The 113,153-nt window shown below is 65.5% G+C and carries 113 protein-coding genes (1 of these 113 running past the window's edge); 52 read left to right on the top strand and 61 right to left on the bottom strand.

Going from position 1 to position 113,153, the window contains the following annotated elements; all coding sequences use genetic code 11:
- Positions 1–250 carry the end of a PaaI family thioesterase gene (locus EEB19_RS02535; protein WP_187582827.1) on the top strand. It extends 410 nt beyond the left edge of the window, so 250 of the gene's 660 nt are visible here — the last part of the coding sequence; its start codon lies off the left edge, out of view; the stop codon is at positions 248–250.
- Positions 251–274: 24 nt separating this feature from the next.
- Here EEB19_RS02535 and EEB19_RS02530 read toward each other — a convergent pair whose 3' ends face one another.
- The gene (locus EEB19_RS02530; protein WP_262365378.1) at positions 275–715 is read right to left on the bottom strand and encodes a cyclopropane-fatty-acyl-phospholipid synthase family protein; all 441 of its coding nucleotides are present in this window, start codon (positions 713–715) and stop codon (positions 275–277) included.
- Between the two features lie 13 nt (positions 716–728).
- Complete coding sequence (locus EEB19_RS02525; protein ID WP_187582824.1) at positions 729–1,673, bottom strand: helix-turn-helix domain-containing protein; 945 nt, start codon at positions 1,671–1,673, stop codon at positions 729–731.
- Positions 1,674–1,782: 109 nt separating this feature from the next.
- Here EEB19_RS02525 and EEB19_RS02520 point away from each other — a divergent pair, with 109 nt between their 5' ends.
- Entirely contained in the window at positions 1,783–3,642 is a 1,860-nt protein-coding gene (locus EEB19_RS02520; protein WP_187582822.1) for an amidohydrolase family protein, read from the top strand.
- Entirely contained in the window at positions 3,639–4,085 is a 447-nt protein-coding gene (locus EEB19_RS02515; protein ID WP_187582820.1) for a nuclear transport factor 2 family protein, read from the top strand. The genes EEB19_RS02520 and EEB19_RS02515 overlap by 4 nt, the downstream gene beginning before the upstream one ends.
- A 43-nt stretch (positions 4,086–4,128) precedes the next feature.
- On the opposite strand, the gene EEB19_RS02510 is transcribed toward EEB19_RS02515, so the two are convergent.
- The 6 genes from EEB19_RS02510 to EEB19_RS02485 all read right to left on the bottom strand — a co-directional run bounded on the left by EEB19_RS02510 (position 4,129) and on the right by EEB19_RS02485 (position 11,297).
- Positions 4,129–5,853, bottom strand: a complete 1,725-nt coding sequence (locus EEB19_RS02510) for an alpha/beta-hydrolase family protein (RefSeq protein WP_187582818.1) — start codon at positions 5,851–5,853, stop codon at positions 4,129–4,131.
- 69 nt (positions 5,854–5,922) lie between these two features.
- On the bottom strand, positions 5,923–7,026 hold the full coding sequence (locus EEB19_RS02505) for an ABC transporter ATP-binding protein (protein ID WP_187582816.1): 1,104 nt from the start codon (positions 7,024–7,026) through the stop codon (positions 5,923–5,925).
- Between the two features lie 52 nt (positions 7,027–7,078).
- Positions 7,079–7,957: a carbohydrate ABC transporter permease gene (locus EEB19_RS02500; protein WP_187582814.1), complete on the bottom strand. Its 879-nt coding sequence runs from the start codon at positions 7,955–7,957 to the stop codon at positions 7,079–7,081.
- Positions 7,957–8,859: a carbohydrate ABC transporter permease gene (locus tag EEB19_RS02495; protein ID WP_262365402.1), complete on the bottom strand. Its 903-nt coding sequence runs from the start codon at positions 8,857–8,859 to the stop codon at positions 7,957–7,959. The genes EEB19_RS02500 and EEB19_RS02495 overlap by 1 nt, the downstream gene beginning before the upstream one ends.
- Positions 8,860–8,919: 60 nt before the next feature.
- Entirely contained in the window at positions 8,920–10,236 is a 1,317-nt protein-coding gene (locus EEB19_RS02490) for a sugar ABC transporter substrate-binding protein (RefSeq protein WP_187583102.1), read from the bottom strand.
- A 71-nt stretch (positions 10,237–10,307) separates the two neighbouring features.
- The gene (locus EEB19_RS02485; protein ID WP_187582810.1) at positions 10,308–11,297 is read right to left on the bottom strand and encodes a sugar-binding transcriptional regulator; all 990 of its coding nucleotides are present in this window, start codon (positions 11,295–11,297) and stop codon (positions 10,308–10,310) included.
- Positions 11,298–11,373: 76 nt separating this feature from the next.
- On the opposite strand from EEB19_RS02485, the gene EEB19_RS02480 reads away from it, so the two are divergent.
- From EEB19_RS02480 to EEB19_RS02470, 3 genes are read left to right on the top strand one after another with little or no spacing between them, the layout of a single operon-like run.
- Positions 11,374–12,486 (top strand): NAD(P)-dependent alcohol dehydrogenase, encoded by a 1,113-nt coding sequence (locus EEB19_RS02480; RefSeq protein ID WP_262365401.1) that lies wholly within the window; start codon positions 11,374–11,376, stop codon positions 12,484–12,486.
- Entirely contained in the window at positions 12,483–13,967 is a 1,485-nt protein-coding gene (locus EEB19_RS02475) for a mannitol dehydrogenase family protein (protein WP_187582808.1), read from the top strand. Before EEB19_RS02480 ends, EEB19_RS02475 begins: the two co-directional genes overlap by 4 nt.
- The gene (locus tag EEB19_RS02470) at positions 13,964–15,382 is read left to right on the top strand and encodes a xylulokinase (RefSeq protein ID WP_187582806.1); all 1,419 of its coding nucleotides are present in this window, start codon (positions 13,964–13,966) and stop codon (positions 15,380–15,382) included. The genes EEB19_RS02475 and EEB19_RS02470 overlap by 4 nt, the downstream gene beginning before the upstream one ends.
- A gap of 25 nt (positions 15,383–15,407) precedes the next feature.
- Here EEB19_RS02470 and EEB19_RS02465 read toward each other — a convergent pair whose 3' ends face one another.
- Positions 15,408–16,490, bottom strand: coding sequence for a diacylglycerol kinase (locus EEB19_RS02465; RefSeq protein WP_187582804.1), 1,083 nt, complete (start codon positions 16,488–16,490; stop codon positions 15,408–15,410).
- Between the two features lie 127 nt (positions 16,491–16,617).
- Here EEB19_RS02465 and EEB19_RS02460 point away from each other — a divergent pair, with 127 nt between their 5' ends.
- Positions 16,618–17,352, top strand: a complete 735-nt coding sequence (locus tag EEB19_RS02460) for a glucose 1-dehydrogenase (RefSeq protein ID WP_187582802.1) — start codon at positions 16,618–16,620, stop codon at positions 17,350–17,352.
- A 21-nt stretch (positions 17,353–17,373) separates the two neighbouring features.
- Here EEB19_RS02460 and EEB19_RS02455 read toward each other — a convergent pair whose 3' ends face one another.
- Entirely contained in the window at positions 17,374–18,339 is a 966-nt protein-coding gene (locus EEB19_RS02455; RefSeq protein ID WP_187583099.1) for an arsenic resistance protein, read from the bottom strand.
- 122 nt (positions 18,340–18,461) lie between these two features.
- Here EEB19_RS02455 and EEB19_RS02450 point away from each other — a divergent pair, with 122 nt between their 5' ends.
- The 4 genes from EEB19_RS02450 to EEB19_RS02435 are packed head-to-tail and all read left to right on the top strand — an operon-like array spanning position 18,462 to position 21,884.
- Positions 18,462–19,532, top strand: coding sequence for an ABC transporter permease (locus tag EEB19_RS02450; protein ID WP_187582800.1), 1,071 nt, complete (start codon positions 18,462–18,464; stop codon positions 19,530–19,532).
- Positions 19,529–20,365, top strand: coding sequence for an ABC transporter ATP-binding protein (locus EEB19_RS02445; protein ID WP_187582798.1), 837 nt, complete (start codon positions 19,529–19,531; stop codon positions 20,363–20,365). Before EEB19_RS02450 ends, EEB19_RS02445 begins: the two co-directional genes overlap by 4 nt.
- Positions 20,362–21,237 carry an ABC transporter ATP-binding protein gene (locus tag EEB19_RS02440; protein ID WP_187582796.1) on the top strand — a complete coding sequence of 292 codons (876 nt, stop codon included), beginning with the start codon at positions 20,362–20,364 and terminating at the stop codon, positions 21,235–21,237. Before EEB19_RS02445 ends, EEB19_RS02440 begins: the two co-directional genes overlap by 4 nt.
- 11 nt (positions 21,238–21,248) lie before the next feature.
- Positions 21,249–21,884: a TetR/AcrR family transcriptional regulator gene (locus tag EEB19_RS02435; protein ID WP_187582795.1), complete on the top strand. Its 636-nt coding sequence runs from the start codon at positions 21,249–21,251 to the stop codon at positions 21,882–21,884.
- 147 nt (positions 21,885–22,031) lie between these two features.
- Here the strand turns inward: EEB19_RS02435 and EEB19_RS02430 are convergent, their stop codons facing one another.
- The gene (locus EEB19_RS02430) at positions 22,032–22,718 is read right to left on the bottom strand and encodes a YoaK family protein (RefSeq protein WP_187582793.1); all 687 of its coding nucleotides are present in this window, start codon (positions 22,716–22,718) and stop codon (positions 22,032–22,034) included.
- 85 nt (positions 22,719–22,803) lie between these two features.
- On the opposite strand from EEB19_RS02430, the gene EEB19_RS02425 reads away from it, so the two are divergent.
- Positions 22,804–23,538 (top strand): CPBP family intramembrane glutamic endopeptidase, encoded by a 735-nt coding sequence (locus tag EEB19_RS02425; protein ID WP_187582791.1) that lies wholly within the window; start codon positions 22,804–22,806, stop codon positions 23,536–23,538.
- Positions 23,539–23,578: 40 nt separating this feature from the next.
- Here EEB19_RS02425 and upp read toward each other — a convergent pair whose 3' ends face one another.
- The 4 genes from upp to EEB19_RS02405 all read right to left on the bottom strand — a co-directional run bounded on the left by upp (position 23,579) and on the right by EEB19_RS02405 (position 27,557).
- Complete coding sequence (gene upp, locus EEB19_RS02420) at positions 23,579–24,208, bottom strand: uracil phosphoribosyltransferase (protein ID WP_187582789.1); 630 nt, start codon at positions 24,206–24,208, stop codon at positions 23,579–23,581.
- 41 nt (positions 24,209–24,249) lie between these two features.
- A complete protein-coding gene (locus EEB19_RS02415; protein WP_187582787.1) occupies positions 24,250–25,506 on the bottom strand; it encodes a URC4/urg3 family protein in 1,257 nt (418 codons plus the stop codon).
- Positions 25,503–26,789, bottom strand: coding sequence for a GTP cyclohydrolase II (locus EEB19_RS02410; RefSeq protein WP_187582785.1), 1,287 nt, complete (start codon positions 26,787–26,789; stop codon positions 25,503–25,505). The genes EEB19_RS02415 and EEB19_RS02410 overlap by 4 nt, the downstream gene beginning before the upstream one ends.
- Before the next feature lie 177 nt (positions 26,790–26,966).
- Positions 26,967–27,557, bottom strand: coding sequence for a bifunctional 2-polyprenyl-6-hydroxyphenol methylase/3-demethylubiquinol 3-O-methyltransferase UbiG (locus EEB19_RS02405; RefSeq protein ID WP_187582783.1), 591 nt, complete (start codon positions 27,555–27,557; stop codon positions 26,967–26,969).
- A 67-nt stretch (positions 27,558–27,624) separates the two neighbouring features.
- Here EEB19_RS02405 and bluB point away from each other — a divergent pair, with 67 nt between their 5' ends.
- Complete coding sequence (gene bluB, locus EEB19_RS02400; RefSeq protein ID WP_262365377.1) at positions 27,625–28,329, top strand: 5,6-dimethylbenzimidazole synthase; 705 nt, start codon at positions 27,625–27,627, stop codon at positions 28,327–28,329.
- Here bluB and EEB19_RS02395 read toward each other — a convergent pair.
- The 6 genes from EEB19_RS02395 to EEB19_RS02370 form a co-directional block, all read right to left on the bottom strand.
- Positions 28,315–29,931: a lactate permease LctP family transporter gene (locus EEB19_RS02395; protein ID WP_187582781.1), complete on the bottom strand. Its 1,617-nt coding sequence runs from the start codon at positions 29,929–29,931 to the stop codon at positions 28,315–28,317. The two genes, bluB and EEB19_RS02395, sit on opposite strands and share 15 nt — an antisense overlap.
- Before the next feature lie 82 nt (positions 29,932–30,013).
- Complete coding sequence (katG, locus tag EEB19_RS02390; RefSeq protein WP_187583095.1) at positions 30,014–32,161, bottom strand: catalase/peroxidase HPI; 2,148 nt, start codon at positions 32,159–32,161, stop codon at positions 30,014–30,016.
- Positions 32,162–32,281: 120 nt separating this feature from the next.
- A complete protein-coding gene (locus tag EEB19_RS02385) occupies positions 32,282–32,725 on the bottom strand; it encodes a Fur family transcriptional regulator (RefSeq protein WP_187582779.1) in 444 nt (147 codons plus the stop codon).
- 113 nt (positions 32,726–32,838) lie between these two features.
- Positions 32,839–33,066 (bottom strand): dodecin, encoded by a 228-nt coding sequence (locus EEB19_RS02380; RefSeq protein WP_187582777.1) that lies wholly within the window; start codon positions 33,064–33,066, stop codon positions 32,839–32,841.
- 91 nt (positions 33,067–33,157) lie between these two features.
- Entirely contained in the window at positions 33,158–34,057 is a 900-nt protein-coding gene (locus tag EEB19_RS02375; protein ID WP_187582775.1) for an MBL fold metallo-hydrolase, read from the bottom strand.
- Positions 34,058–34,110: 53 nt separating this feature from the next.
- Positions 34,111–34,731 (bottom strand): LysE family transporter, encoded by a 621-nt coding sequence (locus tag EEB19_RS02370; RefSeq protein ID WP_187582772.1) that lies wholly within the window; start codon positions 34,729–34,731, stop codon positions 34,111–34,113.
- 74 nt (positions 34,732–34,805) lie between these two features.
- On the opposite strand from EEB19_RS02370, the gene EEB19_RS02365 reads away from it, so the two are divergent.
- Together EEB19_RS02365 and EEB19_RS02360 are read left to right on the top strand one after the other, a co-directional pair.
- On the top strand, positions 34,806–35,609 hold the full coding sequence (locus tag EEB19_RS02365) for a GNAT family N-acetyltransferase (protein ID WP_187582770.1): 804 nt from the start codon (positions 34,806–34,808) through the stop codon (positions 35,607–35,609).
- A complete protein-coding gene (locus EEB19_RS02360) occupies positions 35,606–36,517 on the top strand; it encodes a hypothetical protein (RefSeq protein WP_187582768.1) in 912 nt (303 codons plus the stop codon). The genes EEB19_RS02365 and EEB19_RS02360 overlap by 4 nt, the downstream gene beginning before the upstream one ends.
- An 8-nt stretch (positions 36,518–36,525) precedes the next feature.
- On the opposite strand, the gene EEB19_RS02355 is transcribed toward EEB19_RS02360, so the two are convergent.
- A complete protein-coding gene (locus tag EEB19_RS02355) occupies positions 36,526–37,113 on the bottom strand; it encodes an FKBP-type peptidyl-prolyl cis-trans isomerase (RefSeq protein WP_187582766.1) in 588 nt (195 codons plus the stop codon).
- A gap of 141 nt (positions 37,114–37,254) precedes the next feature.
- Between EEB19_RS02355 and EEB19_RS02350 the strand changes: the two genes are divergently transcribed.
- On the top strand, positions 37,255–37,692 hold the full coding sequence (locus tag EEB19_RS02350; protein ID WP_187582764.1) for a VOC family protein: 438 nt from the start codon (positions 37,255–37,257) through the stop codon (positions 37,690–37,692).
- Positions 37,693–37,708: 16 nt separating this feature from the next.
- Here EEB19_RS02350 and EEB19_RS02345 read toward each other — a convergent pair whose 3' ends face one another.
- The 3 genes from EEB19_RS02345 to EEB19_RS02335 form a co-directional block, all read right to left on the bottom strand.
- A complete protein-coding gene (locus EEB19_RS02345; protein WP_187582762.1) occupies positions 37,709–38,263 on the bottom strand; it encodes a DUF4334 domain-containing protein in 555 nt (184 codons plus the stop codon).
- A 55-nt stretch (positions 38,264–38,318) separates the two neighbouring features.
- Positions 38,319–40,034, bottom strand: a complete 1,716-nt coding sequence (gene ilvD / locus EEB19_RS02340; RefSeq protein WP_262365376.1) for a dihydroxy-acid dehydratase — start codon at positions 40,032–40,034, stop codon at positions 38,319–38,321.
- A 347-nt stretch (positions 40,035–40,381) separates the two neighbouring features.
- Positions 40,382–41,509 (bottom strand): glutamate--cysteine ligase, encoded by a 1,128-nt coding sequence (locus tag EEB19_RS02335; RefSeq protein WP_262365375.1) that lies wholly within the window; start codon positions 41,507–41,509, stop codon positions 40,382–40,384.
- A 95-nt stretch (positions 41,510–41,604) separates the two neighbouring features.
- Here EEB19_RS02335 and EEB19_RS02330 point away from each other — a divergent pair, with 95 nt between their 5' ends.
- Positions 41,605–42,033 carry an SRPBCC family protein gene (locus EEB19_RS02330; protein ID WP_187582758.1) on the top strand — a complete coding sequence of 143 codons (429 nt, stop codon included), beginning with the start codon at positions 41,605–41,607 and terminating at the stop codon, positions 42,031–42,033.
- Positions 42,034–42,065: 32 nt separating this feature from the next.
- On the opposite strand, the gene EEB19_RS02325 is transcribed toward EEB19_RS02330, so the two are convergent.
- From EEB19_RS02325 to EEB19_RS02315, 3 genes are all read right to left on the bottom strand, one after another.
- Positions 42,066–43,151 carry a dihydrodipicolinate reductase gene (locus EEB19_RS02325; RefSeq protein WP_187582756.1) on the bottom strand — a complete coding sequence of 362 codons (1,086 nt, stop codon included), beginning with the start codon at positions 43,149–43,151 and terminating at the stop codon, positions 42,066–42,068.
- Positions 43,152–43,238: 87 nt separating this feature from the next.
- Entirely contained in the window at positions 43,239–44,453 is a 1,215-nt protein-coding gene (locus tag EEB19_RS02320; protein WP_187582754.1) for a sodium:proton antiporter, read from the bottom strand.
- Positions 44,454–44,477: 24 nt separating this feature from the next.
- Positions 44,478–44,840 (bottom strand): hypothetical protein, encoded by a 363-nt coding sequence (locus EEB19_RS02315; RefSeq protein WP_187582752.1) that lies wholly within the window; start codon positions 44,838–44,840, stop codon positions 44,478–44,480.
- A gap of 164 nt (positions 44,841–45,004) precedes the next feature.
- Between EEB19_RS02315 and EEB19_RS02310 the strand changes: the two genes are divergently transcribed.
- The 6 genes from EEB19_RS02310 (at position 45,005) to EEB19_RS02285 (ending at position 49,095) form a co-directional block, all read left to right on the top strand.
- A complete protein-coding gene (locus EEB19_RS02310) occupies positions 45,005–46,111 on the top strand; it encodes a beta-mannosidase (protein WP_262365374.1) in 1,107 nt (368 codons plus the stop codon).
- Between the two features lie 80 nt (positions 46,112–46,191).
- On the top strand, positions 46,192–47,049 hold the full coding sequence (locus EEB19_RS02305; protein WP_187582750.1) for an SH3-like domain-containing protein: 858 nt from the start codon (positions 46,192–46,194) through the stop codon (positions 47,047–47,049).
- Between the two features lie 71 nt (positions 47,050–47,120).
- Complete coding sequence (gene scnC, locus EEB19_RS02300) at positions 47,121–47,786, top strand: thiocyanate hydrolase subunit gamma (RefSeq protein WP_262365400.1); 666 nt, start codon at positions 47,121–47,123, stop codon at positions 47,784–47,786.
- A gap of 1 nt (position 47,787) precedes the next feature.
- Positions 47,788–48,147, top strand: coding sequence for a thiocyanate hydrolase (locus EEB19_RS02295; RefSeq protein ID WP_187582746.1), 360 nt, complete (start codon positions 47,788–47,790; stop codon positions 48,145–48,147).
- A 268-nt stretch (positions 48,148–48,415) separates the two neighbouring features.
- Positions 48,416–48,667 (top strand): DUF6480 family protein, encoded by a 252-nt coding sequence (locus EEB19_RS02290; RefSeq protein WP_187582744.1) that lies wholly within the window; start codon positions 48,416–48,418, stop codon positions 48,665–48,667.
- Between the two features lie 44 nt (positions 48,668–48,711).
- Positions 48,712–49,095: a DUF2255 family protein gene (locus tag EEB19_RS02285; RefSeq protein ID WP_187582742.1), complete on the top strand. Its 384-nt coding sequence runs from the start codon at positions 48,712–48,714 to the stop codon at positions 49,093–49,095.
- Between the two features lie 25 nt (positions 49,096–49,120).
- On the opposite strand, the gene EEB19_RS02280 is transcribed toward EEB19_RS02285, so the two are convergent.
- A complete protein-coding gene (locus EEB19_RS02280) occupies positions 49,121–50,581 on the bottom strand; it encodes an APC family permease (RefSeq protein ID WP_187582740.1) in 1,461 nt (486 codons plus the stop codon).
- A gap of 518 nt (positions 50,582–51,099) precedes the next feature.
- Between EEB19_RS02280 and EEB19_RS02275 the strand changes: the two genes are divergently transcribed.
- Genes EEB19_RS02275 through EEB19_RS02265 form a run of 3 tightly spaced genes read left to right on the top strand, consistent with a single transcriptional unit; the run spans position 51,100 to position 52,948 of the window.
- Entirely contained in the window at positions 51,100–51,465 is a 366-nt protein-coding gene (locus EEB19_RS02275; protein WP_187582738.1) for a helix-turn-helix transcriptional regulator, read from the top strand.
- The gene (arsB, locus tag EEB19_RS02270) at positions 51,462–52,538 is read left to right on the top strand and encodes an ACR3 family arsenite efflux transporter (RefSeq protein ID WP_187582736.1); all 1,077 of its coding nucleotides are present in this window, start codon (positions 51,462–51,464) and stop codon (positions 52,536–52,538) included. The genes EEB19_RS02275 and arsB overlap by 4 nt, the downstream gene beginning before the upstream one ends.
- Positions 52,535–52,948, top strand: coding sequence for a low molecular weight phosphatase family protein (locus EEB19_RS02265; RefSeq protein ID WP_187582734.1), 414 nt, complete (start codon positions 52,535–52,537; stop codon positions 52,946–52,948). The genes arsB and EEB19_RS02265 overlap by 4 nt, the downstream gene beginning before the upstream one ends.
- A gap of 27 nt (positions 52,949–52,975) precedes the next feature.
- Here the strand turns inward: EEB19_RS02265 and EEB19_RS02260 are convergent, their stop codons facing one another.
- On the bottom strand, positions 52,976–53,455 hold the full coding sequence (locus tag EEB19_RS02260) for an ArsI/CadI family heavy metal resistance metalloenzyme (protein ID WP_187582732.1): 480 nt from the start codon (positions 53,453–53,455) through the stop codon (positions 52,976–52,978).
- 99 nt (positions 53,456–53,554) lie between these two features.
- Here EEB19_RS02260 and EEB19_RS02255 point away from each other — a divergent pair, with 99 nt between their 5' ends.
- Positions 53,555–53,920, top strand: a complete 366-nt coding sequence (locus EEB19_RS02255; RefSeq protein WP_187582730.1) for an Rv2640c family ArsR-like transcriptional regulator — start codon at positions 53,555–53,557, stop codon at positions 53,918–53,920.
- A 38-nt stretch (positions 53,921–53,958) separates the two neighbouring features.
- Here the strand turns inward: EEB19_RS02255 and EEB19_RS02250 are convergent, their stop codons facing one another.
- Positions 53,959–54,894 (bottom strand): aminoglycoside phosphotransferase family protein, encoded by a 936-nt coding sequence (locus EEB19_RS02250; protein WP_187582728.1) that lies wholly within the window; start codon positions 54,892–54,894, stop codon positions 53,959–53,961.
- A 6-nt stretch (positions 54,895–54,900) separates the two neighbouring features.
- Here EEB19_RS02250 and EEB19_RS02245 point away from each other — a divergent pair, with 6 nt between their 5' ends.
- Both EEB19_RS02245 and EEB19_RS02240 read left to right on the top strand, forming a co-directional pair.
- Positions 54,901–55,455, top strand: a complete 555-nt coding sequence (locus EEB19_RS02245) for a DUF2716 domain-containing protein (RefSeq protein ID WP_187582726.1) — start codon at positions 54,901–54,903, stop codon at positions 55,453–55,455.
- A complete protein-coding gene (locus EEB19_RS02240) occupies positions 55,455–56,288 on the top strand; it encodes a hypothetical protein (protein ID WP_187582724.1) in 834 nt (277 codons plus the stop codon). Before EEB19_RS02245 ends, EEB19_RS02240 begins: the two co-directional genes overlap by 1 nt.
- A 14-nt stretch (positions 56,289–56,302) precedes the next feature.
- On the opposite strand, the gene EEB19_RS02235 is transcribed toward EEB19_RS02240, so the two are convergent.
- Positions 56,303–56,464, bottom strand: a complete 162-nt coding sequence (locus EEB19_RS02235) for a hypothetical protein (protein WP_187582722.1) — start codon at positions 56,462–56,464, stop codon at positions 56,303–56,305.
- A 183-nt stretch (positions 56,465–56,647) separates the two neighbouring features.
- Positions 56,648–58,156: an MFS transporter gene (locus EEB19_RS02230; protein ID WP_187582720.1), complete on the bottom strand. Its 1,509-nt coding sequence runs from the start codon at positions 58,154–58,156 to the stop codon at positions 56,648–56,650.
- Between the two features lie 258 nt (positions 58,157–58,414).
- Between EEB19_RS02230 and EEB19_RS02225 the strand changes: the two genes are divergently transcribed.
- Complete coding sequence (locus tag EEB19_RS02225; protein WP_187582719.1) at positions 58,415–59,074, top strand: LGFP repeat-containing protein; 660 nt, start codon at positions 58,415–58,417, stop codon at positions 59,072–59,074.
- A gap of 25 nt (positions 59,075–59,099) precedes the next feature.
- On the opposite strand, the gene EEB19_RS02220 is transcribed toward EEB19_RS02225, so the two are convergent.
- On the bottom strand, positions 59,100–59,546 hold the full coding sequence (locus tag EEB19_RS02220) for a hypothetical protein (RefSeq protein ID WP_187582717.1): 447 nt from the start codon (positions 59,544–59,546) through the stop codon (positions 59,100–59,102).
- 308 nt (positions 59,547–59,854) lie between these two features.
- On the opposite strand from EEB19_RS02220, the gene EEB19_RS02215 reads away from it, so the two are divergent.
- The 4 genes from EEB19_RS02215 (at position 59,855) to EEB19_RS02200 (ending at position 64,511) form a co-directional block, all read left to right on the top strand.
- Entirely contained in the window at positions 59,855–60,538 is a 684-nt protein-coding gene (locus EEB19_RS02215; RefSeq protein WP_262365373.1) for a DUF4436 domain-containing protein, read from the top strand.
- A gap of 304 nt (positions 60,539–60,842) precedes the next feature.
- Complete coding sequence (locus tag EEB19_RS02210; RefSeq protein WP_187582715.1) at positions 60,843–61,079, top strand: hypothetical protein; 237 nt, start codon at positions 60,843–60,845, stop codon at positions 61,077–61,079.
- Positions 61,076–61,474 (top strand): type II toxin-antitoxin system VapC family toxin, encoded by a 399-nt coding sequence (locus tag EEB19_RS02205; RefSeq protein ID WP_187582712.1) that lies wholly within the window; start codon positions 61,076–61,078, stop codon positions 61,472–61,474. The genes EEB19_RS02210 and EEB19_RS02205 overlap by 4 nt, the downstream gene beginning before the upstream one ends.
- A 1,240-nt stretch (positions 61,475–62,714) precedes the next feature.
- Positions 62,715–64,511: a hypothetical protein gene (locus EEB19_RS02200; protein ID WP_187582710.1), complete on the top strand. Its 1,797-nt coding sequence runs from the start codon at positions 62,715–62,717 to the stop codon at positions 64,509–64,511.
- Between the two features lie 99 nt (positions 64,512–64,610).
- Here the strand turns inward: EEB19_RS02200 and EEB19_RS02195 are convergent, their stop codons facing one another.
- The 11 genes from EEB19_RS02195 to EEB19_RS02145 form a co-directional block, all read right to left on the bottom strand.
- Positions 64,611–64,883: a hypothetical protein gene (locus EEB19_RS02195; protein ID WP_187582708.1), complete on the bottom strand. Its 273-nt coding sequence runs from the start codon at positions 64,881–64,883 to the stop codon at positions 64,611–64,613.
- 592 nt (positions 64,884–65,475) lie between these two features.
- The gene (locus tag EEB19_RS02190) at positions 65,476–67,224 is read right to left on the bottom strand and encodes a UvrD-helicase domain-containing protein (protein ID WP_187582706.1); all 1,749 of its coding nucleotides are present in this window, start codon (positions 67,222–67,224) and stop codon (positions 65,476–65,478) included.
- 3 nt (positions 67,225–67,227) lie between these two features.
- Positions 67,228–69,072 (bottom strand): ATP-dependent endonuclease, encoded by a 1,845-nt coding sequence (locus EEB19_RS02185; protein WP_187582705.1) that lies wholly within the window; start codon positions 69,070–69,072, stop codon positions 67,228–67,230.
- Positions 69,073–69,711: 639 nt separating this feature from the next.
- Positions 69,712–70,326 carry a hypothetical protein gene (locus EEB19_RS02180; RefSeq protein ID WP_187582704.1) on the bottom strand — a complete coding sequence of 205 codons (615 nt, stop codon included), beginning with the start codon at positions 70,324–70,326 and terminating at the stop codon, positions 69,712–69,714.
- A 135-nt stretch (positions 70,327–70,461) separates the two neighbouring features.
- Positions 70,462–72,927 (bottom strand): class I SAM-dependent DNA methyltransferase, encoded by a 2,466-nt coding sequence (locus EEB19_RS02175; protein ID WP_187582703.1) that lies wholly within the window; start codon positions 72,925–72,927, stop codon positions 70,462–70,464.
- Positions 72,928–74,312: 1,385 nt separating this feature from the next.
- Positions 74,313–75,725, bottom strand: coding sequence for an ABC transporter substrate-binding protein (locus EEB19_RS02170; protein ID WP_262365372.1), 1,413 nt, complete (start codon positions 75,723–75,725; stop codon positions 74,313–74,315).
- Between the two features lie 34 nt (positions 75,726–75,759).
- Positions 75,760–76,140 (bottom strand): helix-turn-helix transcriptional regulator, encoded by a 381-nt coding sequence (locus tag EEB19_RS02165; RefSeq protein WP_187582702.1) that lies wholly within the window; start codon positions 76,138–76,140, stop codon positions 75,760–75,762.
- A 40-nt stretch (positions 76,141–76,180) separates the two neighbouring features.
- Complete coding sequence (locus tag EEB19_RS02160) at positions 76,181–77,416, bottom strand: GTP-binding protein (protein ID WP_187582701.1); 1,236 nt, start codon at positions 77,414–77,416, stop codon at positions 76,181–76,183.
- Positions 77,417–77,542: 126 nt separating this feature from the next.
- Positions 77,543–78,196, bottom strand: a complete 654-nt coding sequence (gene nthB / locus EEB19_RS02155; protein ID WP_187582700.1) for a nitrile hydratase subunit beta — start codon at positions 78,194–78,196, stop codon at positions 77,543–77,545.
- Between the two features lie 42 nt (positions 78,197–78,238).
- Positions 78,239–78,868: a nitrile hydratase subunit alpha gene (gene nthA / locus EEB19_RS02150; RefSeq protein ID WP_187582699.1), complete on the bottom strand. Its 630-nt coding sequence runs from the start codon at positions 78,866–78,868 to the stop codon at positions 78,239–78,241.
- Positions 78,869–78,935: 67 nt separating this feature from the next.
- Positions 78,936–80,510 carry an amidase gene (locus EEB19_RS02145; protein ID WP_187582698.1) on the bottom strand — a complete coding sequence of 525 codons (1,575 nt, stop codon included), beginning with the start codon at positions 80,508–80,510 and terminating at the stop codon, positions 78,936–78,938.
- A gap of 238 nt (positions 80,511–80,748) precedes the next feature.
- On the opposite strand from EEB19_RS02145, the gene EEB19_RS02140 reads away from it, so the two are divergent.
- Positions 80,749–81,711 carry a helix-turn-helix domain-containing protein gene (locus EEB19_RS02140; RefSeq protein WP_187582696.1) on the top strand — a complete coding sequence of 321 codons (963 nt, stop codon included), beginning with the start codon at positions 80,749–80,751 and terminating at the stop codon, positions 81,709–81,711.
- A gap of 201 nt (positions 81,712–81,912) precedes the next feature.
- A complete protein-coding gene (locus tag EEB19_RS02135; protein WP_187582694.1) occupies positions 81,913–82,968 on the top strand; it encodes a phenylacetaldoxime dehydratase family protein in 1,056 nt (351 codons plus the stop codon).
- A 29-nt stretch (positions 82,969–82,997) separates the two neighbouring features.
- On the opposite strand, the gene EEB19_RS02130 is transcribed toward EEB19_RS02135, so the two are convergent.
- On the bottom strand, positions 82,998–83,315 hold the full coding sequence (locus tag EEB19_RS02130) for a hypothetical protein (protein WP_187582692.1): 318 nt from the start codon (positions 83,313–83,315) through the stop codon (positions 82,998–83,000).
- A gap of 120 nt (positions 83,316–83,435) precedes the next feature.
- Here EEB19_RS02130 and EEB19_RS02125 point away from each other — a divergent pair, with 120 nt between their 5' ends.
- The 3 genes from EEB19_RS02125 (at position 83,436) to EEB19_RS02115 (ending at position 85,425) form a co-directional block, all read left to right on the top strand.
- Positions 83,436–84,032, top strand: a complete 597-nt coding sequence (locus EEB19_RS02125) for a hypothetical protein (protein ID WP_187582690.1) — start codon at positions 83,436–83,438, stop codon at positions 84,030–84,032.
- Between the two features lie 254 nt (positions 84,033–84,286).
- A complete protein-coding gene (locus tag EEB19_RS02120) occupies positions 84,287–85,045 on the top strand; it encodes a hypothetical protein (RefSeq protein ID WP_187582688.1) in 759 nt (252 codons plus the stop codon).
- Between the two features lie 95 nt (positions 85,046–85,140).
- On the top strand, positions 85,141–85,425 hold the full coding sequence (locus EEB19_RS02115; RefSeq protein WP_187582686.1) for a hypothetical protein: 285 nt from the start codon (positions 85,141–85,143) through the stop codon (positions 85,423–85,425).
- A gap of 106 nt (positions 85,426–85,531) precedes the next feature.
- On the opposite strand, the gene EEB19_RS02110 is transcribed toward EEB19_RS02115, so the two are convergent.
- Positions 85,532–86,683 carry an NAD(P)/FAD-dependent oxidoreductase gene (locus tag EEB19_RS02110; protein WP_187582684.1) on the bottom strand — a complete coding sequence of 384 codons (1,152 nt, stop codon included), beginning with the start codon at positions 86,681–86,683 and terminating at the stop codon, positions 85,532–85,534.
- A gap of 177 nt (positions 86,684–86,860) precedes the next feature.
- Here EEB19_RS02110 and EEB19_RS02105 point away from each other — a divergent pair, with 177 nt between their 5' ends.
- Positions 86,861–87,097 (top strand): CsbD family protein, encoded by a 237-nt coding sequence (locus tag EEB19_RS02105; RefSeq protein WP_187582682.1) that lies wholly within the window; start codon positions 86,861–86,863, stop codon positions 87,095–87,097.
- Positions 87,098–87,200: 103 nt separating this feature from the next.
- Here EEB19_RS02105 and EEB19_RS02100 read toward each other — a convergent pair whose 3' ends face one another.
- Positions 87,201–88,022: an SDR family NAD(P)-dependent oxidoreductase gene (locus EEB19_RS02100; protein WP_187582680.1), complete on the bottom strand. Its 822-nt coding sequence runs from the start codon at positions 88,020–88,022 to the stop codon at positions 87,201–87,203.
- A gap of 124 nt (positions 88,023–88,146) precedes the next feature.
- Between EEB19_RS02100 and EEB19_RS02095 the strand changes: the two genes are divergently transcribed.
- Positions 88,147–88,752 carry a TetR/AcrR family transcriptional regulator gene (locus EEB19_RS02095; RefSeq protein ID WP_187582678.1) on the top strand — a complete coding sequence of 202 codons (606 nt, stop codon included), beginning with the start codon at positions 88,147–88,149 and terminating at the stop codon, positions 88,750–88,752.
- Positions 88,753–88,821: 69 nt separating this feature from the next.
- Here EEB19_RS02095 and EEB19_RS02090 read toward each other — a convergent pair whose 3' ends face one another.
- Both EEB19_RS02090 and EEB19_RS02085 read right to left on the bottom strand, forming a co-directional pair.
- Entirely contained in the window at positions 88,822–89,757 is a 936-nt protein-coding gene (locus EEB19_RS02090) for an NADP-dependent oxidoreductase (protein WP_187582676.1), read from the bottom strand.
- A gap of 124 nt (positions 89,758–89,881) precedes the next feature.
- Entirely contained in the window at positions 89,882–90,610 is a 729-nt protein-coding gene (locus EEB19_RS02085) for a DUF6319 family protein (RefSeq protein ID WP_262365371.1), read from the bottom strand.
- Positions 90,611–90,760: 150 nt separating this feature from the next.
- Between EEB19_RS02085 and EEB19_RS02080 the strand changes: the two genes are divergently transcribed.
- Together EEB19_RS02080 and EEB19_RS02075 are read left to right on the top strand one after the other, a co-directional pair.
- The gene (locus EEB19_RS02080; protein WP_187582672.1) at positions 90,761–91,300 is read left to right on the top strand and encodes a DinB family protein; all 540 of its coding nucleotides are present in this window, start codon (positions 90,761–90,763) and stop codon (positions 91,298–91,300) included.
- An 82-nt stretch (positions 91,301–91,382) separates the two neighbouring features.
- On the top strand, positions 91,383–92,624 hold the full coding sequence (locus EEB19_RS02075; protein ID WP_187582670.1) for an NAD(P)/FAD-dependent oxidoreductase: 1,242 nt from the start codon (positions 91,383–91,385) through the stop codon (positions 92,622–92,624).
- Positions 92,625–92,632: 8 nt separating this feature from the next.
- Here the strand turns inward: EEB19_RS02075 and EEB19_RS02070 are convergent, their stop codons facing one another.
- The 5 genes from EEB19_RS02070 to EEB19_RS02050 all read right to left on the bottom strand — a co-directional run bounded on the left by EEB19_RS02070 (position 92,633) and on the right by EEB19_RS02050 (position 97,770).
- Positions 92,633–93,040, bottom strand: a complete 408-nt coding sequence (locus EEB19_RS02070) for a hypothetical protein (protein WP_187582668.1) — start codon at positions 93,038–93,040, stop codon at positions 92,633–92,635.
- A 254-nt stretch (positions 93,041–93,294) separates the two neighbouring features.
- Positions 93,295–93,759: an SRPBCC family protein gene (locus EEB19_RS02065; protein ID WP_187582666.1), complete on the bottom strand. Its 465-nt coding sequence runs from the start codon at positions 93,757–93,759 to the stop codon at positions 93,295–93,297.
- A gap of 80 nt (positions 93,760–93,839) precedes the next feature.
- Positions 93,840–94,538, bottom strand: coding sequence for a ferritin-like domain-containing protein (locus EEB19_RS02060; RefSeq protein ID WP_187582664.1), 699 nt, complete (start codon positions 94,536–94,538; stop codon positions 93,840–93,842).
- Positions 94,539–94,551: 13 nt separating this feature from the next.
- Positions 94,552–95,613 (bottom strand): diguanylate cyclase, encoded by a 1,062-nt coding sequence (locus EEB19_RS02055; protein ID WP_187582662.1) that lies wholly within the window; start codon positions 95,611–95,613, stop codon positions 94,552–94,554.
- A gap of 492 nt (positions 95,614–96,105) precedes the next feature.
- Positions 96,106–97,770 (bottom strand): ABC-F family ATP-binding cassette domain-containing protein, encoded by a 1,665-nt coding sequence (locus tag EEB19_RS02050; RefSeq protein ID WP_187582660.1) that lies wholly within the window; start codon positions 97,768–97,770, stop codon positions 96,106–96,108.
- Between the two features lie 179 nt (positions 97,771–97,949).
- On the opposite strand from EEB19_RS02050, the gene EEB19_RS02045 reads away from it, so the two are divergent.
- A complete protein-coding gene (locus EEB19_RS02045; RefSeq protein WP_187582658.1) occupies positions 97,950–99,251 on the top strand; it encodes an ammonium transporter in 1,302 nt (433 codons plus the stop codon).
- Positions 99,252–99,278: 27 nt separating this feature from the next.
- Here EEB19_RS02045 and EEB19_RS02040 read toward each other — a convergent pair whose 3' ends face one another.
- Positions 99,279–99,842, bottom strand: a complete 564-nt coding sequence (locus EEB19_RS02040; protein ID WP_187582656.1) for a TetR/AcrR family transcriptional regulator — start codon at positions 99,840–99,842, stop codon at positions 99,279–99,281.
- A gap of 64 nt (positions 99,843–99,906) precedes the next feature.
- On the opposite strand from EEB19_RS02040, the gene EEB19_RS02035 reads away from it, so the two are divergent.
- The 7 genes from EEB19_RS02035 (at position 99,907) to EEB19_RS02005 (ending at position 106,744) form a co-directional block, all read left to right on the top strand.
- Positions 99,907–101,205, top strand: a complete 1,299-nt coding sequence (locus tag EEB19_RS02035; protein WP_187582655.1) for an NAD(P)/FAD-dependent oxidoreductase — start codon at positions 99,907–99,909, stop codon at positions 101,203–101,205.
- Between the two features lie 36 nt (positions 101,206–101,241).
- Positions 101,242–102,042, top strand: coding sequence for a crotonase/enoyl-CoA hydratase family protein (locus tag EEB19_RS02030; protein WP_187582653.1), 801 nt, complete (start codon positions 101,242–101,244; stop codon positions 102,040–102,042).
- A gap of 72 nt (positions 102,043–102,114) precedes the next feature.
- Positions 102,115–102,990: an LLM class F420-dependent oxidoreductase gene (locus tag EEB19_RS02025; protein ID WP_187582651.1), complete on the top strand. Its 876-nt coding sequence runs from the start codon at positions 102,115–102,117 to the stop codon at positions 102,988–102,990.
- A 37-nt stretch (positions 102,991–103,027) separates the two neighbouring features.
- Entirely contained in the window at positions 103,028–103,756 is a 729-nt protein-coding gene (locus tag EEB19_RS02020; RefSeq protein ID WP_187582649.1) for a M15 family metallopeptidase, read from the top strand.
- Between the two features lie 61 nt (positions 103,757–103,817).
- Entirely contained in the window at positions 103,818–104,726 is a 909-nt protein-coding gene (locus tag EEB19_RS02015) for an LLM class flavin-dependent oxidoreductase (RefSeq protein WP_187582647.1), read from the top strand.
- 78 nt (positions 104,727–104,804) lie between these two features.
- Positions 104,805–105,386 carry a dihydrofolate reductase family protein gene (locus tag EEB19_RS02010; protein WP_187582645.1) on the top strand — a complete coding sequence of 194 codons (582 nt, stop codon included), beginning with the start codon at positions 104,805–104,807 and terminating at the stop codon, positions 105,384–105,386.
- Positions 105,387–105,664: 278 nt separating this feature from the next.
- Positions 105,665–106,744 (top strand): AraC family transcriptional regulator, encoded by a 1,080-nt coding sequence (locus EEB19_RS02005; RefSeq protein ID WP_262365370.1) that lies wholly within the window; start codon positions 105,665–105,667, stop codon positions 106,742–106,744.
- A gap of 48 nt (positions 106,745–106,792) precedes the next feature.
- On the opposite strand, the gene EEB19_RS02000 is transcribed toward EEB19_RS02005, so the two are convergent.
- On the bottom strand, positions 106,793–108,379 hold the full coding sequence (locus EEB19_RS02000) for an NAD(P)/FAD-dependent oxidoreductase (protein WP_187582641.1): 1,587 nt from the start codon (positions 108,377–108,379) through the stop codon (positions 106,793–106,795).
- Positions 108,372–109,364, bottom strand: a complete 993-nt coding sequence (locus EEB19_RS01995) for an alpha/beta hydrolase (RefSeq protein ID WP_187582639.1) — start codon at positions 109,362–109,364, stop codon at positions 108,372–108,374. Before EEB19_RS01995 ends, EEB19_RS02000 begins: the two co-directional genes overlap by 8 nt.
- Positions 109,365–109,522: 158 nt before the next feature.
- Between EEB19_RS01995 and EEB19_RS01990 the strand changes: the two genes are divergently transcribed.
- Positions 109,523–110,383, top strand: coding sequence for an LLM class F420-dependent oxidoreductase (locus tag EEB19_RS01990; RefSeq protein ID WP_187582637.1), 861 nt, complete (start codon positions 109,523–109,525; stop codon positions 110,381–110,383).
- 40 nt (positions 110,384–110,423) lie between these two features.
- On the opposite strand, the gene EEB19_RS01985 is transcribed toward EEB19_RS01990, so the two are convergent.
- From EEB19_RS01985 to EEB19_RS01975, 3 genes are read right to left on the bottom strand one after another with little or no spacing between them, the layout of a single operon-like run.
- A complete protein-coding gene (locus tag EEB19_RS01985) occupies positions 110,424–110,909 on the bottom strand; it encodes an SRPBCC domain-containing protein (RefSeq protein ID WP_187582635.1) in 486 nt (161 codons plus the stop codon).
- Between the two features lie 3 nt (positions 110,910–110,912).
- Positions 110,913–111,254, bottom strand: a complete 342-nt coding sequence (locus EEB19_RS01980; protein ID WP_187582633.1) for a helix-turn-helix transcriptional regulator — start codon at positions 111,252–111,254, stop codon at positions 110,913–110,915.
- 54 nt (positions 111,255–111,308) lie between these two features.
- Positions 111,309–113,009, bottom strand: a complete 1,701-nt coding sequence (locus EEB19_RS01975; RefSeq protein WP_187582631.1) for an NAD(P)/FAD-dependent oxidoreductase — start codon at positions 113,007–113,009, stop codon at positions 111,309–111,311.
- Positions 113,010–113,153 lie beyond the last annotated feature (144 nt).

Here is a 113,153-nt window from a genome sequence, read left to right as displayed (position 1 = left end):
CAACGCCGCGGTCCACGCCGGGGCGCCCGGGATGACGGGGACGCTGTCCATCCGCTACCGGCAGGGGACCAAGCTCGGCCCGATCCGTGTCGAGGGCCGGCTCGATCGCACCGAGGGGCACAAGTCTTTCGCCTCGGGGACCATCGCGACACCCGACGGTGTCTGTGCGGAGGCCGAGGGCATCTTCATCCTGCCGCGATGGGCCCGCGGGCTCGACACCGATCGCAGGTTCGGTATCGGCGACGCCTGAGGTCCGCTTGGTGGCCGTGGGTGATCACGTGTCGAACACGATCTCCTGCAGTGCAATCCCGGGGCTCGGCGAGTCGATGTAGAACCGGCCACCGGGGCGTAGGGCCGCACGTACACGGTGGAGGGCCGTGTCGCGAACCTCGGGATGTCGACCATCGAACGCTCCGACGCGGATCGCGACGGCCACGTCGAACGGGGGCGTGTCGTCGGGCAGCACGAGATCCTCGACCGGTGTGCACGCGAACCGGAGCAGACCTACCCGGATGAGTTCACCGGAGCTCGCGATCGCGCGGCTCACCGCTCGTTCGGATCGGTCGACGCCGAGCACGTGACCGTCCGGTCCGACGAGCCCGGCCACCGCACGGGCGGCCGCGCCTGATCCACAACCGATCTCGAGGACGCGGTGGCCGGGTCGCAGCGGCAGGGCGCCGACGGCCGCCGCCAGGCGCGGAGACAGCCGACTCACCGCCTCGACCGCATCAGAATCCCCCGGACCGGCGGCGGTGCCACATGATCGGGTCGGGGTCGCCGACATCGGTGATGATCCCCGTCTGTGCCAGCATCCAGCGGGCGATCTGCCTGCGATGAGCGGAGAAGGTCAGTACGTGTGCCCAGATCTGCGACAGTACGAACGATTCAGGTGGATCGCAGATCGCATCGACGATGCGGTCGGACCACGCTCCGCGACGGTCGATGTCGCGGGTGAGGGCCAGCCATCGGGGAGCGATGTTGCCGTGTAACTCGATCAAGTCTGCGATGTCGCCGGTCACGTCGAGATCGGGCTCGTCGTCGCCGGCGATACTCGCCAACCACGGCACCTTGTCGAGCACCAGATGCCTGTACACCTGCTCCAGTGTCTCCTCGGGGCCGTTCCATGCGAGCGGGCTGTGCCCGGCCATGCGGACGGCGCGGAGCTCCTCGGCGCCGATCCCCTTGGCCGCCTCCAACAAGGCGGACACGTCCTCGAGGTCGTGGCGCACCATGAGCGACACGATGTCTCCGGTGGACTCCTCCGAACTCTCGGCAGCTGGGACGGAGTCGACGTAAAGGACTGTCGGAGAGTGGAAGTGGATTCCGTTCGGGGCCGGTAACCAATGTCCGCGCTCCGATCGCGTCCCCAGGTGGCTCGGCGGGTGTCCGAACGCCCGGGCGAAGGCGCGGGCGAATCCCTCCACCGATTCGTAGCCGGATTCGAAAGCGGTGTCGGTCACCGACTCCCCGCGTTGGAGCATCCAGGCCGCCCGCTCGAGGAGGACGCGCCGCCGAAGGGCGACCGGCGCTTCCCCGAGATGCCGGGAGAACTGCCGGCTGAAGTGGAACGGCGATGCGTGCGCACCCGACGCCATGTCGTCGAGGGTGTGGTGGTCATCGTCGAGTACGGCATCGAGGAGTTCTCGGATCCGGTCACGTCCGGGGTCGGCCATGTCTCGAGTATCCGCCGGTCGGCCTGCCGCGCGCCCGACCGTTCTTGCGCTGTCTCGTCGGAGTGTGGCGAGGCGCGGTCGTGTGGGTCAGGTGTACAGATTCCGAAAAATGTCTACCCGGTCGTTGACACCGATCGATGGCCGTGTCTCTAATGATTTCGTGACCTACGACACAATCATTCGCAACGGTCTGTGGTTCGACGGCAGCGGTACACCCCCGGCGGTTCGCACGATCGGCATCCGTGACGGAGAGGTCGCCGTCGTCTCGGCCGAACCTCTGGAGGAGACCGGATGTCCGGACGTCGTCGAGGCGGACGGACAGTGGGTGATGCCCGGCATGGTCGACATACACACCCACTACGACGTCGAGGTGCTGGCGCAGCCGGAACTCGCGGAGTCCCTGCGGCACGGCATCACCACGGTGCTGGTCGGCTCGTGCTCGCTGTCCACCATCCACGTCGACGGGCGCGATGCCGGCGACCTGTTCGGCCGCGTCGAGGCGATCCCGCGGCGCCACGTGATCGACACCGTCGATCAGCACAAGACCTGGTCGTCGGCGCGCGACTACGTCGACGCCCTGGAGAACCGCGCACTAGGTCCCAACGTCGCGGCGTTCATCGGCCACTCCGACATGCGCACCGCTGCCATGGGACTCGAACGCGCCACGCGGAAGGACGTGCGGCCCACGGCTTCTGAACAGGCGCAGATGGAACGGTGGCTCGGCCTGGCGCTGCAGGCGGGATTCGTGGGCATGTCCTCGCAGCAGCTGCTGTTCGACAAGCTCGACGGTGACACGTGCCGCTCGCGGACACTGCCGTCCACCTACGCGAGGCCTCGGGAGCTGCGACGTCTGAAGTCGCTGCTGCGCCGATCAGGTCGGATCCTGCAGGCGGGACCCGACATCACCAACCCACTCAACGTCGGATCACAGGTCTTCACGTCGCTCGGTATCGGTCGACCGCACCTCAAGACCAGCCTGCTGTCGGCGGCCGACATCAAAGCGAATCCGTATGCGATCCGGCTGATGGGACCACTCGCCGGTCTGGTCAACCGGTTCGGCGGGGACTTCCGGTGGCAGCATCTGCCCGTGCCGTTCGAGGTCTACGCCGACGGCATCGACCTCGTGATCTTCGAGGAGTTCGGTTCCGGTGCCGCCGCCCTGCATCTGAAGGAGCAGCTCGACCGGGACGAGCTCCTCCGCGACGTCGGGTACCGCCGACGCTTCCGCAAGGACTACGAGTCGAAGTTCGGTGTGCGCGTGTGGCACCGGGACTTCTTCGATGCCGAGATCGTCGAATGTCCCGACGCATCGGTGATCGGTCGGTCATTCGGGCAGGTCGGGATCGACCGCGGCGGACTGCATCCGGTGGATGCGTTCCTGGACCTCGTGCTCGAACACGGCACATCCCTGCGGTGGCGGACGACGATCTCGAATCACCGCCCGGAGGTCCTCAAACAGATGGCGATCGAGCCCGGCATCCAATTCGGCTTCTCCGACGCCGGTGCCCATCTGCGCAACATGGCCTTCTACAACTTCGGTCTGCGCCTGCTACGGCACGTGTACTCCGCCGAGCAGGCGGGCGAACCCTTCATGGACGTTGCGACGGCCGTGCACCGACTTACCGGTGAACTGGCGGACTGGTACGGGATCGACGCCGGACACCTGCGTCCGGGGGACCGGGCCGACCTGATGATCGTGGATCCCGCGCGGCTCGACGGGTCGCTCGAGGAGTACGCCGAAGCGCCGGTACCCGCTTACGGTGGGATGTCCCGCATGGTCAATCGCAACGACGACACCGTGACCGCGGTGTACGTGTCCGGCCGCAAGGTCGTCGATCAGGGCACACCCACCGACATCGTCGGCTCGTCCCGCACCGGGCAGTTCCTGAGGGCGGGCCGGCGGGGTGCGCCGGTCGCCGGCGACGGTGCCCGTCCCCTCACCGCCACCACGCTCGCCGACGCCCGGTGACCGACACGGCAGCCACGGTCCGTGGTCTCTGGGCGGCCTTGTCGCGGCGCGACTGGGATGCGGTGGCCCCGTTTCTCGCCGACGACTGCATCTACCTCGACGTGCCGTACGGGCCGACCCTGGCCGCGAGGGGACCGGCAGACATCATCGCCCGCATCAAGATCGGCTTCGAACCGCTCTCGGACTACCGCAATCACGACGGTCTGCTCGTCGTCGACGGCGACGACGCGATCTATGAGCATTCGGAGAGGTGGGAGTGGCCGACCGGCGAGGTGGCGGAGCTGCCCTTCGTGACCGTGCATCGTGTGCGGGACGGCGCGATCACCTTGTGGAAGGACTACTGGGATTCGGCGACACTCGTCAACAGTGCGCCGGCGTCCTGGATGGCCGATCTCGCAGCGGCCGACACCAGTTGGGTGTTCGACGCCACCGGATACGTGTGACCGTCGCTCCGCAGATCCGGCGCGGGTGCCGATCGCAGTCGGCTCAGTCGCGGGTGAGTCGAGGTAGCAGGGCCTCGGTCTTGGCGTCGGTCCAGTTCGGTGGTTGCAGCATCGCCGCCCAGGCGTAGGGGATCGCGGACAGGTAGTCGTGCCCGTGCCCGTCCGGCACGTTGACCGCGACCGCCATGTCCGCCGACACCTGCAAGAAGGTCACGAACGGTATCCACCGTGTGGAGGACAACACATCCCGGCCGCGGGGTTCGCGCAACCAGTCCGGCTCGTTGAGGATGAGCCGAGGACTCCACCAGGTGATCGGGTCGCTGGCGTGCTGTAGATAGACCACCCGGGAGGACTTCCAGGGGGTGTCCGGATGATCCAGGTCGGTCTCGTCGGCGATGAACCGGACCTGCGATCCGTCGTCATACACCGGCAAGACCTGCGGCGAACCCGGATCACGATTGCGGGTGGTGTCGTCCCACAGCGTGTTGTTGAACGTCGGTCCGCTGAACAGCGCGCCGTCGGTTCGTGCCGCCAGCGCCGGGATGGTGCCGAAAGCCGCCTCGCCGGCGAAGGATCCGAGGCTCTCACCGAAGACGACGAGCTTGGGACGTTCCGCCTCGGGCACCGTCTGCACACGTTCGGACACCGCCTCGAACAGTGCGCGGCCCGCTTGCCGTGCGCGCTCCTTGTCGACCAGGAACGACAGCCAACTCGGTAGGTAGGAGTACTGCATGCTCACGGTCGCGATGTCGCCGTTGTACATGTACTCCAACGAGTCGACGGTCGCCTTGTTGACCCATCCGCTGCCGGTCGTGGAACCGACCACCACGATCGCCCGCTGCAGGCCGCCGGTACGGACCAGCTCGTCGGCCGCGAGTTCTGCGGTCTCCCGGATGGAATCGGCGGATTCGAGCCCCGCGTACACGCGGATCGGCTCGGTGGCCGGAGCGCTGTTGAACTGTGTCAGGGCGCCGACATCCGGCCCGCGGGAGATGAACACCCGACCCTCGCGGCCGAGGGAATCCCATGAGACGAGCGACCCGGGGCCGCCCGATCGCAGCCCGGAGACGGGCGGCGAGGTCTCGGCGCGCGTCTCGTCGTTCGCGGCGGCGAAACTCGAGTTCAGCCACTGCATCGAGTATTTCGCGACGACGCCGTTGAGAACGAAGACGGTCAATGCCACCACCAGGCCCGCACCGATCACCGCGGAGATCCGCGGCGGGGCGACGCGGTTGAGCTGTCGCACCGACCAGCGGACCGCGTAGGCGAAGGCCTGTCCCAGACTCATCAGCAGGACGAACACGATCAGCGCCACCAGGGCGACGAGGGGATAGGCCGGCCAGCCGAGTTGATCGACACCCATCAGCCCACGGATGTCGTTCTGCCACTGCGCGAACCAGAACAACATCGCCGCGGTCCCGATCGCCGCGGCGGCCCCGAGCAGAATCCAGGCCCGACGACCGGCGGGGCGCCAGGGCTCGTCGCGCGAGATCATGAACCGTGCGAGCCAGGTGCCGAACACCCCGAGGCAGTAGCCGACGGCCGCCGATGCGCCGCTGACGACGCCCTGGAAGAACGCTCCTCGGGGCAGGAGTGACGGGGTCAGCGAGAACCACAGGAACACCACCGCGACGACCAGACCCGCATAGGCGTACCGGCGTCGGTGCCGGCGCCACCACCCGGACACACGCCCGTGCTCAGCGTCGTCGCCGTCGTCAGCGGGAGCGGGATCGGCGGCAGTGGTCGAGTTCTCGTCGTCGGTCGTCAACCGGGCGCTCCTCTGTGCGGTGGGCGCAGTAACAATAGCAGCGCCCACCGCCGATCGACGGGGCTGCGCTCACCGCAGCCGATCACCCGTCGTCGGATCGAACAAGTGGACCGCCCGATCCGACTGATGGAGCCGGACGCTGTCACCGAGCTTGGCGGGCGCCCGGTGCGGGGTGCGTGCGACCAGCGTGACCGGATCGCCGTCGAGAGTCTTGATCGACGGATCGTTCACGCGGGCATACAGGTAGCTCTCGGCTCCCAGCTCTTCGAGGAGTTCGACGTCGGCGTCGACACCTGCGTCGCCACCGATGGCGAGGTGTTCGGGCCGGATGCCGACGATGACCGTCGACAACCCGGAGCGTTGCAGCAGCGCCCGTGATTCGTCGTCGAGGTCGACCGTGGACCCGGAGATCGTGATGGCGCCGTCGGTGACCGGGGCGGTGAACAGGTTCATCGCGGGCGAGCCGATGAAACCGGCCACGAACGCGTTGGTGGGCCGGTCGTACAGATCGGCAGGCGTCGAGAACTGTTGCAGGACCCCGTTGCGCAGCACGGCGACGCGGTCTCCCATGGTCATGGCCTCGACCTGGTCGTGGGTGACGTACACGGTGGTGGTGCCGAGTCGGCGTTGCAGGGCGGCGATCTGGGAGCGGGTCTGGACGCGCAGTTTGGCGTCGAGATTCGACAGTGGTTCGTCCATGCAGAACACCTGGGGCTCACGGACGATGGCACGGCCCATCGCCACGCGTTGGCGTTGTCCGCCGGAGAGTTTGGCTGGTTTGCGGTCGAGGTAGTCGGTCAGATCGAGCAGGCGGGCGGCCTCGGCGACCTTCTGCTTGCGCTCGTCGGCGCCGATGCCGCGCATCTTGAGGGCGAATCCCATGTTCTCCCCGACGGTCTTGTTGGGGTAGAGCGCGTAGTTCTGGAACACCATGGCGATGTCGCGGTCCTTGGGGGCCACGCCGACCATGTTCTCTCCGCCGATACGGATGGCGCCGGAGTCGATCTCCTCGAGGCCGGCGAGCATGCGCAGGGCGGTGGACTTGCCCGAACCGGACGGGCCGACGAGGACGATGAACTCGCCGTCGGCGATGTCGAGGTTGAGGCGGTCGACGGCGAGTTTGTCGGCGCCGGGGTAGACGCAGCAGGCGTCGTCGTAGGTGATGGAAGCCATGGTGGTTGCTCCTGATTCGAGGAAGTGATGGGGGAGGGCGGGCCGGCTGCGGCTACTTGATGGCACCAAACGAGAGGCCGCGGACGAGTTTGTTCTGCGCGATCCAGCCGCAGATGACGACCGGCAGTGCTGCCAGGACGGAGGCGGCCGACAGTTGCGCCCAGTACAGGCCCTGCCCGGACATGAAGCCGGTGAGGAACACCGGCATCGTCTGGGCGTTGACGGCGGTCATGTTGACGGCGAAGAAGAACTCGTTCCACGAGAAGATCACGCAGATCAGTGCGGTGGCGGCGATGCCGGGGGAGATCAGCGGCAGGATCACCTCGCGGACCGAGGTCCACAGGCTCGCACCGTCGATGCTGGCCGCCTCCAACAGTTCACCGGGCACCTCGAGGAAGAACGATCGCATCATCCACACCGCGATGGGCAGGTTCATCGCGGTGTAGAGGATGACCAGGGTCCAGATGTTGTCGAGCATCCCGATGCGGCCGACGATGACGTAGAGCGGGATGATTGCGGCGACGATCGGCAACATCTTGGTGCTGATGAAGAAGAACAGCGCGTCCTGGGTCTTGCGGACGGGGCGCAGCGACAGTGCGAAAGCCGCCGGAACACCCAGAGCCAGTACCAGAATGGTGGAGACGATGGTCGCGAACAACGAGTTCAGCAGCGGTGTGGCGATACCCGCGTCGAAGACCTCTTTGAACTGGTCGAGGGTGGGGGTGAAGATGAACGTCGGCGGGTTCGTCGCCGCGTCGCTCTCCTGTTTGAACGCGGTGAGCACCATCCACAGCACCGGGAAGAAGAAGCCCAGTGCCAGGATCCAGGTGAAGGCGGTCAGCAGCGACGCGCGCGGGTTGCGCCGTCGGGTGATCTCCACCCCGTCGATGGTCGTCGACGACGACGCGCGGGTGGGACTGGTGGTGGTCATCAGGCCGCCTCCTCGTTTCCGGTGAAGCTCTTGAAGATCAGGCGCAGGGCCAGTGAAGCGACGACGATCGTGCCGATCACGGTGACCACGCCCATGGCTGCGGCCTGTCCGATGTCGAATCCCAGGAAGGCGCGCTGATAGATGTAGAACGGCAGGTTCGCCGAGGACACCCCGGGACCGCCCGAGGTCATCATGTAGACCGCGTCGAACGTGTTGACCAGGTAGATCGCACCCAGCACCGCACCGAGCTCGATGAACCGGCGAAGATGCGGCAGGGTCAGTTCGCGAAACAACCGGAAACTCGTCGCCCCGTCCACGCGGGCGGCCTCCTGGATGTCCTGCGGCATCGACTGCAGCCCGGCCAGGATGAGCAGCATCATGAACGGCGTCCACTGCCACACCAGTTCCGCGATCACGCTCATCAGCGGGTACTGGCTGAGCCAGTCGGTGTGGACGCCGAAGGGACTGAGCAGCCAGTTCACCAGGCCGTTGGTCGGCGAGAGCAGGCTCGTCTTCCACAGCAGCGCCGCGGCGACCGGGGTCACGAGGAACGGGGTGATCAACAACGTGCGAACGATCCCGCGCCCCAGGAACTTACGGTCGAGCAGCAGCGCGAAGACCAGACCGAGGAGGACCGACGCGATGACCGTGCCGACGATCAGCAGGATCGTGTTGAGCGTCACCCGCCAGAACTGGGCATCGGTGAACACCGCGACATAGTTGTCGATCCCGACGAACGCTCGCGAACCCGGACGGACCAGGTTCCATGACTGGGTCGAATAGAACAGGGTGAACAGGAACGGGATCTGTGTCACCACGATCATGAAGATCAGGGCGGGCAGAAGCGGTCCGCGGCGGCGCCAACCCTCGGCCCGCGAGATGTGATCTCGTTGTGAGCTCAACGGTGCGTCGGATCGCGGTTGTGGATCGGCCCCTGGTTGGGCGAGTGCGGTGGCCACGTCTCACCTCTCCTTCTGATAGGTCTTGCCGACCTGCTCGGCATACTTCTGTGACTGTGCCAGCGCGTCCTCGACGCTGATCTGACCGGCAATCGCGGCCGAGATCTGCTGACTGACACGGGTTCCCAGATCCTGGAACTCCGGGATCGCGAGGAACTGGATGCCCGTGTAGGGCACCGGCTGCAGCGTCGGCTTCAACTGGTTCGCGGTGGTCATCGCGGACAGTGTCGCGTCGGCGAACGGCTTGGAGATCGCCTGGTAGGCCGGCAGCTGATAGGTGGACATCCGGCTGCCGGGCGGGATATGCGTGGCGCCCAACGTGTCCGACACGTGCTTGATGTAGTCACGATTGGTCATCCAGTCGATGAACTTCCAGGCGTCGTCGCGCTTCGTGCTGCTGGTGGGGATGCCCAGCGACCAGGTGTAGAGCCACCCGTTGTCGGACTTGGCCATACTCGGTGCGGGAAGATAGCCGACATCGCCCGCGATGGTGGACGTATCCGGGCTCTCGAGCACCGACACCGCCGACGTCGCGTCGTACCACATGGCGGTCTGGCCCTGCGACAACAGGTTTCCGCATTCCTGGAAGCCGGACGAGGCGGCACCGGGTTCGCCGTACTTGCGGACCGTGTCGACATAGAACTTCACCGCCGCTTCGACCTCGGGACTGGTCAGTTGCGCGTTCCAGTCCTCGTCGTACCAGCGCCCACCGAACGCATTGATGACGGTGTCCAGCGGCGCCAGCAACTCGCCCCAGCCCGGCTTGCCACGCAGACAGATGCCGGAGACGTCACCGCGGGTCAGGGCGGCCGCGGCGTCACGCACCTGCGGCCAGGTCGGGTTCGCCGGCAGGGAGACCCCCGCGTCGGCGAACATCTTCTTGTTGTACATCAGGAACGAGGACTCGCCGTAGAACGGCGCCGAGTACATCGAACCCTGGTAGGAGAGTGCGCTCTTGAGCGTGGGGATGAAGTCGTCGGAGTCGTACGTGGGATCGGCGTCCATGTATGGGCTGAGGTTGACCAGCCAGCCGTTCTCCGCCCACATCGGCGTCTCGTAGTTGCTGATCATCACCACGTCGAACTCGCCGCCGCCGGTGGAGACCGACGCGGTGATCTTGGCGCGTGCCTCGTTCTCCGACAGCGTGACGAACTTGAGTTTGATACCCGGGTTCTGCTGCTCGAACTGACTCGACAGTTGCACGGCGTCCTGCATCTGTGAGTTCGACACCATCGCCACGGTCACGGAATCGCCGCCCCCGTCCGTGAACGAGCCGGCGCCGGAACACCCCGTGGCGACGAGTGCGAATGCGGCGGCCATCGACACGGCGTAGGTACGGGCCCGGCGGGAGGCCCGTCCGATCCGCCGTGTGACCTTGGGTCCGTCGGCCATCAGTGTTCACCTTTCTGTTCAGCGACAAGCCATTCGGCGGTGGGGAGGTCGGTGACGAGGATCGTCGCGTATCCGCCGCGAAGGGCGCCCAGGATGGAGTCGCGGCGGTGTTCTCCGCCGGACACGAGGATGGACGTCGGGCAGGCGCGCACCGAGTCCAGCGGTACGGACACCGTCCGGTCCACCAGGGTGGAGTCCACGGCGACGCCGTGGGCGTCATAGAAGCGGCCGCCGATCTCGCCGACCGCGGCGAGTGCGTCGAGCTCGTCGAGCACGATCGCGTCGATGAAGGCGCCCTCGAACAGCGTTGTCGACGTCGACACCGAACCGACGCCGAAGAGCATCACGTTGGCCGAGCGCGCCGCCGACAACGACTGCGAGAGAATCGAATCGCGTTGCAGGGCGGCGACGGTCTCGGAATCCGCGTAGAGCGGGGCGACCAGTCGCATCGGCTGCGCGTGCAGTCTGTCGGAGAGTCGTGCGAGGGCGTGGTCGACACCGGTGTGGTATTCGACGGAGGTCATCGAGCCGTCCATCTGGACCACCTGCCGGCACGACGAGTTGGCCGACATCGCGTCGGCGACGGCGACCTGCTCGGGTCCCCAGGTGAAACCGAGCACGTCGGTCGGCTGGATGCGACGGGTCAGGACCGAGGCGCCTGCACGGCCGAGTGCGGCGTTACCGGAGGCGGTGCCGTCGGCGATCTCGTCGATCACGAGCACCTCGTCGAGGCCGAAGACCTCCTCGACCTGACGCTCGACCTCGGTGTGGATCGACCGGCCGAGATGGGCGGGTGCGGTGACGGTCACCTGAACGAGTCCCTGTGCGCGGGCCCGGGCGACGAGCCGACCCGCGGTGGGACGGGAGACACCCAGACGGGAGGCGATTTCCGCCTGGGTCAGACCTTCCAAGTGGTACATCGTCGCCGCGCGGACGAGCAGTCGCAGGTCGTGACCGCTGTCCGGGGTCGTCTTGGTGGGAGAGGTCATCCATCCGCCTCGCAGTCAGTGTGAGCATTTGCTCACTGGCCGGAATATTGCTCAATACGCTAACATCGGAAATGTGATGCACGCAACAGTCGATTCCCGGAGTGACCCGACGATCACCACCATGCGGGCGAGCGTTCTGTACCCCGACGGCCGTCTGACGGTCGAGGACCGGCCGGTTCCGGTAGCCGGGCCGGGCGAGGTGCTCATCCATGTGAGTGCCGTGGGTGTCTGCGGGTCGGACGCGCACTATCTGCGTCACGGACGCATAGGCGACCACGTCGTGACGGGACCACTGACACTCGGGCACGAAGCGGCCGGCACCGTGGTCGCCGTCGGTGCCGGGGTGCCGCCCGAGCGGGTCGGCCAACGCGTCTCCATCGAGCCCCAGCAGCCCGATCCCTCGAGCGAGGAATCCCTTCGCGGGGACTACAACCTCTGCCCGCACATGCGGTTCTTCGCGACACCACCGGTCGACGGTGCCCTGTGCGAGTTCGTCACCATCGGTGCCGGTTTCGCCCATCCGGTGCCCGATGAGGTCAGCGACGACGCCGCCGCGCTGTGCGAACCACTGTCGGTCGGCATCGCCGCAGTGCGCAAGGCCGGCCTGGGTATGGGCGACTCGGTGCTCATCTCCGGTGCCGGCCCGATCGGCCTGATGTGTGCGCAGGTGGCGCGCGCCGCCGGCGTGACCCGCATCGTCGTCAGTGAGCCGGACGAACGTCGCCGAGACGTGGCGGCACGTTTCGGCGCCACCCGGGTCGTCGCGCCGGGGGCGGCCGTCGAGCGGGTCGATGCGTTCATCGACGCGAGCGGCGTCGAGGCCGCGGTCGTCGCGGGCATCGGAGCCGTGCGGCCGGCGGGTCGCGTCGTCCTGGTCGGGATGGGTGCGGACACCATGAGCTTGCCCGTCACCGTCATCCAGAATCGCGAGATCGTCCTGACCGGCGTGTTCCGCTACGCGAACACCTGGCCGACCGCGCTGTCCCTCATCACGTCGGGACGAGTCGACCTCGACGGAATGGTCACCGCGCGGTTCGGGCTCGACGACGTACGGGCCGCCCTCGACGCCGATCGAGTGCCGGGCAGCATCAAGGCCGTGGTCCACCCCGGCACAGCTCACGTACCGTCGACGCCGGACGCGACGACGGCCATGTCCGCCACCCCGACCACACGAGGAAGTGCTCTGTGACCGAAACCGTTGAACTACAGCAGAAGTCGCTCTCCGAGATCGACTCCGTCGCGACACCGACCTACGATCGCGAACGTCTGCGGACCGGCATCGTGCATGTCGGCGTCGGCGGATTCCATCGCGCACACCAGGCGATGTACCTCGACCGGCTCCTCGTCGAGGGCGGTCCCGACTCCCTCGACTGGGGGATCTGCGGAGTGGGTGTACGTCCGGCGGACGCCGGCATGCGCGACGCCCTCGGCCCGCAGGACGGGCTGTTCACCCTCACCCTCAAACATCCCGACGGGGCGATCGAGACATCCGTCATCGGTTCCATCGGGGAGTTCCTGTTCGCACCCGATGACCCCGAGCGTGTCATCGAGAAGCTCGCCGATCCCGACACCCGGATCGTGTCGCTGACGGTGACCGAGGGTGGTTACAACTTCTCACCGTCCACGGGCGAATTCGACGCCACCGCACCCGACGTGGTCGCCGACCTGGCCGACGGCGCAGTGCCCGTGACGGTGTTCGGACTCGTGACCGAGGCTCTGCGCCGACGACGCGAGCGCGGTGTCGAGTCGTTCACGGTGATGTCCTGCGACAACATCCAGGGCAACGGGCACATGGCACACTCGGTGTTCCTCGCGTTCGCGCGGCTGAAGAATCCCGGTCTCGCCGACTGGATCAGCGAGCACACGGCCTTTCCCAACTCGATGGTCGATCGCATCACGCCGGCGACGCCGCCCGAACTGCGCGCAGAGGTGGCCGACCGCACCGGTATCGATGACAGGTGGCCGGTCGTCGCCGAGCCGTTCACGCAGTGGGTGCTCGAGGACAGCTTCTCGATGGGCCGTCCACGACTCGAGGATGTCGGTGTGCAGGTCGTCGACGACGTCACCCCCTACGAACTGATGAAGCTCCGACTGCTCAACGCCGGCCATCAGGCGCTCTGCTACTTCGGATATCTGATGGGTTATCGCTTCGTCCACGAAGCCACCGCAGACCCACTGATCGCGACACTGCTGCGGCGCTACATGGCGTCCGAGGGCAGGCCGACGCTCGCCCCCGTGCCCGGCGTCGACCTCGACGAGTACACCGAGACCCTCATCGAACGCTTCGGCAATCCGGCGATCGCCGACACGATCGCGCGCCTGTGTCAGGACTCCTCGGACCGCATCCCCAAATGGTTGATCCCCGTCATTCGCGAACGGCTCGCCGCCGGTGGCGACGTGACGCTGGCTGCCGCGGTCGTCGCGAGTTGGACCCGCTACGCCGAGGGGGTCGACGAGAACGGGGACGCGATCTCCGTCGTCGACCCGCTCGCCGACCGACTCGTACCGCTGGCGCGGCGATCACGCACGGACACGCTGGCTTTCGTCTCCGACCGCAGCCTGTTCGGCGACCTCGCCGACGACGATCGATTCACCGGTCCCTACCTGGCCGCGCTCGGCACGCTGCGTCGGGACGGCGCGCGGGCGACCCTGGAGGGATTGCTCGGATGACTCTGGTCGCCGGGGTCGACTCCTCGACCCAGTCCTGCAAGATCGTCGTGTGCGACGCTGACTCCGGCGCGGTCGTCCGTTCCGCCAGGGCGCCGCATCCGCCCGGCACCGAGGTCGACCCCCGGCACTGGTGGACGGCCCTGACCTCCGCGATCGCCGACGTTGGAGGGCTCGAGGACGTCGCCGCGATTTCGGTCGGCGGACAGCAACACGGGATGATCTGTCTCGACGGCGACGGAGTCGTGGTCCGGAATGCGTTGCTGTGGAACGACACCCGCTCGGCCGCGAGCGCCTCGGCGCTCGTCGACGAACTCGGCGGGCCGGACGGTTGGGCGTCGGCAGTGGGGGTGGTGCCGGTCGCGTCGATCACCGCGTCGAAGTTGCGGTGGATGGCGGACAACGAACCCGAACTCGCCGACGCGACCGCCGCCGTGTGTCTTCCGCACGACTGGTTGACGTGGCAGCTGAGGGGCGCACCGGGGATCGATGCGCTCGTCACCGATCGCAGCGATGCCTCCGGGACCGGATACTTCGCCGCGGCCGACGGCTCCTACCGAACCGATCTGCTCGAGTTGGCATTCGGTGGCCGGCGTCCGCTCGTGCCCCACGTGCTCGGCCCCGCCGATCGTGCCGGGCGAACCGATTCGGGGACGGTCATCGGCGCGGGCGCCGGCGACAACGCGTCGGCCGCGTTGGGCCTGGCCGCCGGAGCCCGCGATTGCATCGTCTCCCTGGGCACCTCAGGTGTCGTCAGCGTCGTCACCGACGTGCCGGCGCACGACGCCTCCGGTCTGGTGGCCGGATTCGCGGACGCGACCGGTCGCCAGCTGCCGCTGGTGTGCACCCTGAACGGGGCGCCCGTACTGGCGTCGACGGCGGACATGCTCGGCGTCGATCTCGATGAGTTCGGGCGCCTCGCTCTCTCGGCGCCGCCGGGGGCCGGGGGACTGGTCATGGTGCCCTATTTCGCCGGTGAACGATCACCCAACCTCCCGGACGCCACCGGCTCCGTCGTGGGCATCACCGCCGACAACTGGACGCCGGCGAATGTGGCCCGCGCCGCGGTCGAGGGATTGCTCTGTTCGCTCGTCTATTGCATGGATCTGATCCGTGATCAGGGCATCGATGTGGATCGGATCATGGTGACGGGCGGGGGGAGTCGGTCCGAGGCCGTGTTGACCCTCGCCCCCCGCCTGTTCGGCCGTACCGTCACCGTGCCCGAGCCGGGCGAGTACGTCGCCCTCGGCGCCGCGCGCCAGGCTGCGTGGGCACTCACCGGCGACCTACCCGACTGGGGCGTCGCGGCGACGTCGCGCGACGCCGGAGCCGACGACCGCGATGTCTACGAGCGATACCGGAGCGTTTCCGACTCCGTGGCCGATCGGGCTCCTGCGATGACGCCCGTGCGGTCCTGAGGTCTCGGCATCGCAGGCGAGAACATCACCGCGTGGACACCGCCGCGTTCCCGGCTGTGACCAGCGGGAGGTCGAGCGCGGTACGGATTCCGGAGGGTCCGTCGACGACTGCCGGGATCGCGTTCACGATGCGGCCCGCACCCGCGACGATCGCCGCGTGGTTGTGGTCGCCGTGTTCGCTCGTCGGACTGATGTCGATGCGGTAGGACGGCTCGCCGACGATCTCCACCCGATAGCAACCGCCGGCCTGCGCGGGCTGGGCCCACGGTGTGCCGAGGTCCTCACGAAGACGGGTGACGTGCTCGATCACGATGACATCGCGGCCGCCGACCCTGCCGATGATCTCGAAACGCACTGCGGCACGGGTGCCTTCGGCGACGGTCCCGGCTGCGATGTCGAACGTCTCGGGGGCCGGCTCATCCTCCCAGTGTTCGACGATCTCGTCGACGGTGACGCCCAGACCCGCGGCGAGCAGACGGATGGTCGTCCCCCACGCCATGCCGAGGACGCCGGGGAGGAAGAGCATCGGCGTCTCGTCCATCGGCTTGCCGAATCCCATGACGTCGAACATCACGGCGGCGCCGTCGTAGGTCGCGTAGTCTGCGATCTCCATGCATCGGATCTGATCGATGTGCTGACAGGTCGACGCGAACGCGAGCGGGACGAGATCGTTCGCGAATCCCGGATCGACGCCGGTGACGAAGACGCTCGAGTCGCCCTCCCGCGCAGCGGCATCCACCTTCGCGACGGCCTTGGGGGGCATGACGCCCCAGGGATATTGCAGCGACACCGGAGCCGAACCGACCACGTCGATGCCCGCCGACAGCAGGCGGACGCAGTCGTCGAGGGCCTCCACCGGTCGGGTGTCGCCCATGGCGCAGTAGACCGCGCAGTCGGGATCGGTCTCGATGATCGCCGAGAGGTCATCGGTGGCGAGGATGCCGGTCGGCTCGTGCTCGATGCCGGCGAGTTCGGCGGCATCGCGGCCGACCTTCTCCGGTGCCGACACGCATACGGCGACGAGGTCGAACCGGGGATCGGCGATCAGTTGGCGCAATGCCAGTCGGCCGACGTTCCCGGTCCCGATGTGTGCCACGCGGATGGCCATCCGTCTCTCCTTGTGCTGGTCAGGTGAACAATTGTCCGGACTACTGTCCATATCAGTAGAGCACGGCCCGGGCCGACTCGGTAGAACTTGTTCTCATTTGGCTGTTGAGCAGGTAGTCTTCCTCGCCATGGGACGAGTAGACGACAAGGTCGCGGTGATCAGTGGTGGTTCGCGGGGCATGGGCGCATCTCATGCACGGATGCTCGTGGCCGAGGGTGCGAAGGTCGTGATCGGCGACATCCTCGACGACGAGGGCAAGGCGCTCGCGGAGGAGTTGGGCGTAGCGGCCCGGTACGTCCATCTCGACGTCACGTCGCCGGATGACTGGGCGGCAGCAGTCGCGACCGCGGTGGACGATTTCGGTCGGCTCAACGTGTTGGTGAACAACGCGGGAATCGTGAACGGAAGCACCCTGCAGAAGTTCCGACTGGACAAGTGGCAGCAGATCCTCGACGTCAACCTCACCGGCACGTTCCTCGGCATGCAGGCCGCCGTGGATCCGATGATCGCCGCCGGCGGAGGCTCGATCATCAACGTCTCGTCGGTGGAGGGACTGCGCGGGAGTCCGTGGGCGCACGGCTATGTCGCGTCGAAGTGGGGTGTGCGCGGCCTGGCGAAATCGGCCGCGCTGGAACTCGCCCCGCACAACATTCGGGTGAACTCCATCCATCCCGGCATGATCCGTACCCCGATGACCGAGGGGCTCCCGGAGGACATCGTCAAGACGCCGCTGGGCCGGCCGGCCGAATCCGAAGAGGTGTCGACGTTCATCGTGTTCCTCGCCAGCGACGAATCCTCCTATGCCACCGGAACCGAGTTCGTCATGGACGGCGGACTGACCGCCGACGTCCCGCACAACTGACCACGAGTGCCGACGAGGCGATCATCGGGTGATCCTCGGGATGAGGGCCACGAGAGTAACCATCCCGAGGACTTCGATCAGCGTCTGGGCGACCACCGCCGAGCCGGCGATCGCAGCCATCTCGCCGGGCAGCGACAGCGCCAGCGGAAGGACCACCAGGGAGTTGCGGGTCACGCCGGAGAAGGTGACGGCGCGACGTCCGGTCAGTCCCACTCCGAACGGTCGTGAGACCAGCAGTCCGAGCACGGTCATGACGATCAGGAAGAGAAGGTAGACGCCGATCACCGACGCCACCGAACGTCCGTGATCGTCGAGTGCAGGGATCTGGGAGCCGACCACCACGACCAGGACCAGCGCCATCAGCGGCACCATCGCGCTGCCCGCTGCGCTGCTCACGCGGTGGACAAGGGCCGATCGACTCGCCCCGGCCTGTGTCATCCACGCCAGCGCGAGCGGGATCACGATGAGCACCACGAACGCGGTGACAAAGGGCGCGACGTCGACCACCGCGGCGAGTTCACCGCCGAGGAAGATCGTGAGAAACACCGGCAGCAACGCCATCTGGAGCAGGAGCAGCAGTGGCGTCGCGGCGAGCAGTCGATGGCTGTCGCCGCCCGCCAGTCCACTGAACACGATCACGTAATCCACGCACGGGCACAGCAGGACCAGGAGTACCCCGACTCGCAGAGCAGCCTCGTCCGGCACCAGCGGAAGCAGGCAGGCCACGACCAGCGGCACCGCCACGAAGTTCACCGCGAGCAGCGCGGCGATGAACCTGACGTCGCGCAGGGCCGCCCCGAGTCGTGCCACGGGGACCTGGAGGAACGTCACGAACAGCAAGGCCGCGATCGACGGATTGATGGCGTGCTCGAGCACCGGGCCGCTCGCGGGCATGACCATGCCGAACGCTGCGCCCGCAGCAATCGCGGCCAGATAGATGGCGACCTGATGTCGTTCCAGGTTCGCGGTCATCTCGTCGATGGTCATCGGCACGCGCGTCATTCTGCACCAATCGATCTCCGGCATCGTCGACTCGGACCTGTGTGGCGACGCGGGAAATAAATTCATCGCTTGTTGACCTCGGACATGTCACGTGCCTAGCATTTGACATGCGCGCCATGATTCTCAAAGAATTTCGCGAACTCCGGCGGGACCCCCGCACACTGGCCATGTTGATCGTCCTGCCGCTGCTGCTGCTGGTGATCTTCGGCTATGCCGCCAACTTCTATGTCTCGTCGGTGAAGACCGCCGTCGTCGGTCCGACCACCCAGCAGATCAGTCAGGCTCTGCCGTCGTACTTCGACGTCACCGAGTCCCATCCGGGCGACACCGCAACCCAGGCCCGGGACATGTTGCGGGAGAACAAGGTCGACGTCGCCATCGTGACCGGGCCGCCCGGGCAGAAGCCGATCGCCTACGTGGACGGGTCGAACCTGTTCGCTGCACAGTCGACGGTCGGCATCCTGAACAAGATGGGTGGACAGGTCGAGACCGAGGTGTTGTTCAACCCTGATCTGAAGACGTCGTGGGTGATGGTGCCCGCGATCATCGGGCTGATCCTGACCTTCATCGGCACCATCATCACGAGTATCGGCCTGGTTCGTGAACGAGAAGCGGGCACTCTGGAACAACTCGCCGTGATGCCGATCCGGCCGAGCCAGGTGATCCTCGGCAAGATCGTGCCCTACTTCCTCCTGGCAGCCGTCGACATGATCGTCGTCACGGTCCTCGGGATGCTCCTGTTCGGGGTGCCGTTCAACGGAAACGTGCTGATCTTTGCGCTCGGGGCCGCCATCTTCCTGTTCGTCGTGCTCGGTCTCGGAGTGCTGATCTCGACGATCTCGCAGACGACCGGCCAGGCGATCCAGACCGCATTCATGTTTCTGCTCCCGCAGATCTTGTTGTCCGGCATGATCTTTCCGCTGGACGCGATGGCAGCGGGAGTTCGATGGATCGGTTATCTGCTCCCGCTGACCTACTTCACCATGATCTCGCAGGGCGTCATGCTGCGCGACGCACCGATCTCGTCGCTGTGGTTGCCGTTGCTGATCCTGACGGTGATGGCCGTGGTCGTGTTCACCGGCGCGACTCTGCGATTCCGTCGCGACCTGGCACCCGACGTGTCGAAGCAGAGGACTCCGACCCCGTCGTCGGAATCGACGGGCGCGGACGTCGCATGATCGCGGGAGCGCACTCGGTCACGGTGCGGTTCGGTGAGCGGACCGCACTCGACGACGTCAGCGTCGATGTGCCGTCCGGCCACGTGGTCGCGTTGGTCGGCGGTGACGGCGCCGGCAAATCCACTCTGCTGCGAACCTTCGTGGGTGCGGTCATCCCGGACAGTGGCACGGTCCGGGCGCCGGACAAACACGAGATCGGTTTCCTGTCGGCGGGTCCGGGGAGCTGGGGAGCGTTGACCGTACGTCAGAACCTGGACTTCGTGGGCGGCATCTATGGCCTGACGGGTGCCGAGCTCGAGAATCGACGCGAAGAGCTCATCGATGGAGCCGGGCTACGCGTGGCAGCCGATCGACTCGCCTCGGCGCTGTCGGGCGGGATGCGCCGGAAGCTCGGTGCGGCCATGGCGATGATCCACCGTCCGCCCCTGCTGATCCTCGACGAGCCCAGTACCGGGGTCGACCCGGTCAGCCGCATCGATCTGTGGCGCATGATCTCGGAAGCGGCCGCCGACGGCGCCGCCGTGCTCATGTCGACCACATACCTGGACGAGGCCGAGCGCGCTGCGGATCTCGTCGTCCTCGACGGCGGCCGAATCCTGACCCAGGGCTCCTACGACGAGGTGCGGGCGGGGTTCACCGGCGTGATCACCGCTGCCGTCGCGCCCACGCGCCCGGAGTGGTCCTGGCGCCGCGGTCGTCGACGGCACGAGTACTGGCCGGACGGTCACCCCGATGTGGACGCACCCGCTGTCACACCGGACCTCGAGGACATCGTGATCGCGCTGTCGATGACGCGTAAGCAGACGACCCGCAGGCAGGAGGCCGGCGCATGACCTCCGATGTGGTTCTCGGGGCACGTGAGGTCACCCGCCGCTTCGGTGACTTCACCGCCGTCGACTCGGTGTCGATGACCGTCGGGCCCGGTGAGGTGGTCGGGCTGCTCGGCGCCAACGGTGCCGGAAAGACCACGTTGATCCGCATGTTGCTCGGACTGCTGGCCGCGACGGAAGGATCGGTCGAGCTCCTCGGCGGGCCACCGGACCAGACCCGCAGGGCCCGTATGGGATATGTGCCACAGAACCTCGGACTGTATCGGGATCTCACCGTGGGCGAGAACCTGTCGTTCAGCGCCGGCGCCTACGGTGTACCCGTGCCCGACATCCCGGCGGACCTCCGTGATGTGCGCGGCACGCTCGTCGGGGATCTCGCGCTCGGCGCCCAGCGGCAGGTGGCGTTTCTCGTCGCCCTCGCCCACGCCCCCGAGGTACTCGTCCTCGACGAACCGACCTCCGGTGTCGATGCATTGTCGCGTGCCGAACTCTGGGACACGATCCGCCACCAGGCCGACGACGGGGTCGGTGTCCTGGTCACGACCCACTACATGGAGGAGGCGCAGCAGTGTGATCGACTGCTGCTCATGGCAAACGGACAGCTGGTCGGCTCCGGCAGCGAGGACGACATCATCGGCGACACCCGGGCGGTCGCGGTCCGGACGTCGGACTGGTCCCAGGCGTTCGCGGCACTGAACGACGCCGGTGTCCCCGTCATCCTTGCCGGGCGGGCGATCCGGGTCCCGGACACCGATCCCGCGGACATCGACGCCGTCCTCGATGCTGCGGGGATCGCCGCCGACATCACGCCTGTCCGGGCCACCATCGAGGAACGCATGCTGGTCCTGGCCCGGGAACACGCGGCACGATCGTAGGGCACGGCGAGGTGACACCGCAGCAGCGGAGCGGACGGGGGCGAGGACGCCCGAGGGCGGCGGCCACCGGGTCCGACAATCGCGAGTCCATCCTCACTGCTGCCCGGGAGTTGTTCTCCGACCGTGGTTTCGACCGATCCACGATGCGCGAGATCGGAAGGCGGGCCGGCGTCGACCCCGCCCTGATCCACCACTACTTCGGCACCAAGGACGCGTTGCTGGTGGCGGCGCTGCGGCCGGAGATCGACGTCGTCGAGATGTTCGCGGGAATCACCGTGGACACCGACAGTCCGGGAACCGAGTTCCTCCGGCGCATCCTCGGATTCTGGGAGTCCAATCCGGAGCAGCGAACCCGTGCGATCGCCCTGCTTCGCGTGGCCGTGACCCACGCCGAGGTGGCCGCCGGCATGCGCGAGTTCTTCCTCGGGATCGTCCGCACCGCACTCGCCGACGTCGTCGCCGACGATCATCGTGATGAACGGATCGGGTTGATGTTCAGTCAGATCGCCGGACTGGGGATGGCGCGCTACGTCCTCGACGTGCCGGTGGTCGCGAAGGCCACCCCGGAGGAGCTCGCACAGCGGGTGGGGCCGAACATCGACCGCTACTTGTCCGGTGACATGACCATCGAATCAGGCGACGACTGACCCGCTCTCGCCGACCGTGTCCAGAATCTCGCCGACCGTGTCCAGGAATTCATCGAGTGGGCACAGCGCCTCGCGACGACGGCCCGGTTGGACCCACTCGGCGAGATCGAGGGCCCACTCGGGAAGATCGGGATCGGCGAGAGCCGGCTAGGCGTCGGAACCAGTGCGGTCGGCAGGATCGTCCCGATGCTCGTCGATGATGAAGAGCACCAGCGTGACCGCGAGGAAGCCCGCAGGCACCCACGCGGCGCTCCCTCCCATCAGCTGCGTGCAGATGGCCCCGACGAGTGCACCGCCCGCGAACACACCCACCACCCGGGTGTAGACGGAGAACGCCCGACGCGACTCGGGCGCCCGATCGATCGTTGCGCCGTAGCCGGCCTCGACCAGTCGCATGAGATTTCCGGTCGTCGCGACGGCGACGTAGTTGAGATCGCCGATGCTGCGGAACAACTCGATCTGCATGGCCGCCAGGAACGCGATGGGAATGGTGACGAACGAGTGCGGCACCGACGTCGGGACGAAACCGATGACGAGGAGGATCAGTGCCTGCAGACCCATCGTCACACGGATCGGGTAGGGGAGCAGGCGGTCGAGCCGGCCCGCCTTGATGTGCACGGCGAGGATGACGCCGACGACGAATGCGAGAATCGGCCACAGGTGTCCGATGGCCTGATGCCAGTGACGCTCAGCGAGATTCAACGCCAGGAAGATCACATTGCCGGTCTGGGCATTGGCGAACACCCCACCGCGTGACAGGAAGGTATAGCTGTCGAGGAAGCCGCTCGCCCCGGTGATCAGCAACGCGAATCGTAACGAGGTCGACGTGGTCACGGTGCTCCTCCGAGTCTGTCGATGACATCCCGTCCGGGTGGGTTCCGGTCGTGCACAATGGTGACACCCATTCGAAGAAGGTGCGATGACCGGACTCCCGAGCGCGTCGGCCGGTGCACCGCGCCGACGATCGGTGTGTCTTCTCGTCGCTGTCGTGGCGGCTCTCGTCGTGACCAACCTGCTCGCCCATTTCACCGGGCATTGGACCGGGGTGTTCGCCGTACCGATCGCGGCGGTGGTGATCGTCGCGGGCGCACGGGCAGCGGGGTTGCGATGGCGCGAGATGGGATTGAGCCGGAGCGAGGTGAGGGCGGGAATCCCGTACGCCGTCGGTGCGGTCGTCGTCGTGTTCGCGGTGGTGTCGGTCGCGGTCGCCATCCCGGCCACCCGTCAGTTCTTCCTCTCGGACCGCTTCGACAGCGCTACCGCAGCGGTACTGGCGGCGGTGGTGACGATTCCGCTGCAGACAGTTCTCCCGGAGGAGTTGATGTTCCGGGGCGTGTTGCAGGGATCGCTCGGGCGAGTGTTCGGCGTCCGGTGGACGCTGGGCCTGGGCGCGCTGGCCTTCGGACTCTGGCACGTCAGCTCGTCGCTCGGGTTGACCGCGGGCAACGAGGGATTCACCGGGATCCTCGGGTCCGGCACGCTCGCGCAGATCGCCGGGATCGTGGGGGCCGTGATCGCCACGGGTGCCGCCGGATTGGTACTGGGGTGGCTACGGCATCGCAGCACGAGCCTTGTTGCGCCCATCGCCTTCCACTGGGCACTCAATGCGACCGGAGCGGTGGGGGCCGCAGTCGCCTGGCATCTCCCACACTGACCTGCCCGCTCGTTCCGGAAGGGTTACCCGCGCGCAGCTGTCATGTGGTACCGAAGATCCGGTCCCCGGCATCGCCGATCCCGGGAACGATGTAACCGTTTGCGTCGAGTCCACGATCGATCGCCGCGGTGAAGATCGGGACGTCGGGATGTGCCGCGTGCAGGGTGTCGACCCCCTGCGGACAGGTCAGCAGACACACGAACTTGATCGATCGGGGCGAGTACTCCTTGATGCGCTCGACGGCGGCGACAGCCGAGTGTCCGGTGGCGAGCATCGGATCCACCACGACGACATCGCGTTCGGCGAGGTCGCCGGGCATCTTGAAGTAGTACTCGACAGCGATCATCGTCTTGGGGTCGCGATAGAGACCGATGTGTCCGACGCGTGCTCCGGGAACCACGGTGAGCATGCCGTCGACGATGCCCGTCCCGGCTCGCAAGATGGACGCGAAGACGACCTTCTTGCCGTCGATCACGTTGGCGGTCATCGTCTCCAGTGGCGTCTCGATGGTGACCGGATGCATCGGGATGTCCCGCAAGACCTCGTTGGCCATCAGCGTGGAGATCTCGTTGAGGAGTCGGCGAAAGTCGTTGGTGGAGGTGTCTTGTCGCCTCATCAGTGTGAGTTTGTGTTGGACGAGCGGGTGGTCGACGAGAATGACGTCGTCCATGTCGTGGCCTCCTGATCGGATCGACGGGTGGGGTGGGTGGATCAGAAGACCGTTCCGTCACTGGCGATGGCAAACGGGGGTAGTCCGCCGCGCAACCGGCGCGCGGTGTCGCGTCCGGCGGCCCAGGTGCCGCCCTCCAGGACGCATGCCAGCGGCATCTGCTCGGGGGTGAGACCGAGTTCCGAACGGACGAGCGGTGCGAGTTCATCGAGCAGCGCGACGGTCAGCGCACGCCACTCGACGACGAGTTCATCGCCCGCTGACCAGGTCCGCCCGGCATCGGCGGGATCGCGATGTCGGAGGACGCCGGTGTCGAGCAGCAGCCCGCCGTTACGGTACTCGGGCAGGGCGGTCAGCTCGTCGACACCGGACAGCGTGCATCCGGCCCACCCGAAGGGCTCGAGCAACGAGTACGTCAACCATTGCGACAGTTTGTGGAACGGCATCCAGCCGTCGCTGGGCCCGGGGCCGGCAACCGCGGGATGGCGCCAGCAGTCGCCGAGCGCGACGTCGCCGATGCGGTTGTCGGAGGGCCAGATTCCCGACAGATGGTCGAGCAGCGTGGTCAAGATGTCGTGCGCGTCGACGACGGGCTCCCGTCCGGAGCCGATCAGGACGTCATACAGGTGGCCCGGCCGCGGGTCGGTCCCGAACACCTCGGGAGCCCGCTCGAGTGCGTCCCCGAGGCGATGGAGGAGCTCGACGCGTCCGTCGAGTCCGACGAGAGGATTCGACGACGACACCTGAAACGCCGCACCGACCACGTCGGGTGTGAGGGCGCGCAGGCCGCCAGGGTCGACCCGCAACGGACCCTCCGGATCGCCGGAGAACAGGCCCGCGACGAATGCGTCGAGACTCGCCACACCCAATCCTTCGGAACGCGCGATGTCCGTGCCGCTCGCGGTGTCGCGATAGGTCCAGTCGGGTCCGGCGCCGGCGTCGAGCAGCACGCTCACGACCGCCAAGTCGATGAGCGAGCGCGCCTGTTCGGCCGGATCGTCGGCGAATGTCTCACGCACAGCTGCCGCGCGGTCGACGCCGCCGACCTCGAAATGGCGCCACCGACTGTGGAACGGGATCCGGAGATCGGGGTACCGACGTCGCGTGATCGACGCGACATCGGCCGCGGTCCCGGGCAACGCGTCGTCGTGGACGGTGAACCAGGCCGACCCGCCGGAGCGTGCGCGATCGAGCAACTGGTTTGCGCGGTCCCGGATCGCAGCAGTGGTGCGCACGATGGCAACCGCCGACTCTCCGGTGGCCGTGGAATCCGGTACCGACCGTGAGCTCACGCTCACCGGTCCAGGCCCCGGCCCTTGGCCTTGCCGAGCTCGGTCGCGTCCGGAACCGGTCCCGGAGTGAAGTATCCGGCGGCCATCTTCGCGTCGATCTCGACCTGGGCGTCCTCCGGGATGAGCTCGTCGGGGATGTTCACCCGCTCACCGACCTCGATTCCCGAACCGGTGATGGCGTCGTACTTCATGTTGCTCATCGACACCAGACGGTGGATCGTGCGCACGCCCAGCCAGTGCAGGACGTCGGGCATCAGTTCCTGGAACCGCATGTCCTGTACGCCGGCAACACATTCCGTGCGGGCGAAGTACTGCTCTGCGGTGTCTCCGCCGACCTGTCGTTTGCGAGCGTTGTACACGAGGAACTTGGTCACCTCGCCGAGGGCCCGGCCCTCCTTGCGTGAGTAGGAGACCAGGCCGACACCGCCGCGCTGCGCGCCGAGGATGCATTCCTCGATGGCATGCGTCAGATACGGCCGGCAGGTGCAGATGTCGGAGCCGAACACGTCGGACCCGTTGCACTCGTCGTGGACGCGGGCGGTCAGCTCGACCGACGGGTCGGCGAGATCACGCGGGTTGCCGAAGATGTAGACAGTCTGGCCGCCGATCGGAGGGAGGAACACCTCGAGGTCGGAGCGGGTGACCAACTCCGGGTACATCCCGCCGGTCTCCTCGAACAGTGTCCGGCGCAGTTCGGCCTCGGTACATCCGAATCGCTCCGCGACACTCGGCAGGTGCCACACCGGTTCGACGGCCGCCTTGGTGACCAGGGCGGCCCCCGACTCCAGCAGATGTCGACCGTCCGGACGCAAACGGCCCCGGCCGATGGCGTCGGCGATCTCGGGGAGGACCACATGGGCTTTGGTGATCGCGATCGTGGGCCGGATGTCGTGCCCGGACGCGAGTTGGTCGGCGAAGACGTCGGCCGTCATGGCGCTCCACGGATCCAGACTCACGATCGTGCCCGGTTCCCACCACTGCGGGTACGGCCCGATCACATCGGTGGGGGTCGTGTTCGTGAGATCGGCGCGATGATCGCGGGACAGGGCGCCGGCGGCGACGGCGAGCGCACGGTACACGCTGTACGAGCCGCTGTGGGTGCCGATCACATTGCGATGTCCTCGTTGCGACGTCGTGCCGACGACCGGGCCACGCTCGGCGGCGGTGGGCGCGCCCCAGCGGATCGGGAGCGCGCCGAGCCCACCGCTGTGAGAGGTCAGCCGAATGTGTCCCGAGGCGGTCGACCGGCTTGCGTCGGGAATCGCGCCCGGACCCAGATCTGCGGTCATCATCGCTCCTGTCCTCCGCGGACACCTGCCGGCGCCGAGTGTCCGACGACACCGACACAACCGACGGCGCCGTGAGAAACCGCCAGCATAACGACATCCGGCCGATGTCGCCGTGCGACCGGTCAGGCGGCGGGTGGCACACCCCGATCACCCATCACCGTCGATTGTCCGCCCGACTCACCCGATACGTCGATGAACCGAGACGGCGTAGTCACCGCCGGTGTACGGCTCCCGGTCCCACGTCGCCCACCGCGCGACGAGTTCGAGTCCCGCGGCAGTCGCGTACCGGTCGTAGTCCTCGATCGGCAGACGGTCGGTCCGGACCTGAAAGCCGGCGACCAGGAGGCCGTGGGGGACCAGGCGGTGTGTCACCTGTTCGACGACGCGGGCCTCGGTGCCCGGATCGACGAAGATCATCACATTGCCGGCGAGGACGGCGACGTCGAAGGTGGCGTCCACATGATCGCCGAGGTGGGCGAGGTCTGCCAGAAGCCAGTCGATCTCGGGGGCTTTCCGGCGCGCGGTGGCGAGCATCGACTCGTCGATGTCTGTGCCGACGACCTCGTGACCGCGGCGGTTCAGTTCGATCGCGACCCGGCCGGTCCCACACCCCGCGTCGAGGATCGTCGCATTCTCCAGGTCACGGACGAGCGAGTCGATCAGCGCGGCCTCCCCGTGCACGCTCTGACCGGACGCAGCCAGACGCGCCCAGCGCTCGTCGTACCGGTCACCCCTCGGTGCATTCGACTCGTCCCATCGCGTGGCCACGGGGTGATCGTGTCACAGACGGATCCCCGCTCGACGGTGCCTCGCACCGGCGTGGTTGGTTGATGTCATGGGAGAGGGAGACGTGGGGGAGCCGCATCCGGTCATGTCGAGCGCCGGGACGACCATGACGCTGTACGAGGCCATCGCGACGCGCCGGGACGTCCGCAACGAGTTCCGCGGCGATGTCATCGAGGAGGAAGTCCTGCTCCGGTTGCTGCGTGCGGCACACGCGGCACCGAGCGTGGGACACACCCGGCCGTGGGATTTCGTCGTCGTCCGAGCACCGGCGACGCTGACCCGTTTCGCGGCGCACGTGGCCGGCTGTCGCGAGGACTTCGCCCGATCGCTGCCACCGGATCGTGCGGAGACATTCGGCCCCATCGTCATCGACGGCATCGAGCAGTCGGGTACCGGCATCGTCGTCACCTACGACCCGTCGCGAGGCGGGTCCCACGTGCTCGGACGGCGCACCATCGACGAAACGGGTCGGTTGTCGGTGGCCCTCGCCATCGAGAACCTGTGGCTCGCCGCGACCGCCGAGGGAATCGGCGTCGGTTGGGTCTCCTTCTACCACAAGGCTTTCCTGCGCGAGTTGCTCTCGATTCCGGACGACATCGAGCCCATCGCGTGGCTGTGCGTCGGACCGGTCACGCAGTTCCGGGGCGTACCCGACCTCGAGCACTTCGGCTGGCGTGCCGGCCGGCCGCTGGAGGCGGCGGTCCACCGAGAGACCTACCGCACACCGAGCGAGGCGGCCTCAGGCGAGCAATGACAGCACGAAGACGGTCACGCAGACGACGGCGAGGAACACCAGCGAGTACTTGAGTGTGGAGCGCAGGATCGACGACTCGTTCCCGGTCTCGCCCACGGCCGAGGCCGCGATCGCGATCGATTGAGCCGACACGAGTTTGGCCATCGTCCCACCGCCGGTGTTCGACGCGACCAGGAGTGTCGGATCGACACCCAGCTGCTGTGCGGTGACCGCCTGGAGCTTCGCGAACAGGGTGTTGTTGTTGACCACCGATCCGGTGATGAACACGCCGATCCAGCCGATGACGGGGGAGACTAGCGGGAAGATGTCTCCCACGTTGGCCAGCGCGAGGCCGATCGCGGCGGTCGCACCGGACAGATTCGCGATGTAGGCGAGTGCCAGCACGAGCAGGATCAGGACGATCGGGCGCCACAGTTCGGCGACGGTGGCCTTCAGCTGACCCAGCGCCTCGGGCACGGTGATCCGGGCGAATGCACCGGTGACGAGGATGGCGCCGAGCACCGCGGTGCCCGAGGCGCCGATGAGACTGACGGTCCACACGGCGGCGGTCGGCACCGAGCTCGCGGCGACCGGCGGGTGTGCGACGATCGTGCCGTCGATCCACGGCATGTGGATGGAGAGCACCGTGAAATCCAATGCGCCGCCGGGTGTGAACAGATCCTTGAACCACGGCAGGCTCCACACCAGGATGGCGCCGGTGAGAAAGTAGAACGGGGACCACGCCTTGACGATCTCCCACACCGAGTATCGCTCGCCGCGTGTGTCGCTCGCGCCCGCCTCACGATAGATCTCGGGCGGCTGCCAGACGCGGGTCAGTCCCGCGAGCGTGACCATGGCGAGCAGCGGCGGAAGGATGTCGGTCAGTTCCGGTCCCGCCAGCCACAGCACCGCACATTGCGCACCGGAGAACACGATCCCGGTCACCAACCATGCCGGCCAGGTGTGTCGGATACCGTTCCAGCCGTCGAGGATTGCGACCAGGATGAGCGGCAGCAGGGCAGTGAGACCCTGGATCACCGGGATCATCCAGTTCGACAACTCACCGAGGTCGACCTCACCCACCTTGGCGCCCTGGATGACGGGGATGCCGATCGCACCGTAGGCGCCCGCACCGGCGTTGGCGACCAGGCACAACATGGCCGCCTTGATCGGACGGAAGCCCAGCTCGACCAGCAGGGCCGCGCAGATGGCGATCGGCACACCGAATCCGGCCGCGCCTTCGAGGAGGCCGCCGAAGCAGAATGCGATGAGCAGCACCTGGATTCGTTGATCGGCCGAGATCCCGCCGATCGAGGAGCGGATCACCTCGAACTGACCGCTCTTGACGGCGATCTTGTACAGCCACACCGCCAGCACGATGATCCATGCGATCGGCCACAGCCCGGAGACGGCGCCATAGAGTGCGGCGCCGACGACCTTCGGAAAGGGCATGTCGAACACGAACAATGCCACGATGGCGGCCACCGCCGCCGAGATGGCGGCGGCCGTGATGCCCTTGAGTTTGAGGACGACCAGACCGAGTAGGAACACCAGCACCGGGATCGCGCCGACGAGGGCGGACAGATAAACGGACTCGAACGGCGCGTACTGCTGGTCCCACATCACGGGCGTCCCCTCCGGGTCCGTCGATCACGACACCCCCCGATCCTTGCAGGAATCGGGGGGTGTCGTGAGGCGAACGCGATCAGGCCAGGTCGAACCGATCGAGGTTCATCACCTTGTCCCACGCGGCGACGAAGTCCTTCACGAACTTCGCCTGGGCGTCGTCCTCGCCGTAGACCTCGGCGAGGGCCCGCAGCTGCGAGTTCGAACCGAACACGAGGTCCGCCCGAGTGCCGGTCCACTTGTCGGCGCCGGACGCACGGTCCTTGCCGATGTAGGTGCCGTCGTCAGCCGGTGAGGGCTTCCACTCGGTGCCCATGTCGAGCAGGTTGACGAAGAAGTCGTTCGTCAGCTGTCCGGGCTTGTCGGTGAGCACGCCGTGCGCCGAATCCTTGTGATTGGCACCGAGAACCCGCAACCCGCCGACCAGCACGGTCATCTCCGGTGCGGACAGGGTCAGCAGATTCGCCTTGTCGATGAGTCGGTATTCCGCGGGCAGCTCGCTGGCCTTGCCCTCGTAGTTGCGGAAACCGTCGGCCTTGGGCTCGAGGTAGGCGAACGACTCGACGTCGGTCTGCTCCTGGGTCGCGTCCGTCCGACCCGGGGTGAACGGAACCGACACGTCATGGCCGGCATCCTTCGCTGCCTTCTCGACTGCCGCGACGCCACCGAGGACGACGAGATCGGCGAAGGACACCTTCGCGCCCGACTCCGCGTTGAACGCCTCCTGGATCTGTTCGAGCTTGCCGATGACCTGGGCGAGCTCATCGGGCTCGTTGACCTCCCAGCCCGCCTGCGGCTGCAGTCGGATACGACCGCCGTTGGCGCCACCGCGCTTGTCGCTGCCACGGAAGGACGACGCCGCTGCCCACGCGGTCGACACCAACTGTGCCACCGTCAGATCCGACGCGAGGATCTGAGCCTTGAGGGAGTCGGCGTCGGCGTCGGAGATGACGGCGCCGTCCTGCGCGGGTACGTTGTCCTGCCACAGGTAGTGCTCCGACGGCGCGAGCGGTCCGCGATAGCGGACGGCCGGACCCATGTCACGGTGCAGCAGCTTGAACCACGCCTTGGCGAACTCGTCGGCCAGCTCCTCGGGGTGATCGAGCCAGCGCCGCGTGATCTCGCCGTAGATCGGGTCGACCCGAAGCGCGAGGTCGGAGGTCAGCATCGACGGATGCGTCTTGCCCGCCCCGTGGGCCTCGGGCACCGAGTTGGCCCAGCCGCCGTCCTTCGGCTTCCACTGGTTGGCACCGGCCGGACTCTTCGTCAGTTCCCATTCGTTGCCGTAGAGGATCTCGAGGAAGCTGTTGTCCCACTTGGTGGGTGTGTGCGTCCAGATCACCTCGAGGCCGCTGGTGATCGCGTCCGCGCCCACCCCGGTGCCCTGCGGGTTCGCCCAGCCCAGACCCTGCTGCTCGATCGGCGACGCCTCGGGCTCGGGACCCACCAGCTCGGCATCACCGTTGCCGTGCGTCTTGCCGAAGGTGTGGCCGCCGACGATGAGAGCTGCCGTCTCGATGTCGTTCATGGCCATCCGGCCGAACGTCTCGCGGATGTCGTGCGCAGATGCCTGCGGGTCCGGATTGCCGTTGGGCCCCTCCGGATTCACGTAGATCAGACCCATCTGGACCGCGGCGAGGGGATTGGTGAGGTCGCGGGTGCCGGTGTAGCGATCGTCGCCGAGCCATTCGGCCTCGGGGCCCCAGTAGACCTCTTCGGGTTCCCACTCGTCGACGCGACCGAACGCGAATCCGGCGGTCTTGAAGCCCATCGACTCCAGTGCGACATTGCCCGCGAGGACGAGGAGGTCGGCCCAGGACAGGGCGCTGCCGTACTTCTTCTTGACCGGCCACAGGAGGCGGCGGGCCTTGTCGAGGCTCGCGTTGTCGGGCCAGCTGTTCAACGGGGCGAAGCGCTGCATGCCGGATCCGGCGCCACCACGGCCGTCCTCCACGCGGTATGTGCCGGCCGCATGCCAGGACATACGGATGAACAGCGGGCCGTAGTGGCCGAAGTCGGCCGGCCACCACGCCTGCGAGGTCGTCATGACCTCTTTCAGGTCGGATTTCAGGGCATCGACGTCCAGGTCGGCCAGCGCGGCGTCGTAGTCGAAGTCTCCGCCGAGCGGATTAGCGACATCCGGATTGTGTGCGAGCAGCTTCAGATTGAGCTGATTCGGCCACCAGTCACGGTTGCCGCCGCCCTCGACCGGCGGCTTGATGCGCATGGGGCAGCCCTTCTCGGCTGCCTCCGTGTTCGCCTCGGCGATCGGCGGGTGCTCAGTCGCGTGGGCCGGATTTTCCTCGGTCACGACAATCCTTTCGGGAGTGGGTGATTCGGGCTGTGATCACGGGCGTGATCCCGAAGTGGGAGAGGCTGCGCAATCGGAGCACAGGCCCCAATAGATGACCTCGGCCTCGTCGAGGACGAAACCGTGGTGGTCCGACGGCGTGAGGCAGGGTGCCTCGCCGACGGCACAATCGACGTCGCCGATGATGCCGCAGGAGCGGCAGACGACGTGGTGATGGTTGTCGCCGACCCGCGACTCGTAACGGGCGACGTGCCCAGCCGGTTGGATGCGACGTATCAGGCCTGACGTACTCAGCGCACCGAGTACGTCGTAGATGGCCTGCCTGGACACGTCGGGGAGCTCGGCGCGGACCGCGCTGATCACGGTCTCGGTGTCGGCGTGTGGATGGGCGTGGACCGCCTCGAGCACAGCGACCCGTGGGCGGGTCACGCGCAGTGCGACGGATCGCAACTGCTCGGCGTACTCAGGTGATGCGGACACACGAACAGTATGCACAGTTTTCTGGACTCGGTCCAGAAAATCTCAGGATGAGACGAGAAATCTTGTCGGTGTCACCTACGGACGCGTCGCCCCGGACCCGGGAACCCGCCGGATCAGCCGTCGACCGTGTCGGCGGGGTCGATGCGGAATCCGACCTTCAGGGTGACCTGGGTGTGGGCGACGGCGCCGTCGACAACGTGGCCGCGCGTCTCGGTGACCTCGAACCACTCAACGTTGCGCGTCGTCTGGGACACGCGAGCGATCGCGTTGGCGATGGCGGCGTCGGATCCGTCGGGGGAGGAGCCGACGACCTCGATGACTCGATATGTGTGCTCGCTCATGACCGAGATACTTCCACGGACACCGATCACGTCGGGATGCTTTGGGCAGAACGATGTCGAGGTCGTGACCCGACCGGAACCGGGCAACGCCTCAGCGACGTACGAATGCCCCTGTGCCGGTGTCGGCGACCTGTCGATGGCGGATGAGTCGCTCGAGATGCAGTTGCGCAGTCCGTCTCTCGACGGCGTCGACGAAGGGGAGATCGACATGCGGTCGGTACACGAGGCGGTGAGCCGCGATGTCGGCGATCGTGCGCGGGCGGTCCAGGAACTCCAGGAGGCGATCCTCGCGACGATGGATCACGGCCTCGTAGTCGGCCAGGCGGCGACGGAACTCCGCGACGCCCTCGACGACACCTTTCTGATGAAACGTTCCGTACCAGCGTGCATCGATGTCGCGGACACGGTCGATGGACGCCAGATAATCGTCGACGCTGCTGCCGAGGTCGCCGTACATGGGTCCGAAGGAGGTGAGATCGATGTCGGCCACGTAGAGGAATCCGGTCGGTTCGACGAGCACTCCGCAGTGTCCGGCCGTGTGTCCCGGGAGATGCACGACCGTGGCGGTGACGTCGCCGAGGTCGAAGACGTGACCGTCGACGACCGCACCGGCATCGGGGAATCCGGGCGGAAGCCGGAACGTGTCACCGATGTCCGCGGCGACCGCGGCACGCTCGTCGGCGGTCAATCCGTAACCCTGGATCAGGACGTCGAGCGAGCGGACGCCCTCGACGTCGGCATCGTGGGCGAAGACTGCACCGTCGAAGTGCCGCAGTCCTGCGATGTGGTCTTCGTGGGCGTGACTGATCAGGATCGCGTCGGCGCCGACCGGGTCGTGATCGATGTCGAGTGACGGATCGAGCACGAGGTGTCCGTCGGACCCCGTCACGACCAGTGTGTTGCCGTACGGGAACGCCCCGCCGTGCATGCTCGCCAGCACCGTGACGGCGCCGAACTGTTCCTCGCGCACCTTCGGGTCGACGGTCGTCATGCGCTCTGCTCTACTTCTCCGAGTCCCCGACTGTCAATGGTTCATGGCGGCGATCAGGCCACGGCGAGCAGAATGCCGACGGCGATGAAGAGCACACCGAACACCCGATTGAGGATGCGCTGTCCGCGCTCACCGCTGCTCGCCCGTCGGAAACCTCGGGCCACGACTGCGAAGAAGAACCACATCACCACGATGTCGACGACGACGATCGTGGCCGCGATCACCGCATACTGCCCGAGAAGAGATCGGTCGGTGTGCACGAATCCCGGGATGAACGCGAGCAGGAAGACGATCGCCTTGGGGTTGAGCAGATTCACCCACACGCCCCGCGCGAACATCGACCAGCGTGACTCGCTTGCCAGCGCTGCAACGGATTCGTCGGACAGATCGGGGCGCCGGAAGAACTGGCGGACGCCCAGATAGACGAGATACGCGGCGCCCAGATAGCGGATGACGGCGAAGGCCGTGGGTGATTTGGCAACCACCACGCCCAATCCCGCCGCGACGACGACGAGCTGGATCATCAGCGCCGCCTGCTGACCCAGCACACCCCAGATCGCCCGTCGGAAGCCCGCATTGAGCGCATTGCTCATCGTGTTGATCGCGCCCGCCCCCGGGGTGAAACTGATGACGAGACAGGCGGTCAGCAACGCCCACCAGGTGGAGATCTGCACGGGTCGAGAGTAGTGACGCACTCGTCCGCGCCGAGCACGGGCGTCGTAGGCTCGAGGGAACCGCAGGAGGTCGGATGAGCGATGCCGGTGATACGACGCGCGTGGACTGGTCGTCGGACAGAGTGCTCCGTGAGTCCGCGCGGTGGCGCTCGTCGTGGCATCCGCCGGGATCGCGGTATGTGGTCGTCGACGGCTTCGAGTTCTACGAACAGGACGGTGCCGCAACACTGCTCAACTACCTCGGGCCCGCAGCCGATCCTCTCGCAGTCATCCGACGAGCGTTGGTGATCGCCGAGGGCCGCGGAGCGCACACCGCCCTCGTGACGATCGGCCCGGGACCCCTCGCGGGTGTCGACGCGCTCGATCTCGTCGCCCTGCACGCCGAGACGGAAGCGGTGATCGATGTGGTGGCCACCGAGATCTCCTGGCCATTCGCCACGCGCATCTCGGTTCCGCCAGAAGTGCGCGCGCACAAGGCCATCGACGAGGCAGGCATCGCCGAGTTCGATCGGATCTCCCGCCTGGCGTGGGGATTCGCGCCGCCGGTGCTGCAGGATCCCGAGTCGGCGAAGGACGACGACGAGGCGCCGGGCCTGTTCGTAGCGACCTCCTCCGGAGCGCCTGCCGGCGCAGGCGGGTACTCGCTCGTGGGAGAGGTGGCCCGGATGTGGGGCGCCGCAGTCCTGCCCGAGTTCCGCGGTCGCGGCGTCTACCGCGGCTTGATCACGGCCAGACTTCGTGACGCCGCCGAGCGCGGGGCGACGCTCGCGCTCGTCCACGCCGAACAGACGTCGTCGCCGATCCTGCAGGATCTGGGCTTCGCCAAGGTCGGGGAACGGCGTCGGGTTCGGATCGCGACCGGACAGGCTGGGCGATGACCGATCTCGACGACGCGACCGATGAACTGTACGGGGTGCTTCCCGCCGAGTTCGTGGCACGTCGGACGGCCATCGTCCGACGTGCCAAGGCCGACGGTGATCGCGTCCTCGCCCGTGAGGTGGCGGCGCTTCGGCGCCCGACACAGGGGGCGTGGGCGATCAACCAGTGGGCTCGCCGCGAACCCGATGGCGTGTCCGCGGTCCTGGCCCTCGGTGCGGACATGCTGACGGCCCAGCGCACGTCGTCTGCCGATCGGCTGCGCGAATTGTCCGCACGGCGCCAGGACGTCGTCGCCGAGTCCGCCGCGCAGGTGGCCGCCGTGGCCGCCGACCTCGGATCGACACTGTCGCCGAACGCGGTACGGGAGGTCACGCAATCGCTGCGCGCCGCCATCGCCGACCCCGACGTCGCCGATGACCTCCGGCGCGGCCGATTGGTCGCCGCTGCCGAGTACAGCGGATTCGGTCCGGCCGGAGTGTTCGTCGTCCCCGATCCGGAACCTTCCGGTGACGTCTCCGACGTCATGTCGGCGGATGCGGTCGGCGGCGAGGATTCCGTGGTCGACGGCGCGTGCGACACTGCCGGGTCAGCCACCAACACGCACGCGGAGATCGCCGCGGCGCGATCGTCACTGGCGGATGCCGAGACGGCCGCCGACGCTGCTCGGCATGCGGTCGAGGAGCGCGATCGTGAGCTCGCGGCAGCTCGCGAGCATGCGCGGGTGCTGTCCGGTGAGGTCGAGGAATTGCGGGCCGAACTCGCCCGGCGTGACGGCGAGCTGCGGTTCGCGCAACGTCAGGCCGAGGTCGCCGAGAGCGAACAGGCGAGCGCCGCAGAGGCCCTCACGCGTGCTCGAGATCGCGTCGAGGTCGCGCGTGCACGCGTCGATGCAGTGGTGCGTTCCTAGTCGGTGGCTCAGCCTGCCTGGGCCGACAGGATCTTGATCTCGAACACCAACGTGTCGCCCTTCTGGATCCCCGCATCAGGCATACCGTCCGGATAGCCGTCGTTCGGCGACATCGCGACCGCGACGGTCGAACCGACCTTCTGGCCCGAGATGGCCTTCTTGAATCCGGTCACCACGCCGTCGAGGGGGAACTCCGCAGGCGCGCCACGCTCGTAGCTGCTGTCGAAGACCTTGGCGTCACGCCCGTCGACGCCCACGTAGCAGACGGAGACCGTCGAGGTGTCCGCGACGACCGGCCCGGTTCCCTCCTGCAACGTCTGCACCTGGGTGGTCACGACCGAGAACGGCGTGGTGACATCGATGCGCGGCGCGGTGTCGTCCGTGGAGCCTGTGACGGCCACCTTGCCAGTCGCCCCCTCGTATTCCCATTGCGGTGCGACGTCGCCGGCCGGTGCCGCGGTCGGGCAGCTCGACGCCGCAGGCGGTGACGACTCGCTGCCGGTCGTCGACTCCGACGAGGAATCGGTGGAACCGCATGCGGACAAGGTCAGCGCGACCAGCACGGTCGACATCAGGACACCACGACGAGCAATCATGCTGATCAACCTACCGAAGTCGCCGTACTCTCCGATAACGGACGCCACATGTCCGCGATACCTGCAAGTCTTCTGACTGTGAGGTGGTGTCCGCTGTCCTGGTCGCAGGTGCGGATCCCGACGACCGACCGAGGAGAAGTGATGGCACGCGAGATCCAGGTGACGTTCGACTGCGGTGACCCGGCGGCGCTGGCCGGGTTCTGGGCAGAGGTGCTCGACTACCGGGTCCAGGACCCTCCACCCGGATTCGATTCCTGGGATGCGGCATTGGAGGCCATGAACGTCCCACCCGAGCGTCGTAACGATGCATCGGCCCTGATCGACCCGGCCGGAGAGGGGCCGCGGATCTTCTTCCAGCGCGTCCCGGAGGGCAAGAGCGCGAAGAACCGCGTCCACCTCGACGTCCGTTCGGCCCCGGACGCGGTGGGGGATGAGCGGATGGCCGCCTTGGAGGCCGAGTGTTCGAGACTCGTCGGCCTCGGGGCCACGCGAGAGGGCCGCCACGAGCCGGACCCGCCGCTGCAGGGCGGCCACATCGTGATGCGGGACCCGGAAGACAACGAGTTCTGCCTCGATTGACGCCCTGTGCGGCGTGTCAGCGCAACGTCAGAGAGGCGTCGCGTTCGAGGACGAAGAAGTAGGGCGCCGCCACACCCTTGAGATCCATGGTCCCGATGACGGCATGGTCGGACAGGCGCCGGAACACGTCATTGATCGGCAATTGGTCGTACATCATCGTCGCGGTGTCGACACCGCGGAACCGCGTGGTGCGCAGACGAGCCCGCGAGGTCCGCGTCTGTGACAGCAGGCGCGTCGCTGCGATCGGCCGCGCGAACGAGTGATTCTTGACCTGCGGCACGCGACGCGCGAGCGGTACGCCGCCGAAGGCGATCGTCGGATTCATCGCCCACAACGAGTTCCCGTCGCGGGTGCGGAACAGCAACGGATGAACGGTCTCGGCGTCGACGAACTGTTTGCCCCACCATCCACTGGCGACGAGGAGGCCGTCCATCGGATGGTCGGTCGGCAGCTCGGTGCCACGCCACGTGCCGATCATGAAGTCGGGATCGACGGCATCGGAGGAGTCGAACAGGTCGAAGGCCTCCGATGCCGTCGTCGGTACCGTGGAGATGTTCTCGAGCAGCGTCATGGCAGTCAGGATACGCGCGGTGTCAGATACCGATGTCCGGGACCGCAGCCCGGGATCAACGGCACACCGCGCCCTGCGATGCGGACGTGACGAGCTTGGCGTACTTGGCGAGCACCCCGCGGGTGTAACGCGGCGGCAGCGGAGTGAAATCCTGTGCGCGCGTTTCGAGTTCGTGGTCGTCGACCAGCAGGTCGAGGGTGCCGCTGCCGACGTCGAGGCGGATACGATCGCCGTCGCGCACCAGCGCGATGGGGCCGCCGTCGACCGCCTCCGGTGCGACGTGGCCCACGCACAACCCGGTGGTGCCCCCCGAAAACCGTCCATCGGTCATCAGCAAGACGTCCTTGCCCAGTCCTGCGCCCTTGATCGCGCCGGTGATCGCCAGCATCTCCCGCATCCCGGGGCCGCCCTTCGGGCCCTCATAGCGGATGACCACCACGTCGCCGGCGGTGATGGTGCCGTCTTCGAGGGCGTCCATCGCGGCGCGTTCGCGATCGAAAACCCGTGCCACACCCTCGAACACGTCGGAGTCGAAGCCTGCCGACTTCACCACGGCACCCTCCGGGGCCAGGGAGCCCTTCAGGATGGTGATCCCACCGGTCGGGTGGATGGGTGACTTCGTCGCGCGCAGCACCTGACCGTCGGGATCCGGGGGCGCGATGTGCGCCAGGTTCTCGGCGACGGTCGATCCGGTGACCGTCAGACAATCCCCGTGCAGCAGACCGGCATCGAGCAGGGCCTTCATCACCACGGGCACACCACCGATACGGTCGACGTCGGTCATCACGTGCCGCCCGAACGGTTTCACGTCGGCGAGGTGTGGGACGCGTGCACCGACGGCGATGAAGTCGTCGAGCGACAACTCGACCTCGGCCTCGTTGGCGATCGCGAGCAGGTGCAGGACTGCGTTCGTGGAACCGCCGAAGGCCATCACGACCGCGATCGCGTTCTCGAATGCCTCACGGGTCATGATGTCGCGGGCAGTGATCCCGCGACGCAGCATCTCCACGACCGCCGCGCCGCTCTGCCGCGCGAACTGGTCGCGCCGCTTGTCCGGAGCGGGGGGAGCCGCGCTGCCCGGGATGGACATGCCGAGGGCCTCGGCCGCGCTGGCCATCGTGTTGGCCGTGTACATGCCGCCGCAAGCACCCTCGCCGGGGCAGATGGCGCGTTCGATGGTGTCGACGTCCTCCCGGCTCATCAGACCGCGCGAGCACGCGCCGACCGCCTCGAACGCGTCGATGATGGTCACCTGCCGTTCGGAACCGTCCGACAGGGTCGCGTATCCCGGCAGGGTCGAACCCGCATACAGGAACACCGACGCCAGGTCGAGTCGTGCGGCCGCCATGAGCATTCCGGGCAGGGACTTGTCGCAGCCGGCGAGAAGCACCGAGCCGTCGAGGCGCTCTGCACTCATCACGGTCTCCACGCTGTCGGCGATCACCTCCCGCGAGACCAGCGAGAAGTGCATTCCCTCGTGTCCCATGGAGATGCCGTCGGACACGGAGATCGTGCCGAACTCGAGCGGGTATCCGCCTCCCTGATGAACACCCTCCTTGACCGCCTTGGCCAGGCGGTCGAGCGAGAGGTTGCACGGGGTGATCTCGTTCCAGGACGAACCGACCCCGATCTGGGGTTTGACCCAGTCGTCGTCGCCCATGCCGACCGCCCGGAGCATGCCGCGCGCCGCGGTCTTCTCCAGGCCGTCCGTGACGTCGCGACTGCGGGGCTTGATGTCGATGTCGGTGCCGGACTGTGTGCGGTTGGTCATGAAGGCCAGACTATCGCTCCGTGTCGTGACCGCCGGTCGAGTCGACGAGGGGCGGCATTGCCCGCCCAGAAGCAGCGCATGGTGCCTTGCCGGGCCCGACCACCCCGTCTCACGGTGCCCCGAGGGGTGCGGACGCTCGCCGGCTCACTCAGCGGGAACCGTTGCGAGCCATACCTCCCACTCGCTGTCCCAGTTGACACCACAGCGCGAGGCCACGCCGAGCAGCTCCTCGGGCGACCACTGCGGTGTCAACTGAGACAAGCCCGTCGCGCACGCATGATCGGAGCCCGATCTCCTCGGCGCGTCGTCGGGCCGCTGGTGCGATGTCGGCCGCGGGAGAGGCGCAGTCACCCGGTGAAATCGGCGATGTGTGCGACGACGATGTCCCGTCCCGTCGCGCCGTCGACGAGTAGGGCACGTTGGCGGGTGGCGCCGTTGCCGGATCGGGTGAGCTTGTCGATGTGGGCGTCGATCATCGCGCGATCACCCAGCTCATCGAGTGCGCCGGCCATGTCGGACACGAGCCGGCTCGTCAGTTGAGCCGCCGGTGCGGAGACCTCGCGCAGCACGTCGATGCCGTCGCCGTCGATCCCGTCGTGCGCGGCCTTCCACAGGGCCGCGGTGAGGATCTCGGTCTCCACGACAGGCGCGATCACGCCCGCGGCGATCTCGGACGTCGCCGTCATCACCAGGGCCCGCACGAGCGCGGCCAGTCCAACCGCCTCGTCGGCCCGTGCCTGCACGTCCCCGACACGGATCTCGATGGTGGGCAGGTGATCGGAGGGCCGGATGTCCCAATAGACCATGTGGTCGTCGAGGATCGCACCGCTCGACACGAACATCGACACGAGATGCTCGAAATGCTCACGCGATCGGAGGTGCGGAGGTGGCCCACCCGCGGGCCACCGCGACCACAGCACGGAGCGCCAGCTGGCATGTCCGGTGTCGGCGTCTCGGTAGACCGCCGAATTCGCCGACAGCGCAAGAAGTGTCGGCAGCCGATGCCGAAGGTGGTTGCTGACGGCCACCGCGGTGTCGCGATCGGGCACACCGACGTGCACGTGGCACCCACAGATTCCTTGCTCATGGGCGAGCATGCCGAAGCGCTGACCGATCTGTCGATACCGCTCGGTATCGGTGATGGGGAAGTCGTCGGGAACGGTCGGCGGGACGCCGGCGGCGATGACGCCGACTCCGACCTCGTCGGCGGACTCGGCGACCACAGAACGCAGGTGGCGCAGTTGCTCCAGGACTTCCCCGATCGTCGAGCATGTCCCGGTCGCGATCTCGACCTGGCACGAGGTCAGTTCGAGATCCAGGTCGACACCACGACGTGAGGCCGCCGCGGCGACCTCGCGGTTGCGACTCACCGGGTGTCCGGTGGAGCGATCGACCAGGATGAACTCTTCCTCGACGCCGATCGTGGGATGCGCGTGCCCCGCCCCGGCCGTGGGCGGTGGATCGGCGGACGTCACCATCTCATCGTACGGTCGACAGGGGGCCTCACGACGGCGAGCGTCCACCAGACGAGCGGTCCGACGGTTCGGACCCACGACAGGAGGAGGTTCGCGTGGCACGTGTCGACGTCGGAGTGGGATCGGACCTGGCGCCGGGATCGGCGTGGGAACTCGCCTCGGATCTGAGCCGGTTCTCGGAGTGGATGACGATCTTCGGCGGATGGCGAGGTGAGCTTCCGCAGCAGATCGCCGAGGGCACGACGATCTCGTCGCTGATCAAGGTGAAGGGCTTCCGCAACGTCATCCATTGGCGGGTCACCGAATACATCGAGCCCACCGTCATCGCGCTGTCCGGGCACGGACGTGGCGGCGTGCGCATCGACCTGACGATGAAGGTCACCCCGGTGGAAGACGGGTCACACTTCGACCTGACCGCCGAACTGGGCGGGGGCCTGCTCAACGGTCCGGTCGGTTCGTTGGTCGCGAAGGTCATCGAGTCCGATGTGCGGACGTCGATCAGCAATCTCGCCCGGCTGCGCTGACACTGACACCGAAGGCGATACCGCTCGGGCGTTCAGTCCCCGGCACCGAGCTTGCCGACGGCGGCGCTCAACGGGACGTCGAGGGCGTCGTACAGACCCGGCCCGGCGTCGGCGAGCCAGGGAATGGCATTGACCAGACGACCCACCGCGGTGGCATTGCCACCGGCGGCGCGGTTGCCCTCGTCGTCGGTCGCCTCGACGGTGATCTCGATCCGCGGCGTGCCCTCGATGATGACCCGGTGGGCGCCGTCGCCGCCGTCGGGTGGGGTCGGCCAATCGGGCGCGCAGTCCGCGTGGATGCGCGTGACATGTTCGATGACGATCGGGGTGCGGTCGCCGACGGTTCCCAGGACCTCGAACCGTACGGCCCCCTGGGTGCCCGCCTCGAACATCCCCATCGACGGGGTGGTGACGTCGGCATCCAGTGGTCTCCGGTCCACGGTCTCTCGGATCTGGTCGATCTCGATGCCCAATCCCCGTGCGATCAGGCGGATCTGGCCGCCCCACACCATCGTCGGGACACCCTCGGACAGCATGGGCGGTTCGTAGTCCATCGGCTGTCCCATCCCGACGAGGTACCGCACGGAATCCGGCTGATCGTAGGTCGTGTAGTCGAAGATCTCCTGGCATCGGATGGCGTCGATCCGGGAGGCCAGACCCGTTGCCAGCAAGGGGAGTATGTCGTTGCCCCACCCGGGGTCGATGCCGGAGACGAACAGCGATCCGCCACCGCGGGCGATGGCGTCGAGGACCGGGTCCCGGATCTCGGGTGGTGCAGACCGCGGGTCGTAGAGCGCGTAGAGCGACGGGGTGACGACCGTGAGGCCCCGGTCGATCGCACCGGTGATGTCGGCCAGGGCGTCGGCCGGTCGGATGTCACCGGATGCGGCATAGACGAGGGCGTCGGCGTCGTCGAGTAGTTCGTCGACGTCTGCGGTGGCCGTGATCCCGAGGTCGTCGTCGAGTCCCGCGAGCCGGCCGGCGTCGCGTCCGACCTTCTCCGGGTTGTGGACGACGACGCCGCGCAACAGCAGGTCCGGGTGGGCGAGCACCGACCGGATGGCGGCCTGCCCGACGTTGCCGGTACCCCACACGACCACACGCAACTCCTCGACCATGCGCTGAGGATAGGTAACCCGGGCCGGTGCCGACGGCAGGATCGTGATTCCCGGCGCGGAGGCGGTGAGAGGACGTCGGAGATGACGTCAGTCTCCGGTGCTCGCGCCCGGGTCGGCGGCCGCTGTTCTCCTGCCGAGACGATCCGACAGCCATGCGGATCCGACTCCGTGCAGGAGCACACTGCCGATCACGGTCGCGGCCATGGCATACAGCACATCGTCGGCGGGCACACCGTCGAGCGCGTTGTAGGCCAGGAGCCCGAACACGATCGACGCCGTACCCCGGGGTCCGAGTGCGCCGATCAGGAGTCGGTCACGCGAGGTGAGGTCAGAGCGCACGAGCGACAGGTACACCGGGAGCATTCGGATGATCGTGAGCCCCGCGATGGCGAACACGATCACCCGCCAGTCGACACCGAACGACGCGAGCAGCACCGTCGTCAGGCCGAACACGAACCACATCGCCAGGCTCGTCAGGGTGCTGAGATCCTCGGCAAGGCTCAACTCCACCTCCGACGGCGAGCGGGTGGCGCGATAGGCGAGCCCGCAGATGAATGCCGCGACGAATCCGTTGGCGTCGATCGAGGTCGCCGTGGCATAGCTGAGCAACGGGACGAGCACGAGACTCATCCGGATCGCCGACGCGCTCGCCAGGTCGCGTTCGACGCTTCGACTGGTGAGCCAGGCAGCCGCGATACCGATCGGCGCGCCGACGAGCACGGCCAGACCCGCCGCGGGAATGGCGTCACCCAAAGCCTCGAGCGCCGAGTCGTGTCCGTGATTCTCGGCCAGGGCGAGCGCGAAGATGAAGACCGGCGCAATCACGCCGTCGTTGTACCCGCTCTCGACATTCAACACGTGGCGGATTCGACGCGGGAGTCGACGGTCGCGCAGGATTGCCGGAGCGGGCGTGAAATCGGTGGGCACGATCACGCAGGCGATGATCAACAGGACCGCGAAGGAGAGCCCGGGGAGCAGCAACGCGCCGAATCCGACGGCGAGGGCGAGGGACAGCGGAATCCCGATCAGCAGCAACCGCAGCGTCGGTCCGCGTTCGCCGCCGAAGTAGCCACCCTTGACCTCCATCGCATCGACGAAGAGCAGCAGCGCGAGTATCAGTTCGACAACACGCTCGGCCACCACCGTGTTGAGCGTGTGACCGATCTCGTCGCTCGTGGTGAATCCGATGGCGACACCGGCGATCACCATCAGGGACGGTCCGGTGACGCGGGCGTCGGAGAGGCGACGGGACACCAACGCCCAGACGATCATCACGATCAGCCCGATGAGAACGGATTCCATCGTGTTCTCCGTGGTGATCGACGTTCAGCCGGGACGGCGCGCTGATGTGGTCGGGTGCGTTCGTGCTGTCATCGGTGTCTGACGAACCCGGCCGAAGTACGACCGGAGACCAAGTGCGGCAACCGCTGCGCCGACCGCGTAGGAGATGGCGAACGCGGGTGTCGGTACGCGTCGCCGTTGCGCGAACACCACAGCGGCCACCGCGCCCGCATTCATACCCGCCCACACGACGTTGAGCACAGGGGAGGAGTCGCCGACTCCGGGTGGATCCGCGAACGGAGTGGGAAAGGCTTTGCCGGTCACGCCATGTGCCAGGTGCGGGACGACGTTGGCCGAGATCGCTCCGGCCGACGCCGCCGCAAGATGGTGGCGTGGGTTGACGGTCACCAGATCCTCCTTGCTCGGTAGCGGGTGATTCGAGCTCCCCCGTTGTCTATCACCGATCGCCGGACGTCACGGCATGAGTGTGAATCTCTCGTCCGCCAGGCGTGTCGGCGTGCGAGGGTGCACGATGGTGGGCAGAGGGGTACCGGATGATGAGGCGGACGACGATGGCCTCGAGGTACATGAGTCGGTTCGGGGTGCTCGCACTCCTGGTGATCGTCATGGCGTGGTGCGTCCCGGCGCCACCCGCAGAGGCCGCGTCGGGGCGGGTGGACGCGACCGTGGACGGATTCCGTCTGGACGGATCCGCGTGGTGGCCGTCGGGTTTCGATGCCTACCAACTCGCCACGGATTGGTCGGTCAACACGGGCTGCGGGGCGATGGTCGATCTCGATGCCTATTTCGCGTCGCTTCCACCGCACTCGCTCACCCGGTTCGATCTGTTCGCACAGCTCGCCGTCAACAAGTTCACCGGCGCGATCGACTACGCGCCGATGGATGCGGTGTTCGCGGCCGCGGCCCGTCACGACCAGATGGTCCTCCCGGTACTCGTCGCCTCCGATGGGGCCTGCGAGAACGGTCAGTTCAAGGAACGTGACTGGTACGTCTCCGGGTGGCGGACCGTCGTCGGAGCCGGGGGCATGACGTTTCGGCAGTGGATGCGTGCAGCGGTTCGGCGGTGGAAGAACCATCCGACGCTGGCGGGCTGGGAACTCGTCGGCGAACCGGAACCGAGCATCTGCGGTGACGCGGCCTGCGGATGGCAGACCCGCTCATGCCCGTCCGACGCGCCGGTGGTGTTACGGACCTTCTTCGACAGGGCCGGCGCCGCCGTGCGGCGCATCGACCCGGGCGCGGTGATCTGGTCCGGCTTCGCCGGAGGAGGACAGTGCGGAACTGCCGGTCCGCAGTATGAGTTCGTCGGGGGTTCCGCGGGTCTCGACGTTCTGGACTACCACGACTACGGGTCCGATGGGGTCCCCTTGCCCGGTGACCAGTGGAACGGTCTCGCCGAACGGATACGGCAGGCGCGAGTCGTCGGAAAACCGCTCGCCGTCAATGAGATCGGCCAGAACGCGGGATCCTGCGGCACACGTCAGCAGCGCGCCGCCGACTTCCGCACCAAGGTGAGCGGTCAGCGGGCGGCCGGCACGGCGACCGCCTTGTTCTGGGCCTTCGTCCCGGATCCGCGAGATGACCAGTGCACGTTCGACATCGGTCCCGGTGATCCCACGTTCGGACTCGTCGACGATCTCGTCCGGTACGGCGGGTGAGCCGAATCGTCGGCAGTCGGCGAGTCGGACGAGTACAGTCACAGCTCAGCCGGGGGGAGCACGTCCTTCGAGGAGGTCCGGTGAGTTCAGCGAAAGAGCGAGCGACGCAACTCGATCTCGTGGCCAGGCTCAAGTCGTCCTATCCGGAACTGCCGGATGCGCCGACACCCGATCTGCTCGATCATGCGCGGTTTGTCGCGTACATGAAACCGGTCCACGACGTCGGCGGCGAACCCGATTCGCCTGTCACATACGAGAACAAGCAGTATGAGCACTGGGAACACATGACCTACGTCATGTGTGAAGTGCTGGCATGGCGCGGCATCTGGCTGTCCGAGGAACGCCGCCGCATCGGAAACGTCGACGTCGGGCGGGCCGTCTACCTGGGCATCCCGTACTACGGCCGCTGGCTACTCGCCGTCGCCCGAGTCCTGGTGGAGAAACACCACATCGGTCTGGGCGAACTGGGGGAGCGGATGCTCGAGGTCCGCGACAGATACGCCGACGGGCTCAGCGGGAAGTCTCTCGAAGCTCGGCCTCGATCGGTCGGCGATGGCGCGGACGTCACGCGCAACAGGCACCACAAGCACGCGGTGGGGACCGGTGACCCTCAGATCTACGCGGGCCGGGCCGGCGACCCGAAATTCTCCGTCGGTCAACGTGTGGTGGTCCGCGACCTACCGGTGCTCCTGTACACACGCACCCCGGAATACGTCCGCGGCGCCATCGGCGCGATCGACACCGTCGCCTACGAGAGTCCGGCACCGGAGGACGAGACCTGGGGACGCGAGGACGCACCGCCGGAGTGGTTCTACGTGGTCCGCTTCGACATGGCCGACCTGTGGTCGGGTTACACCGGCCCGGCCACGGACACCCTGTGCACCGAGATCCCCGAACGATGGCTCACTCTCGCGACGTCGGAAGGACCCACCACGTGACCGACGACCACGACCACGACCACGACCACGACCACGACCATGATCATGACCATGCGCGCACGGTGAAGCCGATGGTCGACGAGGTGACCGACTTCGAGGTGTTGGAGATCGCCCTCCGCGAACTGTGTATCGAGAAGGGCCTGTTCACCAGCGACGAGCACCGACAGTTCACGGAGTTCGCCGAGCAGATCGGACCGACTCCCGCCGCACGTCTCGTCGCGCGGGCGTGGCTCGATCCCGAGTTCAAACACCTCGCGCTCTCCGATCCGATGACGGCGAGCAAAGAGGTCGGCGTCGACTGGCTGGAACCGACCGGCTTCGGCACGCCCAGCGACTTCACCGCGTTCGAGATCCTCGAGGACACCCCGCAGACGCATCACGTCATCGTCTGCGCGCTGTGTTCGTGTTATCCGCGGCCCATCCTGGGGAACTCCCCGGAGTGGTATCGCACGCCCAACTACCGTCGCAGGATGGTCCGATGGCCCCGGCAAGTCCTGTCCGAGTTCGGATTGACCCTGCCCGACGGCATGTCGGTTCGCGTCCAGGATTCCAACCAGAAGCACCGGTTCATGGTCATGCCGATGCGGCCCGCAGACACCGATGACTGGGACGAGGACCGGCTCACCGAGATCATCACGCGCGATTGTCTGATCGGGGTCGCACTGCCGAAACCGGGAATCACCACCAACGTCGTCGTCCAGACGCGGCCTGCCGTCCATCCCGGCGAGGCCTACTGACATGGCGAGAGGATCGAATGACACACCCCGGCAGCATGATCCGTTGACCGAGATCGTCGAGCGCGATCAGACCTGGCCGCGAATGGCCCGCAAGTACGGCGTCGAGAACCCGGTGCCGCCATGGAAGACGAGCCTCGACGGCATGTGCGATGCCCTCGATCGGGCGGTTGATCCGGATGTGCCGAGCGGCGAACAACGTCGGGACGACGAAGACGCACTGACCGCGACCCTCTACTCGGCGGTTCCCTTCCCGGAGAGTCAGCTTGTATCGCTTGCTCATTCGCTGCTGGACCGGGGTCTGATCGGCGAGACAGAGCTGCGCGAACGCATGGCGACGGTGCGGAGCCGACTCGAGGCCTGACCGCGTTTCCGGGCGGAGGCGTCCGTCGTCACGCTTGTGGTCGCCATGGACCTCGGGATGGACCCGGCGAGGTTCGACCAGGCCTACCGGTACCCGGCGACAGAAGTACGCATCCGATCGGACATCGCCGACGGACTCTCGTCAGGTGTCGATTGCACCCGACGTGTTCAGCATGAGGCTGAAGCCTCCGCCGTGAAGATCTCGTCGCGGCAGTCGAGCAGCATCGAAACGATGCGTGAACCGGCGTGGTGCGGGGTACCCCGGCTGCATGACTGACAAGGACTCCGACGCCGACCGGTTCGATCCGCAGAACCCGGATCCGGACAACACCGCAGGTCTGGAGCCTGGGGGAGGGGTCGCCCCGGGTGATATCCCGCCGGCCGAGACGGCGGTCGGCGGGCCGCAACACGAACCGCCACAGCGTCGGAGCATCGGTGCGATGGTGGCCATCGGATTGGCGGTTCTGGTGATCGTCATCGTCGCGGCCGGGCTCATCGATCGGGCCCTCGGACTGTTCTGACGGACGCCGGATGATCGATCGGCGAGTTCGCCTAATCTCGGTGAATGGGCGCGGACTGGTCGGGGGATGAACTCGCCGTCATGCAGGTTGACGACGAACTCGAGATAGCCGCGCCGCGTCGTGATGGAACGTTCGGCGGATATGTTCCGATCTGGGTAGTGCGCAGTGGCGCAGGCATCTACGTACGGACGTGGTACCGCCGGGACACAGGATGGTTCGGCCGCGCTGTACGGGCCGGAATGGCACGAATACGACTGGGTGAGCTCGATGTCGACGTGATCGTCGACGACGTGGCAGCCGATGCCGAGCTCCGTCTCGCGATCGATGACGCCTACCGTGCGAAGTACGGGCGCTTCGGTTCTGCCGCAGAGCGCATGGTCGCCGCCGACGCCGCGCAGACGACACTTCGGCTGACGCCTCGTCAATGATCAACCGACGGCAGGCGTCGGCGCATCAATACTCGCCGTCACGGCCGGGTTCGGTGTCGAGGACGACACGCCGGAAAGTGAGCAGGTAGCAGAAATACACGCCGCCGAGGAGGATCAATCCTCCGACCACGATCATCGGGACGGTCGCGTCGATGGGGGAGAGCAGCACCACCACGGAGCACACCGACCAGATCAACGCGGCGACTGCCACGGGTATTTCGAAGCGTCCGAGGTCGAAGGCGCCGCGAGTGCGGTCGAGGCGATTGCGTACAGCCAGATACAACGCGACGACGAACCCGTAGGTGATCGCCGGGAACAGCGTGCCCGCGGTGATCAGCTCGACCAGGGCGTCGCCAGGCAGCACGATCATCACGACGATCCCGATCATCAACGGCAGGACGGTTGCCGCCACCGGTGTCTTGGTGCGGGCGTTGACCTGCCGCATCCAGCGATGGGCGGGGAACCGGCCGTCCCGCGACATCGCGAACACCGTGCGCGCGCACGAGGTCATCGTGACCAATCCGCCTCCGAAGAATGCGATGGCAATGACCACCAACAGGATTCGCTCCGTAGGCGCGCCGAGCTGATCACGCATGATCGTCGCGACCGGTGATCCGGAAGCGGTGACCTCGGCAATGTCGTCGATCGCCACCGTCAAGGCGATCAGGAACAGCATGCCGAGCACGCCGGCCGCAGCGACGGAACCGACGATGGCTCTCGGGACACTGCGGTGCGGATCCTTGGCCTCCTCGGCCATGTTCGCTGCCGAGTCGAAGCCGACCAGGGTCGCCAGTCCGACGATCATCACGGCCATCAGACCGCCGCCGAAGGCGAAGTAGTCGGCCGAACCCGCTGCGACACCTCGCGATCCGAGGTTGTCGACCGAGCCGTCGCCGGTCACCGCCACCGCGATCAACAGGGCGACGACGAGGAGCACCACGATGGCGACCTCCATGCCCACTGCCAGAGAGTTGACCCAACCGACGATCCGGGTCGACGCGATCGCGAGGGCGGCCTGCACGAGCATGATCACCACAGTGATGACTCGAGCCGTGTGCTCGTCGGGCGCCATGCCGAACAGCGGCATCAGGCACTGGCTGGCCATCGCGTTGTCGATCGCCATCAGCCCGGTCACGAGGTAGCAGAACGTCAGCCAGCCGAATCCCCAGCCGACTCGCGGGCTGGCGAGGCGAGACGCCCATTGATACGACGATCCGCTGAGCGGAATCCGTGCAGCGAATTGGGCGATGACCAACGCGACAAGGAGCTGGCCCACCAGGGCGATCAGCCACGTCCAAATACCGACCGGTCCGGAGTTGCTCAGCAGCAGTCCGTATGTACCGAAGATGCCCACCGCGACCGAGATGAACGCGAACGACACGGCAAAGATCTGGAACGAACCGAGAGTGCGTTTCAGTTCCGGGCGGTAGCCGAACTCGCTGGACATCTCGTAGGAATCGTCCATACGTGACGTCTGTTCGCTCATGTGGCCTCCGCCGCTCAGGTGAGCTCAAAGTTAGACCGTGCTCACCACGCCGACGGAGCGAATCAGGGAAACGGCAGGCACAACACGCACTTGTCAACAACAGGGTCGCTGCTGAGGCGCGGCGATTCGATGAGAATTGCTTTTTTCGATGCTCAAATAATCGCTGGGGCATCGTGGTAAGTATGAAACAGTGAAACGACGAGCGTTTCATTGCACCATTCGTTCCGTCGAGCGTGGTCTCTGCTGATTCGAAGTGTGCACATTCAGTGGTCGGGAAGGATATCTCTCATGCTGTCCACGATTTTCTATGCCATCGAAGCATTCGACAATCTGCTGTGGGACATCGCCGAGGTCATCGTCACCGGGAGCGACGCGTAGTCTCTCCCCGACTTGGGTGGGGTGGCTTCCGTCGGTAGGCCCATTCACCACATGGCCGCGGCGGTCGTTCGGCGGCAAGAAGGGGCATGCGTGGACGTCGTCGATTGACCCGTTGATTCGATATCTGTCAATATCGATGGGTGTCGAAACAGGATATGTTGATCATCGGAACCACGCGCGGATTGGATGTGGAACAGGCCGCACGCGTGTCTCGCGCGCTGAAGGCGCTCGCGGATCCGGTGCGGTTGCGGCTGTTGTCGGAGGTTGCGTCCCATCCGGGTGGTGAGGCGTGCGTCTGTGATATCTCGGGGACATTCGATGTGTCGCAGCCGACGATCTCCCATCATCTGAAAGTGCTGCGCGAAGCCGGGCTCGTGACGAGCGAGCGACGCGCCACCTGGGTGTATTACCGGGCCAACAGTGCCGCGCTCGCCGAGTTGTCGGATCTGCTGGGTGGATTGGCCGCGATGGTGGGGGAGCCGCAATCGTGCGAGGTCCCACAATGACCGCTACCGATGCGGCGGTGGCCGCAAAGCTGTCGGTGGTGGACCGGTTTCTGCCGGTGTGGATCGGTATTGCCATGGTGGCAGGACTCGTGCTCGGGCGCGCCGTACCCGGCCTGGGTGAGGTGGTGGCTGCCGTGGAGATCGACGGCATCTCGCTGCCGATCGCCCTCGGGTTGCTGATCATGATGTACCCGGTGCTGGCCAAGGTGCGCTACGACCGACTCGATTCGGTCACCGGGGATCGACGGCTGCTGGCGGGGTCGTTGCTGTTGAACTGGATTGTCGGCCCGGCGTTGATGTTTGCGCTCGCCTGGGCGTTGCTACCTGATCTACCGGAGTACCGGACCGGGCTGATCATCGTCGGCCTTGCCCGCTGTATCGCGATGGTCATCATCTGGAACGACCTGGCGTGTGGCGATCGGGAGGCGGCTGCGGTGCTCGTCGCTCTGAACTCGGTCTTCCAGGTCATCATGTTCGCCGTGTTGGGTTGGTTCTATCTGTCGGTTCTGCCCGGTTGGCTCGGTTGGGCGCAAACCACCATCGACACCTCGCCCTGGCAGATCGCGAAATCGGTGCTGATCTTCCTCGGCATCCCGCTCGTCGCGGGCTACCTGACCCGTCGATGGGGGGAGCGGACCAAAGGTCGCGCCTGGTACGAGTCATCGTTCCTGCCGCGATTGGGGCCGTGGGCCTTGTACGGTCTTCTGTTCACCATCGTGGTGTTGTTCGCGCTGCAAGGTGAGCGGATCACGGCGCAGCCGTGGGATGTCGTCCGTATCGCGCTGCCGTTGCTTCTCTACTTCGCGGTGATGTGGGGCGGGGGTTTCGCCCTGGGTGCCGTTCTCGGAATCGGCTACGCGCGGACGGTGACATTGGCATTCACCGCGGCCGGCAACAACTTCGAGCTCGCCATCGCAGTTGCCATCGCCACGTACGGGGCCATGTCCGGCCAGGCGCTGGCCGGTGTGATCGGCCCACTGATCGAGGTGCCGGTCCTCGTCGCGCTGGTGTATGTCTCCCTGGCGCTGCGTCGTCGGTTCACCGCCACCTCGCGGGTTCGGACGAGCCCATGAGCCCCGAACCCAAGAACGTGCTGTTCGTCTGCGTGAGCAACCGCGGCAAATCCGTGATGGCCGAACACCTCACTGCCGCGGTCACCGACCAGATCAGGGCGTCATCGGCCGGTACCGCGGCGACGATCGGCGGCGGCATCAATGATCTTGCCGCACAAGTGCTCGCCGAGGTCGGCGCGGTCCCCATCCGACATTCGCCACGTCAGCTCACCGACGACCTGATGCGAACCGCCGACCTCGTGGTGGTGGTCGGCACCGCGGAGGTCTCCCCGCCGGCCGGGGTCACCGTCGAGGTGTGGGACACCGATGAACCGTCCGCTCGCGGCATCGACGGGATCGATCGAATGCGGATGATCCGTGACGACATCACCGAGCGGATCGGTGCTCTTATCGCCCGACTGTCCCGGTAGCAGGGGCCGAGAAACCTCGGCGTCGGGTCAGCAACACGTCGCGCCTGCTACTTCGGTTGCGTTGCCGCCACAACATGCTACTCCGGTCTCCGACTCGTCAATGAGGTTCTGTGCCAGCAGGTTCGGTCCTTTGCCGAACGTATCTGAGTCGGCGAGAACGGCATAGACCTCCCACTTCTCACCGGCGGGTCCGGTCACCCACACCTTGTCCTGCGTCGCGAAGCAACAGGTGGAGTTGATCTCTTCCTGCGTGAACAGGCCCGTGCCCGACAGCCGCTCGATCTCGGAGTGCACCATGTCGCTGGACTCGACCTCGACGCCTAGGTGGTTGATCGTCCCGCCCAGGCCGGGGTTCTCCATCAACACCAGCTTCAGCGGAGGGTCGGCGACGGCGAAGTTCGCGTAGCCTGGCTTGCGTTTCGCAGGGGGTGTGCCGAAGAGCTTCGAGTAGAACGCAATCGCCGATTCGAGATCATCGACGTTGAGTGCGAGCTGCACACGGGACATGATCGACCACCTTTACCAGTAAGACATATATCAAAGTATCGTCACGGCCAGGATGCGCGGTATTTCGACATAAGTCAAGAAGGTGCGCTAGGGTCGAGTATGCCCAAGACCTTGCCGGTCGTTGACGTCAGCGAACCGATCTGCTGTGCGCCGATCTCATCGGCGCCGCTCGAGCGCGACGCCGCCGTGGAGATCGCATTGCGGCTCAAAGCACTTGCCGATCCGGTGCGACTCACGTTGTTGTCGATCCTGATTGCCGATCGGTCGGGCGAGGGTGTCTGCACATGCGATCTCGCCGCGGCGATCGACCTGACCGAAGCGACGACCAGTCATCACCTCGGCCGGCTTCGACAGGCAGGAATGGTGGAGCCGGAGCGTCGTGGCATGAATGTGTACTACCGGCCACGACCGGAATCGCTGCGGGCAGTGTGTTCGGTCCTCGGCGGAGATGCCGACTGTTGCTGACGGGCGGGTGAGGTTCTGACTTCTCGTCCGACGTGTTCTCATCCAGGCCGGTCGGCGGCCCCGAGCAGGTTGGCCATGTGGGTGAGGCGCTCTGCCCACGCGTGGTCGCCGTCGGCGCCGTCGAGTGCTTCGCCTCGTGCTCGGTAGTGCACCCATTCTGCGGCACGGTCGGAATCGAGATTCGCTGCTGCGGCGTAGCGCCGGATCCACGTCCTGGCAGTACGCGCATCAGGAGGTACCGGCGCGAGCGGATCGATCAGGGCCCAGATGTCTGCGTGGCGGTCGCCACGCACCGCGTGAGGGTCGATGATTCGCCAGCGGGCGCCAGCGCGTAATGCGTTGCCGCCGTGGAGGTCGCTGTGAAGGAGGACGTCGTCGGCGGCGGGCGAGAGCAGCTGCGAGTCCCCGAGCGTTCTGCGCCAGTCACGCGAGTACGTGCCGCCGATGTGCGGGGAACCCACTGCGGGTTGTAGGGCAGCATGCAAGCGGCCGACGAGTGTGCCGAGTACCTCGAGGCGCTCGTCCCACGAGACGCCGGCGGCTTCGAGAGGCGTGCCCGGGGTGAGCCTCTCCAGCAGCAGCGTGGACCCGCCGTCGCGGCGCCCGTACAGCTGTGCTGCGGCACCGGTGGCCGACCATGCTTGCAGGGCAACTCCTTCCGCGATGAGCTGCTCGTCGTCCGGATGGCCGCGTGGATGGACTTTCAGCACCACATCCTCGTCGGCGAGGACCAGTGCCACGGTGCCGCCGGGTAACTCGTTCAGGTGACGTAGACCCCAGGCGTCCGCGGCGCTGACCGCGCGCTGCCGAACATCGTCGGCCATGGCTTCGATGTCCGCATCTGGCCAGTGCAGCGCCCAGCTTTGTGTCAGGCGATCCATGCGTTGATTGTCGTCGCAGGTGGGTCCAGCGTCGAGCGGATCGGGTGGGCGTCGCCGGATGTGCTCGTCGAGCGGGGCTGCGGCTGGGACCATGGTTTGATGATGCGGTGGACTCGAGACCACGGAGACACGCTGCCCGCGGGATGGAGCATCCTGACCGACGAAGAACGGCGTGAGGCGTGGGCCCTGTTCATCGATCGGTTCGGTTCTTTCCGACCGAGCATCCGTCCAAAGCAGTGGCCGGCCGTCACCGATCCGACCCCATCGATGACGTTCGACCTGTCCCTCCCGCCAAACCTCCCGGGAATCCTGCCTTGGGCAGACGCGATCAACGCCGAAGCGCAGCGATGTTTCGTGAGCGTCGTCGATGAGTCCGAGTGGATCGTGCTCGACTGGCAGCATCCTGGGTATCGATTCGACGCCGCGGTTCCTGCTCGCTTGTTCGACACCGAGTGGCGGGTCCCGGTGTACCCGGATGGGGACTACTACATCTTCGCCCGACCCGACTTCAGCACGGGAACATTCGGACATCCATGGGAACAGACACTGTGCGTGTTCGGTGACGAGCTTGTCGCGACGTTGGGGCGGACGTTGGCGACATGGTTACCGACGAAGAGGATCAACGGGACCGAGACACCGACAGGAGCGCCGTGATGCATCGGGATTCTCCGCGGGGACCGTACGGACGGTGGGATCTCGAGCTCGTCTCGGTCCGGCCCGCTCGGCTCACCCCGATCGCCCGTGCCACCGCCGAGGCGGCATTCGAGCTATTCGCTGTCCCTGGTGCCATCCACGATGACCTGCGTCCTGAAATCCTCACCATCACCGCTGATTCGATGTCGCTTCAGTTCCAGTGGAAGCAGAATCCGGTGCGGTTCGCGGTCACCCGCGCGCTCCCGCAGGCCGAGGACGACCTTCGGTCACCCGCGGACAGTCCGCGCGCATGGGTCGGCTACTCCGCCATGGACTGGTGTGAAGACTTGAGTACCGGATGGACGAGGTGGGGACGGGGTCGCCGCCGTAACGGCGTCATCCAACTCGGCCGTCGCACCACCGAGCGGACGAATGGCCTCTACGGTCACGGTGGCCGGCGGTCGATCGAACCTGACGCCGACGGAAATGTCCACGTTCAACACGGAAGTGGTCTGGCCATGGACACCGTCACCACGTACCCCGGCGAACGATTCATCTCGTGCATTTATGAGTTGAGAGCGCCCGACGACCGTCACTCGCACCCTCTGTACGTCGCCCATGCAGTGACGGTCTGGACTGCCGACCCGGGTATCGCCTCACTCGAGATCATCGATGCTCTGCCCGGAGTGCCCGAGCACAGCGTCCGTCGAGCAGTTCTGCACGCTATCCACGACGCCGCCGACGACGGCGCATACAAGATCGTGACCAACCTGGACGCGTCCCTGTTGGCCGACATGGGCTTCGTCAATCACGCACACGGACAGCGGGTGCTCGACGTGTTGGCGATGCCCTGACGCCCTGCGCTCGGTCAGTCGTTGTCCGTGGCAGGGCCATCCTCGGTGGCACCACCCTCACCGGTCCAGTCGCCGGCTGTCTCGCCTTCGGCTGGATCGGACTGCACGTCGGATTCCGCGCCCTCCGGTCCGGTGCCGGTCTTCTCAGTGTGTGGGTCGGTTGTGTCGTCGTTCATGCGAGCCGTTTACCCGAACTCGCGTGTGCCCAATCGTGTGCGTGGTGAGTTCTCGGTACTCGCGACGATGCGCGCACGGAGGCGTGCGGGCGCTGCGGGCAGGCGCTCATGGCGGGCGCCGCTGGGCCGGATCGGGTAAACCGACCGGCCCAGCGCGTTATGTCCAGGTCCCGAAGACGGGCACTAGTCCTCGCGGATTCCGTGCGCTACGGCGGGCCGTTGCACGGCCGTGCGCGATGGCATCAGCTGGGCCAGGGTAGCGCCGACCGCGATGAGGGCCATCATGACGAACAGGGAAGCACGATAACCTGATTCGAGGCCACTGGTGTCTCCGATCGACGAGTAGACGGTGCCGATCACTGCGGCGCCGATCGCGACAGAAAGAGCCTGGGCGGTGTTGAAGACACCCGATGCGGCCCCAGCCAGGCGGACAGCGACGTCATTGAGGACCAGCAGTCCTGCCGAACCCACGATCGTGCCGAAACCGAGCCCGGACACGGTGAGGGCGATGCAGAACCAGGCCGCCGGGTGGGCGGATTGCTCCGCGACGTACATCAAGGCCATTCCGGAGATGAGAACAGTTGCTCCCAGTTGGAGCACATGCTTGCCGAGACGAGCAGCCAGCACTGTCGCCGCCAGCCCGGCAGACACCGGGACCGCGACCGAGAACGGAATCCACATCATCCCGGTGTGCAGGACCGACCAGCCGAACGCCAGTTGAACGTGCAGCGACTGCACGAGGAAGTAGCCCCCTGTGGGCACCATCAGCACCGCGAACGAGACCAATCCGGCAGTGAATGACGGGGTGCCGAACAGCGCCGGAGGCACCAGAGGCTCGCCGCCGGCGCGGGCCAGTGACGCCTGCCTGCGCACGAAGATCACCAGCCCGACGGCTCCCGCCACGATCATGATGAAACCCCATGCCGGCCAGTCGTTCTCCGGACCCAGGGTGATGGGCAACATGATCGCGCCCAGGGAACCGCCGATGAGGAGTGCGGACCCGGCGGTGATGGGGGAGCGTACCGCGGCCCGTGTCTCCGGGATGAACAGGAGCGCGGCGACGATCGCGATCAGCGCAAGGGGCACATTGATGAGGAAGATCGGACGCCACCCGAGCCCGAACCAGTCGCCGCTGGTGATGACGGCACCGAGGATCGGTCCGGCGACCGCCGCGAGGCCGATCACTGACGTGAACATTCCCATCGCCTTCCCGCGCTCGGCGGGCGGGTAGAGGACCTGGATGTTGCTCAGTACCTGAGGCACCATGAGTGCGGCCGCGGCGCCCTGGATGAGCCGAAAGCCCACCAGCTGACCGGGGCCGGCCGCGAGCCCGCAGGCCAACGAAGCGATGCCGAAGGCGCCCAGCCCGAGCACGAAAAGCCTTCGTCGGCCGTAGTTGTCGCCCAGGCGTGCGCCCAAGATGAGACCTACAGCGTAGGTGAGCGGATAGCCGGCAACCACCCACTGCAGACTTGCCGCGGAGGCGTTGAGATCGGTCTGCATGGTTCGTAGCGCGACATTGACCACTGTGGCGTCCATGAGTTCCATGAACGAAGCGGCCAACAGGCAGATCAGCGCCACGGTGCGCGCGCGGCCGACCGGCGACGGACTCTCGGTGTCGACGGCAGGTGACGTCGAGATCGACGATGCGCGGTTGCCGACCCGATCGTGATCGGTGGGCGTGGTTGTCATCGAGTGCTCCCTTGGAGGTGTGCAGGCGGAGAAGGGCTTTCGGTCACCCCCGACGCTATGACCTATCGCGGACATCTCCGGTCCGCAATGCTTTGCATCAGTTCATCCGAATCAGGAGTGTTCGATCGCCGCGGATACAGATGGCTCGAAAGCGCATTCGCGACACTGCACGCCCGCGCGTCGTACCGATAGAGTCGAGCCGGATGTCCGGTTCGGGATTGCGCGAGAACGTCATGAGTCGACGATCGAAAGGAAGACATGAGGCAAACCGTTGTTCGCCGTGCAGGATTCTTCGGCGGCCTGTGTGCCATTGTGCTGACAGCCGGCGCCTGCGGAAGCGACGCCACGGGCAATGACGCTGCGTCGCAGAAGTCATCGGCGACTGCGGTGTCTGCCGCGGCCGCAGAGGGAAGCCGAGCAGCCACAGAATCGGTCGGCGAGACAGCGGCGGGCCAACCGTCTCCAGTGCGAATCACGGTGGAACGCGATGACGTGGTGACTCTGAACGGCCCGATCGCCGCCAAGTACGCGTCTGCGACCGACTCTCAGAAGGACGTGCTGGGACTGCCGCTGACCGGCGATCGCAATGCCGGCACCCGTGAGAGTGGGGTCGTATTCCAGCAATTCCGCGGCGGTGTGATCATTGCGAAGAACGACAAGTCCGGGACACCCGCGTACATCATCACATCGGGAACGATTCGGGATGCGTGGAACACCGAGCGCGCCCCGGACGGAACCCCGTCGATCACCGGCATGAACGGATCGCCCGGACCCCTGGGCGTTCCGACCAGCGATGTGACCAGTGATGGTGACGTGAACGAGGCCAGCTTTGAGCACGGCAGCATTTCCGAGAACACCCGAACCGGTGAAGTCACTGTCACCGTCAACGGCAAGATCGTGCCATCTGGTCTGACGTAGACCGGCGCACCACGCCCCGGTGCGATCAGAGATCGATACGACGAGCGACGCCGTTGATCACCACCGAACCAAGCACGGCGAGAGACACCACGATCGCGAATGGGACCGCAGTGATGAACAGTCCGAAGTCGGGCATGCACAACTCGACCTCGCAGTAGTACGTACCGCCGAACTCGTGGATCTGGGTGATGGACAGGGCGAGCGCAATCACCCACATCACTGCAAAGGGAACGCTTGCGGCGACGCTACGCCCGGAGAGACGTAGCAGCACCGAACTGACGAGCAGGACAGCTGCAGCCGTCGCCGCCTTGGTGTGAAAGTCCGCAACCAGGTGGGCTTCTTCGGGAATCGTGTGCGTGTGCGAGCCCATGTAATACGCAGCCAACACCCATGGGATCACCAGCGTTGCGATCACATGCGCCACCTGCCACAGACGACGTGAGGTCGTCGTCCGCCGCGGATGGTCGTTCATAGGTGCATCTTTCCACGCTCCTGGTCGTCGATCCGGACCACCGCCAGGCGCCGTCACTCTGCCAATCGCCCGTACCTGAAGCGGGCAGTCGATACACTCACCGCCAGCGGGCGCCTGTTCACGGCCGCCGAACGGCGATGATCGCGGAGGCTGACGATGGTGGAGACCTCTCGATCGCGGACGTGGCTCACGGGTTCGGCCATCGTCGTCGGTGTGTTGATCGTCTACATCCTTGTACTGGTGGCGTACGCCGCAGGGGGCCCGGCGACGACCCGGATTCCCGGACACCACCCGCCAACGGGGTCCTGGTGTACCTCGACATCGATTCCGTTGATGGTGCCGCCTTCGAGATTGGCGGACAGGTCTCGGTCTATCCCGGCGCTGACCTGCTCGATACTCGAGGAGACCTGAGAGGGGACTTGACCATTGACGTTTCTCCGGTCGTCTCCGCCACTGAACTGACATTTGCTGCCGGCATAAGGCCGGGCGACCTGCCGGTGTCGTTGTACACCGATGGCGACATTCGGATGTGGCCATTCGACCGATATGAATCGGATGCGGTGACGGTGCGCGCGTACGGTCCGAACAACGCGGAGTTGCCGACAGAAGTGGCCGTCACGGATTCGCTTGCTGGGTGGGACATCAACGCGGGCGGCAGCGACTCCGCTGGCGGGCAGGCGTTTACGATCACCTCGTCACGAACGATCGGATCATTGGCATTCGATCTCGCGCTGTGCGTGATTCTCATTGTCCTGCCGATCTGCACGCTTTTCGTCTCTGTCCAGACCATTCGTCGCCGCAAGGCGTTTCAGCCTCCGATGGTCACCTGGTTCGCGGTGATGCTGTTCGCCGTGCTACCCCTGCGCAACATCTTTCCCGGGGCGCCCCCGTTCGGCTCGTGGGTCGATTACTCCGTGGTCCTATGGGTTCTCATCGGCCTCGTCGCATCGCTCGCGCTCTATGTCGTCGCCTGGTGGAAACAGGCTCCCTGACACCAACGGCATGTCGGGGTTCGCCGCTCGTTTCATGCGGCGTGCGCATATGTCAGGCGGTCGGGATCCTCGTGAGCTCGCCTCACGTGCAGATGTTGGAGCCTGAGGGTCGGTTCTTCTCTTGGTTAGCGATGCGCATCTCAGTGCGCGGGGACCGACTCGGGCAATTTGCAGGAGATCACTGGTTACTCTGCAAGGTTCATCGCTGCACACTCATTGGGCGTCGCAGTCGAAGGCCCGGGCTGGCGAACTCGGTCACAAACAGGCGGATGCATACTGCTGGCAATGCAGCTACTATAGCTGCATGAGTGTAGTGATCACAGTGCGCGATGTTCCGGACGCAGTGCGAGATGAGCTAGCCGGTCGGGCTGCGAGGGCAGGCAAGTCGCTGCAGGAGTACTTGCGCGGCATGCTGATGGAGTCTGCGTCACGACCGCCCGTCGATGACGTCATCGCGCGAGCACGGGCGCGGGTCGGCGCAACCGGAGTACGCGTCGACGCCACCGCGATACTCGACGCGCGAGATGCCGAGCGACCGTGACCATCGACGCTGTGTGTGACTCTTCGGCGCTCGTGGCACTGTTGCTCGACAATGGTCCGGACGGTCGCTGGGCGGTCGAGCAATTGTCCGGAACTCGCTTGCTCGCACCGCAACTGGTGATGTTTGAAGCTGGGAACATCATTCGCAGACAAGCGCTGGCCGGAGTCGTCAGCGTCGACCAGGCGGTGCAGGCCCACGGCGATCTGATCGACCTGTCGATAGAGCAGTGGCCGTACGAACTTCTCGGTTCCCGGGTGTGGGAATTGCGCAGCAATCTGTCCGGATACGATGCCAGCTATGTCGCGGTCGCCGAACTGGCACATGCCCCACTCGTCACGCTTGACCGACGAATCGGCACGGCGCCAGGTCTGCGTTGTCAGGTGAGGTTTCCATGATATCCGTTGTACTGCAAAGTAATACGAAGTGTCCGTGCCACTGTTAGGGCTACGAGCGCGCGTCCCAGTCTTACGTTGAGTTTCACACTGGAGCGATGGATGACATCATCACGTTCCGACCTGACGAGGACACCTCTCGCGCGTTGTCGATCCTTGACGGAAGACGGTGCACCGTATCTGCTGCGGTCCGTGCTGAGCTCATTGACGCTCGCGAGCGGCGACATTCAGGCCAAACAATTGTCGCGGGTCGTACAACGCGGGTCTTAGCTGAGCAGGTTGCGGCTGATTCAGCTGATGCAGTATGTAGGGGTTTACTTGACATAATGTATCTTATCGGCGCATAAGGAGGATGAGTTCAAATAGATGCGAGGACTCGTTGTTTGTGAACGGTCACCGAGATTGGCGAGTTTTCACAAATTTGGCCTGACAAGTCGCGCGGAACGCAGGTCTGGAGGCTGAGTCAAACGGCGCATCGATTTGCGCTCACATGTTGAAATCTGTCGTTCTCCCAGGGCGGTTTGCGCTCACAATTGGCCGGTTTGCGCTCACAATTGGATTCAACCGTGACGCTCATGGCTCCAGCCTTCGTTTCCGCCATGTGGGTAATTACGTCACTGTGACGAAAGCGTGTCGCCGTTCGCCCGCGGATTGGAGTCGGAATTTCAACGAAGTGACTGAAGTTGTCGGCCCGTGCCGTCATCCAATGTCCAGAATGTCCAGCCATTCCTGTTGGAATCGACGTCTGGCCTCTCACTCTCGACGACGGCCCGGGCTGCCGCACTGGGCGACTTGTACCTTCCACCCGCCAACTTCCCCGATGTTAGCCGGATGCTCTTGGCGGTCGAGTCAAAGAGCCCTCTGAATCGTTCGCCGTTGTAATCGGCATAGATAGGACAGTTGTCCGTCTCGGCCACGGGTGCTGGAGTCGGCCTCGGTGTCGACGCGTTCGCGACCAGTGTCTCGACGACCGATCCCGCCGTCCCTCCCGTCAGGTGGGCCGCCAACTCCAATGCTCGATACGTGGCGTCGTTTACTTCGATCGTCTTCATGGGCTTGTACCCCTTGCGCTTCTTGTGGTGGTGCATCGTGCGAAGTGAATAGTAAGCAAACAAAGTAAGTAAAGCAAGCAAAGTGAGCACAGTGCGCAAAGTGAGTATGTCGGAGGCGGTGGCACCGGCCAGCGCGACGTACGGAGGCTGGAACGGGATGCCTGTTCTACTCGGTAGTTTCCATCGTTCAGATGACATCAGCGGCGCAACAGGTGTCGGACATCCTCCGGATAATCACCGCTGTGGAATCCACTGAAGAAGCCGGCGCACCGGCAACGACCGCCCCTGTCCTGGGCAGCGAAATCTTCGCGCTCGAACCAACCGCAGCGAAGATCACTGCTGAAGCGACCCGCGAGGGCGATGACGTGGTCCTGAGTCGTTGGCGACTCGGAGACTCGTCTCGGCAGGTCGAACGAATTTCGTATCGGGAATGGGCAGCCGACTACGATCTCGGTGCCGACGATTCTGACGTAGCTGCAGCTGACGACGAGACCGGTCCTAACCCCGCGGATGAGGCCGCGTTGCTTCTCTTGCTGGGCTGGCGCGTTTCATGTACTCCCACGGCTTCCGGTGCAACTGTCGTGGCGACTCCACAACGCGACGGTTCGGTTGACCTGGATGCACAATGGCGCTCACTTGACCTCGAACCAGATTCCGCGATCGAACTCAGCTGGCAACGACCTCGCGAGCCCCTGACCCATTGGAGCGAGATCGCGGACCAGACAGGCGTCCGCGATAGTCACGGCAACTTCATTGCACTCGATGGTCAAATGCTCGACGCGCTCAAGTTCCTGCTGGCGCCCGCTTGGATCTCGACAGCCTTCACATCAGAGCGCGAAGGCTGGCACAGCAAGGACGGGCATGTCGCTCCTTCGTTCCTGGCGTCGGACTTCCTTGCCGGCGTCGACGATGCCGATCCGGATATCGTGAAAGCCCGCCTCACCAAAACAGACAGCTGGTCGCGAGCATGCGGGATGGCGGGGCCCTTTGATACGGTCAAAGACGTTGTCGCTCATCTTAATGACACTGGACAACCTCTCGTCGGCTGCTACCTCGTGGCACTGGCAAACGGCCACTGCTACATCGGTGAGACAGTCAACTTCCGCGATCGACTGTCGACCCACAAGCGAAAATTTGGCAACGACGTGAATGGCTTCTATGTGCGTCCCGACTCAGTGGTCGGGAGGATGTCACCGAGAAAAGTGCAGAAGGATCACCTGCACCTCGTCGAACAGAAACTGATTCACGAAGCCCAGGAGTCCAAGCTGATCGCCGAGAACTTTCGTGAAATGGCACATCCCATAAACGAGTATGCGGGGTTCGTGCAGGAGATTCACCCGTTGGGCGCCGAGAAATGGTTCGAAGACCCTGTGACTGCCAATCGTTCTGATACGCAACCACTTCGCGCTCTAGAAACACACCAGCACGGCGGGAAGCAGTCCAAGTTCAGCGCGCTCGCGAACAAGTCCGAAGCTGGTGACATCGTCGGAATCGTGCATGACTATCTGACCCGTTGCGTTCCGTACCCGGAGCGCACCGAGATGGTCAGCTGGTCGCTGAGTTGCCTGCCCGGGGTGCAACGTGGCGAGCGAGGCGCGAGATCGAATGTATTGGCATGTCTGAGCATCTCGATGACCGAGGTCCTGACGCTCCTTCAAGAAACAAAGTCCGGACAATGCTGGGGATTCCTCGCAGTCAACGATGTCGAACTCGGCCAGGACGACGATCTACAGTTCATCCGTCTGCTACGTCGACACCCCGGCATTGACATCGAGCCGTCTCGCTACCACGAGTTCGGACCCGGCGTCAGCATGATCTACGCTCCCAGCCTTGCCGCGTTGCGCCGTCTCCTCGACGATGTTGAAGTCACCAGAGCGGCCGCAACGGTGGCACTCCGGCTCTGCCGCGTCGGCCCGTCCCGGCAGGTGAACGTCCACAATCCCTACCTCGTGGAAGCCGCACTCGGCCAAGAACGTTCGTGGACGTAGTGGGCGCCTCACCCCGCGAATCTGCGAGCCTCAGGCATGGGTTGCGGCGAAGAAGCTGATTCGTTGCCCGTGGCCGTAGAGGCGTGTTGCGGAATCGAACTATCGCCTTCCGAATCGGGTCTGCAGGTCCGCGACGATGAACGCACCGAGGATCACCAAGCCAACCGGTGCGAGAATCCAGAACAAAGGATAGGCCCACCATGGCCACCCGGCGGCCGCAGGCAACAACAGGATCAGCGGAACGACAAGGATGATGGCTATCGCACGAGCAGCAGAAATCAAGCGATTCTTGATGCCCTGGCTTACTTCGAGCGACCACACCGCGGCCGCGAAGAACGAGATTGCGCCGCACCACACCAGGAACGTTTCCATACGGGCGATGTTGGCATACGAGGACGACAAATTTGTCTTCAGGTCGCCTATCGCCGACGAACTCCACGACGCACCAAATTGACAAACACACAACGGCGACAGCAGCGCTCCCGCTTGCCGCATTGGCGCAGTCCCGGCAGGTGAACGTCCGTTGTCCGACCTCGTTGAAGCCGAAGTCGAAGTCGCTTACCACGGAGACGTCCAGATACTTCCTGCGTCTCCCCGGCGTGCAAATCCTCATCTCTGTCAGGTCCGCCAAGTAGGGTCAGACTCCGGTGACGTGACGAACGCGACGGATACGAGAGGTGAGCCGCCACATGGATGCGTTCAGTGTCCTGAACGAGGTCCTGGGCGACTACGAGAACTTCGTCAAGGGCTTTCTGGAGATCAAGAACGACCAGATCCGCGACAAGGCACTTTCTCAGTGTTGCGGGAGCGCGCCCAACGCATGTGTAGGAGGTCGAAAATCGCCGCAGGTGTACCAATTGGGGCAACACTTGCGGATTCCAGTCGGCGGGATGCGATTTCGCAGTCCGTGGCGTGGGCTACTCGGGGAACAGATCCGCACTCGAGAAGGTACATCAGGCTCCTCTCACATTGCGACGGTAACCTCATGCTTCACGCCGGACGTGCTGAGCAGGTGAGTGAGCTGGTCGCGGCGATTTGGTGGAATGACGAGTACCAGCATTTTTCGGGCCCGACTGGCGCCGACGTAGAGAACTCGGCGGAGTTCGGAATTGCGGTCGTTGTGCCAGTCATCGAGCACATGTGGCTGACCTCTTATGGGATCGGAGATCGCCAAAACCACCGCATCGAACTCGTCGCCTTTGACGCCATGTATATGTGTCCAACGAACGGTATCTGCGTCGGTAACGGTGATCATGCCGCCAATGCGTGATGTCCAGAAGTTCCAGAGCTTGTCGTTGACCACTGTTCGCCTTTTGAACTGTGGGTGAAGCGACAGCGGGAGTCCCTCGGCGAAGTGCCGGACTAACTTACGAACATCTTCCGCGCATTTGGATTTGTCAGTCCAGTCCTGTGAGGCGTCGCGGATAGTGCTGATTAGTACCCGTAGGTGTTCGGGACGAAGGCCGAGCATGTCGAGTTGTTCGGACCGGGTGTCCGGCGTCTGATCATCGGGCCAGGAGAACTGGTCAATCACGTAGGACTCGGCGCGAGCCAACGCCCGCAGACGTCCACGTGGGTCAACGCCGGAACGCAGTTCGGCGATCGCGACCAAGAGCCGTTCCATCTGCGAGGTACCTCCGGGAGGTTGGTTACCTGCCCGGATGAGTGCCCGAGCCGCCGATCGCCCGTGCGCGATCACCCTCACTTGACGGGCCGGGATGCCGTACCGGCGAACGATCTCGAGTGCCGTGCTACCGGCGCGTTGGCCTGTTCCAACGACCACGTAAACGACATCACTGTCACCGTCCCGGTCCGGCTGAGCGGTGATCGGTTGCTGGCCGACAATCCGGAGGGCGGTTGCCAACGCGCAGATCTGGGGGCTTGAGCGGTAGCACACTGTCAGTCGTGTGATCTCGTCGTCCCTGATCGATGCGCGATACTCCTCGTACAGCCCCGATGTTGACTGACGGAATTCATAGATGGCCTGGTCGGGGTCGGCGACGGTGACCACGTGTATTCCCGCCGCGCGCAACACATCCAACAGGGCGTGTTCAAGCTTGTCGCAGTCCTGGAACTCGTCGACGATGATTTCGCTGAATCGGTATGAGAGCCTCGACAGCCAAAGACTGTTGTGTTGCGTTAATAGGGTCAGGGCACGGGCGCGGGATTCATTGGTGTCGAATACGTGCCGGTCGTAAAGTGATGTGATCCGTTGCGTACCAGCCTGGTTGATGCCAGCTCGAATGCTTCTCGACCACTTGTTCCAGGTGGTGCGTGACCTCCAGCCGAGGCGGTTCTCGGCGACAACCCATCGACCGTTGTCGTCCCGGATGAATTGCGACAATGGTATGCCGGCACCACCTGATGGGGGGCGAACGAGTGCGAGATTCTCGGGTAGGTCGTCCCACGAACTGAGATACTTGGGGGTGATCGACAATCGTCGGCGGGTGTCCGGTGTCAGCACGTAGCGGTGAAAGAACTGATCGAAGGTTCCCACGAAGTTCGGCGGGTCGACGACCGCGGGGTTGTCGCGGCACCGTGACCGTGCGACATCGACAGCGGCATTCGTGAACGACAGCAGCGCTACGCATTGCCCTTCTGCGACACGTTCGCGGAATCGGGCCACGACGGCTCGGGTTTTGCCGGCTCCTGGACCGGCCTCGATCAGACGTATCTGCGGTGCGAGCGCTGCGCGTTGCTCGTCACTGAGCATGGTTCATCCGCGTTCACCCTCACCTACGTGGGCGACTGCCTCAATTGCCTCACGCAGATACGCGGGGACTACGAGACTGGTGTCACCGCGGTCCGCGGCTTCGGCGACGAGTTGAGCGAACTCGCCCTTCCCAATATCAAGGTGTGGGTCGTCGGCACTGATTGTGTTGCCGATGGCCTTCGCGAACGTTTCGGCGCGGTACTGATCATCGCCGGCCTCCGCAGCAGTGACGACAGCGGCCCAGCGATCTTTCGATCGTGGGTGCAGCTCCTCGAACGCTGCGCGCAGGAGCGGTTCATTCTCTTTGTGCCGGAACACTTCCGCCTCAAGGGTCGTGCCGCCGACTTCGACGATCAGACGGCCGTCGGTCATAGCCTGGCTGAACAGTTCTGTGTAGGCGGCTTTCCGCGTGTCGCCGGCTCCCGTGTGGTCGCGGTCGGTTACGACGACCACTCGGTCGACGCGCGGTTGATCACCATCGAGGAGCACCCGCAGATACGGTTCGAAATCGACACCCTCCACGCTGACGATGGTGGCACTGGCGAACTGCCGTTGATATCGACGAGCCCGCTCCGGATCGGCGCTGACCGATCTCAAGTGTGTAGTTGCCAGTGCCGGGAGCAAGAGTGCCTCGGCAATGCCCTCAACCAAAATGACGTCGCGGGCGAACAGTAACGCCGCCCGGGTCGAGGTCAGGTAGCGGTCGATCTTGCGGACATTCGTCGCTTTCAACGGTATTGACGCAAGAGCTGTTGCCCCGGTTCGCCAGTGATCGCCCTCCGAACGTCGGGCGACGACCACGATGTTCGCGATGGATACCGTGCTGGCCAACACGGGTGAATGTGTGGTGACCACGACCTGCACTTTGCCGGCGGGCTCGACACCGGACACCTCGCTCCCACTGTGGGTGGCTTGACGTTGAAGAAAGTCCAACAGCACGAGTTGCAGTTGCGGATGCAGATGCGCCTCGGGTTCCTCGACCAGCAGCAGGGTCAGATCACTGTCCTTGGCCTTGGCCAGTTGCAGCACGATCATCGCGATGTAGAGCAAATTGGCGTAACCGAGACCGGTAGAAGCGATATCCCCGATCGGTATTGCACTCTCCGACAGCTGGATACGCAGCATCCGGGCAATCCGACGAAGCTCGACCTCACGCTCATTGAGGGCAACGTCATGCTGCCGGTTCGGTGGCGTCGTCTGACTAAAGTAGGCCTGGATCGTGTCACGAGATGTCCGCGCAACCTCATGATCAGCGATGGCCCTCAGCGCCGAATTGGCGGTGTCGACAAATCCGTCCTCCCTCGCCTGGTCGCCATCGAGCAGAATACGCAGCACGTCGTGAAGCTGGGACTGGTCACCGCCATCAAGGTCTCGTACCGCATCACGCAGCGGAGGTAGGTAGACATGGGCAATGCGTCGTCGAAGTATCGGCTCGGCGTCATCGACTCGCGCCTCACCCACCGACCAACTCAAGACATTTCGCCGCGGAGTGCCCGGCGCTGTCGCGAAGCTGGCAGTGTAGATCAGATCGTCGTGTGCATCGACGAGTTCAGCGATGTACACCGCCTTCTCGACGTCCGAGAGCGATCCGAACCGAGCCGACACCTCGACCAGTTCACCCCTTTCGACACCGAATGACAGATCGCGATCGGCCGCAAACCACGCAGATTGTCTCCCTGAAGCTGGGAACGTGCTCATCCGGATCGCATCGATCACCGCGCTCTTCCCCGAGGCGTTTTCTCCCACTAGCACCGTGAGGTCGGCAGCGAAAGCGATATCGGTCTCACGGCAGGCACGAAAATTTCTGAGGCACAACGATTCTAGCTGCACAAGTACTGAGATCTCCATCCCCGAGGACCAGCAGTGTTCCGGCGCTCGTCTACGAACTGTCCGCGTAGATTCTATGTAGTAGTCACAACGATCGTTCGTCGCGACACCCGCGTGTCCGATGCCTGCGTTGCCGCCTGGCGTGTCTGCGCAAGGGGCTGGCGATGGTGACGAACGCTGGCGTGTCTCCGGGAAGCCCAACGGTCGGACGATATACGTGAAACTCGCAGGGAAATGCCTGACGCTCCTGACGGCTCGTAAGATCCCGATGACGATATTGACGACGAAGAATGCGACAGTCCAGACGCGAGTCTCGGGCCGTCAGCGAACGCGGAAATCGGCGGACCCGTGGGTCCCGAAGTCGTGCGGCAGCATGCGAATTGGACTATCTGTTCGTCGGTGCCTTTGGTCGACGCCAACTCGAATCATTCGATTGTGGGTATGCACGAAGAGAGGTCAAAGCCTTGCAAAACGAATGTTGCGGAAAGTGAAACGATCGGGACCTTGAGAATCTCAATGCATCTGGCACTCCCCCAGGTGAGGCACCGTCTCGCTCGCCACTCCCCTTAGTCGTTCACACTCGTCGCCCCTGGCGAATCTCGAGAGAGAACCGCAGATTGCGACGAAAGTCGGTCTCCTGTCGGCTGTGCGCCGCTGGGCTCAGAGATCCATGTAATCGCTAGCGTCAGCATAGTCAGCCATGTCGCGCTGGTAGTCGGAATACTCATCGAGGACATCGAGCGTTCCGGCTAATACGTCCAACATTTCGCTCAGCGCGTTGTTGAGCGACGGAAAGTCCACGCGATCATCGACGTTCGGCAGGCCGCCGTTGTACCGGAACGACTCTCCGTTCGGATCGAGTTGGGCGAGGCGCGCCAGCGTCAATCGGGCCGCCGGCGGAGTCTTTTCGAGAGTGAGCGCCTCGAGATGCAGGTCGAGCTCGTCCAAGAGCGGCAATAGTCGGTGTCCGAGCCTAGATTTCAGTCGCTCCTTAATCGCTTTTGAGGTCAATGAAGCGTCTCGATCCTCCACCCGACGTAGTCGCGCTGCTTCGGTGATTGCCGTCTTCAACAGAAGTTCGGTTGCATGGCGATGGAGGTAGAGCCACGGCATGAAGATAGTGTCGTCAAACGGCTTACCGGTAAACGAGGCGGCGAGTCGGTCTGCGGCCTCGCGGAAGTACATCGCATACTCGGATAGTCCGGCCGCTCCTCTTCGCATGACGAGGTCTCGATACTTATCGGCCGGATAGTTTGAGAACAGATTCGAGCCCATCGGATGACTCTAGATCCGGGGGCCGACGAGTGCGACCAATTTTCTGGGCAGTCAGCGCGGTTTGCGCTACTTCGACGACACCTCAGCCCCCGTGCGCGCTCCTACACCGAACGGCGCGCGTACCGGCGGGCACCCTTACGCTTCAGCGAGTCCCCCGAAGTCCGCAAGGAGGCTCTCTACGTCGTCCTGTAGTTCGCTCTCAGGCCCGTACTGGTAGCTGACCATGCGCACGCTGCGCCCCTCGGTCCGGTTGTAGAAGTAGGTGGTGAACTGAGCGCTGCTCGGCGCTGCGCGGAGCTGCACGAAGTGCCCTAGCCGCAACGGCGACTGTGACCCGTCCCGGACGAGGTAGAGCTCGTCTTCGAACATGTGGTCCCCCACGACGAACTCCCTGGTTGCAAAGGGCGTCCGAGTCCCCACGGCGACCTCGGCGGTCTGGACGAGGCCGTCGCGGCGGCGCTTGGCGCTTCCGGGGCGGACCAGCACCAGCTGTGACCAGACGTTCCCGAGGAGCCCGCGGAGCTCTCTGAGGTCCGAGTCGAGCGAGTCGACCTGTGTTCTCAGCTCCTGCTTCGAGGTGTACCCCGTGTGGCCAGACCACCGGTTGCGCTTGCCGTTCACCTCCTTGAACTTCTTGACGACGTCTTTCGAGATCATCCGCTCGATACCGGCACGGCCAAGTTCGGCGAACGCGCGGCGGACTCGCGCCTCGTCATCGGCGTCGCCGTCTTCTAACGCGCTGCGCAGGTTCTTCGCCGTCTTCTCGACGATGACCACCCAAGTTCCGAAGGAAGCCTTCTCGATGCCTAAGTGCTGCTCATGCAGGGTTTGACGAATTGCGGCCTCGGTCTCGCTGCTGCCGCCCGGATCGCTACGGCTGGCGGCGAGCAGGACAGTCGCGTGGAAGGTCACGATCGCCTCCCAGGCGTGGAGATAGGCGCGCTGCTGCTCCCCCACCGACGGGGCGGACTCTGCGGTCCACAACGCCGATGCGATCGGGTAGGGCAGCTGGTCGAGCCAGGTCGTCAACGAGTCGTCGAAGGCGCCAGCGACCTTGCTCACCACCTCGTCAGCGTTATCCGGCGCCGACCAGAGGCTCGCCCGTCGGGCGCCGAGGTCAGCCTGGAACGAGCTGAGCCGCTCGTCCGCCGATGCGAGGGCGAGCTGGACGCGAAGATTCGGGACCGGCACGATGAGCTCGTCGGCCCACCGCATCAATGAGTTGGCGTCCGACCGCAATGCCTTGAGGTGGGGGCCCGAGCCTCCCTTGTCGATCGCACGGAACCGACTGGCAACGCCCTGCTCCGAGTTGAGCCACGCCGCCATGAAGGGCAGAAAGACCGCGCCGTCTTCGAGCTGGATCGCCAGAACCCGCCCGCCGGCGTTCGTCTCGGACAGATCCGTGGCGGCTCTGCCATCCGAACTGGTGGGCACGAACAACCGCCGATCGCCCTGCTCATCATCATTCGAAACAGTCTCAGCGTCGGGCTCTCGAGCGAGGAGACTGCTCAGACGCCGGCTTGGCCAGCCCTTTGCGGCCATGTCTCGCAGCATCTCGCGCGAGTCGTCCCTGAAGACACGACTGGGATCGAGGTCGACGGTCTCGCGCGGCTTCTCGGTCAGTGAGACGCCGGAGTCTGGCCCATAGCGAGCCTCCAGTAATTCACCGTCGATCGCTGTGTCGTTGTACGTGGTGACGCGCCACGAGAGCTGACGGCCCTCGCTTGTGACGCGCGACAGCCGTGCGTCCCTTCGCGTGAACTGGTGAGTGCTGATGGTGCGGTTGCGTGGGCCCGACTTCTTCGTCCGCAGCCCGGATTCGAGCTCATGGAACGCTTCGACCGGGATCGACCTGCGGCGGCGCTCCGTGGTGAACATCGTCTGCAAATCGGCGATCATCGCTTTGCCCCGGGAGACGTCGCTGGCGTTGTTCGAGAATGTTAGAAGGTAGAGGGGGATCGCTGTGTTCGGCGCAAGGCCGTCTGGGAGCCGGGTGACCGATTCCAGAAGGCCGGCGTCGACGATCCGCTGCCGCACCGCACCGGTTGCACCGCCGGAGCTCAACGCGCCCGGGTTCACCAGTGCCGCGACACGTCCCCCGCCCTGCTCCGCCGGATGAAGCTTCTCGAGTGCCAAGGAGATGAACAGCCAGGTGCTGTCGGAGCGCTGCGGGAGGCCGAACCCGAACTCGCCGTTTGACTGCCGCGCTTCCACGAGTTCGGCCGAGTCCCGCCAGTCCATCCCCCAGGGCGCGTCGACGATCACCAGATCGGCGCTGAAGTCCTTAAAGGCATCGTGCGCCAGCGTGTCCGCATGAGCGACTTCGGCGTTGTTGACCGCCTCAAATCGACGACGGCTCGCGGCGGCGGCGGCTTCGTTGATGTCCTGGCCGCGGTAGCGGACCTCTACTCCCGACGATTGGAGCGCTTCGACTAGGAGGAAACCGGCGAACCCCAAGCCGACCGCGGGATCCCAGACGTCGACAGTCATGAGACCCGGATCGAGGCGACCGAGCCCACCGACGGCAAGGGCCCGGGCCAGGGACACGCTCGTCGCGTGCTCCAGGCCAACCGGGCCGCGTTCCCTGTCGGAATTCGGCACTGTGTCGGAGTCCTCTAGCACTACGCGAATCGCCGGGTGCGGTGCGCTTCTTGTCCCCATTGCCCTACTTGTCCTCGTCGGAGGCCATGGCGTCCTCCAAATCCGTCTCATCCGTTATCCGCATCGGGCGCGACTGCTTCAACGGGGCCCCTCCGTGGTTAGCTGCTGGTCACGCTGATCCTATCTATCCTCGCGCCCATCAACGCTGATCGACGAGCTGTGTCGCCAATTCCAAAGCCGTGCTACATAATCCGGAGCAAGTGTGCCAGCAGGTCGACGCAATATCGAGACCGAGCAAGTCACTTAAGAACGCGTCCGATTCGAGTGGACTGGCGGCGATGGTGATCCGTTTGATCCAACCGGCGCAGACTGCGGAATGCAGTGGCGACGGTCAAAAGGGTCTCACCTCCTGGTCCCGCCGATCAGCTCAGCGATCACCGTCGTCGGCATCCTCCGGAACCTGGTCAATGACCCACGAACCGTAGACTAAGCGTGCGCCTACCTCGACGCGGCCGGACGGGTCCCTTGCAGCATCCGAGAGCCGGCCGCTTGGGCAACTGTACTGCGCGAACGGCCCTCGGGCCTCCAGCCGGTTTTCGCGGGCGGCCAACTGTCAGACATGTGGGCGCCAAAAGCTGCTGGTCAGGACCTCGACCAAACATTCGCCACGGGTTTTGACAAGATTCCCGGGGCTCCGATTTCACCCCGAATGGCGAACCGCAGCTCAATGGCGTCGGCATTCGCCACTCCCCCCGACCGTTCACACCAAGGTCCTGCTGCGGGCGGGACGTCGCGTAGGAGAAGTCGGCCTCCCCATAAACATGGCGCCCTCTTCATCTCGTTTTTTCTTTCACTGTGACGAATAACTGAGGCCGACCGCGAGTCGTCGGGGTGCAGACAACGCTCGAGGTACGCAGGATCTGATCACTCCGTCAGCCCGGTGTCGGCGCCGCGAGTCTGGTCCGCGAGGGTACCCGGTTGCTTTTCGCTCGCGTCAGATCTCCAACGCCCCCCGACGCATCGCAGCGGTCGTCTGATCCCCCTCCATCAACTCGGGCTGGCGTGCATAGGCCTCACATTCCTGGAGGTGGATACGGCTCGAAGGCCTGCGCAGCCTTGTCGAGAAGCTGGGCCGCGCCGAGTTTCCTCTGACGGCCGCACCACTGGCCATTCGCTCCGGAACCGGATCCCGCTCAATCCGATCGCGACCGCTAGACCGTTGCGTCGCGGGTGCCTTTGTGGGTGGTGTCGACGACGCCACTGGTCAATCACCTGGTGCTCCGTACGTTTGGTGTCCACCCTCAGGGCTTCTGCGGGTGTCGGCGTCCAGGATGGCATTCGATCCGACTGGTCAGGGTCGCTGATGGCCCGATTGCAGGCAGTCGCTACGCGCGATAGTCGATGGGCTCGATCGACCCGTCGATCACCTCACCGAGGTAGATCGACGACCCGAGGAGGGGACGAATCCCCGGCCCTCGTCCGGAATCCGTCGCGATTGACTCGAGGTACTCGGCGCCGCTGAGCGCCTCGTCGTGTCGGTTGGCGCGGGCATAGGCCAGAATCGCTTCGTAGGTGGTTTCAGTCAGTGAGCTGATCGGTGGCACGAGGGATGATCCGGACCGCTCCCGGTAGCGGCGAACCAGGGAACGGTTTGTTCGGGTGTCGAGACTCTCGAAGTAGCCGAAAGCGGTCCGCATGCCCTGAGCTGCGTCGGCTCCGATGAGCTGGAGGGTCGCCTCGTCGAGCACAAGCGCAAAAGTCTTTGTCGTGCTGCGGAGTTCCGTCGCGGCGAAGGCGCGCTGAAATGCCACTTCGTCATGTCCGACCAGAGAGGTGAGGATCAACTCGGCGCCCGATCGGCGGATTCGAGCAAGGGTCGGCTCGAAATCGGTGGTCCCGAGATCGACGTAAGATTCGCCCACCACCGATCCGCCAGATTCGGACACCACTCCCCGCGCGGACATGTGCGCGCCAAACGACCACGAATACCGTTGTCCGACGAAGAACCATCGATACATGCCGGTGTCTGCCATCAGCCGCGGAATGCCGACGCGCACCTGGCTCGTCGGACGTTCACCGAGCCGGACCACATTATCGCGCGACGCGCCACCCTCGTTCAGGACCGTATGCACCAACAGCGTTCCGGCCGACGGCCGTGCCGCAACGACGGCGTTGAATGTCGCGGAGGTGACGCAGGCAAAGATGGCCCGGCATCCCTCACGGACCAGTCGTGAAGCTTCGGCGACGCCGGTCCACGATTGCGAGGCGTCGTCGCCGATTCGGAGTTCGACGGGTTTGCGCCGGATTCCGCCGTCGGCGTTGATTTCGTCAACGGCCATCTCGGCGAGCGCCTGCGTTGCCTGGGCGAACACGGCCGCCGATCCGGACTTACTCAGGAGCAGCCCGATCCGGTGGGTGTTGGGGTCCGGCGGTGCCGGTGAATCGAATCCACGCCTGCGCGCCAGCCAGTCGATACCTTCGGTGTCGATCTGTGACTCGAGGGTCACACGGGTGCCGCTGCCGTCCCGGTGAAACCGTACCGTCAGGACACCCGGCCACGGCTGATGATGCACGATCACCACTCTTTGAACGGGGCGAATGGCCATTACCCGACCGAGAACGGTGATCTCGGAGCCCCTGCCTGCGACATCGCTGACCGGCAGTGGGAGTGCAATCGCGGCTCCGACGATCATTGTCGCGCATTCGGCACCGAGGAGATGGCCGTCGGCGAACATCTGGAACGCTCGCGCGGGGCCCATATCGACAAAGGTCTGCGCGGTGACCGATAGGGCTGACACCGCGCTGCTCCCCTATTCGGCCGAATGAAGATACTTAGGCCGTGCGGCCTGAAGCGGGTGGCGTTGACGATTCGGGAGCGTGCGGTTGCTCGGTGGATGTCGCAAGTGCGCCGTTGAGGAGGCTCTGCAGGAACGCGAGCGCGTCCTGCGTCGGGCCGGCCGGGTCGATCGAGAAGTATCGGTGGCGACCGTCTCGTCGCTCGATCACCATGCCTGACAACCGCAATGCCTTGAGATGGGCAGAGACGGTGGTTCGGCCGACAGACGTGATCCGATCGCTGATGAAGCCGGCACTGCACTCACCGTTCTCGGCGAGTACGTCGAGGATCTGGCGACGCACTTGGTCGGCCAGCACGGAGAACGCCGACTCCTCGTTGTCGTGCACCAGTACCTCCACGGTATTTGCGGGTGCCATCCTGCACCTCGTGCAACTCTACCGTCGTCACTTGTGGGGTTCACGGAGTCGTCGCATGCCCCGTTTGCGCGACGTGGCTTATCACTGTCTCGCTGTGGCCGGGACCGAGTGGGTCTGGCCAGGTGGTCCAGACGTCTGGGCCGAGCGCGATCTCCTCGATGGTCAACAGGCACTCGTCGAGTTGCTGGTGCAGGATGTCGCGATCGATGTCTTGACCGATGAATACCAGCTCTTGCCGGCAGTCGCCGACGGGTTCCTCCCACTGGTCGAGGATGCCTCTGCGGCGATGATCATCAGTTGGCCAAAAGCCCTCGGGCAGAAACCTCCACCATCGCCCGATGTACCCGTGCCGGATCCGATGGCCTGCCTGGGAGATGCTCCCGGTTTCGGTGAACCGAGCGGCGTTCCAGAAGTATCCTTTGGCGCGCAGCAGGTTTCCGTTGCTCCACTCGTCGGCGAGAAATCTGTGGAGGCGCTGCGGGTGGAAGGGAGCCCGCTGGCGGTAGACGACGGAGGCGATCCCGTACTCCTCGGTTTCGGGAATGTGTTCGCCGCGCAGTTCCTGCAACCATCCCGGCGATGTAGCCGCCTTCTCGAGAGAAAACAGGCCGGTGTTCATGATGGTTTCCAGTGCGATGTCACCGTGCGCCATTGGCACGAGCTTCGCGGATGCATTGAACGTGCGCAGCACGCCGGTCAATTCGGCGAGTTGCCGGTCGTCGATGAGGTCAGTTTTGCTGACGAGGATGACGTCGGCGAACTCGACCTGATCCGCGAGGAGATCGGAGATGTCGCGTTGATCCTCTGGCGCGTCGGCGTCGAGCAAGCCGCCGCCGCGGTAGTCCCGTAGAAAGCTACTGCCGTCGACGACGGTGACCATCGTGTCGAGTCGAGCGATGTCATCGAGGGCGCTTCCGGCGGGATCGATGAAGGTGAAGGTTTCGGCTACCGGTAGCGGCTCGGAGATGCCGGAGGATTCGATGAGCAGATAGTCGAAGTGGCCGGCAGTTGCGAGCAGCGTGATCTCGGCGAGCAGATCTTCGCGCAACGTGCAGCAGATGCAGCCGTTGGTCATCTCGACCAGCTTTTCCTCCGAGCGGCTCAGAGTGACCTCGCGCTCGACCTCGGAGCCGTCGATGTTGATCTCACTCATGTCGTTGACGATGACCGCGACGCGGCACCCGTCACGGTTGCGCAGGATGTTGTTGAGCAGGGTGGTCTTACCGGCGCCGAGGAACCCGGAAAGGACGGTGACCGGAAGTCTGTTGTCTGCCATGGCTGTCGATCCTCGTGAAAGTGGACCCAGAAGTGCAGATGGAGCTGGGTACGGTTATGGGGCTGGAGGGCGGTGGCGGATATCCGGGGCTGGTTCAGAGATACCCGCCACCGCGGTGATCGCGAGTCAGGCGGCCGGTTCGAGATAGCCTTCGAAGAGGTCCACCATCACGCTTGCGGCATCGGTGTCCTCGCCGAAGAGTTCATCGCCAGTGAACTCGACGTGATAGGTCGGTTCAGCGCCTCCGTCGGCGCGGCCATGGCCGATCGCATCAGGAAACGGCCACTTGTCGGTGGTTCGGTGGCGGACGATGCCGGTGCGGCCCCGGCAGAACGCCGGCATCCGAATGTGCCCGGCGAAGTACTCGTCACGAACACGCACGGTATCTCCGACATGGAACACCTGAGTGTCCGAGCGGGCAGGGCGCCCCTCCGATGTCGCCGGCAGCGAGAGCGGGAATGGCCCTCCGGCAAACGTTTCCAACTCTTCCTGGGTCAGGACACCGGTCTCGACCATCAGCGTCGCGACGCCGATGGCGTAGCGCTCGTAGTACGGGGTGACCAGGTAGTGGACCGGGGCGATGCGTTCGACAACGTGCCGCACCTCGTCGACGCTGAACTTGCCGAGCTCGGCCACACCGAGGAAGAACAGGCTGTAGGGCAGGTGCTCCCAATCGGCGTGAAAGGTCTCCGGCGTGGGCTGACCGTCGTCGTAGTTGTTGATCGTATGGTCGACGCGACCAAACCCCTGGACGCCGCCAAGGTCGTGAACTCCATCCATGATGTCTGTCGTCCTTTCAAATTCGCTGTGGTTGTCGGTAGGTCACGGCAGCGTGGGCAGTGCCACACCAATGAGACAGTCTTTGGTCACGATTGCCTCGAGTTGCTCGGCGCTCCAGCCTTCGGTTCCCGCCGGACGCATCGGGACGACCAGGTAGCGGGTCTCCGCCGTGGTGTCAACGACGCGGATCTTCACGTCCTCTGGCAACGTGGTGCCCAGTTCGGCAAGCACCTTGCGTGGCTCGCGGACCACGCGGGCCCGGTATTCAAAGCTCTTGTACCAGGTCGGCGGCAGTCCGAGAATCGGCCAGGCTGTGCACGAGCACAACGAACACACGATGACGTTCTTGAGGTCCGGTGTGTCTTCCAGAGCCACGATGTACTCGCCTTGCGGGCCGAGCCACCCGTACTGTGCGACCGCGGCGGTCCCGTCCGTCAGCAGCAACTCCCGAAACTCGGGGTCGGTCCAGGCACGAGCCACCAGCGCGGCACCTTTGCGTGGGGTGAAGTCCTCCTCGAAGGTCTGCTTCCACGTCTCGACGTAGCCGTCGGGAACGAGGCCCTTCGACTTCAGCGCTTCGTAGAGCGCCCACGCACGATCGCCGGCGGGGGCTTGTTCGGGGACGCCGGGGGCGCGGGTCCGTTCGGCGTGGTGATCGATCACTGCGGACATGGGTGAACCTTCCTGTGGTGGGGCTGAAATTTGGGATCTGGGGTGTCGACGGTCGTTGTCGAGACGGTCATGTGAGCGTGAGCTCGGTAGGAGCGGTCTGGACAAGGGTCGATGGGGTCGGGAAGCCGCCGCAGAGCCGCTCGAAGGTGTGACCGACGCGAAGAACCGTCGCGTCGTCGAAGTGCTTGCCGATGATCATCATTCCCGCCGGCATCTCGTCGACGAGACCAGCCGGCACGGACATTGCCGGGTGGCCTGTGATGTCGAATGGCGCGGTGTTGGCGATCATGCCGAGCGCTTTGGTGATATACGTCGCGCGGTCGACTCCGGCCTCGGGCAACTCGGTGGCGACATAGGGCAGCGTCGGCATCACCAGGACGTCGTAGGCCCACAGCGCATCGTCGTAGGCTCGGCGAGCCAAGGGAACCAGGTTACGAGCCTTGCCGTAGAGACTCGCGCCCAGGGTTTTGACACCGTGATATCCGCATAGCGCAACGAGTTTCACCGTTTCGGACAGGTCATCAGCGCGATCGATCCGTTGTTGGGCGAAGTACGCCATCTGTTCCGGGTCATAGAGTCCACCGGCGTTGAGGCCGTATCCGTTTCCGTCGAGCATCTGGTACGCGCCGCCGTCCGTGGCGATCACATTCCAGACGTGGAACGCGTGACGATGCCAGGGAATGCTCACCTCCTCGACCGTCGCCCCGACCGCACGAAACCGCTGCGCCGCCGCCCGCACGAGATCGTCGACCTCGACTTGTGAGGAGTCGTGGCCGAAGCCTTCCGCCACCACACCGATGCGCAGTCCCGTGACCCCGCCGTCGAGTCCCGACAGGTAGTCCTCCGCGGCGATCGATTCGGGTTGGCGCGGGTCGTCGCCATCGGTGCCGGCAATCACCGAGAGCATCAGGGCAGCATCGGCGACGGTTCGGGTGATCGGGCCGACGTGGTCGATGGTGCGTTCGATCGGAAAGGCCCCGGTATATGGCACCAGGCCAAAGGTCGGCTTGTGCCCCACCACCCCGCAGAACGAGGCGGGTATACGGATGGATCCGCCCTGATCACCGCCGATCGCTAGGTCGACGTCCCCGTTTGCCACCAGGGCGCCGCTGCCGCCCGACGATCCACCGGCCTCCCGAGACGGATTCCACGGGTTGCGGACAGGACCCGTGGCCGGTGTGAAACTCGACCCCGAGAAGCACAGGTCCTCGCATACCGACTTGCCGGCGATCTCCCCGCCCGCATCGAGTACGCGCGAAACCACCGTTGCATCGCGTGAGGGCACGAAACCCTCGAGCGACCGTGATCCGTTCATCATCGGCACGCCGGCGACGGCGACATTGTCCTTGATTGCCACCCGACGACCTGCCAATCGATCGTTCGATGGCGAATCGGCGGTGATGGAGGTCGTCACGTACCAGGCTCCCAGCCGGTTCGTGTCGCCGTGCGCGGCAAACTCGAAGTCCCGTTCGGGCGCTGGAGCGTCCAGTGAGTGTGCGTAAAGTTCGTCGACCGCGTCGTAGGAGCCCAGCGCCCCATCGACGAGGCCGGCGAACTCTGCGCACTCCGTCGGTCCGAGTGACATACCGAAATGTGCTGCAGCGCTGCTGATCGAGTCCGCATCAGGTCGCTTGACTGCCATGGGAGGTCTCCTAGGGGGCTGCGATTGTCGCCCGAGTGGGGCTGTTGGGAGTGGGTTCAATTGTTCACATGCCGTCGGATATATGTCAATGAGTGTCCACATATCGACTTTAGCTGCCGACCGGCACGTTCCGTGCTGTACTGGATGGGCGCTACGGCAATCGTGCGACACGTCGCATCGGCAAAGTTGTCCGTGAGCGCCCGACAATTGATCGACAGTGACGAGAAGGGAGATGTCCATGCTCACGCAGTCGGGTTTCACCCTGCCGGCACGCACGGCCCGTCCCGACGACTGGGCGGACATGCTGCGCCAGCATTTCGTCTCGCTCGAGGTCGCCGATGTACCCGACGCCGGTTTCACCGGTGCGGTCCGGTCCGCGCAGACGGCACACCTGAACGTCGCCTCGGTCAATTCGGTGGCGCAAAGCATTTCGCGTGTCGACGGACTCATTCGCACCGACAGCAAGGACGACCTGCAGATCGGGGTGATGCGCCGGGGTCGCGCAGTGGTTCAGCAAGATGACCGCGAATGTGTGCTGGACCATGGCGATTTCGTGCTCTACGACACCAGCCGTCCGTTCCGGTGGCGATTGGACGGCCACCCAAGCGACGATTGCTGGGGCCTCGAGGTGTTCACCTGGCCCCGTGGCACACTGGCTCTCACCGAAACAGACGTTCGCCAGCTGACCGCGATCGCCTTCGACGGTCACGCCGGCGCCAGCGCACTGCTTAGTCGCTTCCTCCATGACCTCGCAACGATGCGCATGTCCGACGATGGCGACTCTTCGACGACGCTGATTGTCGACGAGGTCGGTGACCTGGTGAACGCTATCCTCCGGCGTTCGGCGTCGAGGGATCACCATCCACACGCCGATCTGTATCAATCCGCGGTGACCCGAATCGATGAAACGCTGGCCGACCACAATCTGAGCCCAGCGGATATCGCTGCTGCACTGTCTATTTCGACTCGCCAACTCCATCGCGTGTTTGCCGAGCGGGACGCCACCGTGTCCAGCACCATTCGCCGGCGACGCCTCGAGCACTGTCGCCGCGATATTGTCGCCGACAGGACACGGCGGTCGTCGCTGCTGCAGATCAGCACTCGGTGGGGCTTCGGGGATCTCGCGGTGTTCAGCAGGGCGTTCAAACAGGAATACGGGATCAGCCCCAGTCACTATCGAGCCACTGTCGCCGCAGAGTGATTATCCGCTGTCGCCAAGTGAAACCTGGCGCCGACGATCAACATCGTGGCCCTGCTACGCAAATCAATTCTTTGGTGCACGGTTAGCGTGGTCTCGTCGCGTCTCGGCCGAAGGACACCGCGACTTCAATCGAGAACGACGGCCTACCAAGATAATTGCGTGTCGGCAGTCCCCGATGCGTACGACCCAGAGGACCAGCCCATGGAATCCGCGATCGACGCCCACCTTGTCTGCCCACGCACCATCTCGCGTCGAGTGCCAGACGATTACCAACCACCTTTTCCGATGTGGGTCGGACGGGCTGATGCGCCGGTCACGCAAGTCGCCATGGCCTACCTCGGTGTTCAATACCGGGATGACACCCAGCGAGGCGTTGCCCTGGCCGCGTTGGCGACCATTGTCGGGATGCTCGAGGGTCGTCACCGCGCCGATCACTACGACCTTACCCAGCACACCGATGCCGACGGATATGCCAACCTGATGGCCGTCGGCTACTGGCGCAACCCCGTATTATTCTGCGATTGGCTGCGCACACCCACCGTCGCCGAATGGTGGGGATCCGACGAACGACTGACCGATGGGATCGGCTTCTTCCGAGAGATCACCACTCCACGGGTCGACCAGTTCGAAACGCTCTACGCCTTTCAGGACCACTTGCCCGGAGTGGGCGCGGTAATGGACGGGGTCAGCGGCGACATCAACGAGCACGGGTACTGGGGATCGATGCGCGAGCGCTTTCCCCGATCTCAGACCGATTGGATGCAGCCCTCTGGCCGGCTCCGGATAGCAAGCGGCGACCCAAATTGCGGTGGACGCGTGATCGTGCAGGGCCACGACAACATCGCGATCATCAGATCCGGACAGGACTGGCGCGAGGCCGGAACCGAAGAGCGTGCGCTCTACCTCGACGAGATTCGCCCAACACTGTCGGCGGGCATGGACTTTCTCCGCGACGAAGGGCAGGCCGTCGGCTGTTACAGCAACCGCTTCGTGCAGAGCATCGATCTCGACGGCAACCTCCTCGACGAGACCTACAACATCGGACACTGGCGTTCTCTGGAAAAGCTGGAGCGGTGGGCAGAATCCCACCCCACTCACTTGCGGATCTTCACCACGTTCTTCCGTGTCGCTGCCGGACTCGAGAAGCTCCGCCTGTACCACGAGGTGTCGGTTTCGGACGCGTCCAACCAAACCTTCGAATACATCAATTGCCACGCGAACACCGGCATGCTGCGAGACGCGGTGACGACGGAATGACGGGTAGGTCGGTGCTGCCCGGAGGCCGGTCACCCGGCCGTGGTCGACTGACCTGCGGCTCGGAAACATCTAGGGCGGTCGGCCGCGGAGATCTGGTGGTGCAGGCGAATTGCGGGACTGCCAGCAGCCGCCGCGAACGCGAGGTACAACGCGCGACGCCGCGCCGGGGATAGGTAGTCGTAGGCCGCAACCCGATACAGCGGGTGGACGAACCGCACTCGGTGGATCGGGTCGCGCGGCAGGTGTTCGAGCAGACCACCTTCGAGCGCCACGGCCAATGCCGCGGAAGGGTCGCACGACGTCGTCACCGTGCCGAGGTCGATGAGGCCGGTCGACCCACCGGCCACCGCCAGCGCCTCCTCGGGTTGCTATCAGACCGTCCGCGTTCGATCTACCCCCGCTTTCGGTATGAAAAGCTTTGTGTCGTAGGCTGTTCACCCGTGCCTAACGTCGTTGCCCGTGCTTCCGTGACCGATACCACCCTGCGGAATTGTGTGTGGTGCTCGTCCGACGAGGATGTTGCTGACCTCCGTAATGAACCGCGGTGCGGGCGCTGTCGCGCAGCGGAGCAGACCATCGCCGAGGCCCGCGATTTCGTGCGTTTCTATGGTCTGCGCCCATTGGGTGGGTCCCTGGAGTCCGACGATGAGGAGGAGCACGAGCATCGGGTCGCAGCTCGTGAGGCGAGTGCGGGGCTGACCAAGACTCGTACACACACTCCGCCGCGTCGCACGTCTCAGACGGGGCGCAGTGCCGCAGTGGCCCGACCCGCCACTACCGCCACAAGGGCAGATGCGCGGGGTGCAGCTGGAACAGTACGATCCGCCAAGCCGGACACCGCTCGACGCCCGGATGTTTCCCGGCCCGACCAGGCCGCACTCGCGAGCCGAGCCGAAGGCTTGCTGTCGCAGCTCACCGAGCTCGAGGAACGCCTCGCTGTCGCGAAACTCGACTCGGGTCTCAGTGGCAAGGCCAAGGTGGCTGATCTGACCGCGAAACGCGAGTCCGTGTTGCGGACGCTGGCCGCATTGGAGAAGGCAAAGCGGGCACTGGAGCCGGCCTGACTTTCGCACGTCACCACGGACTGGCGGCGCCGATCGGCTCAGCGCCGCAAACTCTCATTCACTACCAGACAGCGGCATGGATTCGCTCGCGAACACTGCCGCTGTGGATGGACGCTTGGCCTGTGGATGCGTAACACGGTCCGATGCCCGATTCCCTTATCGTTGGCGGCATGTCGAGGCAAAACCACTCATCGAGATCGGGCCGACGAGGTCGCACACAGGGCAGGCGCGCGGTTGATCGCACGCATCCTTGGTTGTCCGGTGGTCTGCCCCGAATACACCGGGAGCTGACCCAGGCATATCGCTATCTGTCGGTCGAATGGGTCGCATATGCGGACATGGTCAGTGCGCGCGACGCCGAGTACGCCACCGAGTTGGACGCACTCGCCGCCGCCGGCCGCGGCCCAGGTGATGCCGATTTTGACGCGGTGGTCACACAGAAACTCGACAATTCCACTCTTTACCGCATGCTCTGCGGGAACGTGATGCACTCGGCGACGGCTGTCGAGGTGCTCAACGACCTGACTCCGGTGTGGGTCCCGGAGGCGGTCAACGATGCGCTCGCATCGATCGAAGTCCCGCCAGGCGACGCGCGAAGCCTCACGGGGATAGGCGCGTCCGGACTGTTGGTCTTCGGCACATCCCCCATCCGCGCCCGCGAGAGCCTTCCGGGCGGGCAGACAATGCCTGAGGTCGACGTCGACGGCGTGCTGTGGTGGACGAAGACGGCATGCCACGGTAGTGCGTCCAATGCCCTCGCCGAGGGCGTGCCCCGCAGGTTGATGCTGGCCCCGCTGACGCGCAGTCGTGATCTGCAATGGCTGCGCGGAGACGGATGGCGGACGTCTACGCTCACCGAGGTGACCTGTTTCGATGTCACCACAGTCCGAGGTGTCGATGTACAAGAAGCGCTCTGGCCCTGTGTCGAGCTGCTGGCGAGAATCGGAACCGCGCTGCAGCACAATAGTCTTCGCTGCATCGGCGGATCGATCACCATGCTGGACGCTGCCTGAGGCCCGTCCTAGATCTGGCGAGAGCCGCTGAGAACGTCGTCTTGATGTATGGAAAACCGTTCCGTTCATTTTCGATCCGTGGATAGAGTGTCTCCATGCTTCTCGCAGAGGCTGGCTTATCGGAATGCGCTAGAGATGCCGCGTGCAATGCGGACTTCAGTCGGCCGTTCTACATCGCGTTTGGGTTGCTCGTCTTGTTCTCCGTCTGGATCGTCGTGTCGATGTTCGCGTCCGTCGATATCGTCGTCCGTCGGATCGGCCTACAGCGCAGTGCGTTCTGGCTTGCCGTCGTATGGATTGTTCCGATCGGCGGCGTGCTCGCGTGGCTGGTCCGTCGGTCGACACTGCGCGATGGCCGGGTGGAGTCAGTCTACCGGTAACTGAAAGTACCTCGCGCTCGCTTCAACGTTTGTCTTGCCGAGCGTCGTGACCTCCAGCGCTGTCCACCACCGAGTTTTCCTCCCGATGGTGGACGATCCTGTTCCGTCACATGGCAACCGGCGCCGGCCGCGCTGCATGAATCAGCTTCTCCCCCAGGTCATAATCGTCGTCGGCGTTGTGGGTCAGCACCCCGACAACTGCACCGCCGGCCTCGTACCACACAGTGAATCCATCGTCGTGCTCGATCAATCGGCTGCGCTCATACCCGTCGCCCCACGCGTGATACTTCACGGTGTCGGCACCGATGGTCGTCCAGAATCCCGGGACCTCGGCCCAATCGTCTTCAGCTCCCGCGGCGCAGGCACCGGCGACGGCGCCCTGGTCGGACGCATCCTGCCAATGCTCGATCGTGATCGGTCGGCCAGCGGTGCTGTTGGTCGCCAGTGCCGAGTCTCCCGCCGCATAGACGTCGGGGTGCGACGTGCTCATATGCGCGTCGACCACGATGCGTGAGTCGACGACTGACAGGCCAGCCTGCGAGGCCAGGTCGCCCTGTGGGGCAACGCCGGTCGCCGCGAGAACCAGGTCGGTGTCCAGAGTCACGCCGCCCTCCAGGACGACGGCGTCGGAGCCGATCTCCTGCACATGGGCACCGCCGACGAAACGAACGCCCGAATTCTCCACCAGCCGCAACAGCTTTCGCCCGGCTTCGGTGCCGAGACGCCGCTGCTGAGGAAGATCGTCGGGTGCCACCAGCGTGACCGGCACTCCTCTTGCTGCTATCGATGCGGCGGCTTCACAGCCGATGAACCCGCCCCCGATCACCACCGCCGACGACGCTCGACGGGCCACGTCACGCAATTCTCTCGCGTCCTGTAGCGAGCGCAACGTGAGCGCCAGTTCCCCACCGGGGATCGCGGGAGGTTGCGGACTGGATCCGCCGGCAAGGATCAGATGAGAGTACGGATGGCGGATGCCGGCGGCGGTGACGGCGTGCGCGTGGACATCGACCTCGGTCACGCGTGTGTCAAGGTTGATGTCCACGTTGTTCTCGGTGAACCAGGACGACGGATACATGGCGACGTCATCGGTGTCGCCGCGCAGGAACTCCTTGCTCAGCGGCGGTCGAAAGTAGGGCATGTCGACGTCAGCAGTGAGAACGCGCACCGGTTCGTCGTCGCGTCGCTCACGAAATGCCTCGGCCGCAGCCATTCCTGCGGGACCACTGCCGAGCACGATCAACCCCGGTTCAGACATGACCACAGCCATACCCGGTTCGGTCGTCACAACACATGCCCTGTGCCAGAACATCGGCCAGAGCACGCGATCCGACGCCGTGCGGGTGATGTTTGACTGCGGAGTGAGCCGGGTACAGACGACTGCGAGGGTGAACAGCCCTGCCACTAGTGACCACGTACTGCGAGGAGTGCACCGATGAGTGAGAACAGCGGTCCGGCCGAGGGAATCAAGGGCGTCGTCGAGGACGTCAAGGGCAAGGCGAAGGAAGCCGTCGGCGCGGTCACCGGACAGGATTCGATGACGCGCGAAGGCCAAGCGCAGCAGGACAAAGCCGAGTCGCAACGCACAGCTGCGGAGAAGGAAGCCGAAGCGGAGAAGGCTCGTGCGGAGGCTCGCGTCGACGAAGAACGTCAGCGAAGCGAACAGAACTGAGGTGTCCGGCGCCTTGACGGAGGTCCAGACGCCGTAGCGAGTCACCGAGAGTCCGGTGTGCGGAACAGATCCGCACACCGGACTCTCTTGCTCCGCTGCCCGATCAGCCAGGCGCCTTGACGCTGAGGTGTTTCCAGGCGTCGTATTCGCTTCTGCGGGCGGCCTCCATCTGTTCCACCATGTCGAAGGATGCGGCGCCCACGATCAGTCGCGACGGCGGCTCGGGCAGGTCGGCCAACTCCATCACGACCGGGGCTGCTGTACTCGGAGCCGGTCCGACATCCTCACCCCACATCTCACTCAATTGTGTGCGCAGCGGCGCATACTCGGCGCGGGGCGTGGTGGCCGTCGTCCCGCGGGTGAACAAGTCCGTGCCGTAACTGCCGGGCTGGACGATCGTGACCGTGATCCCAAACGGTGCAACCTCCATCGCCAACGCCTGGCTCACGGAATCCAGAGCGCTCTTGCTGGCCGCGTAGAACCCGGTGGAGGCGAACCCGCCACCTGTCCCCATCGATGTCACCTGCACGATGTGACCGAACCCCTGCGACCGCAGATGCGGCACGACAGCCTGGGTGACCCACACCGCGCCGAAGAAGTTGACCTCGAACTGATCACGGATCTGGGCCTCGGTTGCCTCCTCGACCATGCCCAGCAGCATCGTCCCGGCGTTGTTGACCACGATGTCCAGTCGTCCGAACGCAGCCGCGGCCTCGTCCACGACCTGCTGCACGGCAGTTGGATCACGAACATCCAACGTCAGCAACATGATTCGATCGGGATATGAGGCGCGGAGGTCGGCCAGTGGACTCAGATCCCGAGCAGCAGCGACAACGCGATCACCCGCCGCCAGTGCCGCTTCGGTGAACGCCTTCCCCAACCCTCTCGACGCGCCGGTGATGAACCACACTCGAGTAGACGGCATGCTCACTCCTCCACATTGATCGATCCCGACGAGACGAGACGAATCGTCTCGTGATCGAGTATGCGTTCGCCGAGGGACTGTGTCAAGACGAACCGTCTCGTCTTCGGTGACGTATTCTGCTCGGGTGGCTGACACTTCGACTCCCGATCCCACGCGTCGCAGCGAGAAGTCGCGGCGAGCCGTCCTGACCGCTGCGCGGGAACTGGTGTCCGAACGCGAGTACGCCAAGGTGACGATCGAGGCCATCGCAGCACGAGCGGGCGTCGGCAAGCAGACCATCTACCGCTGGTGGCCGAGCAAAGGAGCGGTGATCCTGGACGCGTTCCTCGCGTTGAGTGAGGGCGACGAGGGGCTGGAGCTGCCCGACACCGGCGACCTCGCGGCCGATCTCAAGGCCGTCATGCGCGCGACGGTGGCGGAGTTCGCGGATCCGGCCTTCGAGGCGCCACTGCGGGCGCTCAACACCCAGATCGCCGATGACCCAGACCTCGCCGCCCTGTACCGCGAGAAGTTGGCCGAACCGCTTGATCAGGCGAAGAAGATGCGATTACGCAGTGCTCAGCAGGCCGGACAACTCGATCCCGACGCCGACCTCGATCTGATGCTGGAAGTGCTCTACGCGCCGGTCTTTCAACGGTGGTTACACCGCTCGGGACCGCTGACCCCCGAGTACGCCGACGCCATCGTCGACATCGCCCTGCGCGCTTTCGCCTTTCCCTGCATTGAGTGAAATCGCCACTGGGTGACCTCGCATCGCGACGGCTGACGGTCGCATCGGCGCGAGTGTCGGGGTCGACCGTCAGACGCGGACGACGACCTTGCCGCGAACGTGGCCGGACTGACTGCGCTCGTGGGCGTTCACCGCGTCTGCCAACTCGAAGACCTCGGCGATCTCCGGTGTGAGCCTGCCGGCCTCACCGAGACGGGCGAGCTCTGCGAGGTCGGTGGAATCGGGACGCACCCAGACGTAGTGCCCACCGAACTCGTCGCGGGCTCGAGCATCGGTGATCGAGGCGACGGTGCCACCGTCGCGCAGCACGTCCGGCACCGAGTCGAGGGCGTCGCCACCCACGTAGTCGAGGACGACGTCGACCCCGGCGGGTTCGAGCTCGCGCACCCGTTCGGCCAGACCTTCGCCATACGTGATGGGCTCGGCACCAAGGCTTTTCAGGTAGTCGTGGTTTGATTCCGACGCGGTGCCGATCACTCGTGCGCCGAGGGTTCGTGCAATCTGCACCGCGAACGATCCGACTCCACCTGCGGCCGCATGCACCAACACCGTCTGGTCTGACGTCACGCCTGCTCGACGAATCGTCTGATAGGCGGTGAGTCCCGCGAGTGGAACAGCTGCCGCCTCCTCGAACGTCCACGCGGACGGCTTGTGGGCGAGTGTGCGCACCGGGGCGGAGACGAACTCGGCCAGCGTGCCGCCGGCCACCTCCCCGCCGACCGCGTCCTTGCGTACGTAACCGAACACCTCGTCGCCGACCTGGAACTCGGGCGTGTCCAAACCGACCTGCTCCACCACACCCGCGACATCCCACCCCGGCACGACCGGGAACACGGTGTCCAGGACCTCGGCGAGATAGCCCTCGCGGACCTTCCAGTCGACGGGATTCACACTCGAGGCGCGCACTCGCACGAGGACGGAATCAGGGCCGACCTTCGGCGTCGGGAGGTCAGAGAGCGCCAGGACGTCGGAGCCGCCGAAGCGGTCGTAGGTGATTGCTCGCACGTGGGCACCAACATGTTCCTCGATCGAATGATTCCGACGTGTCACGGCGTGCTGTGCCGCGACATCATGAGAGTCGTAAGCGGCTGACTCCACCGAGCGCGAAAGTCTTCGCAGGTCGGTCGAGTCAGGATCGGTCCTGATCCCCCAGTGCGGCCAGTGCGGCCCGCGCGTTCTCGAGGTCGCGGCTGAGTTCATCGATCTTGTTCTGGGCGGCCTCGCGGGCCGCGTCGATCACCCCGTCGACCGCGGCGATCGCGGTCTCGTCCCCGAGCTCACGCATCGCGCGCGCCACCCGATCAGCGCTCACCTCGACTGGCTTGCCCTGTTTCTTGGCGCCGTGGGACACCGCGATCGTCCACGTGCTGTCGGCGGTCGAGGTGATGACCACGCTGACCGCCCCGGTCGACGGCTTGGTCCGGCGAGGATTCCGCGATGGTCCGGGCGTCGGCGATGTCCCCGGCGTAGTGGCAGGTGATGTCGCCGGTGTCGGCGTGGGCTGCACAGCTTTTGTCGGCGACGTCGTGCGGTTCGCCGAAGGCTCAGCCGGAGGAGCCGGCGCAGGTGCCGGCGACGACCTGTCCGGCTTGCGGCGGGGAGCCGTCGAGGTCGCCGTCGTCCTGGACCTCTGCAGTTCTTCGGCCTCGAACGGGAGCTGGTCGTCGACGCCCTTCGGACTGACCGTCACGGTGGAGCCGTCGATGGACACCACTCGCGCAGACGTCCCGGCGTCGAGGGAAAGTGACGGCAACGGGTCGCGAAGGTAGACCGTCATCCTCTTGCCGGCCGCAAGACCGGCGGCCAGGGCCGCCAGTTCGTCGGTGGTCAACCCGATTCCTCTCCGTGCTGCTGTCACGGCACCATCTTCGCACACATGTGCGAACCAGGGTCACGGGCTCATCCCCAAGGCACATGAACTGCCATTTCCCGACAAACGAGCGCCAACTTGCGGTTCGGGCCGCTGCGCGAGCGATGATCGCGATGAGTCTGGCTCTAGCCTGTGCTCATGTCGATCGTGCCGGACTCGAAGAACTGGACCTGGGTCTTGGACCGACCCTGCGAAGCGTGTGGGCTCGAGACCGCCCGCATCGAGTTCCGCCGGATTCCGGAGCTGATCGTCGACAACGCCGCACAGTGGGACCGTGTGCTCGGCAGAGCCGCCCCTCGCCTGCGACCGAACGACTCGACCTGGTCGCCACTCGAGTACGCGGCGCATGTCCGCGACGTGTTCGACAGGTTCTCCGTGCGCCTGACCATGATGCTGACGGAGGACGACCCACTCTTCGAGAACTGGGATCAGGAGGCCACGGCGATCGCCGACCGGTACAACGAGCAAGATCCGAGCACCGTGCTGCAGGAGCTACAGGCGAACGGCTCCGAGCTCGCCCAAAGGTTCGCGGCGGTACCCGACACCGCGTTGTCGCGGACCGGTCGTCGAAGCGACGGGAGCACCTTCACGGTGGAGACCCTGGGCCGCTATTTCATCCACGATCCCATCCACCACCTGTTCGACGTCACCGGCGAACGGTTCACGTCGAACGCGTGAGGATGTGGGCTGCGACGATCCCGCTCCGGATCGCCCCGACCCGTGTGCCCTGGCTCGTGTCGTCGGGTTCTACCGTATGACGATGGGCACAGACACGGAGCAGACCGTTCTCATCATCGGCGCCGGCCACGGCGGTGCGGGACTGGCTGCGCTGTTGCGACAGTCCGGTTTCACCGGATCGATCACGATGGTGGGAGACGAGCAGCATCTCCCCTATCACCGGCCGCCGCTCTCGAAGAAGTTCGTCGGCGATTCAGTGCAGCAACTGCTACGGCCCGAGTCGTTCTACACCGACAATCGGATCGACCTGCACACCGAAGCGCGGGCCGTTCAGATCCGCCCCGACGCGAAGAGAGTGGTCCTCGCCGATGGCCGTGAACTCGGCTACGACACGCTCGTACTGGCAACGGGATCGCACCCGCGCACTCTTCCCGGAACCCCGGAGGGGACGACGTCGGTGGTGACGTTGCGAACGCTCGATGACGCAGAGACATTGAACAGATCACTGTCGCGCGGTGGTGAACTCGTCATCATCGGCGGCGGTTACGTCGGTATGGAGGTCGCCGCCGTCGCGCGCGGTCGCGACGTTGCGGTGACCGTCATCGAACGCGAGGATCGGATCCTCGCTCGTGTCGCGAGTTCGGAACTGTCCACGATGCTCGCCGATTATCACCGCGAGCGAGGAACCAGGATCCTCACCGGTCGATCGGTCTCGGAGCTGCGGACCGACGGTGCGGAGGTCACGGGCGTGCAGCTCGACGACGGAACGGTCATCGACTGCGGCACCGTGCTCATCGGTATCGGTGCTGCGCCCGACGAGGCACTTCCGCGTACCGCCGGACTGGAATACGACGACGGGGTCATCACCGACGAGCAGGGCCGGACCAGTGATCCCGACATCTTCGCGATCGGCGATGTCGCGCGCCGCCCGGTCGCCGGGCACCACGGTCTCCGGCGGCTCGAATCCATCCCTGCCGCAACGGAACACGCCAAGCATGCGGTGGCCGCCATCATGGGTCAGGAGGCGGAGGAGCATGAGGTCCCGTGGTTCTGGTCGGATCAGTTCGATCTCAAACTCAAGATCGCGGGACTGACCACACCGGACGTCACGGTGGTCACGCGCGAGACCCCGGGTAAGAACGCTGTGTCGTTCTTTCACCTCGAGCCGGAGGGACACGTGGTCGCCGTCGAGGCCATCAACGCCCCGGCCGACTTCAACGCCGCCAAGAAACTCATCCGCAGTCGCGTACCCGTGGATCCCCAGGCGCTGGCCGACCCGGCCGTCAAGATGCGCGACCTGATCGCACGGTCAGACCAGGGCTGAACCGGCGCTCACCGACGTGCGTCCGCGCGGTGGCGAGGTGTGTGGCCGGTGAGCTCGACGCAGGTGATGAACCGCCGAAGGTCGTGACGGTCGAAACCGGTATGGACGACGGCGGATTCGTCGGCGAACATCAGCGTGAGTTTCAGACACTGCAGGGCGAGTCGAAGCTGATCGACACTGACCATGTGCACGGATGCCCCGTCGTTCCCGGTCGCCGGGTCGTGTTCTGTGTCGGTGGTCCCCAGGTCCTCGACGATCATGTCGATCAACGGCATCAGCAGATGGAGATGGACCGCTTCGGAGGGGAGCCCGGTCGCATGTTCGAAGAAGTCGGACGGCGTGACCGCGATCGCGGCGTCGACGCCGGCAACGAGCAACTGCACTTCGGTGCGGTCGAGCACTCGCCGGGTGCTCACATACATATCTCACTCGCTTCGTCGCGGGTCGTGGGCGTCAGTGCTGAAAGGTCTCGTTCCTGAGGCCCCGATCACCGAATTCACTATTCTGAATCGTCTGACGGTCAGTGCAGCAGGTGTCGCTCCGTGTCGCAACGTGATCACCCTGTTTGTGAGCCATCGAACCGGGATTCGGTCGAGCGACGGACAGCGAAACGGGCCCGACTCGGTGAGTCGGACCCGTCCGCGCGATCGTCGGTGTCTAACCAGTAGGTCTAACCAGTGGCGGCTGCCGCCAGCCTCCCGAGCGTGTCCTCGAGCTGATCCTCGGAGACCAGCGGGAATTTCACCTTCTCGAGAAGGTCCTTGTCGGTGACCTTTGACCAGTCGTAGGTGTGGCGCACCAGGGTGGCGTCGGGCCCCTGCGCCTCCAGCTCCCAGAGCCACTCCCATCCGGGTGGTTCGGTGCCGGCCGGTGCTGTCTTCCAGGCGAGCAGCTTGTCCTTGGCGTATCCGGTGACGTGGTTGTCCGTCTGGTAGTCGCCGCCCATGTGCGGGCCGTTCATGTTCATGGTGAAGACGTCGCCCACCTGCTGGATGCGGTCGGCATGGTCGACACTGCGCACGAACCCGGATCCGTCGAGGTCCGGATGACGCTCGGGGTTGCTCAACACACCGAACACGGTGTCGACGGGGAGGTCGATGACTCGTTCCACTGTGACGCTCGTCTGTTCACTCATATGTCCACCGTGCCGAAAGAACGGAGGATCGGCAACGACGGGCGGCTGCACAGGTCTGGACGGGATCCTCGACGGTGCAGCTAGTCGCCCTCGAACACCGATGCCACGGCGTCGTCGAACAGTGCGAGTGTGTCCGTGACGAATGCTCGACGGGTGACTCCACAGGCGCGCAACGCCGGCCCGTGATCGAACGCCACGACCACGATGACCCCCAGCGCGAGAAGGCGCCACGCATGCCGGACGGGGCGGCGGGCGCGCTTCGGGAGTGAGTCGAACTCGACGACGAGTCGCCGGCACTGGAACGGCACGTGATACTGCTCGTCGTCGAGGATTCGCTCGGAGACATCGGTCAGCAGCGCGTCGTTTCCGCCCTCGGCCAGCGCTCGGTAGTAGCGCAACGCGACGATCTCGGCGATGGCGAGCACCATCAACTCGAGGCGTAACCCCATGAGTCGTCGGCTCCATATGAAGACCCGGTCGGTCCAGTGCGCTCCGATGGTCGGCGCACCGGCTGCCCGTAACAGCTCGGCGAGCATGCGCGCATGGTTCTGCTCCTCCGCGACGAAGAGCCGCACCGCCACCTCGTAGTCCGGATCCCCGGTCGACGATGCCCGGGCGATCAGATTCGCCCCATCCCCACTCTCGCCGACCTGGAACTTCTGCAGACTTCGGAGCACCGCCGGATCCAGTCGGCACGCCTGGGCCCAGTCCGGATCGGGGTGTCGCGACCGGCGGACACTCCTGTCGGTGAACTCCTCCGACCACAGCATCTCGCTCATCGGGGTGCGGCCGTCACGAGGGGGTGAGCCGCTGATCGACCGTCTGGCCCGGTTCGATCACCGGACCATGATCGAGCTGCACCCGGTTGCGACCTTCGCGTTTGGCGATGTACAGGCAGCGATCGGCCCGCCGGAACAGGTGATCGAGCAGTGCCTGCGTGGAGACGGCACGCAACGTCGCGTGGTCGGGATCGATACACACGGCCCCGATGCTGAGGGTGACGTCGGTGCTCGCCGCGACCCGGGTCCGTAGGCGCTCGGCCAGAGCGGACATCTCGTGATTTCCCGCAATCGCGGTGAGGATGACGAACTCTTCACCGCCGGTGCGGGCCACGATCGAACCCGGCGGTACGCACGCGTGAAGTGTTGCGGCAATCTGCACGAGAATGGCATCGCCGGCCGAATGCCCGTGCCGGTCGTTGATCTTCTTGAAATGGTCGACATCGGCGACCAGGAAACCGATCATCAGATCGGACCCCGCACAGTTGTTGAGTACGAGATGCGATTGTGTCAACAATCCTCGTCGATTCAATGCCTCGGTCAACGGGTCGGTGATGCTCAATGTCGATTGCTGCTGGACAAGGATGAGCAATCGTTGTCGCAAGGTCCACACCATGTACGTGGGAATCAGGATCGCCATCACGACCGCGCCACCGCCGACGAACAGCGCGGTCGGTGTCTCCGCACGGATCGCGACGACCGTGGCAGCGAGGATCGACGCGGTGGTCACGAAGCCGACGATCACGGGGACAGACGAATCCATCGCGGCCAGAGCCGGTATCACGGCCAGCAGGACCAACACCGCATGAGCAGACCCGTTGTCGTCGATGACAAGCGCCGACCCCGCGATCCCGAGCATGCCGCCGAAGCTCAGCACGACGAACTGGCTGTCGCTGAGTCGGCCCACCGCCGCCGTGATGGCAACGGAGATCAGCGTGTACACACCGATGACCAGCAGTGCCCACGAACGGCCGGGGACAATGAACGACGGCGACACCAGCCCGAGGACCAGCAGAGGGATCGCCCCAACCTCTGCGCCGAGGACTGCCAGGGTCCGCTGATCGAAATGTCTCATGGGCCCACCTCATGCACGAGGGTGTAGACCTTGCCCGCGACCGAAACGCATCGGTGCGCCGATCCGCACGGGTCGATCGCCATGAGATGCCTTCCACCCTTCCGCGTCACGTACCGGCAGGCCGACGATCACCCGCTCGGTCAGGACCGGTGTGCTGACCATCGACGACATCGAGCGGGTGCACGTCCCGGCAATCCCCCATTTACGACTGGTGTTCGACTTTACACGGCGAGGGCGTGATCTATCGCGGTCGAGGACTTCGGCAGATCGTCGCCGTGTCCGCGTTCCGCGGTGGAATTGTTCGGAACACTCTGATCGCACATATTCCACAAAGGCCCCAGCGGTGGTGACCCGGCCGCGCGATTTCGCAGCCATGGATTCACATATCTCCGAGGAGGGCGAAAACTGATGCGAATCAACACCATTGCTCGCGTTGCCCGTGTTCTCGCCTCCGCATGGACAATCGGCGCCGCGGTTGTCGGCCGACAGCGCTCAACTCTCACTGACCTGTCCGCCGACGACCCGCCAGTGGCGATCGAGGCGAACCCGGTCCAGCATTCGTCGATCGTGCGTGACCAGGAGGAGGGCGCCCTCGTAGGACTCCAGCGCCTGTTCGAGTTGCTCGATCGCCGGCAGATCGAGGTGATTGGTCGGCTCGTCGAGGACGAGCACGTTCGTCCCACGCGCCTGCAGGAGCGCCATGCCGGCACGCGTCCGCTCCCCCGGCGAGAGTGCGTCGACAGGGCGTGCCACGTGGTCTGCGCGTAACCCGAACTTCGCCAAGAGGGTTCGGACATCGGCGGTCGAGAAGTCCGGGAGGAGTTGTTCGAAGCGGTCGGTCAAGGACTGGTCGCCGGCGATCGACGCGCGGGCCTGATCGATCTCGCCGACCGCGACGCTGACCCCGAGCGCCGAGGTTCCCTCATCCGGTCGGAGCCTACCGAGCAACACCTTCAGCAGCGTCGACTTGCCGGCCCCGTTGGGTCCGGTGATGCCGATGCGATCCTGCGCGTCGACCTGCAGCGAGACCGGACCGAGGACGAAGTCACCCTGACGCACGACAGCATTGTTCAGGGTCGCGACGACGGAACTCGCGCGGGGCGCAGCCCCGATGGTGAACTCGAGAACCCACTCCTTGCGCGGTTCGGCGACCTCCTCCAGGCGTGCGATCCGACTTTCCATCTGCCGAACCTTCTGGGCCTGCTTCTCGCTCGACTCGGTGGCCGCCCGCCGTCGGATCTTGTCGTTGTCGGGTGCTTTGCGCATCGCGTTACGAACGCCTTGACTGGACCACTCGCGCTGTGTGCGTGCCCGTGCGACGAGATCGGCCTTCTTCTCGGCGAACTCCTCGTACTCGGCACGCCGGTGTCGTCGAGCGACCTCGCGCTCCTCGAGATAACTCTCGTATCCACCACCGAACACCGTGTTGGTGTGCTGAGCGAGGTCGAGTTCGAGGACGTGCGTCACGCTACGAGCGAGGAACTCGCGGTCATGGCTGACCAAAGCCACACCGCCTCGCAGTCCCCGGATGACCTCCTCGAGCCGCTCCAGGCCGTCGATGTCGAGGTCGTTGGTGGGTTCATCGAGCACCACGATGTCGAACCGGGAACACAGCAGTGCGGCCAGACCCACGCGGGCCGCCTGCCCACCGGAGAGGGCAGTCATCACGGTGGCCTCGGGCCGCACGTTCCCGTCGTCCAGGCCGAGGTCGGCCAGCACCGCGGGCAACCGGTCGGCGAGGTCGGCCGCGCCCGTGGCCAGCCAGTGCTCCAGTGCTGCCGAATACACCTCGGCCGGATCGACGCTGCCATCGACGCGCGAGGGATCCGCGAGAACCGCGGCTGCCTCGTCCATCAACCGGGTCGCCCGTGCGCATCCGGTCCGCCGGGCGACGTAGTCGCCGACCGTCTCGCCCGCCACGCGTTCATGTTCTTGCGGGAGCCATCCGACGAACGCGTCCGCAGGCGCGAGCGACACCGTTCCCTCGAGCGGTTCGAGATCGCCCGCGAGAATGCGCAACAGCGTCGACTTGCCCGCGCCGTTCGCGCCGACGACCCCGATCACGTCACCGGGCGCGATGGTGAGGTCGAGCCCCTCGAACAGCGTGCGGTGGGCGTATCCGCCTGCGACGCCCTTGGCGACGAGGGTTGCGGTCATCGGCCCATCGTCCCACCCTGCTCGCGGTGGAGGCTCCTCCGGTGGCGTCCGTGGGCCCGCGGAGCTGACCGAGTCGCCGGAATTGTCGGATTGCGGGACGCCGGTATCGGTGAACCCCTTGTCGCGCAAAGTGTTCGAGTCGATACACTCGCGTCGCTCGATTGCGACGGAAGGCAACCATGTTCCCGAAGTACGGGGTTCCCGACAGCGCCGACACCGCGTGGATGCTCGCCGCGTTCGCGCTCGTCCTGCTGATGACGCCGGCACTCGCACTGTTCTACGGCGGTATGGTGCGGTCCAAGAGCGTGCTGAACATGATGATGATGTGCCTGTCGGCGATTCCGATCGTCTGGATCGTGTGGGTTCTGTTCGGGTACTCGCTGGCCTTCGGCGACGACCACGCCGGCCTCATCGGCAGCTTCTCGTCGTTTCCCGGACTCGAGCACACCTTTGGCAGCGACCCGACGCAGGGCGACGGGATTCCCCTGGTCGGCACCATCCCGGCGATCCTCTTCGTCGCTTTTCAGGCAGGGTTCGCAATGGTCACAGTGGCACTGATCGCCGGTGCGGTCGCCGACCGCATGCGCTTCATCTCCTGGGTCGTGTTCGCCACCCTGTGGTCCGTCATCGTCTACATCCCGATCGCGCACTGGGTGTTCAGCGCACCCGGGCTGACCGAGGAGCACGGTGGTTGGATCGTGTCGCACCTCAAGGCGATCGACTTCGCCGGGGGCACCGCGGTCGAGATCAATTCGGGGGCCTCGGCGCTGGTTCTCGCCCTGCTGCTCGGGCGGCGTCGAGGGTGGCCGAAGGACCCGATGCGACCGCACAATCTGCCGTTCGTCATGCTCGGCGCGGGCCTGCTGTGGTTCGGGTGGTTCGGTTTCAATGCCGGGTCCGCACTGGAGGCCAACGGGTCGGCAGCGCTGATCGCGGTCAACACCCTCGGTGCAGGCGCGGCATCCATGGTCGCCTGGCTCGTCGTCGAGCGGGCGCGACACGGCCGACCGACCTCGTTCGGCGCCGCCTCTGGTGTCATCGCCGGGCTGGTCGCGATCACACCGTCCTGTTCGGCCGTGACCCCGATCGGGGCGCTCGCGGTCGGCGCCGTCGCCGGCGCGGTCAGTTCGTACGCGATCGAGCTGAAGTTCCGCTGGCGCTACGACGACTCACTCGACGTCGTCGGCGTGCATTTTGTGAGCGGTGTCGTCGGGATGCTGATGATCGGACTGGTCGCATCCGACTCGGCACCTGCCGGAGTCGACGGACTCCTCTACGGCGGCGGGCTCGATCAGATGTGGCGCCAGGCAGTTGCCGTGATCGTGGTCCTCGTCTACGCGATGGTGGCGACCGGCGTCATCGGTCTGGCCCTCAAGTACACGATGGGCCTGCGAGCCGATCGGGAACACGAGGTCGACGGCATCGACGACGGTCAGCACGCCGAGTCCGCGTACGACTTCCACCCGACCGGTGGCGGGTGATCCGACCGGGTCGATCGTCGCGGTTCCTCAGAGAGCGAGGGCGCGCCACACCGTGTCCAGCAGGCCTTCCCGTCGCTGTTCGACCCACGGCGATCCGCCGTAGAAGCTGTTCACCACCAGCCCGTCGACCATCACGTTGAGCACGTCTGCGGCCGATTCGGGATCGTCGACGCCCGCTTGTGCGAGCAAGTCGCGGACGCGGGCGTCCCACCACACATTGAAGCGATCGAGTTCGGCGCACAGCACCGGCTGATGCTCAGCGCCGAGGACCGCGGCCAGCCAGAACCGGCGACCGGACTCCGGTGCCCCGAACATCGCCCATTCGACGAGGGCCCGCAGGGCCGGATCTCCGGTCCGTTCGCCGATCGCCGCGTCGGCGTCGTCCAGTCGTGCGTCGACCTCTCGCCGAACAGCATTGCCCAATAGTTCATCTCGGGTCGAGACGTAGTGCGTCACCGCCGACGTCGACGACCCGATCCGCTGTGCCACGGCCCGGATCGTGACGGCGGCGAAACCGGACTCCGCGGCGATGGCGATGACCGCGGCATCGATGGTGGCGCGACGGGCATCGTGGTCGATCTGTCGGGGCACGGTGACATCGTAACTTATATGCAACACTTGTTTTATAACGTTCGTTTCACGAAAGGTGTCGCGCATGAACGAAGCCGAGGAAGACGTCGACGTGGTGGTGGTCGGTGCGGGGTTCTCCGGGCTGACGGCCGCTCGCGATCTGAGCAGTTACGGGCTGTCGGTCCGAGTGCTCGAAGCGGCCGGCCGCGTGGGTGGTCGCACGATGACGGTGACGTCCGCGGCCGGGAGCGCGGTCGACCTCGGTGGACAGTGGGTGGGTTCGTCGCACACCGAACTGCGGTCTCTCGCCGATCGCCTGGGCGTCGCTCGCTTCTCGTCGTACGACAACGGCAAACAGACGGCGACGATCGACAGCAGACCGATATCCCTGCTCTCCACTACAGGAGCCGGACTGGCCCTCGGCGCGGCCCGACTCGCCGCGGTCGCGCGGTTCGGCCGTGCCTCGGATGAGCAGACTCTCGAGGACTGGATGCGATCGATCCGCCCGTCGATGGCTCGCCGGGCGTTCGACGTCCTCGCTGCGGAACTCACATGCCGTCCGGCGGGTGAGGTGTCTGTGGCGACGGTTGCGGACATGGTCGCCTGCTCCGGCGGAATCCGCGAGATGGTCTCGGTCGAAGGTGGTGCTCAGGATGCGCTTCTGACCGGCGGGGCCGGTGGGCTCGCCGGTGCGATGGCCGCGGAACTCGGCGACGCCGTCGAACTGAACTGTCGTGTCATCGAGATCGAACGAGACGCCACCGGCGTCCGGGTGCAGACCGCGGAGGGTTCGATTCGCGCCCGACATGTCATCGTGGCGACGGCACCCCCGGTGGCGGCGGGCATCAGACATCACCCTGCCCTACCCGATGCGCGTGAGTCGGTCGAGCGCAACACGGTCATGGGATCGGTGTACAAGGCCGTCGCTGTCTACGACCGGCCGTTCTGGCGGGACACCGGTTGTGCGGCGCAGTTGATCACCCTCGATGGGCCGATCCGATCGGCATTCGATGTCTCGCCACCCGGAGGGGCGGGTCATCTCTGTGTCCTCGTTCCCGCCGACGCGGCACGACGACTCGACGACCTCGACGAGGCATCCCGGCGCGCTGCGGTCCTCGACGCGCTGGCCGACCATTTCGGCGCGGGAGTGCGTTCGCCGACGAGCTTTCACGAGAAGTCCTGGCATCAGGACGAATTCGTACAGGGCGGCTATGCGGCGATGCCTCGGGTCGGCCACCTCGAACAGGTGCGTAGCGCGCAGTCCCGTCCTGTCGGGAGGGTCCACTGGGCGGGCACCGAGACCGCGGATCGATTCAACGGTTACATCGAAGGCGCGATCCGGGCGGGTCGACGTGCAGCAGCAGAATGCATCGCGCCGATCTGAACACAGCGGATTCCAGATCTTCGTAGGATCGACCGCATGGGCGAACACCGGATCACCATCGACATCGACGACATGGGCGTCGCCATCGTCACCCTCGACCGCGCCGAGAAGCACAATGCCCTCGACCGTGCGATGTTCGACGCGCTTCTCGACGCCACCGAACAGGTTGCCGGGAATCGTCGAGTGCGCGCGGTGGTGCTGCACGGCGCAGGAAAGAGTTTCTGCTCGGGACTGGATGTCTCCGGTCTCGGTCAGGGTGGTGGTGCGCAATCGCTGATGAACCGAGAGCCCGGACACCTCGCCAACGACGCACAGCGGGTCTCCGTCGACTGGGGCCGCGTGGCCGCCCCTGTCATCGCCGCGATCACCGGCAACTGTTTCGGTGGTGGGCTGCAGATCGCCCTCGGAGCCGACATCCGTTATGCCACGCCTGATTCGCGAATCTCGATCATGGAGGTCAAGTGGGGTCTGGTCCCGGACATGGGAATCACCCAGACCCTGCCACGACTCGTCGGCGTCGACGTCGCCAAGGAACTGACGTTCACCGGGCGGATCGTGACCGGTGTCGAGGCGGCGGAGCTGGGGCTGGTCACTCGCGTCGTCGAGGATCCGCTGGAACAGGCTCTCGCCCTCGCGCATGAGATCGCCGGCAAGTCTCCCCATGCCGTCCGCGCCGCAAAGCGCCTGTACGACCAGACGTGGCAGTCCGATGACGCCGCGGCGTCATTGCGACTCGAGAGCGAACTCCAGGTCGGATTGATGGGTTCGCCCAATCAGATGGAGGCGGTGCTCGCCGGGATGGCCAAGCGCGAACCGCGGTTCGACGACGCCGACTGACATTCGATCGGGTCCGCGTCCCGGCCGACGACGTACAGTCGGGTCAGGACCGACAGCGATGAGGAGTGCCACATGGAACTCGGTTTCCACCTGCCCATCTTCGACATCGACGGCGGCACGCCCGCTCTCGCGGGCGAACTGGCCCGCGTCGGCGCAGCCGCCGAGGCCTCCGGTGCCACCTGGCTGTCGTTCATGGACCACTACTTCCAGATCGAGCCCACGGGCCTGCCGGCCGAGGCGAAGATGCTGGAGGGGTACACCACCCTCGGGTATCTCGCCGCACACACCTCGACAATCGAGCTGGGATTGCTCGTCACGGGCGTCACGTATCGTCATCCCGGCCTCCTCGCCAAGATCGTGACAACTCTCGACGTGTTGTCGGAAGGTCGTGCGGCCCTCGGTATCGGTGCCGCGTGGTTCGAACGCGAGCACCACGCCATGGGTGTCCCCTATCCCCCGCTCGCCGAGCGATTCGAGCGTCTCGAGGAGGCGCTGCAGATCTGCGGTCAGATGTGGGACCCCGACAACGACGGACCCTTTGACGGGACCCATTATCAGCTCGCCGAGACGCTCTGCTCGCCGCAGCCGATCCATCGGCCGACGATCCTGATCGGCGGCAGCGGGGAACGCAAGACCCTGCGTCTGGTCGCGCGATACGGCGACGCCTGCAACCTTTTCGGTACCTCCCCCGACGACGTGGCACACAAGATCGAGGTGCTACAACGACATTGCGACGACGTCGGTCGCGACTTCGCCGACATCAAGGTCACCATCCTCGCGAACAACCCCCGGCCCGGACCGGAGACCGCCGACGAGTTCGTGGCCGGGATGGCCGAGTACGCGACGATCGGCGTGGACGCCGTCATCGTCACCCCGACCTCGGGGTCGCCGGCGTCGTGGATCGATGCGATGGCACCGACTGCACGTCGACTCGCGGAGCTCGGGTGAGTACCGCGACCACCGCAGTCGACCTGGTCAGACGACGATGACCGTGCGACGGCGCACGGGTGCGATCGCGACGGTGCTCGGCGCCCTCGTGATCGTGCTCGCCCTCTCCCCCGGCGTCACCGGTTCGGCGGCGCCACGATCCTCGTCGGCGATTCCACCCGTGTCGTCCGCCGCGCACGACGCGGGCCTCGTCGACGTCCGCACAGTGCTCCCCAACGCTCTGATCGACCTGCGCTACGCGAGGCGGGACAACTTCGTCGGTGTCGCGCTGTATCCGCCGGACGCGCGCTGCCTCGTCCACCGGTCCCTGCTCCGCGGACTTCAGGCGGCAAGCCGGACGCTGAGTCGTGACGGCGAGACGCTGGTCTTCTGGGACTGCTATCGGCCGCACTCCGTCCAGCAGACGATGTTCCAGAAGGTGCCGGATCCGGCGTGGGTCGCGGCGCCGGGCCCGTATTCACGCAGTCACGAATCCGGACGATCTGTGGACGTCACGATCGCAACTCGCCTGCCGGGATGTCCGCCTCGCCGGCAGATCGGCGCGCAGTGCCTGGTCGACATGGGCACCGGCTTCGACGACTTCACGCCGCGCGCACACGCTTTCGCGACCCACGGGGTATCGGGGTCGGCCCAACGCGCTCGCGCACGACTGCGGGCCGCGATGGCCGCGGGTGGACTGTCGGCCTACCCGGGTGAATGGTGGCACTTCGACGGCGACGGCGCCGAGGTCAGGCGGCCCATCATCGACGTACCCGTCACCGGGTGACGCCCGAGGTGGTTCACCCGACCGGCCGCTGACAGCACTGCGGGTCGGTTACGATCCGACGGTGTGGTTCGGTGCGCACCTGCCGCTGATCGACGTCGATGGTTCGCAGTCTGTGCCATTGGCGCGATACGTGGAGGCCGCACAGGGTGCGGGGTGCACCGCGATCTGCGCCAACGATCATCTCGTGTTCTCCCGACCATGGCTCGACGGCCTGGTCGCGCTGTCGAGCGTCCTCGGATCCACTGCCGACATGACCGTGGCGACCACGGTCGCCCTACCGGTCATCCGCGGTCCGGCCACACTCGCGAAAGCTGCTGCGGCGCTGGGTGAACTCTCCGGTGGCCGGTTCGTCCTCGGCGTCGGGCCGGGTTCCTCGGCTGCCGACTACGCCGCTGCGGGCATCCCGTTCGATGAGCGGTGGCCGCGATTCGACGAGGCGGTACACCTGCTCCGCTCGTGGCTCGCAGGCGAGCCCGAGACGACGCCGGGTCGTTTCTATGGCCGACCACTGCTCGAACCTCAACCGTCACAACCGATACCGATATGGATAGGTAGCTGGGGATCGGCTGCCGGGTTACGCCGCGTCGGTCGCCTCGGCGACGGATGGCTCGCCTCGGCCTACAACACCACACCTGATCGCATCGCTGCCGGGCGGGAGTACTTGCGTGCCGATCAGAACCGGCCGGGTCGTCCGGTGCGCGATCTCCCGATCGTCCTCGCGACGATGTGGACGCACGTCACCGAGTCCCCGGCCCGAGCTCAGGCATGGCTCGACGACCTGGCGCGGATGCTCCGCCGAGACCCCGACACGATCGCCGAACAGTTGCTGATCGGTTCGGCCGACCACTGCGTGAGAACCCTGACCCGATTCGCCGATGCCGGTGTCGACGGAGTCGTCCTGTGGCCCGTCGGGGACCCGCTCGACCAGCTGAGGCGTGTCGGGGATGCGGTCATCCCGCACCTGCGCTGACCGGCCACCGATCACTTCACCGCCCCACCTGAGTCTGTCCTGATGGCAGGAGACCGCACGCCACCGAGGGAGACACCCATGACCGCGACCTACACCTTCGACATCTTCTCCAGCCTGGACGGCTTCGGCTCCTACAACGAGCACGGCGACTGGGGCGGGTACTGGGGGAAGCAGGGACCAGAACTCGAGGCGCATCGGTGTGCCGTCTACGGCGCCCGGCAGCGAATGGTGTTCGGCGCGAACACTTACCGTGAGTTCATCGAGATGTTGGGGCCCGGCGCCCCAGACGCCGGCAGCGACGACTGGATAGCCCGGATGAAACGACTTCCGACGACCGTCGTGTCGTCGACGCTGACCGCGCCCCTCGACTGGCCCGACGCCGACGTCGCGAGTGGCGACGCGGTCGACGTCGTCGCGCGTCTCAAAGAGGAGTCGCCGGTGCCGCTCCGCTCGCACGGCAGCCTGTCGTTGAACCGCGCGCTGATGGCGGCGGGGCTGGTGGATCGCGTCGCGCTGACCATCTTCCCGGTCATCACCGGCCAGACGGGAACCGAACCGATCCTGGCCGGTGCCGCCGACTTCGACCTGGAACTGCTGGAGTCCCGGACACTGGACGGCCGGACGATGGAACTCGTTTATCGACCAACCCTGCACGGATGAATCAGCGCAATGCCGTGCCGAACAGCGGTCGAAGGTGCCGAACGGCGTAGACCCGGTGAGCCCGGGATGTGATGCCGGTCACGTAGCAGAGTATGGTCGGACGGCAAGACCTCGACAGTTCAATCGGGGCGATGAGAACAGCAGTCGCGGCCAACGTCGGGGTTGGGCTCCTCTCCCGAACGTGCAGGTCGATCGCCGAAACGTCGTCGGGACGCGCGACGAGCAGCGATACTCCTGAGGAGGCTTGTGGGCGCGGCGGAGAGGACGACAGGGTGTCGATGATCGTCGAGAGAGACGCAGATCTGGTCGGCCCCGGAGCGTCGGACGCCGTCTTCGCGCGCATGCCGGATCCGTGGGATCACCCGCGGACCACCGCCGGTGTCGCCATCATCTGTGGGTGGGCGGCACAGCACGGATGCACGACGGATCTCCTCCTGGACGGCGCCGGTATGTCCGTCGACGCCCTCGGCGCCTCGACCAAGCTGATCGAGGCGCAGCAGGAGATCGCGGTCATCCGCAATCTCCTCACCGCTCTGGGTGACCGCCCCGGGATCGGCGCTCAGGTCGGCCGCGAGTATCACCTGACGTCCTACGGCTACTACGGATATCTCCTGCAAGCGTGTGGGGTGGTCGCGGACATGGTGCGATGCGGTCTGCGCTACTCGCCGTTGACCTTCGCCTTCGCGACGATGACGGGTGAACTGTCCGCCGACGACCGGTGGTCGTTGTCGGCGCGGACCGACGGCGTTCCCGACGACATCGCCGCCTTCGTCATCGAGCGGGACCTCAGCGCGAGCGTGCAGATGCAGCGTGAGCTGTTCGCCGGCACTGGGGTGGCGCCGCTCCGCGAGGTCCGGTTCACCCGACGCGTCGACGACGAGTCGCAGGCGGTGTACCTCGACGTCTTCGGGGTGCCGGTGCATTTCGACTGCGACCGCAGCGAACTCATCTTCGACCGGTCCTACCTCGACCTGCCGCTGCCGATGGCGAACCCGCACACGGCGGCCGTGATCATCGAACAGTGCGAACGTCTACGTGCAGAACGACTGCACGCCAAAGGGATCGCGGGTCAAGTACGTGCCTACCTGCTGGCCAGCCCCTCATTGGATTGCACGCTGGAGGAATGTGCCGCCGATCTCCACTTCTCGGCACGGACCCTGCGCCGGGCACTGACCCGCGAGGGGACCTCGTACCGGACGATTCACGACGACGTGCGCCGGAGCCTGGCGCATGATCTGATCCGCGACACCACGTTGTCGCGGACCCAGATCGCCGAGCGCCTGGGCTATCGCGACTGGTCCAGCTTCTCTCGGGCGATGCGGCGCTGGGGTTCCACGGCCACCGCCGGCGACCAGTGAGACGGGCCGGTACCGGCGTCGGGTGGTGACGCCGGAACCATCGCCGCCTCAGACCAGTTCGAATCCGTGGTAGTTCGACACCGCGACGCCGTCGAGGATCTGCTGATAGGTCCCTACCCCGCCCACGAACGGAAGTGGCGCACGCGGTTTGCCGGGAACGTTGGCGCCCATGTACCACGACGGCGCCTGCCCGAGGAGTGTGAGGTCGGCGGCGTCGTTGGTCGTGTTGACCCAGTTGTCCTCGGCCGCCTCATCGGGCTCGATCTTCGTGAGTCCCCTCGCACGCAGATGTTCCAGTGCGTCGCTGATCCACTCCACATGGCATTCGATGGAGGTCACCATGTTCGACAACACCGAGGGACTCTGGGGTCCGGTCACCGTGAACAGATTCGGGAAGCCGGCGGACATCAGGCCCAGATAGGTGCGCGGACCGTCAGCCCATTTGTCGCGCAAGGCCTTTCCCCTGCTCTGGATGTCGATCGCGTCGAGCGCGCCGGTCATGGCGTCGAATCCCGTTGCAAGGATGATGACGTCGAACGGGAAGTCGGCGCCACCGGCCCGGATACCGCTGCCGGTGATCCGTTCGATCGGTTGCTCGGTCACATCGATCAGCGACACATTCGGCTGGTTGTACACCTCGTAGTACCCGGTGTCGACGCACATCCGCTTCGCCGCGATCGGGTACGACCGCGGCGTCAGCCGCTCGGCGGTCGCCGGGTCGGTCACCTTCTGACCGATCCTTCGGCGCACGTACTCTGCTGCACGGGCATTGGCCTCGGGACTCTGCAACAGGTCGCGGAAGGATTGCTGAAAGCACAGCCCACCGTCGTCGTAGCGCCGGTCGAGTTCGCCGGCGATCTGTTCGTCGTCGAGGTCCTCGAAAAAGGGCGGGAGTTCGTCACCGCAGGGGAAGCCACCGACCGACAGTCGGCTCTCGTCGCGGAACTCGCCGTAGTGGGTCTTGAGCTCCGCCAGTTCCTGTGCGATCAGCCGGTTCTGCGCGGGTACGGCGTACGTCGGCGTGCGTTGGAACACGGTCAGACTCTCCACCTCTGGAGCGATTGCCGTGATGGTCTGAACACCCGAGGACCCGGTCCCGATCACCGCGACACGTTTGCCGGTGAGGTCGACGGGATCGTGGGGCCAATCCCAGGTCCAGTAGGTGTCCCCGGTGAAGTCGTCGATACCGGCGATGGCCGGGACGAGCGGCTTGGAGAGACACCCCGTTGCCGCCACGACGAATCGTGCAGTGATCCGCGCACCGGTGTCGAGCAACGCCGTCCACTCGTCCGCGGTGTCGTCGAACCTCAACGATTCGACCCGGGTGTCGAACGAGATGTCCTTGCGGAGGTCGTGGCGATCGGCGACATGGTCGAGGTAGGACAGCAACTCGGGTTGCGCCGCATAGCGTTCCGTCCAGTTCCACTCCTCTTGCAGTTCGGTGTCGAAGGAATAGGAGTAGCCGATCGACTCGATGTCGCAGCGAGCGCCGGGATACCGGTTCCAGTACCAGGTGCCGCCGACTGCAGGTCCGGCTTCGACGGCGTGGACATCGAAGCCGAGCTCACGCAGCCGGTAGAGCTGGTACAGGCCGGAGAACCCGGCCCCGATGATGAGGACGTCGTGATCAGGCATCGGTGGTCTCCCTGCGCTGTGCCGACGTCGGGTCCTGTCGGCCGTGTGCATGGCGGTCGACGGCGGCGCGGATGTGCTCTGCGACAAGCGCCATCCCGGTCTGATAGCCGGGCAGGATGCCGGCCATCTGGAAGTAGATGTGCATCTGTCCATCGGCCTCGTCGAGGATCACCGGCACTCCGGCGTTTTCGAGCGCCCGGGCATAGGCCACGCCCTCGTCGTGGAGCGGATCGAACTCGCACACATAGACCAGCGCCGGAGGCAGGCCGGCGTGATCAGGTGCACGCAACGGCGACGCGTCGGGGTGGTTCCGGGCGGACACATCGGGCAGGTAGTGATCCCAGAACCAGATCATCGTGTCCCGGTCGAGCATCAGTTGATTCTCCGGCGCCAGATACGAGGCGGTGTCGACGTCGCAGTCGGTCACCGGGTAGATCAACGCCTGGAAGGCGATCCGCGGTCCCTGCCGATCCCTGGCCCACAGCGTCATCACCGCAGCGATGTTGCCGCCCGCGCTGTCGCCGGCGACGACGAGAGGCGCATCCGGTCGCGAGAACTCGGCCGCATGTTCGGCGGCCCAACACAATCCGATGTAGCTGTCCTCGATCGCGGTCGGGAAACGGTGCTCCGGGGCCTTGCGATAGTTCACCAACACCACGGTGGACCTGGTCCGATTGGCGAGGTCACGGCCCACATGGTCGTACTGGAGGTCGATGTCGCCGAGGACCCAGCCACCGCCGTGGAAATAGACGATGACGGCCTCCGGCTCGCCCTCGGGCACCAGGACGCGCACCCGGAACCGCCCGCCGTCGGTTCCCTCGAGTTTGAGATCGCGCACCTCGGCCACGTCGGGTCCGCGCCCACTCATCCCGGAGAAGATGGGACCCGCCATCCGTGCCAGTGCAGGGGTCTGTTCGCTGATCGGCGGCTGACGCTCCTCCGCGAGCTGCTGTAGCAACCCCTGCGAGACGGGTTCGAGTGGCATTGGTTCTCCCTCGGTTCGGCGGACGACATGAGCGCCCGACCCTGGATGTGACCCCTGTCACGTCCACGGTAGGCGTTGCGAGGGATTTCCCGACAGCACCCAAACGGCCAAAAGTCGGCAGTTCCGGCCACGTCGTGGGGGTCGGTAGGGTCGAGGTCATGAATCTCAACGGGGTCGGAATCTGGAGTTCGCCGCTGCGCTACGGGGATCAGGGAGAGGCGGCCGAAGCGGCGGCCGAGCTCGATGAGCTCGGTTTCACCGCACTGTGGATCCCCGATGTCGGCGGACCGGTGCTGGAGTCGGTGGAGAATCTGCTGGGCGCCACGCGCAACGCCGTCGTCGCGACCGGAATCCTCAACATGTGGATGCACGAGCCGCACGACGTGGCCGCCGCCCATGCCCGGCTGACCGCCGACCACGGACCCCGATTCCTGTTGGGCCTGGGAATCAGTCATGCACCGCTGATCGACAGCACCGAGCCCGGTCGGTACCGAAAGCCGCTGGCCACCACCACGACCTTCCTCGACGGTCTCGACGACGCACCTGAGCCGGTGCCGTCTGATGCCCGTGTGCTCGCGGCGCTCGGTCCGAAGATGCTGGCCCTGGCCGCCGAACGGACCCGAGGCGCCCATCCCTATCTGGTGACCCCCGACCACACGGCGGTCGCACGCGAGGCTCTCGGGACCGGGCCACTGGTCGCCCCCGAACAGACCGCCATCCTCACCGAGGATCGCGACGAAGCGCGCTCCATCGGCACGAAGTGGCTCCGCGGATATCTGTCGATGCCGAACTATGCCAACAACATCCGCCGCCTCGGCTTCACCGACGAAGACATCGAATCGGTCAGCGACCGGCTCTTCGATGCCATCATCGCCTGGGGAGACGAATCGAGCGTGCTCTCACGCATCGACGAACACCGTGCGGCCGGCGCCGATCACGTCTGCGTCCAGGTCCTGCAGGCCGACCAGCGTGCCCTGCCCCGCGACCAGTGGCGACGGCTCGCAGCGGCGTTGGCGTGACGATCGGGTCGAGGGGGGTGCCGTCGATCGGTCCCGGTGCTCAGCCTGCGAGGAAATCGTCGATCTGATTGATCGCACCGGATGCGCCCTCGACGACACCCATGTCGAGTACCTTCTGCAGGTCCTCGGCGGAGGCGTACGAGCTGACATAGGTCGCGACGGTCTTTCCGTCCTTCTCGTCGAACCTGTAGGAGTTCTTCGACACCGGAAGTGAGTCGACAGGGGTCAGGTTCTCGTCGGCGAAACCGTCGTCGAAGACGAAACCGTGTGGCTCGTCCAGTGATTCGATCTGCCAGTAGCCCCCGAACTTCTCCCCCTCCGGACTGGTCATGTAGTAGGTCACGCGGCCACCGGGGGCGAAGTCGTGGTCGACGACGGTCGCGGGATGGGTGGGCGGCCCCCAGATCTTCTCGAGCTGACGGGGATCGGCGTATACCTGCCAGAGACGCGACGGCGGCGCGGCGAACTCTGCGGTGATGGTGAGGGTGCGTGAGTCGATGTCGTGGGCGACGTTGGTGACAGGCATTGTTCAGTCCTCCTGGGTCGATTCGGTCGAGATGAGTTCATCGATGCGCGCAATCCGACCTCGCCACACCTGTTCGAGCTCGGTGAGCATGGTCGACACGGCACGTACCGCGGTCACATCGCCGGTGGCCAGTTGCTCGCGACCGCTGCGACGCTTGGTCAGAAGACCTGCGCGTTCCAGCACGGCGACGTGTTTCTGCACGGCGGCGAAGCTCATGTCGTACTTCGCCGCGAGCACCGAGACCGAATGCTCCCCGCTCAGCACGCGGCGCATGATGTCACGCCGCGTCCGATCCGAGAGTGCGTGGAACAGTGCGTCGGCCCTGTCCTCGTGGTCTTCGGTCACGTCCTCAACATACAACCAATCGGTTGTATGTTCAAGACCCCGCGGCGCGCCCGGTTACATCGCGTGCTTCGGATGCACCGACGACGGGAGCAGTTGCCGAAGGGGGGTCCGAAAAGCCAGTTCGCCCCTGTTCTCTACCGGCTCCGAGTACAGGTCGTCCAGCGCAGCCCGACCGCGGCTGTGCGGGCCGACGATGCGATAGCAGGAGGGATTGAAGCTGCCGAACCAGATCTGCACGAACAACTTCGGATCGAGGACGAGTCTGCGCATCGGCACGAGGCAGCCGATCTCGCGCGCGAGGGCGTCGAGGTAGAGGATCTGCGATGGGATCGCCTCGGTGTGCCGTGGGCTGAGCTCGGTCCAGTACTCCTCCCACTCCTTCTCGCGGCCGATCACCTCGTCGATGTTGTCGGGGATCTGCACCTTCCCGCTGCACAGCTGGGCGAAGTAGCGCGCCTGCATCTCGGCGCAGATGGGGATACCGCCCGAGAACGGACGGACGAACCCGATGAACGCCGCACTCCCCTGGTGTTCGGGGTGCAGGAAGTGCTTGTACAGGGTGCGGACGTTGCCGTCCTTCACCTGCAGATCGCCGATCGCGAGCTTCTCGGTGGTGTAGCCGGTGCACAGCACGATCGCGTCGAACTCCGCGACCGTCGAGTCCCCGAAGAACACCCGGTTGCCGTCGGACCGTTGGATTCCCTTGTCGTTCAGGATGATGCGACCGGCCACGATCCCGGGGACGAAGCTGACATTCTTGCAGAAGATTCCTCGCTGCGCCCAGCTCCCGTCGGGGTGGGAACGACGGTTCCAGGTCCTGATCAGATCCCAGTTCGCCTCGTTGTCGAGCGTGTCGACGTCGAGCATCGGCGGATCGGCCGGCTGTCCCATCGGGTCGACCTGTCGTCGCGCTGCCGGACGAGGCCGCACCCGATCGCGGATTGCGCCGATCATTGTTGCGGCGAATCCGTACACCAGTGCGGCGGTGAGGAACACGGCCTTGGCGATCCCGCTGCGTCCCCAGAAGCTGTCCAGCGCGAACGGCTGATCGGTGGCGCGACGGCACATCTCGTGATGATGGGCCCGGACCGTCCCCTGGTCCGTCGTCCGGTTGCCGTGGATGCGCGGGAGGAGATACGTGTAGGAGCGGATCGCCAGCGTGCACGATGCTGCGACGTCGCCGATCTCGCGGACGATGTCCGCACCCGACTCCGCCAGGCCGACGATCAGCACGCGTCGTCCGCGGAACCGGTCGCTGTTGCGGTAATCGGCGGAGTGGACGATCTCGCCGGTGAAGTCCTCGAGTCCGGCGATGGCGGTGTTCGGCGTCTTGAACGGCCCCGAGCAGATCGCGACCGCGTCGAACACCTCGCGAGTGTCGACACCATTGCGGGACGCCGAGACGGTCCAGTCGTCCCGGCCCCGTGCCACATCGGTCACCACATGGCCGAACCGGATGTGCTCACGGAGCCCGAACCGATCGGCGTACTCCTCCAGATAGCCGAAGTACTGTCCGCGCGAGGCGAAGACGCGCCCGCCGTCGAACGGAAGATCCGAGTAGGCCATGAGCTTCATCGAGATGGTCAGCAGCAGATTGTCGAACGCCTTCGTCTGCCCCGCGTCTCGGTCGTGGCGCAGCCAGATGCCCCCGATGTCGTCGTTCTTCTCGTAACAGACGACCTCGTGCCCCTCGTCGAGGAGTTGCTTGATCGTGGTGAGTCCACACGGGCCCGCTCCGACGACACATACCTTCATGACCGACCTCCGAGATGACCAGCGAACTCGACTGATGAAAATCGGAGACGTCAGCTATGTCCGAATTGTCCGGCGCCGCAGGCAACCTCGGATTTCGTAGGGAAGGCTAACATTACTTCCGCGCTACTCGAAATCCGACGTCGC

This window comes from Gordonia sp. OPL2, from assembly GCF_003797825.1.
Taxonomy (GTDB): Bacteria; Actinomycetota; Actinomycetes; order Mycobacteriales; family Mycobacteriaceae; genus Gordonia.
Note: the sequence above shows the minus strand (reverse complement) of the source record. Positions and strands in the feature narration are given on the sequence as shown.

What these genes read in the sequence shown, in the direction of transcription:
- EEB19_RS02525 (WP_187582824.1), bottom strand. Translation starts at nt 1,673, where the DNA reads ATGGCCGACCCCGGACGTGACCGGATCCGAGAACTCCTCGATGCCGTA.
- EEB19_RS02520 (WP_187582822.1), top strand. Translation starts at nt 1,783, where the DNA reads ATGTCTACCCGGTCGTTGACACCGATCGATGGCCGTGTCTCTAATGAT.
- EEB19_RS02505 (WP_187582816.1), bottom strand. Translation starts at nt 7,026, where the DNA reads ATGGCTTCCATCACCTACGACGACGCCTGCTGCGTCTACCCCGGCGCC.
- EEB19_RS02500 (WP_187582814.1), bottom strand. Translation starts at nt 7,957, where the DNA reads ATGACCACCACCAGTCCCACCCGCGCGTCGTCGTCGACGACCATCGAC.
- EEB19_RS02490 (WP_187583102.1), bottom strand. Translation starts at nt 10,236, where the DNA reads ATGGCCGCCGCATTCGCACTCGTCGCCACGGGGTGTTCCGGCGCCGGC.
- EEB19_RS02485 (WP_187582810.1), bottom strand. Translation starts at nt 11,297, where the DNA reads ATGACCTCTCCCACCAAGACGACCCCGGACAGCGGTCACGACCTGCGA.
- EEB19_RS02480 (WP_262365401.1), top strand. Translation starts at nt 11,374, where the DNA reads ATGCACGCAACAGTCGATTCCCGGAGTGACCCGACGATCACCACCATG.
- EEB19_RS02470 (WP_187582806.1), top strand. Translation starts at nt 13,964, where the DNA reads ATGACTCTGGTCGCCGGGGTCGACTCCTCGACCCAGTCCTGCAAGATC.
- EEB19_RS02465 (WP_187582804.1), bottom strand. Translation starts at nt 16,490, where the DNA reads ATGGCCATCCGCGTGGCACACATCGGGACCGGGAACGTCGGCCGACTG.
- EEB19_RS02460 (WP_187582802.1), top strand. Translation starts at nt 16,618, where the DNA reads ATGGGACGAGTAGACGACAAGGTCGCGGTGATCAGTGGTGGTTCGCGG.
- EEB19_RS02455 (WP_187583099.1), bottom strand. Translation starts at nt 18,339, where the DNA reads ATGACCATCGACGAGATGACCGCGAACCTGGAACGACATCAGGTCGCC.
- EEB19_RS02450 (WP_187582800.1), top strand. Translation starts at nt 18,462, where the DNA reads ATGCGCGCCATGATTCTCAAAGAATTTCGCGAACTCCGGCGGGACCCC.
- EEB19_RS02445 (WP_187582798.1), top strand. Translation starts at nt 19,529, where the DNA reads ATGATCGCGGGAGCGCACTCGGTCACGGTGCGGTTCGGTGAGCGGACC.
- EEB19_RS02440 (WP_187582796.1), top strand. Translation starts at nt 20,362, where the DNA reads ATGACCTCCGATGTGGTTCTCGGGGCACGTGAGGTCACCCGCCGCTTC.
- EEB19_RS02425 (WP_187582791.1), top strand. Translation starts at nt 22,804, where the DNA reads ATGACCGGACTCCCGAGCGCGTCGGCCGGTGCACCGCGCCGACGATCG.
- upp (WP_187582789.1), bottom strand. Translation starts at nt 24,208, where the DNA reads ATGGACGACGTCATTCTCGTCGACCACCCGCTCGTCCAACACAAACTC.
- EEB19_RS02410 (WP_187582785.1), bottom strand. Translation starts at nt 26,789, where the DNA reads ATGACCGCAGATCTGGGTCCGGGCGCGATTCCCGACGCAAGCCGGTCG.
- bluB (WP_262365377.1), top strand. Translation starts at nt 27,625, where the DNA reads ATGGGAGAGGGAGACGTGGGGGAGCCGCATCCGGTCATGTCGAGCGCC.
- EEB19_RS02395 (WP_187582781.1), bottom strand. Translation starts at nt 29,931, where the DNA reads ATGTGGGACCAGCAGTACGCGCCGTTCGAGTCCGTTTATCTGTCCGCC.
- katG (WP_187583095.1), bottom strand. Translation starts at nt 32,161, where the DNA reads ATGCGCATCAAGCCGCCGGTCGAGGGCGGCGGCAACCGTGACTGGTGG.
- EEB19_RS02380 (WP_187582777.1), bottom strand. Translation starts at nt 33,066, where the DNA reads ATGAGCGAGCACACATATCGAGTCATCGAGGTCGTCGGCTCCTCCCCC.
- EEB19_RS02375 (WP_187582775.1), bottom strand. Translation starts at nt 34,057, where the DNA reads ATGACGACCGTCGACCCGAAGGTGCGCGAGGAACAGTTCGGCGCCGTC.
- EEB19_RS02365 (WP_187582770.1), top strand. Translation starts at nt 34,806, where the DNA reads ATGAGCGATGCCGGTGATACGACGCGCGTGGACTGGTCGTCGGACAGA.
- EEB19_RS02360 (WP_187582768.1), top strand. Translation starts at nt 35,606, where the DNA reads ATGACCGATCTCGACGACGCGACCGATGAACTGTACGGGGTGCTTCCC.
- EEB19_RS02355 (WP_187582766.1), bottom strand. Translation starts at nt 37,113, where the DNA reads ATGATTGCTCGTCGTGGTGTCCTGATGTCGACCGTGCTGGTCGCGCTG.
- EEB19_RS02350 (WP_187582764.1), top strand. Translation starts at nt 37,255, where the DNA reads ATGGCACGCGAGATCCAGGTGACGTTCGACTGCGGTGACCCGGCGGCG.
- EEB19_RS02345 (WP_187582762.1), bottom strand. Translation starts at nt 38,263, where the DNA reads ATGACGCTGCTCGAGAACATCTCCACGGTACCGACGACGGCATCGGAG.
- ilvD (WP_262365376.1), bottom strand. Translation starts at nt 40,034, where the DNA reads ATGACCAACCGCACACAGTCCGGCACCGACATCGACATCAAGCCCCGC.
- EEB19_RS02325 (WP_187582756.1), bottom strand. Translation starts at nt 43,151, where the DNA reads ATGGTCGAGGAGTTGCGTGTGGTCGTGTGGGGTACCGGCAACGTCGGG.
- EEB19_RS02320 (WP_187582754.1), bottom strand. Translation starts at nt 44,453, where the DNA reads ATGGAATCCGTTCTCATCGGGCTGATCGTGATGATCGTCTGGGCGTTG.
- EEB19_RS02310 (WP_262365374.1), top strand. Translation starts at nt 45,005, where the DNA reads ATGGCCTCGAGGTACATGAGTCGGTTCGGGGTGCTCGCACTCCTGGTG.
- scnC (WP_262365400.1), top strand. Translation starts at nt 47,121, where the DNA reads ATGGTCGACGAGGTGACCGACTTCGAGGTGTTGGAGATCGCCCTCCGC.
- EEB19_RS02295 (WP_187582746.1), top strand. Translation starts at nt 47,788, where the DNA reads ATGGCGAGAGGATCGAATGACACACCCCGGCAGCATGATCCGTTGACC.
- EEB19_RS02290 (WP_187582744.1), top strand. Translation starts at nt 48,416, where the DNA reads ATGACTGACAAGGACTCCGACGCCGACCGGTTCGATCCGCAGAACCCG.
- EEB19_RS02285 (WP_187582742.1), top strand. Translation starts at nt 48,712, where the DNA reads ATGGGCGCGGACTGGTCGGGGGATGAACTCGCCGTCATGCAGGTTGAC.
- EEB19_RS02280 (WP_187582740.1), bottom strand. Translation starts at nt 50,581, where the DNA reads ATGAGCGAACAGACGTCACGTATGGACGATTCCTACGAGATGTCCAGC.
- arsB (WP_187582736.1), top strand. Translation starts at nt 51,462, where the DNA reads ATGACCGCTACCGATGCGGCGGTGGCCGCAAAGCTGTCGGTGGTGGAC.
- EEB19_RS02265 (WP_187582734.1), top strand. Translation starts at nt 52,535, where the DNA reads ATGAGCCCCGAACCCAAGAACGTGCTGTTCGTCTGCGTGAGCAACCGC.
- EEB19_RS02260 (WP_187582732.1), bottom strand. Translation starts at nt 53,455, where the DNA reads ATGTCCCGTGTGCAGCTCGCACTCAACGTCGATGATCTCGAATCGGCG.
- EEB19_RS02255 (WP_187582730.1), top strand. Translation starts at nt 53,555, where the DNA reads ATGCCCAAGACCTTGCCGGTCGTTGACGTCAGCGAACCGATCTGCTGT.
- EEB19_RS02250 (WP_187582728.1), bottom strand. Translation starts at nt 54,894, where the DNA reads ATGGTCCCAGCCGCAGCCCCGCTCGACGAGCACATCCGGCGACGCCCA.
- EEB19_RS02245 (WP_187582726.1), top strand. Translation starts at nt 54,901, where the DNA reads ATGATGCGGTGGACTCGAGACCACGGAGACACGCTGCCCGCGGGATGG.
- EEB19_RS02240 (WP_187582724.1), top strand. Translation starts at nt 55,455, where the DNA reads ATGCATCGGGATTCTCCGCGGGGACCGTACGGACGGTGGGATCTCGAG.
- EEB19_RS02235 (WP_187582722.1), bottom strand. Translation starts at nt 56,464, where the DNA reads ATGAACGACGACACAACCGACCCACACACTGAGAAGACCGGCACCGGA.
- EEB19_RS02230 (WP_187582720.1), bottom strand. Translation starts at nt 58,156, where the DNA reads ATGACAACCACGCCCACCGATCACGATCGGGTCGGCAACCGCGCATCG.
- EEB19_RS02225 (WP_187582719.1), top strand. Translation starts at nt 58,415, where the DNA reads ATGAGGCAAACCGTTGTTCGCCGTGCAGGATTCTTCGGCGGCCTGTGT.
- EEB19_RS02220 (WP_187582717.1), bottom strand. Translation starts at nt 59,546, where the DNA reads ATGAACGACCATCCGCGGCGGACGACGACCTCACGTCGTCTGTGGCAG.
- EEB19_RS02210 (WP_187582715.1), top strand. Translation starts at nt 60,843, where the DNA reads ATGAGTGTAGTGATCACAGTGCGCGATGTTCCGGACGCAGTGCGAGAT.
- EEB19_RS02200 (WP_187582710.1), top strand. Translation starts at nt 62,715, where the DNA reads ATGACATCAGCGGCGCAACAGGTGTCGGACATCCTCCGGATAATCACC.
- EEB19_RS02195 (WP_187582708.1), bottom strand. Translation starts at nt 64,883, where the DNA reads ATGGAAACGTTCCTGGTGTGGTGCGGCGCAATCTCGTTCTTCGCGGCC.
- EEB19_RS02190 (WP_187582706.1), bottom strand. Translation starts at nt 67,224, where the DNA reads ATGCTCAGTGACGAGCAACGCGCAGCGCTCGCACCGCAGATACGTCTG.
- EEB19_RS02185 (WP_187582705.1), bottom strand. Translation starts at nt 69,072, where the DNA reads ATGGAGATCTCAGTACTTGTGCAGCTAGAATCGTTGTGCCTCAGAAAT.
- EEB19_RS02180 (WP_187582704.1), bottom strand. Translation starts at nt 70,326, where the DNA reads ATGGGCTCGAATCTGTTCTCAAACTATCCGGCCGATAAGTATCGAGAC.
- EEB19_RS02165 (WP_187582702.1), bottom strand. Translation starts at nt 76,140, where the DNA reads ATGGCACCCGCAAATACCGTGGAGGTACTGGTGCACGACAACGAGGAG.
- EEB19_RS02160 (WP_187582701.1), bottom strand. Translation starts at nt 77,416, where the DNA reads ATGGCAGACAACAGACTTCCGGTCACCGTCCTTTCCGGGTTCCTCGGC.
- nthB (WP_187582700.1), bottom strand. Translation starts at nt 78,196, where the DNA reads ATGGATGGAGTTCACGACCTTGGCGGCGTCCAGGGGTTTGGTCGCGTC.
- nthA (WP_187582699.1), bottom strand. Translation starts at nt 78,868, where the DNA reads ATGTCCGCAGTGATCGATCACCACGCCGAACGGACCCGCGCCCCCGGC.
- EEB19_RS02145 (WP_187582698.1), bottom strand. Translation starts at nt 80,510, where the DNA reads ATGGCAGTCAAGCGACCTGATGCGGACTCGATCAGCAGCGCTGCAGCA.
- EEB19_RS02140 (WP_187582696.1), top strand. Translation starts at nt 80,749, where the DNA reads ATGCTCACGCAGTCGGGTTTCACCCTGCCGGCACGCACGGCCCGTCCC.
- EEB19_RS02135 (WP_187582694.1), top strand. Translation starts at nt 81,913, where the DNA reads ATGGAATCCGCGATCGACGCCCACCTTGTCTGCCCACGCACCATCTCG.
- EEB19_RS02115 (WP_187582686.1), top strand. Translation starts at nt 85,141, where the DNA reads ATGCTTCTCGCAGAGGCTGGCTTATCGGAATGCGCTAGAGATGCCGCG.
- EEB19_RS02110 (WP_187582684.1), bottom strand. Translation starts at nt 86,683, where the DNA reads ATGTCTGAACCGGGGTTGATCGTGCTCGGCAGTGGTCCCGCAGGAATG.
- EEB19_RS02105 (WP_187582682.1), top strand. Translation starts at nt 86,861, where the DNA reads ATGAGTGAGAACAGCGGTCCGGCCGAGGGAATCAAGGGCGTCGTCGAG.
- EEB19_RS02100 (WP_187582680.1), bottom strand. Translation starts at nt 88,022, where the DNA reads ATGCCGTCTACTCGAGTGTGGTTCATCACCGGCGCGTCGAGAGGGTTG.
- EEB19_RS02080 (WP_187582672.1), top strand. Translation starts at nt 90,761, where the DNA reads ATGTCGATCGTGCCGGACTCGAAGAACTGGACCTGGGTCTTGGACCGA.
- EEB19_RS02075 (WP_187582670.1), top strand. Translation starts at nt 91,383, where the DNA reads ATGGGCACAGACACGGAGCAGACCGTTCTCATCATCGGCGCCGGCCAC.
- EEB19_RS02065 (WP_187582666.1), bottom strand. Translation starts at nt 93,759, where the DNA reads ATGAGTGAACAGACGAGCGTCACAGTGGAACGAGTCATCGACCTCCCC.
- EEB19_RS02060 (WP_187582664.1), bottom strand. Translation starts at nt 94,538, where the DNA reads ATGAGCGAGATGCTGTGGTCGGAGGAGTTCACCGACAGGAGTGTCCGC.
- EEB19_RS02055 (WP_187582662.1), bottom strand. Translation starts at nt 95,613, where the DNA reads ATGAGACATTTCGATCAGCGGACCCTGGCAGTCCTCGGCGCAGAGGTT.
- EEB19_RS02050 (WP_187582660.1), bottom strand. Translation starts at nt 97,770, where the DNA reads ATGACCGCAACCCTCGTCGCCAAGGGCGTCGCAGGCGGATACGCCCAC.
- EEB19_RS02045 (WP_187582658.1), top strand. Translation starts at nt 97,950, where the DNA reads ATGTTCCCGAAGTACGGGGTTCCCGACAGCGCCGACACCGCGTGGATG.
- EEB19_RS02035 (WP_187582655.1), top strand. Translation starts at nt 99,907, where the DNA reads ATGAACGAAGCCGAGGAAGACGTCGACGTGGTGGTGGTCGGTGCGGGG.
- EEB19_RS02030 (WP_187582653.1), top strand. Translation starts at nt 101,242, where the DNA reads ATGGGCGAACACCGGATCACCATCGACATCGACGACATGGGCGTCGCC.
- EEB19_RS02025 (WP_187582651.1), top strand. Translation starts at nt 102,115, where the DNA reads ATGGAACTCGGTTTCCACCTGCCCATCTTCGACATCGACGGCGGCACG.
- EEB19_RS02020 (WP_187582649.1), top strand. Translation starts at nt 103,028, where the DNA reads ATGACCGTGCGACGGCGCACGGGTGCGATCGCGACGGTGCTCGGCGCC.
- EEB19_RS02010 (WP_187582645.1), top strand. Translation starts at nt 104,805, where the DNA reads ATGACCGCGACCTACACCTTCGACATCTTCTCCAGCCTGGACGGCTTC.
- EEB19_RS02005 (WP_262365370.1), top strand. Translation starts at nt 105,665, where the DNA reads ATGATCGTCGAGAGAGACGCAGATCTGGTCGGCCCCGGAGCGTCGGAC.
- EEB19_RS02000 (WP_187582641.1), bottom strand. Translation starts at nt 108,379, where the DNA reads ATGCCTGATCACGACGTCCTCATCATCGGGGCCGGGTTCTCCGGCCTG.
- EEB19_RS01995 (WP_187582639.1), bottom strand. Translation starts at nt 109,364, where the DNA reads ATGCCACTCGAACCCGTCTCGCAGGGGTTGCTACAGCAGCTCGCGGAG.
- EEB19_RS01990 (WP_187582637.1), top strand. Translation starts at nt 109,523, where the DNA reads ATGAATCTCAACGGGGTCGGAATCTGGAGTTCGCCGCTGCGCTACGGG.
- EEB19_RS01985 (WP_187582635.1), bottom strand. Translation starts at nt 110,909, where the DNA reads ATGCCTGTCACCAACGTCGCCCACGACATCGACTCACGCACCCTCACC.
- EEB19_RS01975 (WP_187582631.1), bottom strand. Translation starts at nt 113,009, where the DNA reads ATGAAGGTATGTGTCGTCGGAGCGGGCCCGTGTGGACTCACCACGATC.